This window comes from Streptomyces sp. NPDC046925 (assembly GCF_040644915.1).
Classification (GTDB): domain Bacteria; phylum Actinomycetota; class Actinomycetes; order Streptomycetales; family Streptomycetaceae; genus Streptomyces.
Window position 1 is genome coordinate 1361976 of record NZ_JBEYWZ010000002.1, and the last position, 115343, is coordinate 1477318.

Annotated in this window: 95 protein-coding genes and 1 pseudogene (2 of these 96 cut by a window edge); 48 read left to right on the forward strand and 48 right to left on the reverse strand. The window is 71.2% G+C overall.

Annotation, left to right across the window (positions count from 1 at the left end):
* The 13 genes from ABZ906_RS12685 to ABZ906_RS12745 form a co-directional block, all read left to right on the forward strand.
* On the forward strand, nt 1-286 hold the 3' portion of the coding sequence (locus ABZ906_RS12685; protein WP_361183320.1) for a hypothetical protein. It extends 428 nt beyond the left edge of the window; the window shows 286 of its 714 coding nt (coding positions 429-714); the start codon falls outside the window, past its left edge; its stop codon occupies nt 284-286.
* A gap of 258 nt (nt 287-544) precedes the next feature.
* Nucleotides 545-1189, forward strand: coding sequence for a GntR family transcriptional regulator (locus ABZ906_RS12690; protein WP_361183322.1), 645 nt, complete (start codon nt 545-547; stop codon nt 1187-1189).
* Nucleotides 1186-2112, forward strand: a complete 927-nt coding sequence (locus ABZ906_RS12695; RefSeq protein ID WP_361381067.1) for a dihydrodipicolinate synthase family protein — start codon at nt 1186-1188, stop codon at nt 2110-2112. The genes ABZ906_RS12690 and ABZ906_RS12695 overlap by 4 nt, the downstream gene beginning before the upstream one ends.
* Entirely contained in the window at nt 2109-3827 is a 1719-nt protein-coding gene (araD, locus tag ABZ906_RS12700; RefSeq protein WP_361381070.1) for an L-arabinonate dehydratase, read from the forward strand. Before ABZ906_RS12695 ends, araD begins: the two co-directional genes overlap by 4 nt.
* A 142-nt stretch (nt 3828-3969) precedes the next feature.
* The gene (locus tag ABZ906_RS12705; protein WP_361381073.1) at nt 3970-4926 is read left to right on the forward strand and encodes a sugar ABC transporter permease; all 957 of its coding nucleotides are present in this window, start codon (nt 3970-3972) and stop codon (nt 4924-4926) included.
* 122 nt (nt 4927-5048) lie between these two features.
* The gene (locus tag ABZ906_RS12710) at nt 5049-5834 is read left to right on the forward strand and encodes a carbohydrate ABC transporter permease (protein ID WP_361381454.1); all 786 of its coding nucleotides are present in this window, start codon (nt 5049-5051) and stop codon (nt 5832-5834) included.
* On the forward strand, nt 5831-7084 hold the full coding sequence (locus ABZ906_RS12715; RefSeq protein WP_361381076.1) for a Gfo/Idh/MocA family oxidoreductase: 1254 nt from the start codon (nt 5831-5833) through the stop codon (nt 7082-7084). Before ABZ906_RS12710 ends, ABZ906_RS12715 begins: the two co-directional genes overlap by 4 nt.
* Nucleotides 7085-7091: 7 nt before the next feature.
* On the forward strand, nt 7092-7946 hold the full coding sequence (locus tag ABZ906_RS12720) for a PmoA family protein (RefSeq protein ID WP_361381079.1): 855 nt from the start codon (nt 7092-7094) through the stop codon (nt 7944-7946).
* A 74-nt stretch (nt 7947-8020) separates the two neighbouring features.
* Nucleotides 8021-9550 (forward strand): family 43 glycosylhydrolase, encoded by a 1530-nt coding sequence (locus ABZ906_RS12725; RefSeq protein ID WP_361381457.1) that lies wholly within the window; start codon nt 8021-8023, stop codon nt 9548-9550.
* Entirely contained in the window at nt 9547-10929 is a 1383-nt protein-coding gene (locus ABZ906_RS12730) for a sugar ABC transporter substrate-binding protein (RefSeq protein WP_361381082.1), read from the forward strand. The genes ABZ906_RS12725 and ABZ906_RS12730 overlap by 4 nt, the downstream gene beginning before the upstream one ends.
* On the forward strand, nt 10926-11747 hold the full coding sequence (locus ABZ906_RS12735) for a rhamnogalacturonan acetylesterase (protein WP_361381085.1): 822 nt from the start codon (nt 10926-10928) through the stop codon (nt 11745-11747). Before ABZ906_RS12730 ends, ABZ906_RS12735 begins: the two co-directional genes overlap by 4 nt.
* An 8-nt stretch (nt 11748-11755) precedes the next feature.
* Nucleotides 11756-13045, forward strand: coding sequence for a polysaccharide lyase family 1 protein (locus tag ABZ906_RS12740; RefSeq protein ID WP_361381088.1), 1290 nt, complete (start codon nt 11756-11758; stop codon nt 13043-13045).
* Between the two features lie 71 nt (nt 13046-13116).
* Nucleotides 13117-14217: a pectinesterase family protein gene (locus tag ABZ906_RS12745; RefSeq protein ID WP_361381091.1), complete on the forward strand. Its 1101-nt coding sequence runs from the start codon at nt 13117-13119 to the stop codon at nt 14215-14217.
* Nucleotides 14218-14263: 46 nt separating this feature from the next.
* Here the strand turns inward: ABZ906_RS12745 and ABZ906_RS12750 are convergent, their stop codons facing one another.
* Together ABZ906_RS12750 and ABZ906_RS12755 are read right to left on the reverse strand one after the other, a co-directional pair.
* On the reverse strand, nt 14264-15457 hold the full coding sequence (locus tag ABZ906_RS12750; protein ID WP_361381094.1) for an MFS transporter: 1194 nt from the start codon (nt 15455-15457) through the stop codon (nt 14264-14266).
* Between the two features lie 37 nt (nt 15458-15494).
* Nucleotides 15495-16982: an MFS transporter gene (locus ABZ906_RS12755; protein ID WP_361381098.1), complete on the reverse strand. Its 1488-nt coding sequence runs from the start codon at nt 16980-16982 to the stop codon at nt 15495-15497.
* Nucleotides 16983-17139: 157 nt separating this feature from the next.
* On the opposite strand from ABZ906_RS12755, the gene ABZ906_RS12760 reads away from it, so the two are divergent.
* Complete coding sequence (locus ABZ906_RS12760) at nt 17140-17826, forward strand: helix-turn-helix domain-containing protein (RefSeq protein ID WP_361381101.1); 687 nt, start codon at nt 17140-17142, stop codon at nt 17824-17826.
* Between the two features lie 42 nt (nt 17827-17868).
* On the opposite strand, the gene ABZ906_RS12765 is transcribed toward ABZ906_RS12760, so the two are convergent.
* The 3 genes from ABZ906_RS12765 to ABZ906_RS12775 form a co-directional block, all read right to left on the reverse strand.
* Nucleotides 17869-18711 carry a pectate lyase gene (locus ABZ906_RS12765; protein WP_361183343.1) on the reverse strand — a complete coding sequence of 281 codons (843 nt, stop codon included), beginning with the start codon at nt 18709-18711 and terminating at the stop codon, nt 17869-17871.
* 131 nt (nt 18712-18842) lie between these two features.
* Nucleotides 18843-19718, reverse strand: a complete 876-nt coding sequence (locus tag ABZ906_RS12770) for a hypothetical protein (RefSeq protein ID WP_361381104.1) — start codon at nt 19716-19718, stop codon at nt 18843-18845.
* Nucleotides 19718-20251 (reverse strand): SigE family RNA polymerase sigma factor, encoded by a 534-nt coding sequence (locus ABZ906_RS12775; protein ID WP_361183346.1) that lies wholly within the window; start codon nt 20249-20251, stop codon nt 19718-19720. Before ABZ906_RS12775 ends, ABZ906_RS12770 begins: the two co-directional genes overlap by 1 nt.
* 284 nt (nt 20252-20535) lie before the next feature.
* Between ABZ906_RS12775 and ABZ906_RS12780 the strand changes: the two genes are divergently transcribed.
* On the forward strand, nt 20536-22437 hold the full coding sequence (locus ABZ906_RS12780; protein ID WP_361381107.1) for a rhamnogalacturonan lyase: 1902 nt from the start codon (nt 20536-20538) through the stop codon (nt 22435-22437).
* A gap of 89 nt (nt 22438-22526) precedes the next feature.
* Here ABZ906_RS12780 and ABZ906_RS12785 read toward each other — a convergent pair whose 3' ends face one another.
* Nucleotides 22527-23540 carry a LacI family DNA-binding transcriptional regulator gene (locus tag ABZ906_RS12785; protein ID WP_361381110.1) on the reverse strand — a complete coding sequence of 338 codons (1014 nt, stop codon included), beginning with the start codon at nt 23538-23540 and terminating at the stop codon, nt 22527-22529.
* A 118-nt stretch (nt 23541-23658) separates the two neighbouring features.
* A complete protein-coding gene (locus ABZ906_RS12790; RefSeq protein WP_361381113.1) occupies nt 23659-25965 on the reverse strand; it encodes a xyloglucanase in 2307 nt (768 codons plus the stop codon).
* A gap of 511 nt (nt 25966-26476) precedes the next feature.
* Between ABZ906_RS12790 and ABZ906_RS12795 the strand changes: the two genes are divergently transcribed.
* Nucleotides 26477-27508 carry an arabinan endo-1,5-alpha-L-arabinosidase gene (locus tag ABZ906_RS12795; protein ID WP_361381116.1) on the forward strand — a complete coding sequence of 344 codons (1032 nt, stop codon included), beginning with the start codon at nt 26477-26479 and terminating at the stop codon, nt 27506-27508.
* Nucleotides 27509-27525: 17 nt separating this feature from the next.
* Here ABZ906_RS12795 and ABZ906_RS12800 read toward each other — a convergent pair whose 3' ends face one another.
* Genes ABZ906_RS12800 through ABZ906_RS12815 form a run of 4 tightly spaced genes read right to left on the reverse strand, consistent with a single transcriptional unit; the run spans nt 27526 to nt 32234 of the window.
* Nucleotides 27526-29043: an alpha-N-arabinofuranosidase gene (locus tag ABZ906_RS12800; RefSeq protein ID WP_361381119.1), complete on the reverse strand. Its 1518-nt coding sequence runs from the start codon at nt 29041-29043 to the stop codon at nt 27526-27528.
* Between the two features lie 34 nt (nt 29044-29077).
* Nucleotides 29078-29938 carry a carbohydrate ABC transporter permease gene (locus ABZ906_RS12805; protein ID WP_361183354.1) on the reverse strand — a complete coding sequence of 287 codons (861 nt, stop codon included), beginning with the start codon at nt 29936-29938 and terminating at the stop codon, nt 29078-29080.
* Nucleotides 29935-30882: a sugar ABC transporter permease gene (locus tag ABZ906_RS12810; RefSeq protein ID WP_361183356.1), complete on the reverse strand. Its 948-nt coding sequence runs from the start codon at nt 30880-30882 to the stop codon at nt 29935-29937. Before ABZ906_RS12810 ends, ABZ906_RS12805 begins: the two co-directional genes overlap by 4 nt.
* Nucleotides 30879-32234: an extracellular solute-binding protein gene (locus ABZ906_RS12815; protein ID WP_361183358.1), complete on the reverse strand. Its 1356-nt coding sequence runs from the start codon at nt 32232-32234 to the stop codon at nt 30879-30881. The genes ABZ906_RS12810 and ABZ906_RS12815 overlap by 4 nt, the downstream gene beginning before the upstream one ends.
* Nucleotides 32235-32496: 262 nt before the next feature.
* Between ABZ906_RS12815 and ABZ906_RS12820 the strand changes: the two genes are divergently transcribed.
* On the forward strand, nt 32497-34983 hold the full coding sequence (locus tag ABZ906_RS12820) for an alpha-L-arabinofuranosidase C-terminal domain-containing protein (RefSeq protein ID WP_361381122.1): 2487 nt from the start codon (nt 32497-32499) through the stop codon (nt 34981-34983).
* A gap of 94 nt (nt 34984-35077) precedes the next feature.
* Nucleotides 35078-35575 carry a peptidylprolyl isomerase gene (locus ABZ906_RS12825; RefSeq protein WP_361183361.1) on the forward strand — a complete coding sequence of 166 codons (498 nt, stop codon included), beginning with the start codon at nt 35078-35080 and terminating at the stop codon, nt 35573-35575.
* Between the two features lie 95 nt (nt 35576-35670).
* On the opposite strand, the gene ABZ906_RS12830 is transcribed toward ABZ906_RS12825, so the two are convergent.
* Nucleotides 35671-36279, reverse strand: coding sequence for a TetR/AcrR family transcriptional regulator (locus tag ABZ906_RS12830; protein WP_361381125.1), 609 nt, complete (start codon nt 36277-36279; stop codon nt 35671-35673).
* A 96-nt stretch (nt 36280-36375) separates the two neighbouring features.
* Here ABZ906_RS12830 and ABZ906_RS12835 point away from each other — a divergent pair, with 96 nt between their 5' ends.
* Nucleotides 36376-37125 (forward strand): SDR family oxidoreductase, encoded by a 750-nt coding sequence (locus ABZ906_RS12835; RefSeq protein ID WP_361381129.1) that lies wholly within the window; start codon nt 36376-36378, stop codon nt 37123-37125.
* 46 nt (nt 37126-37171) lie between these two features.
* Here ABZ906_RS12835 and ABZ906_RS12840 read toward each other — a convergent pair whose 3' ends face one another.
* Entirely contained in the window at nt 37172-37825 is a 654-nt protein-coding gene (locus ABZ906_RS12840) for a ThuA domain-containing protein (protein ID WP_361381132.1), read from the reverse strand.
* Nucleotides 37826-38011: 186 nt separating this feature from the next.
* Between ABZ906_RS12840 and ABZ906_RS12845 the strand changes: the two genes are divergently transcribed.
* Together ABZ906_RS12845 and ABZ906_RS12850 are read left to right on the forward strand one after the other, a co-directional pair.
* Complete coding sequence (locus ABZ906_RS12845; RefSeq protein WP_361381460.1) at nt 38012-39937, forward strand: beta-L-arabinofuranosidase domain-containing protein; 1926 nt, start codon at nt 38012-38014, stop codon at nt 39935-39937.
* A 124-nt stretch (nt 39938-40061) separates the two neighbouring features.
* Nucleotides 40062-41177, forward strand: a pseudogene (locus ABZ906_RS12850) (histidinol-phosphate transaminase); the annotation flags it as partial.
* 111 nt (nt 41178-41288) lie between these two features.
* Here ABZ906_RS12850 and ABZ906_RS12855 read toward each other — a convergent pair.
* Nucleotides 41289-42881: a glycosyl hydrolase 53 family protein gene (locus tag ABZ906_RS12855; protein ID WP_361381136.1), complete on the reverse strand. Its 1593-nt coding sequence runs from the start codon at nt 42879-42881 to the stop codon at nt 41289-41291.
* A 154-nt stretch (nt 42882-43035) separates the two neighbouring features.
* Nucleotides 43036-45057, reverse strand: a complete 2022-nt coding sequence (locus ABZ906_RS12860) for a beta-galactosidase (RefSeq protein ID WP_361381138.1) — start codon at nt 45055-45057, stop codon at nt 43036-43038.
* Nucleotides 45058-45270: 213 nt separating this feature from the next.
* Here ABZ906_RS12860 and ABZ906_RS12865 point away from each other — a divergent pair, with 213 nt between their 5' ends.
* From ABZ906_RS12865 to ABZ906_RS12885, 5 genes are all read left to right on the forward strand, one after another.
* Nucleotides 45271-46590 (forward strand): extracellular solute-binding protein, encoded by a 1320-nt coding sequence (locus ABZ906_RS12865; RefSeq protein WP_361381141.1) that lies wholly within the window; start codon nt 45271-45273, stop codon nt 46588-46590.
* 20 nt (nt 46591-46610) lie between these two features.
* On the forward strand, nt 46611-47543 hold the full coding sequence (locus tag ABZ906_RS12870) for a sugar ABC transporter permease (protein ID WP_361381463.1): 933 nt from the start codon (nt 46611-46613) through the stop codon (nt 47541-47543).
* Entirely contained in the window at nt 47540-48454 is a 915-nt protein-coding gene (locus tag ABZ906_RS12875) for a carbohydrate ABC transporter permease (RefSeq protein WP_361381144.1), read from the forward strand. Before ABZ906_RS12870 ends, ABZ906_RS12875 begins: the two co-directional genes overlap by 4 nt.
* Nucleotides 48451-49482, forward strand: a complete 1032-nt coding sequence (locus ABZ906_RS12880) for a LacI family DNA-binding transcriptional regulator (RefSeq protein WP_361381147.1) — start codon at nt 48451-48453, stop codon at nt 49480-49482. The genes ABZ906_RS12875 and ABZ906_RS12880 overlap by 4 nt, the downstream gene beginning before the upstream one ends.
* A gap of 75 nt (nt 49483-49557) precedes the next feature.
* Entirely contained in the window at nt 49558-50850 is a 1293-nt protein-coding gene (locus ABZ906_RS12885) for a D-arabinono-1,4-lactone oxidase (RefSeq protein ID WP_361381150.1), read from the forward strand.
* 36 nt (nt 50851-50886) lie between these two features.
* On the opposite strand, the gene ABZ906_RS12890 is transcribed toward ABZ906_RS12885, so the two are convergent.
* Nucleotides 50887-51810: a LysR family transcriptional regulator gene (locus ABZ906_RS12890; protein ID WP_361381153.1), complete on the reverse strand. Its 924-nt coding sequence runs from the start codon at nt 51808-51810 to the stop codon at nt 50887-50889.
* A gap of 102 nt (nt 51811-51912) precedes the next feature.
* Here ABZ906_RS12890 and ABZ906_RS12895 point away from each other — a divergent pair, with 102 nt between their 5' ends.
* Entirely contained in the window at nt 51913-52743 is an 831-nt protein-coding gene (locus ABZ906_RS12895) for an oxidoreductase (protein ID WP_361381156.1), read from the forward strand.
* A 42-nt stretch (nt 52744-52785) separates the two neighbouring features.
* Here the strand turns inward: ABZ906_RS12895 and ABZ906_RS12900 are convergent, their stop codons facing one another.
* A complete protein-coding gene (locus tag ABZ906_RS12900; protein ID WP_361381159.1) occupies nt 52786-53985 on the reverse strand; it encodes a methyltransferase in 1200 nt (399 codons plus the stop codon).
* 170 nt (nt 53986-54155) lie between these two features.
* Between ABZ906_RS12900 and ABZ906_RS12905 the strand changes: the two genes are divergently transcribed.
* The 3 genes from ABZ906_RS12905 to ABZ906_RS12915 are packed head-to-tail and all read left to right on the forward strand — an operon-like array spanning nt 54156 to nt 58811.
* Complete coding sequence (locus tag ABZ906_RS12905) at nt 54156-55625, forward strand: aldehyde dehydrogenase family protein (protein ID WP_361381162.1); 1470 nt, start codon at nt 54156-54158, stop codon at nt 55623-55625.
* Nucleotides 55622-57205 carry an amino acid permease gene (locus ABZ906_RS12910; RefSeq protein WP_361381165.1) on the forward strand — a complete coding sequence of 528 codons (1584 nt, stop codon included), beginning with the start codon at nt 55622-55624 and terminating at the stop codon, nt 57203-57205. The genes ABZ906_RS12905 and ABZ906_RS12910 overlap by 4 nt, the downstream gene beginning before the upstream one ends.
* Before the next feature lie 43 nt (nt 57206-57248).
* The gene (locus tag ABZ906_RS12915) at nt 57249-58811 is read left to right on the forward strand and encodes a GMC family oxidoreductase N-terminal domain-containing protein (RefSeq protein WP_361381168.1); all 1563 of its coding nucleotides are present in this window, start codon (nt 57249-57251) and stop codon (nt 58809-58811) included.
* A gap of 27 nt (nt 58812-58838) precedes the next feature.
* On the opposite strand, the gene ABZ906_RS12920 is transcribed toward ABZ906_RS12915, so the two are convergent.
* A complete protein-coding gene (locus tag ABZ906_RS12920) occupies nt 58839-59312 on the reverse strand; it encodes an NUDIX domain-containing protein (RefSeq protein WP_361183384.1) in 474 nt (157 codons plus the stop codon).
* A gap of 10 nt (nt 59313-59322) precedes the next feature.
* Nucleotides 59323-60939 (reverse strand): apolipoprotein N-acyltransferase, encoded by a 1617-nt coding sequence (gene lnt / locus ABZ906_RS12925; protein ID WP_361381171.1) that lies wholly within the window; start codon nt 60937-60939, stop codon nt 59323-59325.
* A gap of 201 nt (nt 60940-61140) precedes the next feature.
* Between lnt and ABZ906_RS12930 the strand changes: the two genes are divergently transcribed.
* A complete protein-coding gene (locus tag ABZ906_RS12930; RefSeq protein WP_361381175.1) occupies nt 61141-62208 on the forward strand; it encodes an O-antigen ligase family protein in 1068 nt (355 codons plus the stop codon).
* Here ABZ906_RS12930 and ABZ906_RS12935 read toward each other — a convergent pair.
* Together ABZ906_RS12935 and ABZ906_RS12940 are read right to left on the reverse strand one after the other, a co-directional pair.
* Complete coding sequence (locus ABZ906_RS12935; protein WP_361183390.1) at nt 62165-62719, reverse strand: hypothetical protein; 555 nt, start codon at nt 62717-62719, stop codon at nt 62165-62167. The two genes, ABZ906_RS12930 and ABZ906_RS12935, sit on opposite strands and share 44 nt — an antisense overlap.
* 109 nt (nt 62720-62828) lie before the next feature.
* Nucleotides 62829-63614 carry an aspartate/glutamate racemase family protein gene (locus tag ABZ906_RS12940; protein WP_361381178.1) on the reverse strand — a complete coding sequence of 262 codons (786 nt, stop codon included), beginning with the start codon at nt 63612-63614 and terminating at the stop codon, nt 62829-62831.
* A 58-nt stretch (nt 63615-63672) separates the two neighbouring features.
* On the opposite strand from ABZ906_RS12940, the gene ABZ906_RS12945 reads away from it, so the two are divergent.
* Nucleotides 63673-64848 carry a glycosyltransferase gene (locus tag ABZ906_RS12945; protein ID WP_361381181.1) on the forward strand — a complete coding sequence of 392 codons (1176 nt, stop codon included), beginning with the start codon at nt 63673-63675 and terminating at the stop codon, nt 64846-64848.
* A gap of 1 nt (nt 64849) precedes the next feature.
* Here ABZ906_RS12945 and ABZ906_RS12950 read toward each other — a convergent pair whose 3' ends face one another.
* Nucleotides 64850-66157 (reverse strand): TerD family protein, encoded by a 1308-nt coding sequence (locus ABZ906_RS12950; protein ID WP_361381184.1) that lies wholly within the window; start codon nt 66155-66157, stop codon nt 64850-64852.
* A 292-nt stretch (nt 66158-66449) separates the two neighbouring features.
* Here ABZ906_RS12950 and ABZ906_RS12955 point away from each other — a divergent pair, with 292 nt between their 5' ends.
* The 4 genes from ABZ906_RS12955 to ABZ906_RS12970 all read left to right on the forward strand — a co-directional run bounded on the left by ABZ906_RS12955 (nt 66450) and on the right by ABZ906_RS12970 (nt 71089).
* Nucleotides 66450-66884 (forward strand): DUF6643 family protein, encoded by a 435-nt coding sequence (locus tag ABZ906_RS12955; protein WP_361183397.1) that lies wholly within the window; start codon nt 66450-66452, stop codon nt 66882-66884.
* 46 nt (nt 66885-66930) lie between these two features.
* Entirely contained in the window at nt 66931-67755 is an 825-nt protein-coding gene (locus ABZ906_RS12960; RefSeq protein ID WP_361381187.1) for an MOSC N-terminal beta barrel domain-containing protein, read from the forward strand.
* Nucleotides 67756-67896: 141 nt separating this feature from the next.
* The gene (locus ABZ906_RS12965; RefSeq protein ID WP_361381189.1) at nt 67897-68502 is read left to right on the forward strand and encodes a hypothetical protein; all 606 of its coding nucleotides are present in this window, start codon (nt 67897-67899) and stop codon (nt 68500-68502) included.
* Between the two features lie 175 nt (nt 68503-68677).
* A complete protein-coding gene (locus ABZ906_RS12970) occupies nt 68678-71089 on the forward strand; it encodes a right-handed parallel beta-helix repeat-containing protein (protein ID WP_361183403.1) in 2412 nt (803 codons plus the stop codon).
* On the opposite strand, the gene ABZ906_RS12975 is transcribed toward ABZ906_RS12970, so the two are convergent.
* On the reverse strand, nt 71049-73358 hold the full coding sequence (locus ABZ906_RS12975; protein WP_361381466.1) for a hypothetical protein: 2310 nt from the start codon (nt 73356-73358) through the stop codon (nt 71049-71051). The genes ABZ906_RS12970 and ABZ906_RS12975 overlap by 41 nt on opposite strands.
* A gap of 281 nt (nt 73359-73639) precedes the next feature.
* Here ABZ906_RS12975 and ABZ906_RS12980 point away from each other — a divergent pair, with 281 nt between their 5' ends.
* On the forward strand, nt 73640-74524 hold the full coding sequence (locus ABZ906_RS12980; protein WP_361381192.1) for a DeoR/GlpR family DNA-binding transcription regulator: 885 nt from the start codon (nt 73640-73642) through the stop codon (nt 74522-74524).
* A gap of 64 nt (nt 74525-74588) precedes the next feature.
* Nucleotides 74589-75077 carry an SRPBCC family protein gene (locus ABZ906_RS12985; protein WP_361381195.1) on the forward strand — a complete coding sequence of 163 codons (489 nt, stop codon included), beginning with the start codon at nt 74589-74591 and terminating at the stop codon, nt 75075-75077.
* 24 nt (nt 75078-75101) lie between these two features.
* Here the strand turns inward: ABZ906_RS12985 and ABZ906_RS12990 are convergent, their stop codons facing one another.
* Nucleotides 75102-76232, reverse strand: a complete 1131-nt coding sequence (locus tag ABZ906_RS12990) for a PLP-dependent cysteine synthase family protein (protein ID WP_361381198.1) — start codon at nt 76230-76232, stop codon at nt 75102-75104.
* A gap of 295 nt (nt 76233-76527) precedes the next feature.
* On the opposite strand from ABZ906_RS12990, the gene ABZ906_RS12995 reads away from it, so the two are divergent.
* The gene (locus tag ABZ906_RS12995) at nt 76528-76857 is read left to right on the forward strand and encodes a hypothetical protein (protein ID WP_361183409.1); all 330 of its coding nucleotides are present in this window, start codon (nt 76528-76530) and stop codon (nt 76855-76857) included.
* A gap of 198 nt (nt 76858-77055) precedes the next feature.
* The gene (locus ABZ906_RS13000) at nt 77056-77595 is read left to right on the forward strand and encodes an ATP-binding protein (RefSeq protein WP_361183410.1); all 540 of its coding nucleotides are present in this window, start codon (nt 77056-77058) and stop codon (nt 77593-77595) included.
* 101 nt (nt 77596-77696) lie between these two features.
* Here the strand turns inward: ABZ906_RS13000 and ABZ906_RS13005 are convergent, their stop codons facing one another.
* Genes ABZ906_RS13005 through ABZ906_RS13015 form a run of 3 tightly spaced genes read right to left on the reverse strand, consistent with a single transcriptional unit; the run spans nt 77697 to nt 81372 of the window.
* Nucleotides 77697-80267: an ABC transporter permease gene (locus tag ABZ906_RS13005; protein WP_361381201.1), complete on the reverse strand. Its 2571-nt coding sequence runs from the start codon at nt 80265-80267 to the stop codon at nt 77697-77699.
* Nucleotides 80264-81076 carry an ABC transporter ATP-binding protein gene (locus ABZ906_RS13010; protein WP_361381204.1) on the reverse strand — a complete coding sequence of 271 codons (813 nt, stop codon included), beginning with the start codon at nt 81074-81076 and terminating at the stop codon, nt 80264-80266. Before ABZ906_RS13010 ends, ABZ906_RS13005 begins: the two co-directional genes overlap by 4 nt.
* Nucleotides 81073-81372 carry an SHOCT domain-containing protein gene (locus ABZ906_RS13015; protein ID WP_361381206.1) on the reverse strand — a complete coding sequence of 100 codons (300 nt, stop codon included), beginning with the start codon at nt 81370-81372 and terminating at the stop codon, nt 81073-81075. The genes ABZ906_RS13010 and ABZ906_RS13015 overlap by 4 nt, the downstream gene beginning before the upstream one ends.
* A gap of 250 nt (nt 81373-81622) precedes the next feature.
* On the opposite strand from ABZ906_RS13015, the gene ABZ906_RS13020 reads away from it, so the two are divergent.
* The 4 genes from ABZ906_RS13020 to ABZ906_RS13035 are packed head-to-tail and all read left to right on the forward strand — an operon-like array spanning nt 81623 to nt 84232.
* Nucleotides 81623-82195, forward strand: a complete 573-nt coding sequence (locus tag ABZ906_RS13020) for a TetR/AcrR family transcriptional regulator (protein ID WP_361381209.1) — start codon at nt 81623-81625, stop codon at nt 82193-82195.
* Between the two features lie 15 nt (nt 82196-82210).
* A complete protein-coding gene (locus ABZ906_RS13025; protein WP_361381211.1) occupies nt 82211-82645 on the forward strand; it encodes a cupin domain-containing protein in 435 nt (144 codons plus the stop codon).
* A gap of 22 nt (nt 82646-82667) precedes the next feature.
* Nucleotides 82668-83264, forward strand: coding sequence for a DUF4865 family protein (locus tag ABZ906_RS13030; RefSeq protein ID WP_361381214.1), 597 nt, complete (start codon nt 82668-82670; stop codon nt 83262-83264).
* Nucleotides 83258-84232: a phosphotriesterase gene (locus ABZ906_RS13035; protein ID WP_361381217.1), complete on the forward strand. Its 975-nt coding sequence runs from the start codon at nt 83258-83260 to the stop codon at nt 84230-84232. The genes ABZ906_RS13030 and ABZ906_RS13035 overlap by 7 nt, the downstream gene beginning before the upstream one ends.
* Here ABZ906_RS13035 and ABZ906_RS13040 read toward each other — a convergent pair.
* A complete protein-coding gene (locus ABZ906_RS13040; RefSeq protein ID WP_361381220.1) occupies nt 84221-85120 on the reverse strand; it encodes an alpha/beta hydrolase in 900 nt (299 codons plus the stop codon). The genes ABZ906_RS13035 and ABZ906_RS13040 overlap by 12 nt on opposite strands.
* 133 nt (nt 85121-85253) lie before the next feature.
* Between ABZ906_RS13040 and ABZ906_RS13045 the strand changes: the two genes are divergently transcribed.
* Entirely contained in the window at nt 85254-85850 is a 597-nt protein-coding gene (locus tag ABZ906_RS13045; RefSeq protein WP_361381224.1) for a TetR/AcrR family transcriptional regulator, read from the forward strand.
* A gap of 157 nt (nt 85851-86007) precedes the next feature.
* Entirely contained in the window at nt 86008-87219 is a 1212-nt protein-coding gene (locus tag ABZ906_RS13050) for an MFS transporter (RefSeq protein WP_361381227.1), read from the forward strand.
* Nucleotides 87220-87223: 4 nt separating this feature from the next.
* Here ABZ906_RS13050 and ABZ906_RS13055 read toward each other — a convergent pair whose 3' ends face one another.
* Entirely contained in the window at nt 87224-88456 is a 1233-nt protein-coding gene (locus ABZ906_RS13055; RefSeq protein ID WP_361183429.1) for an ROK family protein, read from the reverse strand.
* 176 nt (nt 88457-88632) lie between these two features.
* Here ABZ906_RS13055 and ABZ906_RS13060 point away from each other — a divergent pair, with 176 nt between their 5' ends.
* Both ABZ906_RS13060 and ABZ906_RS13065 read left to right on the forward strand, forming a co-directional pair.
* A complete protein-coding gene (locus ABZ906_RS13060) occupies nt 88633-89823 on the forward strand; it encodes an MFS transporter (protein WP_361381230.1) in 1191 nt (396 codons plus the stop codon).
* A 213-nt stretch (nt 89824-90036) separates the two neighbouring features.
* On the forward strand, nt 90037-90675 hold the full coding sequence (locus ABZ906_RS13065) for a phosphatase PAP2 family protein (RefSeq protein ID WP_361381233.1): 639 nt from the start codon (nt 90037-90039) through the stop codon (nt 90673-90675).
* Between the two features lie 48 nt (nt 90676-90723).
* On the opposite strand, the gene ABZ906_RS13070 is transcribed toward ABZ906_RS13065, so the two are convergent.
* The 19 genes from ABZ906_RS13070 to ABZ906_RS13160 all read right to left on the reverse strand — a co-directional run.
* Nucleotides 90724-92052 (reverse strand): glutamate-1-semialdehyde 2,1-aminomutase, encoded by a 1329-nt coding sequence (locus tag ABZ906_RS13070; RefSeq protein WP_361381236.1) that lies wholly within the window; start codon nt 92050-92052, stop codon nt 90724-90726.
* A gap of 7 nt (nt 92053-92059) precedes the next feature.
* Nucleotides 92060-92611 (reverse strand): dTDP-4-dehydrorhamnose 3,5-epimerase, encoded by a 552-nt coding sequence (rfbC, locus tag ABZ906_RS13075; protein WP_361183435.1) that lies wholly within the window; start codon nt 92609-92611, stop codon nt 92060-92062.
* Entirely contained in the window at nt 92608-93843 is a 1236-nt protein-coding gene (locus tag ABZ906_RS13080) for a polysaccharide pyruvyl transferase family protein (protein ID WP_361381239.1), read from the reverse strand. The genes rfbC and ABZ906_RS13080 overlap by 4 nt, the downstream gene beginning before the upstream one ends.
* On the reverse strand, nt 93840-94787 hold the full coding sequence (locus tag ABZ906_RS13085) for a glycosyltransferase family 2 protein (RefSeq protein WP_361381242.1): 948 nt from the start codon (nt 94785-94787) through the stop codon (nt 93840-93842). The genes ABZ906_RS13080 and ABZ906_RS13085 overlap by 4 nt, the downstream gene beginning before the upstream one ends.
* Nucleotides 94784-96046: a hypothetical protein gene (locus tag ABZ906_RS13090; protein WP_361381469.1), complete on the reverse strand. Its 1263-nt coding sequence runs from the start codon at nt 96044-96046 to the stop codon at nt 94784-94786. The genes ABZ906_RS13085 and ABZ906_RS13090 overlap by 4 nt, the downstream gene beginning before the upstream one ends.
* A gap of 89 nt (nt 96047-96135) precedes the next feature.
* Nucleotides 96136-97425: a DUF4910 domain-containing protein gene (locus ABZ906_RS13095; protein WP_361381245.1), complete on the reverse strand. Its 1290-nt coding sequence runs from the start codon at nt 97423-97425 to the stop codon at nt 96136-96138.
* Nucleotides 97422-98447 carry an SDR family oxidoreductase gene (locus tag ABZ906_RS13100; RefSeq protein WP_361381248.1) on the reverse strand — a complete coding sequence of 342 codons (1026 nt, stop codon included), beginning with the start codon at nt 98445-98447 and terminating at the stop codon, nt 97422-97424. The genes ABZ906_RS13095 and ABZ906_RS13100 overlap by 4 nt, the downstream gene beginning before the upstream one ends.
* 3 nt (nt 98448-98450) lie before the next feature.
* Nucleotides 98451-99113 carry a PIG-L deacetylase family protein gene (locus ABZ906_RS13105; RefSeq protein ID WP_361183444.1) on the reverse strand — a complete coding sequence of 221 codons (663 nt, stop codon included), beginning with the start codon at nt 99111-99113 and terminating at the stop codon, nt 98451-98453.
* A complete protein-coding gene (locus ABZ906_RS13110; protein WP_361381251.1) occupies nt 99110-99904 on the reverse strand; it encodes a glucose-1-phosphate cytidylyltransferase in 795 nt (264 codons plus the stop codon). The genes ABZ906_RS13105 and ABZ906_RS13110 overlap by 4 nt, the downstream gene beginning before the upstream one ends.
* The gene (locus tag ABZ906_RS13115) at nt 99901-101154 is read right to left on the reverse strand and encodes a class I SAM-dependent methyltransferase (RefSeq protein ID WP_361381254.1); all 1254 of its coding nucleotides are present in this window, start codon (nt 101152-101154) and stop codon (nt 99901-99903) included. Before ABZ906_RS13115 ends, ABZ906_RS13110 begins: the two co-directional genes overlap by 4 nt.
* A complete protein-coding gene (locus ABZ906_RS13120; protein WP_361381472.1) occupies nt 101151-102425 on the reverse strand; it encodes a glycosyltransferase family 4 protein in 1275 nt (424 codons plus the stop codon). The genes ABZ906_RS13115 and ABZ906_RS13120 overlap by 4 nt, the downstream gene beginning before the upstream one ends.
* Nucleotides 102426-102427: 2 nt before the next feature.
* Nucleotides 102428-103747 carry an O-antigen ligase domain-containing protein gene (locus ABZ906_RS13125; protein WP_361381257.1) on the reverse strand — a complete coding sequence of 440 codons (1320 nt, stop codon included), beginning with the start codon at nt 103745-103747 and terminating at the stop codon, nt 102428-102430.
* A 1-nt stretch (nt 103748) separates the two neighbouring features.
* Nucleotides 103749-105272 carry a right-handed parallel beta-helix repeat-containing protein gene (locus tag ABZ906_RS13130; RefSeq protein WP_361381260.1) on the reverse strand — a complete coding sequence of 508 codons (1524 nt, stop codon included), beginning with the start codon at nt 105270-105272 and terminating at the stop codon, nt 103749-103751.
* Between the two features lie 8 nt (nt 105273-105280).
* Nucleotides 105281-107275: an alginate lyase family protein gene (locus ABZ906_RS13135; RefSeq protein WP_361381263.1), complete on the reverse strand. Its 1995-nt coding sequence runs from the start codon at nt 107273-107275 to the stop codon at nt 105281-105283.
* A complete protein-coding gene (locus ABZ906_RS13140) occupies nt 107272-109458 on the reverse strand; it encodes a bi-domain-containing oxidoreductase (RefSeq protein WP_361381266.1) in 2187 nt (728 codons plus the stop codon). Before ABZ906_RS13140 ends, ABZ906_RS13135 begins: the two co-directional genes overlap by 4 nt.
* Nucleotides 109459-109490: 32 nt before the next feature.
* Nucleotides 109491-111419, reverse strand: coding sequence for an asparagine synthase (glutamine-hydrolyzing) (gene asnB / locus ABZ906_RS13145; RefSeq protein WP_361381269.1), 1929 nt, complete (start codon nt 111417-111419; stop codon nt 109491-109493).
* Between the two features lie 3 nt (nt 111420-111422).
* Nucleotides 111423-112958, reverse strand: coding sequence for a Wzz/FepE/Etk N-terminal domain-containing protein (locus ABZ906_RS13150; protein WP_361381272.1), 1536 nt, complete (start codon nt 112956-112958; stop codon nt 111423-111425).
* Nucleotides 112955-114322, reverse strand: coding sequence for a Wzz/FepE/Etk N-terminal domain-containing protein (locus ABZ906_RS13155; RefSeq protein ID WP_361381275.1), 1368 nt, complete (start codon nt 114320-114322; stop codon nt 112955-112957). Before ABZ906_RS13155 ends, ABZ906_RS13150 begins: the two co-directional genes overlap by 4 nt.
* Nucleotides 114319-115343: the 3' portion of a glycosyltransferase family 4 protein gene (locus ABZ906_RS13160; protein ID WP_361381278.1), read on the reverse strand. Its footprint extends 238 nt past the window's final position; only the last 1025 of its 1263 coding nucleotides appear in the window; its start codon lies off the right edge, out of view; the stop codon is at nt 114319-114321. The genes ABZ906_RS13155 and ABZ906_RS13160 overlap by 4 nt, the downstream gene beginning before the upstream one ends.

A 115343-nucleotide genomic window follows, 5' to 3' on the forward strand; every position in this document is an offset into this window, starting at 1 on the left:
GAACGTCGGCCCCCTCGGCACCGCTCAGGGCACCGTCAGCCTGGGCGGCCACACCTGGGCGGTCCACAAGGGCACCAACGGCGCCAACGAGGTCTTCTCGTTCCTGCGCACCTCCGACTCCTCGTCCGGGACCGTCGACATCCTGCCGATCCTGAAGTGGATCAAGAACACCAAGGGCTGGATGGGCAACGAGACCATCGGTGACGTGCAGTTCGGCTACGAGATCAGCGGCTCGGCCGGCGGCCTCGACTTCACCACCAACTCCCTGACGGTGTCGGGCGGCTAGCCGGATAAATCGTCGCAGACCACACCGCCACGGTGGCCAGCCAAGGCCGCCCTGGCGGTGTTCGTCGTTGACGCCCGCATGCAAGCGCTTCGACTCCGAGCCGCCAACTCCGCAATCTCGAACGGATTTTCCTGCGCGAAACATTGACGCGGGCCGGTCGGCCACTTAACTTCATCGCGTCGTACTTCGTACGTCATATATGAGACGCGATACGCGATGGCCGCCACGATCCTGGCCGCACGACGACTGAGAGCATCGATGAACTTTGCGCCCCACCCCATCCCCTCGCGCACGCAGTATGTGCTCGAGGCGGTCAAGCACCGCATCCTCACCGGGCAGTTGGCCCCCGGCCAGCCACTCGTGGAGACCGAGCTCGCCGCCCAGTTCGCGGTCTCCAAGACGCCCGTACGGGAAGCGCTCAAGACACTCGCCGGGACCGGGCTCGTCGTCATGAGCCAGTACAAGGGCGCCACCGTGCGCACGGTGGACGCGGCCATGGCACAGGAGGTCTACGACGTCCGCCTGCTGCTCGAACCGGAGGCCCTGCGGCGCACCGTGCGCAGCGGCGCGCTCCTGGAGGAGGCGCGCGACGCCCTGGAGCGGGCCGACACCGCTGCGGACGCCGCCGAACGCTCGCTCGCCAACCGTGAGTTCCACCGGGCGCTCTACCTCCCGTGCGGCAATCCGCTGCTTTCCCGGATGCTCGACGACGTGCGCGACCAGGCGGCCCTGGTCTCCGCCGTCGCCTGGGCGACCCTGCCCTCCTGGGAGCGGGAGGCGGCCGAGCACCGGGAGATCCTGCGGCTCGCGCTCGCGGGGGAAGCCGACGCGGCGGCCCGCGGACTCCATGACCACATCGCCTCGTTCGTGCAGCGGGCGTTCCCGGAGGGGGATCTTTCATGACCGCACCTGCCGACACCTCCCGCTTCGCTGCCCTGCGGTCCGCGCTCGCCGACGTCGTCGCGATCCCGGTGACCCCGTTCGCCGACGACGGCACCGTGGACCGGGAGACCTACCGCGCCCTGGTGCGACGCCTCACCGACGGCGGCGTGCGCACCCTCACCCCGAACGGGAACACCGGCGAGTTCTACGCCCTGGACCCCGACGAGCGGCGCCTGGTCACCGAGCTGACCATGGAGGAGGCGGGCCGCAGCGGGGCCACCGTGCTCGTCGGCGTCGGCCATGACCTGCCGACCGCGATCGCCGCCGCCCGGCACGCGCGGGACGCCGGGGCGCACATGGTGATGGTGCATCAGCCGGTGCACCCGTACGTGTCGCAGGACGGCTGGGTCGACTACCACCGTGCCGTCGCCGCCGCCGTGCCCGAGCTCGGCGTCGTCCCCTACATCCGCAATCCCCGTCTCGACGGCCGGCGCCTGGCCGACCTCGGCGAGTTGTGCCCCAATGTGATCGGCGCGAAGTACGCGACGCCGGACGCCGCCGCGTTCGCCGCGTTCGCCAGGGACGCGGGGCTCGATCGCTTCGTGTGGGTGGCGGGGCTCGCCGAGCTGTACGCCCCCGCGTACTGGGCGGTGGGCGCGACCGGGTTCACGTCGGGCCTGGTCAACGTCGCGCCCGAGGTGTCCCTGAGCATGCTCCAAGCGCTGCGGGCGGGCGACTATCCGGCGGCCATGGAGGTCTGGGAGCGCATCCGCCGCTTCGAGGAGCTGCGCGCCGCCGACAGCTCCGCGGACAACGTCACCGTCGTCAAGGAGGCCCTGGCCGCCCTCGGCCTGTGCCGCCGCGAGGTGCGCCCGCCGAGCCGGGTCCTGCCCGAAGAGCGGCGCGACGAGATCGCGGCGCTGGTGAAGGCGTGGGCGATATGAAGCCGCCCGAAGAGCTGCGCAGCCACCAGTGGTACGGCACGGACGGGCTTCGGTCCTTCAGCCACCGGGCCCGCACCCGGCAGCTCGGCTATCTGCCCGAGGAGCACCTGGGCAAGCCCGTCATCGCGATCCTCAACACCTGGTCGGACATCAACCCGTGCCACGTCCATCTGCGCGACCGCGCGCAGGCGGTCAAGCGCGGGGTGTGGCAGGCGGGCGGCTTCCCCCTGGAGTTCCCCGTCTCCACCCTCTCGGAGACCTTCCAGAAGCCGACCCCCATGCTCTACCGCAACCTCCTGTCGATGGAGACCGAGGAGCTGCTCAGGTCGTATCCGGTGGATGGTGCCGTGCTGCTCGGCGGCTGCGACAAGACGACGCCCGCCCTGCTCATGGGCGCCGCGAGCGCCGATCTGCCGACCGTGTTCGTGCCGGCCGGGCCCATGCTGCCGGGGCACTGGCGCAACGAGGTGCTCGGCTCCGGCACCGACATGTGGAAGTACTGGGACGACAAGCGCGCCGGTCTCATCGGCGACTGCGAGATGGCCGAGCTGGAGAGCGGCCTCGCGCGTTCCCCCGGTCACTGCATGACCATGGGCACGGCGTCCACGCTGACGGCGGCGGCCGAGGCGCTCGGCGTGACGATGCCCGGCGCCTCCGCCATCCCCGCGGTGGACTCCGGGCACGACCGGATGGCGGCCGCCTCCGGGCTGCGGATCGTCGAACTCGTCCACCGGGATCTGAAGCTGTCGCGGCTGCTCACCGCGGACGCGTACGAGGACGCGGTCGCCACCGTCCTCGCGCTCGGCGGCTCCACCAACGCCGTGATCCACCTGATCGCGATGGCGGGCCGCAGCGGCGTGCGGCTCACGCTCGACGACTTCGACCGGATCGCGCGGACCGTGCCGGTCCTGGCCAATCTGCGGCCCGGCGGGCAGTACCTCATGGAGGACTTCCACTTCGCGGGCGGACTCCCGGCGTTCCTGGCCCAGTTGACCGACGTACTGCACCTGGACCGGCCGACCGTCGCGCACGACACCCTGCGCGAACAACTCGCGAACGCCGTCGTGCACAACCCCGAGGTCATCCGCCCCCGCGAGAAGCCCCTGGCCGAGGAGGGCGGCGTGGCGGTCCTGCGCGGCAACATCTGCCCGGACGGCGCCGTCATCAAGCACATCGCCGCCGAACCGCACCTGCTGCGGCACACCGGCCCCGCGGTCGTCTTCGACGACTACCGGCAGATGCAGCGCACCATCAACGACCCGGCGCTCGGCATCACCGCCGACCACGTCCTCGTGCTGCGCAACTCGGGCCCCCTGGGCGGGCCCGGCATGCCCGAGTACGGCATGCTCCCGATCCCCGACCACCTCCTCAAGCAGGGGGTGCGCGACATGGTGCGGATCTCCGACGCGCGGATGAGCGGCACGTCGTACGGCACGTGCGTGCTGCACGTCGCGCCCGAGTCGTACGTGGGCGGGCCGCTCGCCCTGGTCCGTACGGGCGACCTGATCACCCTGGACGTCGAGGCGCGCTCGCTCCATCTCGACGTGTCCGACGAGGAGTTGGAGCGCCGCCGGGAGGCGTGGACGCCGCCGCCCGCCCGTTACGGACGCGGCTACGGCGCGCTCTACAGCGAGCAGATCACGCAGGCCGACACCGGCTGCGACTTCGCCTTCCTGGCCCGCGAGGGCGAGGTCCCCGACCCGTACGCGGGCTGAGCCCGGCACCCGCCGCTCCCCCTCCGCACGAGCTCCGCACGATTTTTCCGCACGAGCACATCTTGTACGAGATTTCGAACAACGTCTGCGAAGCGCTTCATCTCGCCGACTGTGTGCCGCCCATGAGAACGGAGAAGCAGACATGGCCTCAGCTGTGGCGAAATCGCCACCGCAGCCACCGCCCCGGCGCCGCACGCCGGGTGCGCACCGGCGCCGAACGGGAGCGAACCCGCGCCGCCTCCCGTATCTGCTGATCGCGCCGGCCGGACTCCTGATGGTGGGCTTCATCGCCTACCCCGTCATCAGCGTCTTCTACTACAGCCTGCGCCACTACAACCCCACCAAGCCCTGGCGTGACGGCTTCGCGGGCTTCGACAACTTCGTCACCGCGTTCACCGACGACCTGCAGTTCTGGCAGACGCTCGGCTTCAGCCTCCAGTGGGTGGCCGTCGAGGTCGTCCTGCAACTGCTCCTGGGCCTGGGGCTCGCACTGATCGTCAACCAGACCTTCATCGGCCGCGCGATGGCCCGCGCCCTGGTCTTCTCGCCGTGGGCCGTCTCCGGCGTGCTCACCTCGACGATCTGGCTGCTGATCTTCAACTCGCAGACGGGCATCACCCGTTACCTCGCGGACATGGGGATCGGCTCGTACGGCACGTCCTGGCTCTCGGACACCAGCACCGTCTTCCCGGCCGTCGTCGTCGCCGAACTCTGGCGCGGAGTCCCCTTCTTCGCGATCCTCATCCTCGCCGACCTGCAGTCCGTCTCGAAGGACCTGTACGAGGCCGCGGAGGTCGACGGCGCGAGCCGCTTCCGGCAGTTCTTCCACATCACGCTGCCGCACCTGAAGGACGCGATCATCCTCTCCACGCTGCTCCGCGCGGTCTGGGAGTTCAACAACGTCGACCTGCTCTACACCCTCACCGGCGGCGGACCCGCGGGTGAGACGACCACACTGCCGCTGCGCATCGCGTCCATCGCCGTCGACTCGCACGACTTCGGGTACGCCTCCGCGCTGACCTCGATCGCGTTCGTGATCCTCCTCTTCTGCTCGATGGTCTATCTGCGGCTGAGCAAGTTCGGAGGGCAGGACAAGTGAGCACCACCCAGCACCTGGACAGGGAAGCCGCCACGGCGGAACCCACCGCACCCGACGGGCCCCTCACGGGCGGCCCGCGCACGGCCCGCCGACGCCCTTGGGACGAGGCCCCCCGCTGGCAGATCTATGTCCCGCTCGGCCTGTACCTCCTGTTCACCCTCATCCCCTTCTACTGGATGCTGCTCTTCGCGATCCGCCCGGCGGGCTCGACCTCGCTGCTCCCCTGGCCGATCACGTTCGAGCACTTCGACAAGGTGTGGACCGAGCGCAGCTTCGCGCTCTTCTTCCAGAACAGCGTCATCGTCGGTCTCCTGTCGATGCTGATGACGACGCTCGTCGCCCTCGCCGGCGGCTATGCCCTGGCCCGCTTCGACTTCAAGATCAAGCGCGGCTTCATGCTGGCGCTGCTCTGCTCGCAGTTCATCCCCGGCGCGCTGATGCTGGTCCCGCTCTTCCAGACCTTCGCCAACCTCCAGATGATCAACTCCCTCGGCAGCGTCATCATCGCCGAGGCCGTGTTCCAGCTGCCGCTCTCGATGATCCTGATCAGCGGGTTCATCAAGAACGTGCCGTACTCCCTGGAGGAGGCCGCCTGGGTCGACGGCTGCGGGCGCTTCCGCGCCTTCTGCGCGGTGGTCCTGCCGCTGCTTCGGCCCGGTCTGATCGCGGTCGGCTCCTTCGCCTTCGTGCACAGCTGGAACCACTTCCTGTTCGCCCTGATGTTCCTCTCCAACCAGGACAAGCAGACGATCCCGGTCGGCCTGGCCACCCTGATGGGCGCCGACAGCGTCGACCTCGGGGCGCTCGCCGCGGGTGGCGTCATCGCCGCACTCCCCGTCGTGATCGTCTTCGCCTTCATCCAGAAGTGGCTGGTCACCGGGTTCAGCGCCGGGGCGGTGAAGGGATGAGCCCTGCGGCGCCGAGGACGCCACTGCCGCTCGTCCTGGCCGGTGCGCGCGGGCACGGCAGATGGCACCTGGAGAACATCCGGCGCCTGCAACAGGCCGGAGTCGTACGGCTCGTGGGGATCTGCGAGCTCGATCCGCTGACCGGCGCCGAGCTCGAAGGCCTGGGCGAGCCCGCGCAGTCCGCGGACTTCGCCGCTCTGCTCGACGCCACCGGAGCCGCCGTCGCCGTCATCTGTACGCCCATCCCCACCCATGCGGACCTGGCGGTGGCCGCCGCCGCGCGGGGCGTGCACCTGCTCCTGGAGAAGCCGCCCGCGCCCTCGTACGCCGACTTCGAGCGCATCAGCGACGCGGTGGACGCCGCGGGCGTGGCCTGCCAGGTCGGTTTCCAGTCGCTCGGCTCGCACGCCGTGCCCGCCATCCGCGCGCTGATCGCCGAAGGGGCGATCGGTGAGCCGATGGGGGTGGGCGCGGCGGGAGCCTGGGCGCGTGACGAGGCGTACTACCGGCGCGCGCCCTGGGCGGGGCGGCGCCGGATGAACGGCGCGGACGTCGTGGACGGGGTCCTGACCAACCCCCTCGCCCACGCCGTCGCCACCGCCCTGGCCATCGACGGGTCCGCCCGGGCCGATGACGTCACGCGGGTGGACACGGAGTTGTTCCGCGCCAACGCCATCGAGTCCGACGACACCTCGTTCGTGGGCATCACCACGGCGCGCGGCGGCCGCGTCGGGGTCGCCGCGACCCTGTGCGCCGAGCGCCCCGACGAGCCCTACGTCATCGCTCACGGCAGCCGGGGCCGCATCACGTTCTGGTACAAGCAGGACCGGGTGCTCGTCCAGCGCGCCGGGCACGGGCCCGAGGAGATCCTGCACGGGCGGACGGACCTCCTCGAAAACCTCGTCGAGCATGTCGCTGGCCGCGCCGAACTGCTGGTCCCGCCCGCCTCGACGGGCGCCTTCATGAAGGTCGTCGAGGCGGTGCGCACGGCGCCCGATCCGCATCCCCTGCCGGTCGAGGCCTGGCGCTCCGTGCCCGGCGAGCACGAAGGCGTACGGCGCCGGGTCGTGCCCGGCATCGACGGGCTGGTCGCGGCGAGCGCGGACACGCTGTGCGGTTACGCGGAGCTCGGCACGTTCTGGGCGCTGCCCGACGAGCGGTCCGGGTCCGCGCCCGACTCCCCCGGCACCCGGCTCCCCGCCGCCCCCTCCACCTCTCGCTCCCCCACCGCCGAGACCCCACCGAGGTGAGAACGCCATGAACAGAACCGCGACCGACACCGCGCTCATGCTGCGCTGCTTGGGCCGCCCCGTCGGCCGGTACGTCATCCACCCCTCGGCCGCCCCGCGGCTCGCGCCCCGCCCCTACCTCCACCCCGTCCGCACCTTCGGCGGCCTCCCCGTCACCGAGTCCGCTCCCGCCGACCACCCGCACCACCTCGGCGTGGGCGTCGCCGTGCCCGACGCGGCGGGCCGCAACTTCTGGGGCGGACGCACCTATGTGCGCGACCAGGGGCCGACCGAGCTCGACAACCACGGCGAGCAGCGCCATCTGGAGTTCAAGCTGCGCGACCCGGACGGGTTCGTCGAGGAGATCGGCTGGCTCGACAGGGAGTGCGAGCTGCTGCGCGAGCGGCGCACCGTCGCCGTCACGCCCCTGAGCACGTCGGCCTGGGCCCTCGACTTCACCTTCTCCCTCACCAATCCCGCCGGCACGGAGATCTCGATCGGCAGCCCCGCCACCAACGGCCGCCCGGGCGCCGCCTACGGAGGCTTCTTCTGGCGCGCCCCCAAGGAGGCCCGGTCGCCCGGTGTGTTCACCGCGGACGCCGACGGCGAGGCCGCCGTGCACGGCTCCACCGCCGACTGGCTGGCGCTCGCGGGCCAGGGCTGGACCCTCGTCTTCGCCGGGGCGACGCCAGGGACGCGGCGCGACCCGTGGTTCGTGCGCACCGCGGAGTATCCGGGCGTCGGCTCCTCGCTCGCGCACTCCCGGCGCCTGCCGATCGGCCCGGGCGAGACCGTCGTACGCCGTGTCATCACCGTCGTCTGCGACGGGAGCCCGGGCCGTGCGGAGTGCGCGGGGCTCGTCCGCAAGGCGGTGACCGCGTGACCGCGCCCGGCACGGACGGCCACCACACGCCCGGGGTCTTCGGGGATCTCGGTGACGGGACATACCGCAATCCCGTGCTCGCCGCCGACTGGTCCGACCCCGACGTCGTGCGGGTCGGCGACGACTTCTACCTCACCGCCTCCAGCTTCGGGCGCGCGCCGGGCCTGCCGCTCCTGCACTCCCGCGACCTGGTGAACTGGACCCTGATCGGGCATGCCCTCGACCGCCTGGAGCCCGCGGAGTCGTTCGCCTCGCCGCGGCACGACTGCGGGGTGTGGGCGCCCTCGATCCGGTACCACGACGACCGGTTCTGGATCTTCTGGGGCGACCCCGACCACGGCGTGTTCCAGGTCAACTCCCCTGATATCCGAGGGCCTTGGAGCGCCCCGCATCTCGTCAAGGCGGGCAAGGGACTCATCGACGCCTGCCCGCTGTGGGACGAGGAGAGCGGCGAGGCGTATCTCGTGCACGCCTGGGCCAAGTCGCGCTCCGGCGTCAAGAACCGGCTGACCGGTCACCGCATGAGCCCCGACGGCCGTGAACTCCTTGACGACGGACAGGTGTTGATCGACGCCGACCTGATCCCCGGCTGGTTCACCCTCGAAGGGCCCAAGCTCTACCGCCACGACGGCTGGTTCTGGATCTTCGCTCCCGCGGGCGGGGTGGAGACCGGCTGGCAGGGCGCCTTCCGTGCACGGACCTTCCACGGCCCCTACGAGCAGCGGATCGTCCTGGAGCAGGGCGGCACCGACATCAACGGCCCCCACCAGGGCGGCTGGGTGCGCACCCCGACCGGCGACGACTGGTTCCTGCACTTCCAGCAGCGCGGGGCCTACGGCCGTGTCGTCCACCTCCAGCCGCTGCGCTGGGGCACGGACGGCTGGCCGGTGATCGGGGACGACGGCGCCCCCGTCGTCGTACACCAAAAGCCGGACCTGCCCCCGCAGCCCGCGTCCGCGCCCGCCACCGACGACGACTTCCCCGGCGGACGCCACGGCCGCCAGTGGCAGTGGTCCGCCAACCCCCGTGACGGCTGGGCGACTTCGCACGGCGCGGACGGTCTGCGCCTGGCCTGCGTGCGGTCCGCCGACGCCCACGACCTGCGCCGCCTGCCGCACGTCCTGACCCAGCGCCTGCCGCTCATGCCCTGCACCGTCGAGGTCGGCCTGCGGCTCGACGCCACGTCGGCCGATGCCAGGGCCGGGCTCGCCGTCCTTGGTGATGCCTTCCAGTGGATCGGCCTGGAACGCGACGGTGACGGGGCGGTCCGCCTCGTGCACCGGTTCGCCGAGTCCGTCGCCGAGCGGGAGCGCGACGCCGAGCATCCGCGCCCCGCCCCCGACGGCACCGCACGACTGCGCATCGACGTCACGGACGGCGCACGCTGCCGTTTCTCGGCGGACACCGGCGACGGATTCCGGCCCTCGGGCCAGGTCTTCGCCGCGTCGCCGTGGCGGTGGGTGGGCGCCCTGCTCGGCCTGTTCGCCACTGCTCCTGCGGGACGCAACGGGGCCGGGACGGCCCTGTTCACCCGCTTCCGCGTCACCCCGCTCGTACCCGTACCCACGCACATCCGTTCATCAGAAGAAGAGAGCCGACCATGAACATCACCATCCGTGGAAACAGAGACAGAGACAGAAGCGGAGACAGAAGCAGAAGCAGAAGCCGTCGCGCGGTGGCCGCGGTCGCCTTCTCCGCCGCGCTCGCGCTGACCGCCACCGCCTGCGGCGACGACGGCAGCGGGGCCGGCGGCGACGAAGGCAACGAGGGTTCCGGGAAGGGCGAGATCACCTTCTGGGACAACAACGGCGGTGTCCGCACCGAGGTCTGGAAGGAGATCATCAAGGACTTCGAGGCGAAGAACCCGGACATCCACGTCAAGTACGTGCCGATCCCCGCCGAGAGTGTCCAGTCCAAGTACGACACCGCCATCCAGGGCGGCGGCCTGCCCGACGTCGGCGGTGTCGGCGCCGCGATGCTCGCCGGGATCTCCGCGCAGAACGCCCTCGAGCCGCTGGACGACCGGCTGAGCGGGAGCTCCCTGGACGGCAAGCTGAACCCGGGCATGATCCTCAGCGTGCGGGCGGCGGGCGGCGGCAACCGGCTCTTCACGGTGCCGACGTCGGCGAGCAACGGCGTCCTCTACTACCGCACCGACCTGTTCAAGGAAGCGGGCCTGGACGCCCCCACCAACTGGAGCAAGTTCTACGAGGCGGCCGAGAAGCTCACCGCCAAGGGCGACAACAAGTTCGGGTACACCATCCGCGGCGGCGAGGGTTCCATCGCCCAGGCGCTCGACGCGGCCTACGGCCAGTCCGGCATCGGATCGTTCTGGGTCGGCGACAAGACCACCGTCAACGACCCGAAGAACGTCGCGGCGCTGAAGAAGTACGTCGCGCTCTACAAGAAGAACACCCCCGCGGCCGACGTCAACAACGACTTCAAGAAGATGAACGCCCAGTGGGACACGGGCCAGATCGGCATGCTGAGCCACAATCTCGGCTCCTACACCGACCACGTGAAGGCGCTCGGTGAGGGCAAGTTCCGCGGTCTGCCCAACCCGACGACCGATGAGGGCACCCGGGTCCAGGTCTCCAACCCGGTGGACGGGCTCGGCCTGTTCAAGTCGAGCAAGAAGAAGGCCGCCGCCTGGAAGTTCATCGAGTTCGCGGCCTCGCACGAGTCCAACAGCAAGTGGAACAAGTCGGCGGGCGCCATCCCCGCCAACACCGCGGCCTCCAAGGACGCCTGGGTCAACGAGGCCGAGCCCACCAAGCTGGCCGCCGCCGCGCTCAACGACGGCTCCCTGAAGGTCGTGCAGCTGCCGTACTACCTGCCCGACTGGAACACCATCAGCAAGGCCGACAACGAGCCGAACTACCAGAAGGTCCTGCTCGGCAAGATGTCAGCGAAGGACTTCCTCGACACGCTCGCCGAGCAGCTCAACAAGGCTCAGGCCGAGTGGAAAGACCAGCAGAAGTGACATCGCGCCCCGCGCACGGCGTCGGACGACGCCGTGCGGTCGCGGCCCTCGCGAGCCTTCCGCTCGCGGTGGCCGCGGCCCCGGCGGCGCTCGCCAGGCCGGGAGGAGCGACGCGCGCGAGCACCCTCTACATCGCGGGGGACTCCACCGCCGCGCAGAAGTACGCCGACGCGGCGCCCGAGACCGGCTGGGGCATGGCGCTGCCCTTCTTTCTCCACGGCCGCCGCCTGAGGGTCGCCAACCACGCGGTGAACGGCCGGAGTTCGAAGAGCTTCGCCGACGAGGGCCGCCTCGCCGTGATCCTGGAGGCGATCCGGCCCGGCGACCGCCTCCTCGTGCAGTTCGCGCACAACGACGAGAAGAGCGCCGACCCGACGCGCTACACCGAACCCTGGTCCACCTACCAGGAGTATCTGATGCGGTACGTCGACGGGGCGCGGTCCCGTGGCGCGCGGCCGGTGCTGGCCACCGCCGTCGAGCGCAGGAAGTTCGACGCGGGCGGCACGGCGCTGCCCACCCACGGCGACTACCCGGCGGCGATGCGGGCGCTCGCCGCCGCCGAGGACGTGCCGCTGCTCGACGTGCAGGCCCTGTCGCTTGCCCTGTGGCAGAGGCTCGGCGCCGAGGAGACCAAGGCGTACTTCAACTGGAGTGCCGCCGAGCAGGACAACACGCACTTCAATCCGCCCGGCGCGATCGCCGTGGCCCGTCTGGTGGCGGGCGAGCTGCTGCGCCGCGGGGTGTTCGCGCCGCGGGACGTGCGGCGGCTCGACGACGCGATACCCGACTCCTGGATCACCTGGCCGACCGAACCGTGAGGACGAACATGCCTGTACGCAGATCCCCCGTACGCAGATCTCTCGCCCTGCTCGCGGGGTGCACCGCCCTGGTCGTGGCCGTCACGAGCGCACCGGCCGCGGCCGCGGGCACCCACGACGTGCTGCCGCGCGGCGACGGCTGGGCCTCCGCCGACGGCGGCACCACCGGCGGCGCCAAGGCCGACGCCGCGCACACCTACACGGTCACCACCTGGGACGAGTTGCGGGCCGCGCTCGCGGACGATCCCGGCGCTCCCCGGATCGTCAAGGTCAAGGGCACGCTGAACGCCACGGCGGAGGGCTGCGCCGCCTTCGAGGCCGAGGGGTACGACTTCGAGCGCTACCTCGCGGACTACGACCCCGCGGTGTGGGGGTACGACACGCCGGTCAGCGGTGCGCAGGAGGATCTGCGGGCGGCTTCGGCGACCCGGCAGGGAGCGGCGATCAAGGCGTACGTGCCCGCCCGCACGACCATCGTGGGCGTCGGCAGGAACGCCGGGATCGTCGGCGGCAGCCTGCAGATCCAGGGCGTGGACAACGTGGTCGTCCGCAATCTCACGCTGGAGAGCCCCCTTGACTGCTTCCCGCAGTGGGACCCGACGGACGGCGACAAGGGCGCCTGGAACTCCGAGTACGACAGCATGGTCGTGTACGGCTCGACACATGTGTGGGTCGACCACAACACGTTCACCGACGGCGAGCACCCCGACAGTTCGCTGCCGTCCTACTACGGCGAGATCTACCAGCAGCACGACGGCGAGCTCGACGTCGTGCGCGGCGCCGACCTGGTCACCGTCTCCTGGAACGTCTTCGCCGACCACGACAAGACGCTGATGATCGGCAACAGCGACAGCGCGGGCGACACGGACCGCGGCAAGCTGCGGGTCACCCTCCACCACAACGTCTTCAGGGACATCGTCGAGCGGGCGCCGCGCGTCCGCTTCGGGCAGGTCGACACGTACAACAACCACTACGTGGTCCCCGCGGGCGGCTATCAGTACTCCTTCGGCATCGGCCAGGAGTCGCGACTCGTCGCGCAGAAGAACGCGTTCACGCTGCCTTCCGGGGTCGGCGCGGGGAAGATCCTGAAGAAGTGGAAGGACGCGCCGGTCACCGCCGACGCCAACTACGTCAACGGCAAGCGCGTCGATCTCATCGCCGTGCACAACGCGGAGATCCCGGAGGAGACCCTCCAGTCGGACGCGGGCTGGAGGCCGGTCCTGCGGACGCGGGTGGACGACCCGCGGGGGCTGCCGAAGCTGCTCGCGCGTGAGGCGGGCGCGGGCAAGCGCCGCTGAGCCCCCTCCCGTCCCGCATCTCCCGAACCGAGCCGCACAGCGAAACCGAGCCGCACAGCGAAGGATCAGCCATGCCCTCGCACTACTCCCGCACACCCCTCAGCCGGCGCTCGCTGCTCACCACGGGCGCCGGCGCCGGAGCCGCCCTGCTCTTCGGCGCGGCGGTCCCCGCCCGCGCCGCCGGGCCGCGTCCGGGCCGCCGGACCCTGTACGTCGATCCGGCGGGCGGCGGCGACCACACCACCGTCCGGGCCGCCGTGGACGCCGCGTCCGGCCCGGGCTTCACCCTGGTCCTGGCGCCGGGCACGTACCGCGAGACGGTGACCGTGCCCGAGGCGAGCGCCGGGCTCACGCTCATCGGCGCGAGCGGCGACGCGCGCGACACCGTCATCGTGTACGACAACGCGGCGGGCACCCCGAAGCCCGACGGCTCGGGCACCTACGGCACCAGCGGCTCGGCCACCACGACCGTGCGCGCGGCCGGGTTCACCGCCCACGCCGTCACGTTCGCCAACGACTGGCTGCGCGCCGACCACCCCGACTACACGGGAACCCAGGCCGTCGCCCTCAAGGTGACGGGCGACCGCTCGGCGTTCTTCGGCTGCCGTTTCCTGGGCCACCAGGACACGCTCTACGCCGACACAGCGGACCAGGGTTCCTTCGCCCGCCAGTACTTCCGTGACTGCTACGTGGAGGGTGACGTCGACTTCGTCTTCGGGCGGGCCACCGCGGTCTTCGAGCACTGCCGCTTCCACACGCTCACCCGCGGCGACCTCGCGGCGGCGCCGTACGGCTTCGTGTTCGCGCCGTCCACCGCCGTCGCCAATCCGCGCGGCTACCTGGTCAGCCGCAGCCGGGTGACGAGCGGCGCCCCGGACGCGTACTACAAGCTGGCCCGCCCCTGGGTGCCCAGCTCGGACACCACGGCCCGCCCCATGCTGACGGTGCGCGACACGCATCTGGGGCGCGGCATCGACGCGGTGGCCCCGTACGCGAACATGCGTGACGCCTATCCCTGGCAGGACCAGCGGTTCGCCGAGTACCGCAACACGGGTCCGGGTGCGGCCGTCACGGTCTCGCGGAACCGACCCCAACTCACCCGCCGCCAGGCCGCGTTCGCGACGCGCGCCGCCTACCTCACCGACTGGACCCCGCGACGAAAGGACCGCTGAGACACATCGCCGCTTCCTGTACCGGGGCCGACACCACCGCCCCGGTTCAGGACGCGATACGGGAAGCCGCCGCCGCGGACGCGGGCAGCCGTCGCAGCACGAGCCACAGCACCGCCCCCGCCAACTGGCACGCGGCGATGCCCAGCATCATCCCGTCCGCTCCGAGCTTGCCCGCGCACACCCCGGTCAGCGCCGCGCCGCCCGCCGAAGCGCCGATCTTCAGGCTGCCGCCGGTGGTGTTGACCTGGCCGAGCCGGTCCGGCGGCGACTCGCGCTGACGGAGCATCAACGTCGCGGCGAACAGCGGCCCTTCGGCAAGGCCCGCCGCCGCGCAGACCACCCACGCCCAGGGCAGCGAGGGCACCACGGCCAGCGCGGCGAGCGACGTGCCGAACCCGACCAGGCCCGCGAGCACGACCGGTTCGGCACGGCGGGGTGTCAGCCAGCGCGACGAGGCCAGCGCCCCCACGAGCGATCCCAGCGCGAAGCAGGCCAGGAGCTGTCCGCCTGCCGCGGGCCCCGCGCCGATGTCCTGGCCGAGCAGCACCGCCGCCACCGCGAACCCGCCGTACCCGAACCAGGCGAACATCGTCGAGACGGTCAGGGCCCGCAGCACCCGGTGGGACCCGAGCACCGAGAACCCGCCCCCCACGACCTGCGCGAGCCCCGTCCTCTTCCGCTCGGGCCGGACTTCCGGCGGCGGGATCCGCACCAGGGGCAGGACGAGCAGGCCGAGCACGGCGGCGGCCACGATCACGATCCCGGTGTGCCCCGCGCCCGCGAACGAGGCGACCAGCGCGGCGAGGCCGGGCCCCGCGATCGCCGCGACGTTGTAGCTCGACGCTTCAAGGCCGTACGCGCGCGAGAGCCGCTCGGCGGGAACGAACCGCGGCAGCAGACCGGTCAGCGCCGCCACGACCGGCTCGACGCAGCCGACCACGGCGGCCACCATCAGCACGAACACCAGCGGCGAGCGCCCCGCCGACGCCATGAGCAGCGCGGTCGCGACGGCATAGCCGCAGGCCAGCGCGGTCACGAGCCGTCGCGGCCGGTTTGTGCGGTCCAGGGCGTGGCCGATGACCGGGCCGCTGAGCACATACGGAAGCGTCATGGCGGTCTGCACGAACCCGGCGCTCGCCGCGTCCCCCGTGCGCGCCTGGACGGTGAGCACCAGCGCGGTCGCGACGCCTTCGGCGGACACCCTGAGCAGCGTGGCGGCCGTCAGATGGAAGCGGAGCAACTCGCTCTCCCTGAGGTCTGCTTCATGACACGGAGACTCAATCACTCGCCGCCGGTGCAAGCGATCTGTTATTCCCGGACCGTGCCGTCGGGCGGCCGGTCCGGCGCAGGACGGTGAGGGCGATAAGGGCTGCGGCGGCCAGGAGTGCGGCGCCGAGGGTGAGGCCGAGCGCGTATCCGTCGTTGAGGGCATCGGGGGTGGTGCCATGGCCGGTGCGGTGCTGTGCCGCGGCGCCGAGTGCGGCGAGTCCCAGGGAGGCGCCGATCTGGCGTGAGCTGTTGAGCAGCCCCGACGCGGTGCCGGTCTCGTGGGGCGCGACACCGGCGGTGGCGAGGGAGACGACAGGCCCGAGGCAGAGCCCGAAGCCGGTGCCGACGACGATCGAGGGCCCCAGGACGTCAGTGGTGAACGAGCCGTCCGCGGCGATCAGGCCGAACCAGGCGAGCCCGGTCGCGGTCAGCAGGGCGCCGGAGGCCAGCAGGGTGCGGGCAGCGAGCCGGTAGCCGAGCTTGACGGCGAGCACGGATCCGGCGACCACGGCGAGAGCCAGCGGCAGGAACATGACGCCGGTCGACGCCGGTCCCCTGCCGAGGACGTGCTGGAGGTAGAGGGACATGAAGTAGAAGGCGGAGGCGATGCCCGCGCCGACCAGGAGATTGCAGGCGTTCGCGCCGGCGACCGAGCGGTTGGCGAACAGGCCGAGCCGGACCAGCGGGTCACGGGTCGTGGTCCGCTCGACGCGGAGGAACGCGGCGAGGAGTGCGAGCGCGACCGCCAGTGTCGTCAGGGTGACCGGCGAGGTCCACGCGTACCGGTCGGTGCGCACGACGCCGAACACGAGAAGCGTCATGCCCGCCGTGACCAGGAGGGCGCCGAGCACGTCGGGGCGGCCGCCGCGGGCGGCCGGCCCGCCCGCCGTGATGCCGCGCCAGGCCAGGGCGAGCGCGCAGGCGGCCATCGGTACGTTCACGAACATCACCCAGCGCCAGTCGGCGTACTGGGTGAGCAGGCCGCCGATCAGGACACCGAGGGCGCCTCCGGCGGCGTTGACCGCGCTCCACACCCCGAAGGCCCGGACGCGGGCCCTGCCCGCGGGGAACGTGGCGGTGAGCAGCGCGAGCGCGGCCGGGGCCAGCATGGCGGCTCCGATGCCCTGCGCGGCGCGGGCCGCGACGAGCTGGCCGGGCTCCCGCGCGAAGCCGCCGGCCAGCGAGGCCAGGCCGAACAGGGCGAGGCCGAGCAGCAGGACCCGCTTGCGGCCGTACCGGTCGGCGGCCTTGCCGCCGAGCAGGAGCAGCCCGCCGAAGGTGAGGGCGTAGGCGTGGATGACCCAGGTAAGGCCCGCCGCGCCGAAGCCGAGACCGGTGGCGATCTGCGGGAGTCCGACGTTCACCACCGAGAGGTCGAGCGACACCATGAACTGCACCACGGCCACCACGGCCAGTGTGAGACCTGGCCTGACATCCGAGCCATTCGAGCTGTTCGAGCCGGCCGGGCTGTTCGAGCTGTCCGGGCTATTCGTCATCGCGAACTCCATCGGCGCCGCCGCCATCCGACTTTCGACTTTCGGAACATGTTCCGAAAGTAGCACCGAGACGGCCCGCTGTGAACACGAAGCAGAATCCGGAGCCGTATCCGGGCCGGTATCGGAGCGGGCGAGGAGAGGGCGGCATGATGGTGCGATGGCCCGATCCCCCGCACCGCACGGCCGCACCGGCCGACCGCCCCTGACCTCCCGCGCGCAGATCCTGGTGGCGGCCCGCGAGCTGATCGACGCGGACGGCTGGGAGAAGCTGACCATCCGGCGTCTGGCCGCCGAGCTCGGCATCGGGGCGACGACCCTCTACCACCACATCCGGGACAAGGAGGATCTCCTGATCCTCCTGCTCAACGGCTACATCGGGGAGATCGAACGCCCCGAGCTGCCCGCCGACCCGCGCGAACGCATCGTCGCGGGTGCCCTCGCCGCGCACGACGCCCTCGCGGCCTGGCCATGGGCCGCGGAGGTCGTCACGGCCGACGGATTCATCGGGCTGCTCGACGAATCGGCCCTGTGGATGATCGAAGCCATCCTGGCCGGAGCGGACGACTACGGCTGCACCCCCGAACAGACCGTCCACATCATGCGCAGCCTCTGGTACTACACCGCGGGCGAGGTCCTCGTCCGGGCCCGCTCCCCGCACCGGCGGCCCGACGGAAGGCTGCCCGACCGCAGCTTCACCTTCGACGCGTCGCAGGTTCCGCGCCTTGCCGCCCTCGGCGACCGCTGGGCCGAACTGGCGGCACGGGACACCTACGCCGAGGGGCTGCGCGCGTTCGTCGACGGCCTGCTCGCCCGGGTCACGCCCACCGCGAAGGGCCACCAGTGACCGGTCGGTTCACTGGTGGCCCCGGCACACGCGGGACAGCGGCTACTGGTAGCTGATGTCCGACGCGCTGTACTTGCAGTACGTCCCGTCGGGGCCGCTGCCCGTCTCCTTGGGCTCGTCGCCCGAGGAGTTGCCCGTGTAGCGGACGCAGGGCTTGATCTTCTTGCTGCTGTCGCCGTGGATGCGGATCTTGCTCAGGGTCGCGGTGTCCCCGTAGTTGGTGTTGATGCCGACCAGGGACTTGCCCGGCGCGGTCACGTCCACGTCGTTGATGCTGATCGTGCGCTTGTACTGCTTGGAGCAGTTGCCGCAGGAACGGACCAGCTTGCCGAAGTCCGAGACCTGGAATCCGGAGATGTTCAGCTTGCCCGCGCCGTTGAACTGGAGGACCTTGTCGTCGGCCTTCCTCGCGCCGCCGCCGGTCACGGTGTAGACGGAACTCGACGAGGTGCCCTTGAAGCTGGCCGCGTCCTCGCCGACGTCCTCCCACCACACGTTCTGGATGGTGCAGCTGCCCGAACAGTGCACGCCGTCCGCGGCCGGGGAGCCGAGCACGACGTTCTTCAGGACGGCGCCGTCCTTCAGCTTGAAGATCGGGTCCTGGCCCTCGTCCTGGCCGTCGCCGCCCAGGTCTCCGCTGCCGTAGAAGCGCTGGAGTCCGCCGTCGTAGGTGCCGGACACCTCGATGGTCTTGGAGACGGCCTTGCTGCCGGTGGGCGTGGGCCAGGAGGCCGCGGTGGTCGCCGCTCCCGCCGGGGAGAGCAGCATGTTGGCGCCGAGGGTGGCGCCGGTCAGCAGGAGCGCGCCGCCCGCCGCGCCCACGGCGCGGCGGCGGGTAAGGCGGCGCTTGCGGCTCTTGCGCAGTTCGGCTCTTTGCGTGGTCATGGGGACCGCTCTTTCGCTGGGGAGATGACCTTGCGTCTGCTGGTCTCCGCCCGGATGCGGAAGGTTGCCGCTCCGCCGGGAAATTCTCCCCCCGGTCCGCGAGCGGCCCCGCGTGCGGCCCCGCGCGCGGTCTACGAGGTGCGGGCGAAGTCGCCGCGTACGGCGGCCTTCTGGCCCGACGCGGTCGCCTCCGCCGCGTAGGAGTCCTCGCCCGCGTCCCTGCCGCCCTCGGCGTGGTTGTACTGGCCCGCGAAGACATGCTCGCCCGCGGGGACGGTCCGGCCCGCCTTCAGCGTCCAGCGGTAGACCAGCGCACCGTCCTGTTCGCGTACGGAGACGGTGAAGTCCTCGGCGGGCAGGGAGCGCCAGTTGCCCGCGTCGGTAACCCCGCCGGTCTGCGCGACACGCAGTTCGACGGTGAGCGCTCCGAGAGGCTTCTCCGTCTTGAAGGTGAGGGTGCTCTGCGCCCAGAAGTCGTTGCTCTGCGGGTCGATGGAGCCGTCGCTCCAGAGGTAGCCGTCCTCGACGTCCTTGGCGCCCGGGGCGACGCGCTGGTTGGCGGGCGGTGACGCGGACTTGTTCGGCGGCCGGTCCGTGTCCCGGTCCTTGTCCTTCTCGGGCGCGCCGCTCGTGGCCCTGCCCGAAGGGTGCGCGGGCCCCGTCGGTGCGCTCGGCTCGGCGTTCTCGTCGTCGGGCGCCGACGCGGAGGGGCTCGGCCCGGCCGGGGATTGGGGGGCGGCGGGTGTGCCCACGGTGCGGGGCGGCGGTTCATCGCCGCGGACGACGGAGGCGACGGCGTAACCGCCGAGCGCGAAGACTCCGGCGACGGCGGCGGTGGCGCCCGCGATCCGCAGCCAGGGGGCGGGCCGTGGCAGCCTGCCGCGGGACGGGGCGCCGGGGCCTGCGGCGTCGCGCTCCATGCCGCGCTCGATCCGGGCGAGCATCCGTTCCCGGTCGGGTCGGTGCTCCGCCGCGGCATCGCGCAACTGCTTGCGTACGTCGTCCATCACTGCCTCCCTCCCACGAGTTGCGACGCGGCCAGCTCGCCCAGGAGCCGTTGCAGCTCCGCCATTCCCTTGGACGTCTGGCTCTTCACCGTACCGACCGATATGCCGAGGGTGAGCGCGGTGTCCTTCTCCGAAAGATCGAAGGCGTGCCGCAGCACCACGCAGGCCCGCTTACGGAACGGCAGCGTACGCAACGCCTCCTGGACGTCGACGACCGCCGGTATGTCGGGATCGTCGACGCCCTCCGCCCGCTGACCCCAGAACAGCGCCACGCGGCGGCGCTCGCGGACGGCGCTGCGGATGCGGCTGCGTGCCATGTTCGCGACGACTCCACGGGCGTACGCGGCGGGGTGATCGGCCGCGCGCACGCGGTCCCAGCGGTGCCAGAGCGCGACCAGGGCGTCCGCCGCGAGGTCGTCCGCCGCGTCCTTCTCGCCGGTCAACATGTGCGCCAAGCGGGCGAGTTCGGCGTAGTGCCGCTCGAAGAAGTCATGGAACTCCGCGGCGGCCGCGTCGTCGACGGCTGTCCCCACGGGTCACCTCTCTCTGTGCTTGCGCGGCTGTGCACACGCGCTGGTGGCCCCCGTGCCGCCGAAGTGCGGTGCGCGAGCATAGCAACGTACGTGCGAGAGATCGAACAACGTCCGGAATCCCAGTCAGATCTGAGCCAAGGCCCGCGCGGCGTCCGGGGATCGGGTGATCTCCGCAGCCGACCCGCCCGGTCCGGATCGCGGGGGCGGCAACCTTCCGCGCACCTGCGGCGACACACCCGAGGCACTGTCCCTCGCCCGCACCCTCTCCCCCGCAGGAGCACCCGATGACCCATCACCCGTACACCGCACCGCGCCGCCGTCGCGGCCGAAGAGCACGGCGGGCCCGCGGCCGGGTCCTGCTCACCGCCGTCGTCGCGGGCACCCTCGCCGCCGGCGGGCTCATCGCCCTGTCGTCCACCTCGTCCGCGGCCACCACCCGCCAGGCGGAGGCGCTGGACCGGGGTGTGGTCAGCGTGCACACCGACGCCGGGAACCTGGTCAGCTGGCGCTGGCTCGGCACCGATGACGACGACGTGGCCTTCAACGTCTACCGGGGCAGTACGAAGGTCAACTCGTCGCCGGTCACCGGTTCGACGAACTATTTCCACGCGGGCGCACCGAACAGCGCCGACTACACCGTGCGCGCGGTGGTCGACGGCACCGAACAGGGCGACTCCGTGCACGCGGTGCAGTTCCGCGCCGGGTACAAGGACGTGCCGATCACGCCGCCCGCCGGGGGCACGACCCCGGACGGCGTGGCGTACACCTACGAGGCGAACGACGCGTCGGTGGGCGATCTCGACGGGGACGGCGCCCTGGACTTCGTGCTGAAGTGGCAGCCCACCAACGCCAAGGACAACTCCCAGTCCGGCTACACCGGCAACACGATCATCGACGGCGTCAAGCTGGACGGCACCCGCCTGTGGCGCGTCGACCTGGGCCGCAACATCCGTTCGGGCGCGCACTACACGCAGTTCCAGGTGTACGACTACGACGGCGACGGCCGGGCCGAGGTCGCCGCGAAGACGGCGGACGGCACGAAGGACGGCGCGGGCAAGGTCATCGGCAGTTCGTCCGCCGACCACCGCAACTCCAGCGGCTACGTCCTCGCCGGGCCCGAGTACCTGACCATGTTCGACGGCCGTTCCGGCGCCGCTCTCGACACGGTCGACTACGTCCCGGCGCGCGGCACCGTCTCCGGTTGGGGCGACAGCTACGGCAACCGCGTGGACCGCTTCCTCGCGGGGACCGCCTACCTCGACGGGAGCAGGCCGTCCCTGATCATGGCGCGCGGCTACTACACGCGCTCGGTCATCGCCGCCTGGGACTGGCGGGGCGGCGCCTTCACCCGGCGCTGGACCTTCGACACCAACTCCTCGACGAACACCGGCAAGGGGTACGACGGCCAGGGCAACCACAGCCTGTCGGTCGCCGACGTCGACGCCGACGGCAAGGACGAGATCGTGTACGGCGCGATGACCGTCGACGACAACGGCAGCGGCCTGTGGACGACGAAGCTCGGGCACGGCGACGCCGGACACGTCGGCGACCTCAACCCGTCACGCCCGGGCCTGGAGTACTTCAAGGTGTCCGAGGACAGCTCCAAGCCCGGTTCCTGGATGGCCGACGCCCGTACGGGCCAGCGGCTGTGGACCACGGCGTCCGGCTCCGACAACGGCCGTGGCGTGTCCGCCGACATCTACGCCGGTTCGGCGGGCGCCGAGTCATGGTCCGCCGCCGACAGCACCCTGCGCTCGCCGTCCGGGGCCTCGGTCGGCCGCGAGCCCTCCAGCGTCAACTTCGTGAACTGGTGGGACGGCGACACCACCCGCGAACTCCTCGACGGCACCCGCATCGACAAATACGGCACGGGCGGCGAGACCCGGCTCCTTACGGGGTCCTCCGTGGCGTCCAACAACGGCACGAAGGCGACCCCCGCGCTCTCCGGGGACATCCTCGGCGACTGGCGCGAGGAGGTCGTGTGGCGCACGTCGGACAACAAGGCGCTGCGGATCTACTCCACCCCGCACGAGACGAGCACGAAGATCACCACGCTGCTCCACGACATCCAGTACCGCACGGCGCTCGCCTGGCAAAATACGGCCTACAACCAGCCCCCGCACCCGAGCTTCTTCATCGGCTCCGGCATGGCGAAGGCACCGCGTCCCGCCGTGACCACTCCCTGAGGAGCCCCCTGAGGGGTTCCGCGCGGCCGGTGGCAGGGCAGCTCCCCCGTCCCGCCACCGGCCGCTTCCCCGTCGCCCCGCGGTCCTCGTCAGCCCTGCGCGGGGCCGGGGCCCGAGCTGGACCGCACCGTCAACTCCGGTACGAGGAGCGCGACTTCGTCGGCTCCCTGGCCCCGCAGCTTCGCGACGACGCGCTCCACCGCCTGCCGTCCCATCTCCTGTGCGGGGATGGCGACGGAGGTGAGCCGCACCGAGGCCTGCGTGGCGACCTGGTCGGGGCAGACGGCGATGACGGAGACGTCTTCCGGGATGGCGCGGCCCTGCCGGCGCAGCAGGCTCAGGAGGGGTTCCACGGCGGATTCGTTCTGCACGACGAAGCCCGTGGTGCCGGGGCGTTCGTCGAAGATGCGGGCCAGGGTCGCGGCCAGCGCGTCGTACGTCCCCTCGCAGGGCCGGTGCAGCACCCGCACGCCCAGCTCACCGGCCCGCGCGCGCAGCCCGTCCAGGGTGCGCTCGGCGAAGCCGGTGTGCCGCTCGTACACCGCGGGAGCCTCGCCGATCACGGCGATCTCGCGGTGGCCGAGCCCGAAAAGATGCTCCACGCACTGGGCGCCGGTCGCCACGAAGTCGAGGTCGACGCAGGTCAGGCCCGTGGGGTCGGCGGGCAGGCCGATGAGGACGGCGGGCCTCTCGGTCTGGCGGATCAGCGGAAGCCGCTCGTCGTGCAGCTCGACGTCCATCAGGATCATCGCGTCGGCGAGCGCGCTGCCCTCGATGCGGCGGACCGCCTCGGGGCCCTCCTCGCCGGTCAGCAGCAGGACGTCGTACCCGTGGGTGCGGGCGGTGGTGGCGACGGCGATGGCTATCTCCATCATCACCGGCACGTACATGTCGGTGCGCAGCGGCACCATCAGCGCGATGATGTTGGATCTGCTGCTGGCCAGGGCGCGGGCGCCGGCGTTCGGGTGGTAGCCGAGCTCCTGGATGGACCGTTCGACGCGGTCCTTGGTGGAGGCGGAGATGGACCGCTTGCCGCTGAGTACATAGCTCACCGTGCTGGCCGAGACTCCGGCGTGGTGGGCTACCTCGGCAAGCGTGACCATACGGCTCTCCTGGGGGGTGTGAGGCGGTGGCGAAGCGCTTCGACTTGTGGCCGTCTCGACCCTAGAGGGACACCCATGTGCTGTCCATAGGCCCGTCGAAGCGCTTCGACTGCCCTGTTCATCCACGGGAGTTGTCGTCACCATAAACAATGCCACGGCCGTTCGTGGACACGTACACCCGCCCGAAGATCCGCGGATCACCGGTGATGGCCGCGCCGGTCCAGCCCCACTGGCGGGCGTCGTCGTTGATGCGCAGCCAGCTCTCGCCGCCGTCGGTGGAGCGGAAGATGCCGCGCACGCCGTCGATCTTCGCGCTGGTGTAGAGGGTCTGGCGGTCGGAGCCGGGCGCGGCCTTGCCGAACCCGATCGTGTCGGCCTCCTCGACGCCCCGGACGCGGGTGAAGCTCGCCCCGGAGTCCGTGGAGCGCCACAGGCCGTACGCCGCGCCGGACTTCCCGCCCGCGAGCCAGATCTCTCCCGCCTGTCCGGGTACGGCCTTGAAGCGCACCGGACCGTCGGCGGGCAGGCCGGTGGACGCCTTCGCGGTGAAGGTGGCCCCGCCGTCCGTACTGACGTAGAAGGTCCCGGACTTGAAGCCGTAGAACGTCTGCGGATCGGCCCGGTCGGACTCGACGACGGCGCCCTGCGGGATGCCGGTGGACGCCGTCCAGTTCGCGCCCCGGTCACCGCTGGTGTGCACGCCCGCGCCGTCCGGGCTCCACACGAAGCGGCTGCCGTCGGCGGACGCGGCGACCGTCCCGCCGCCGGAGACGCCCGGCGGTTCCTTGCCCGCCGACCACGTGGCGCCGTTGTCGGCGGAGAAGGCGATGCGCGGCCCGCTGTCGAGCTGGCCGGCCCGCACCACCGTGTCCGGGCGGGACTCGGCGTGGTCGATGCTGGTCGTGGTGGTGAAGTTGGGCCCCGTGTACATCAGGGGCGGCACCTTGGTGAGGTCCGTGTGCCGGAAGCCGCCGATGTCGCCGAGCGCGCTGAGCAGCGGCGCTCCGGAGGCCGGTGCCGCCAGGTCGTTGACGGCGGTCTCTTCCAGACCCTTCACCATCGGGGTGACGGTGAACGTGCCGCCGCTGTCCCACTTCCGGAGGTTCCTGGTGCCGTAGACGGTGGCTCCGGTGCCATACATCATCCGGTCGGAGTCGAAGGGGTCGATCTCCAGGGCCTCGGTCATCCAGCCCAGTTTCGGGGCCTGTTCGGGCGGCGCCGGGTTCGCGCCCCATGCCAGCCACGGCACGGAGGTGACGTCCATGGTGTAGCGGTCGGTGCGCTCGGGATAGGCGGTGTAGCTCCAGGCGCCGGTCCAGTTCGCGCCGCTGTCGGTGGAGCGGAAGATCTGGGTGTCGGGCCACCACGAGCTGTATCCGGTGACCATGACGGTGCCCGGATGCTGCCGGTCGACGCTCAGGCCGCTGTAGCCGTAGTAGGTGTCGCCGTCGGTGGCGGGGCTGATGTTCTTCCACTCGCCGCTGCGGGTCGCGTACCGCCACACCTGGCCCTTGCCGCCGTCGTACGGGCCGCCCTTGTCGCTGTAGGCGAGGTAGAGGTAGCCGTTCTCCGCGTCGAGCACGCCCTTGTGGGCGAGGTATCCGGTGGGCTGATCCGCGAGACGGGACCAGGTGGCTCCGGCGTCCGTCGAGCGGTAGACGGCGTTCTCCTTGTCGGCGACGCCCACGTAGACGGTCTTGGTGCGCGAGCCGGAGACGCCCGTGGGCTCGTCGAAGGTGACCCAGGCGATGCCCTGGTTGTCGGAGGCGTAGCCGGTCGAGTCGCCCGGGTCCTGCCGGTAGGTGCCGGGGTTGGGGAACGCGGTCACCTGCGACCAGGTGGCGCCGGAGTCGGTGGAGCGCCACAGGCCGTGGCCGCTGGGCGCCCCGAGGTAGAGCACGCGGTTGTCGTGCGGGTCGACGACGAGGCGTTCGCCCATGCCCCGGCCCGGCATGTTGCCGCCGAGCTTGAAGGGCAGATCGGTCTTCTTCCAGGTCCTGCCCCGGTCGGCCGAGCGCAGGACGGCGCCCTTTCCGGGGTCCCAGTCGTTCGTGTACGTGCCGACGGCGGCGTACACCTTGTCCGGTTCGACGCCATCGGACGCGATGCTGACGACGCCGGTGTGGCCCCAGTCGTCCCAGCCGACCGAGTCGAGCAGCGGGGTCCAGGACCGGGACTTCTCCTGCCAGCGGTAGGCGCCGCCGATGTCGGTACGGGCGTAGGCGAGGTTCTTCTCGGTGCGGTTGAAGACGATGCCGGGCACGAATCCGCCGCCGTCGATACGGACGTTCTTCCAGCTGTACGCGGCCCGGGTCTTCTCCCTGACGTCGTCGGCCCCGGAGGAGGGGGCGGCGACGAGGAGCAGCCCCGGTATCAGGCACAGGGCGCCGAACAGTTTCCCGACGCGCGGCGTACGGGCGGTCACCGTGACCCCGACCCCGGTTGTCGGGGGCTTTGACCATGAGGGTTTCGACCCAGTGCTACGGAATTCCGTCCGGCGGGAAATAGCCGTTCGCGGAATCTGCGATCTTCGCGTCCAGGGCGAGGAAACGCTGTTCGTACTCAAAGGGCTGGAGCGGCGGGAATGGCGGGGATTGGGGAAATGGGGGAATGCGGACATGCCGGGAGGTCTCCTGACGGCTCGATGGGGGGCGTGCTCGGCTCGGGGAACGGGAGCACCAGCGGGAGAGCAGCGGGAGCAGCAATGGGAGCGCTCCCAAAGTTCAACCGAATCGCCTTGATGTCAAGAGGTCGCACACGAAAGGGAGTTGTCGAATGAATTCGACGGCGCCGATCCGGAGAATCCGGGAAATATCGAAAACACGCCAACCTTTCTGTTCCCGGCGGCGACTTCCTGCCGGCTGCGCCTCGCGGTAACGACCCCGCGGGGCCCCTTTGTATCCCGTGGTTGAGCCCCCGCCCCCAAGGAGACAGGAATGAGCCGCACTCGTCACCGCACTCCCCACCGCACGCCCGACCGCACTTCCAGCCGCACCCCCACCGCTTTCCGGCGCAGAGCCCTCGTCGCGCTGCCCGCCGCCGCCCTGCTCGCCCTCGTCCCGAGCAGCGCCACCGCCTACCCCAACCCCGGCCGGGTCACCGGGGACATCGTCGTGCACGACCCGACCTTGGCCCGCACCGCGTCGGGCAAGTACCTGCTCTACTCGACCGGCGACGGCCTGCAACTGCGCACCTCCGCCGACCGGATCGCCTTCGGCCGCAACGGCTCGGCCTTCCCCACCCGGCCGAGCTGGTGGAACAACTACAACTCCACCGGAGACGTCTGGGCGCCCGACATCTCGTACCACGGCGGCAAGTACCTGATGTACTACTCCGTCTCGTCGTTCGGCTCCAACAAGTCGGCCATCGGCCTGGCGGGCTCCCCCACCGGCGAGCCCGGCTCCTGGACCGACTATGGCGCCGTGTACACCTCGACCACGTCCAGCGACTACAACGCCATCGACCCGAACCTCTTCGTGGACGACGACGGCAAGTGGTGGCTCTCCTTCGGCTCCTGGTGGACCGGGATCAAGATGATCCGGATCGACCCCTCGACGGGCAAGCAGTACGCGGGCGACACCGCCCGGCGTTCCCTCGCCTCGCGCCCCACCGGCACCAAGGCCGTCGAAGCGCCCTACATCGTCAAACGCAACGGCTACTACTACCTCTTCGCCTCGTACGACACGTGCTGCGCGGGCACCGGCTCCACGTACAAGATCAAGGTGGGCCGCTCCACCGGTGTCACCGGGCCCTACGTCGACAAGAACGGCGTCGGCATGATGAACAACGGCGGGACCCCGGTCCAGGAGAGCCACGGCCACTACATCGGCCCCGGCGGCCAGTCGGTCATGAAGGACACCGACGGCGACCTGCTCGTCTACCACTACTACGACGGCCAGGACAACGGCACCCCGAAGCTCGGCGTCAACCTCCTGAACTGGAGCTCCGGGTGGCCCGTCGCCTACTGAACCGGGGCGGCAGGGACTCAGCCCAGCCGGATCACGTTCCATGACAGCGGCTCCAGGACGGCACTCAACGTGCCGTCCTGGAGTGCCGTGCCGCTCACGCCGTGCGGGGTGACGCGCTCCGGTTCCGCGAGGGTGTTGCGGGCGTCCGGGTCCGCGTCGGACAGCGCGCTGTGTTCGATGACCTCGGTCAACTCCATCTCTTGGAGCGCGACTTCGAGCGAGAGATCCTCGCTCTGGCTGCGGTTGACGGCGAAGACGGTGACGGTGCCGTCGTCGGCGCGGACGGCTGTCGCGTGCAGCAGGGGCACCTCGCCGAACTTCCGCGTCGCGTGCGCGGGTGAGTCCACGCGTACGTCGAGGACCTGACCGCGGCCGTACCGCGAGGCCTGCGCGAAGGGGAAGAAGGACGTCTGCCGCCAGGCGGGGCCGCCCGGCTCGGTCAGGATCGGCGCGATCACGTTGACCAGCTGCGCCAGGCAGGCGACGGCCACCCGGTCCGCGTGCCGCAGCAGCGCGATCAGGAGCGAGCCGACGACGACCGCGTCCGTGACGGTGTAGTTGTCCTCCAGGAGCCGTGGCGCCTCGGGCCAGTCGCGCAGGCTCTCCTCGACCTCGGGGTGCGGCCGGGACTGGTACCAGACGTTCCACTCGTCGAAGGACAGGTTGATCTTCTTCTTGGACTTCAGGCGGGCGCCCACGTGGTCGCAGGTGGCGACGACGTTCTCGATGAAGGATTCCATGTCGACGGCGGAGGCGAGGAAGGAGTCCCGGTCGCCGTCGGTCTCTTCGTAGTAGGCGTGCAGGGAGATGTGGTCGACGAGGTCGTAGGTCTCGGTCAGGACCGTGGCCTCCCACGCGGCGAAGGTCTCCATGGCCTGGCCCGAGCTGCCGCAGGCGACGAGCTCCACGCCCGGGTCGATCTGGCGCATCGCGCGGGCGGTCTCCGCCGCGAGGCGCCCGTACTCCTCGGCGGTCTTGTGGCCGGTCTGCCACGGCCCGTCCATCTCGTTGCCCAGGCACCACAGGCGGATGCCGAAGGGGCTTTTGTCGCCGTGTGCCACGCGCAAGTCCGACCATGCGGTGCCGGAGGGGTGGTTGGCGTACTCCTGGAGGTCCAGGGCCTCTTCGACGCCGCGTGTGCCGAGGTTCACCGCCATCATCGGTTCGGCCTGCGGGCCGATCTTGCGCAGGAAGGCGATGTACTCGGAGAGCCCGAAGCGGTTGGTCTCCGTGGAGTGCCAGGCCGGGTCCAGGCGGCGCGGACGCTCCTCGGCGGGCCCGACGGAGTCCTCCCATTTGTAGCCCGAGACGAAGTTGCCTCCGGGGTAGCGCACGGCCGTCACGCCGAGTTCGCGGATCAGGCCGAGCACGTCGGTGCGCAGCCCCGCCTCGTCGGCCGAGGGGTGGCCCGGTTCATAGATGCCGGTATACACGCACCGGCCCAGGTGCTCGACGAAGGAGCCGAAGAGCCTGGGGTCGACATCGCCGACGGCGAAGGCGGGATCGAGCGTGAAGCGGGCGGAGCGGGGAGCCATGGAGAGCCTTTCGACAGAGCGTCCGGGCGGGGTGCTACTGGCCGGCCAGGCCCGTGTGGGCCACGCCGCTGATGATCTGCCGCTGGAAGAAGACGAAGACGACGACGAGGGGCAGGCCCGCCATCAGGCCGCCCGCCATGAGCTGCGCCCACTGGATGCCGTAGGAGTTCATGACGGTCGCGATGCCGTTCGGCATGGTCATCAGGTCGGGGTTGTTGGTCACCATGTAGGGCCACAGGAAGTTGTTCCAGGACGCGATGAACGTGAAGATCCCGACGGCCGAGAGCGAGGGCCTGGAGAGCGGCAGGACGATGGTGAAGAAGACCCGCCAGCGTCCGGCGCCGTCGATGTGGGCGGCCTCCTCCAGTTCGTGCGGGATCGACTGGAAGAACTTGTAGAGGATGTAGACCATCGCGGCGGGCGCGCACTGCGGCAGGATCATGCCCCAGTAGGTGTCGACCATCCCCATGGACTGGACGGTCGTGAAGAGCGGGACGCCGAGCACGGCGGGCGACACCATCAGACCGGCCATCACCAGGCCGAGCAGCGCGTTCTTGCCCCGGAACTCGGTGCGCGCGAAGCCGTAGCCCGCGAGGGCGCTGACGAGCACCACGATGAAGGTGACGCAGACCGAGACGACGAAGGAGTTCACGAACCAGTTGGTGATGTTGCCGGTCTCGAAGAGCGCCTTCCACGCCTGGCCGGTCCACTCTTCGGGCACCCAGTGGGTGGGCACCTCGACGGCCTCGGTCTCCGACTTCAGGGACGTGAACAGGGCCCACAGGAGCGGCGTCATCCAGAGCGCGGAGACGACGGCACCGAGCGCGGTGAGCACGATCTGGCTCGGGGTCCACTTCTTCTTGCGATTCTGGGGTACGTCGACGGCGGCGCTCATCGGGCGCCCTCCTCACGCTTGCGCAGGAGCCACATCCGGCCGAGGGCGACGGCCGCGATGAGCACGAAGAAGATGATGGAGATCGCGGAGGCGTAGCCCACGCGGTAGGCGGTGAAGCCCTCTTCGAGGGTGTACTGCACGAAGGTCCGGGTGCTTTCCTCCGGTCCCGGGCCGAAGTCCTGCATCACCACGGCCTGGTCGAAGACCTGGAGCGAGGCGAGGATCTGGAGGGTGATCACGAGGCCGGTGATGTTGCGCAGCATCGGCAGGGTGATGTGCACGAGACGGTGCCAGGCGTTCGCGCCGTCGAGCGCGGCGGCCTCGTACAGATGCTGCGGGATGTTCTGCAGCGCCGCGAGGAAGAGCAGGAAGCTGAAGCCGACCGTCCACCACAGGGTGGTGATCACGACGGCGAGCAGGGCCGTGGACTTCTGGGTCAGCCAGGGCGTGTCGAGGCCGAAGACATGGTTGATCATGCCGGTGGCCGGGTTGAACAGCCACTGCCACAGATTGCCCGCGACCGTCGACGGCAGCAGGAACGGGGCGAAGAAGCAGAGCCGCCAGAGCCATTTCGCGCGCTCGATGTGGTGGGCGAGCATCGCGAGGAGGAACGCGAGGACGACGATGCAGGGCACCACGAGCAGCGTGAAGTACGCGCTGTGGCCGAGGGCGTCCCACATGAGCGGGTTGTCGAAGGCCTCGCGGTAGTTGTCCAGGCCCACGAAGCGCTCGCCGGTGCCGGAGATGTTGGCGTCGGTGAAGCTCAGCCACAGGCCGCGGCCGATCGGCAGCAGCACGAACAGCGCGAACAGGACCAGGAACGGGGCGACGAACCAGCCGCCGTGCTGGAGGCGGCGGGTCAATCGCGCCCGGGGTGAATCGACGTCCGTCGCCGGGGCGTGGCGTACGGCGGCCGGGGCGACCGCGGTGTCGAGTGCGCTCACGCGGCGGACCCTCCCTCGGTGGCGGATCTGCCTTCCATCGGGTTCTTCATGGCGACCAGCTTTTCGAGTACGTCCTTCATGCGGCGGGCCGTGGCATCGGGCTTGGCGGAGCCGACGTTGGAGGAGGCGATGACGGGGCCGATGCGCTGGGCCAGGAGTCCGGTGGATCCCGCGAACCAGGCGGGCGGCTCGACCGCCATGTGGTCCATCGCCGAGACGTACTCCGACTGCGGTTCGAGCGAGAGGTACTTCTTGTCGTCGAGCGTCGGCAGATAGGCGGGGATGTGGCCGCCGCGCGCCCAGGCGGTGGCGTTCTTGACGACGTACGCGGCCAGTTGGTGCGCGCCCTCGTTGGTGGCGCCGCCGCGCTGCGACTGGTGCGGCAGGACGAAGCAGTGCGACTCGGTGTGGGTGGCGGGCTTGCCGAAGACGGCCGGCAGCGGGGTCGCGCCGTACTTGAGCTTCGCGCCGCTGAAGACCGGCACCGACCAGTTGCCTTCCCAGGTGAAGGCGGAGCCGTTGACGAAGGCCTCGCCGTCGGCGATGCCGATCGCGGTGGAGTAGCCGTCGGTCAGGTGCCGGCGCAGGAACTCAAGGACCTCGGTGGCCTTGTCGGTGTCGAGGGTGACGTCCCGGCCGTCGGCGCTGAGGCAGGTGCCGCCGAGCTGGGTGTAGAAGGACAGGAAGAACCACCAGGAGAAGTTCGGTTCGTCGGCCTTGATGCCGATGGTGTGGGCGGCCCCTGACTTGACCGCCTTCTTGGCGGCCTTGAGCGCCTTGAACCAGTCCTCGGGCGAGGTGACCTCCGCCAGGTCGCCGTCCGCGCCGAGCAGTCCCGCCTGTTCGCACACGTCCTTGCGGTAGAAACAGAGCTGGGCGTGGATGTCGAGGGGGACGCCGTACAGCTTGCCGTCGACCACGGCGCGCTTCCACAGCACCGGGTCGAAGTCGGCCTCGCGCACGCCGTACCGGGCGAGCAGCCGCACGTCCCAGGGGTCGAGCAGCCGGCCGGGCGCGAAGCCGGGGATCCGGCCCATGTGCATCACCGCGAGGTCGGGCGCGCGGTTGCCGGACGCCGCCATGGCGAGCTTGGTGTAGTACGGGTTGCCCCACTGGAGGGTCGAGTCCTTGACGTCGACGCGGGGGTTCGCGGCGCGGAAGGCGTCAAGCATCGCGATCATGTTGGCGCCGTCGCCGCCGGAGAACAGATTCCAGTAGCGGACCCGTACGTCCGCGTCCGACGCGAGCGCCGACGCGCTGCGATTCGCGGCGGCGAGTCCGAAGCTGCCCGCGACGGCGAGCGCTCCGACGGAGCCGAGAACACCTCGTCGGCTCGGCAGGGGTGGTGGCATTGCGGCTCACTTCTGTTCGATATTTCGAATGCTGCTCGCAACTTCGAACGGACCGTAAGGTCGGAGACGGGGCGCGTCAACGGTTCGGACAGAGTCGGCGGCGAAGTCCCAGGAATTTCATGGGAGTTGTTCGACATCACGAACCCCGGCGATCGCCTCGGCCACTTCCTGCGCAAGCCGTTGACGCGCCGCTCCCGGCTACCTAAGTTGCCGTTCGACCCACTGATCACCGTTCGATATACCGCACAGGACTGGGGTACGCATGGCACGCAGACGATGGAGACTCGGGCTGACCCTGGGAGCCCTGCTCGCCGGAACGCTCGCCGCGGGACCCACCGCCGCGGCCGAACCCACCGACTACACCATCGACGTCGACCCGACCCGCACCGGCGCGAAGATCGACGACTCGATGTACGGCGTCTTCTACGAGGACATCAACCGCGCGGCGGACGGCGGGCTCTACGCCGAACTCGTCCAGAACCGCTCGTTCGAGTACAGCACCGCGGACAACGCCGCCTACAAGCCGCTGACGTCGTGGGACACGTCGGGATCCGCCGAGGTGGTCGACGACGACGGCCGCCTCAACGCCCGCAACCGCAACTACCTGGCGCTGGGCGGAAGTTCGTCCGTCACCAACACCGGCTACAACACCGGTCTCGCGGTCACCAAGGGCAAGCGTTACGACTTCTCGGTCTGGGCCCGCACCGGCGGTGCGCGGAAGGCGCCGCTGACCATCGGCCTGCGCGACGCCTCGGGTGACCTCGCCCCGGCCCGCCGCGTCACCGCACGCGGCGGCTGGGCGAAGTACGAGACCACGTTCACCGCGTCACGCACCTCCGCCACCGGGCGGCTCACGGTCGCGTCGGACACCGCCCCCGTCTCGCTCGACGAGATCTCCCTCTTCCCCCGCGACACCTTCAAGGGCCGCGAGAACGGCCTGCGCAAGGACCTCGCCCAGAAGATCGCCGACCTGGACCCCGGCTTCCTGCGCTTCCCCGGCGGCTGTCTGGTCAACACCGGCTCCCACGAGGCGTACGACGAGAAGTCCGGCTGGCAGCGCAAGCGCTCCTACCAGTGGAAGGACACCATCGGCCCCGTCGAGCAGCGCGCCACCAACGCCAACTTCTGGGGATACAACCAGAGTTACGGACTCGGCTACTACGAGTACTTCCAGTTCGCCGAGGACACCGGCGCCATGCCGCTGCCCGTCGTGCCCGCCCTGGTGACCGGCTGCGGCCAGAACAAGGCCACCGACGACCCCGCCCTGCTGAAGCGGCACATCCAGGACACCCTGGACCTCATCGAGTTCGCCAACGGCCCCGCGACCAGCGAGTGGGGCAAGAAGCGGGCGGCGATGGGCCACCCCAAGCCCTTCCGCCTCACGCACCTGGAGGTCGGCAACGAGGAGAACCTCCCCGAGGAGTTCTTCGCCCGCTTCAAGGAGTTCCGCGCGGCCATCGAGGCGAAGTACCCGGACATCACCGTCATCTCCAACTCCGGCCCCGACGACAGCGGTTCGACCTTCGACAAGGCCTGGCAGCTCAACCGCGACGCGGACGTCGACATGGTCGACGAGCACTACTACAACAGCCCGCAGTGGTTCCTGGAGAACAACGACCGCTACGACTCCTACGACCGCGAGGGCCCCGAGGTCTTCCTCGGCGAGTACGCGTCGCAGGGCAACACGTTCTCCAACGCCCTGTCAGAAGCGGCCTTCATGACCGGCCTCGAACGCAACGCGGACGTCGTCAAGCTCGCCTCGTACGCCCCGCTGCTCGCCAACGAGGACTACGTGCAGTGGAAGCCGAACATGATCTGGTACGACAACGACCAGTCATGGGGCTCGGCCAACTACGAGACGCAGAAGCTCTTCATGCGCAACGTCGGCGACGAGGTCGTGCCCTCCACGGCATCCGGCACCCCCGCCACGTCCGGCCCCATCACCGGCGCCGTCGGCCTGTCCACCTGGGCGACCAGCGCCGCGTACGACGACGTGAAGGTCACCGGCGAGGACGGCAGGACGCTGTTCACCGACGACTTCTCCGCCGGTGACGGCCGGTGGAGCAGGGCGGCGGACAAGGGCACCTGGGCCGTCGAGGACGGGGCGTACGTCCAGTCCGACGAGGCGGCCGAGAACACCCTGGTCACGGCGGGCGACACGGGCTGGCAGAACTACGACCTGAACGTGAAGGCCACCAAGAAGTCCGGCAAGGAGGGCTTCCTGGTCGCCTTCGGCGTCAAGGACTCCGGCAACCACTACTGGTGGAACCTGGGCGGCTGGAACAACACGCAGTCGGCCGTCGAGAAGAGCGTCGACGGCGCGAAGCAGACCATGGTCCAGGACACGACGGCCATCGAGACGGGCCGCACCTACGACCTGCGCGTGGAGGTGCGCGGCCGCCAGGTCACGCTCTTCCTCGACGGCGAGAAGTGGGGTTCCTTCACGGACGACAAGCCCGCCGAGCCGTTCCGCCAGGTCGTCACCCGGGACAAGGCCACCGGCGACCTCATCGTGAAGGTCGTCAACGCGCAGGGCTCCGAGGCGCGCACCAAGATCGACCTCGGCCGGGGCGCACGGGTCGGGCGGTCCGCGAAGGTGACCACGCTGGCGGCCGACCCGGCCGCGGAGAACACGAAGGACGCGACCCCGGTCAAGCCGGTGACCTCGACGTTCAGGGGCGTGTCCGAGTCCTTCTCGTACACCTTCCCGGCGGACTCGATCACGTTCATGAGGATCAAGACCGACTGACCGGATGGCATCATGCCTGGTCAGCTCGGCTGTGAGCGAATTAGAGGGGGGTTCGGTTGGCAGGTGGGGACAGAGCAATGACAGGATGAGGACCATGACAATCAAGGCTTATTTCGACATCACCATCGACGGCAAGCCCGAGGGCCGCATCACGTTCAACCTCTTCGACGACGTCGTGCCGAAGACCGTGGAGAACTTCCGCGCGCTCGCCACCGGCGAGAAGGGCTTCGGTTACGCGGGCTCGTCGTTCCACCGCGTCATCCCGGAGTTCATGCTCCAGGGCGGCGACTTCACCGCCGGCAACGGCACCGGCGGCAAGAGCATCTACGGCGCGAAGTTCCCCGACGAGAACTTCCAGCTCAAGCACACCAAGCCGGGCCTGCTCTCGATGGCCAACGCGGGCCCCGACTCGAACGGCTCGCAGTTCTTCATCACGACGATCGTGACGAGCTGGCTCGACGGCAAGCACGTCGTGTTCGGTGAGGTCGCGGACGAGGAGAGCATGGCCCTCGTCAAGAAGATCGAGAGCTTCGGCTCGCAGTCCGGCGCCACCAAGGCCGAGGTCACCATCGCCGCCTCGGGCACGCTCTAAAGCGTCTGACGTGAGCCCCCGCCTCATCGAGGCGGGGGCTCACGCATGCGCGCCGGGCGCCGGCCCCGTCATCCGGTGCCGGGGTGCGGCGCCCGTCAGGCGGGCGGCCAGCTCCGCAGGGCCATGTCGGCCACCTGCCGCAGAGCGTCACGCGGGGCGCCGCTCGTGGCCTGGACGGCGATGCCGTTGGCCACGGTCATGAGGTAGCGGGCGAGGAGTCCGGGGTCGGTGTCCGGGGGCAAATCGCCTTCGTCGACGGCTCGCTCGAACCGCTCGCGCAGGTGATCGACGCCCTCGTTGCGCCAAGCGGTCAGGGCGTCGCGGGCGCCTCGCCCGGTGTCCCCCGCGGCGAGGGAACCCTGGACGCCGAGGCACCCGGAGGGGCAGTCGGGCCGGGTGGTGACCCGCACGCAGCCGTCGAGGAAAGCGGCGGCCACCTGCCGGGCGGTCGGTTCGCGCAGAGCCCGGGCCACATAGGAGGCGGGCCCCTCGGTATAGCGCTCGAGGGCCTTGCGGAACAGGGCCTCCTTGTTGCCGAAGGCCGCGTACATGCTGGTGCGGGTGATGCCCATCGCCTGAGTCAGGTCGGTGAGGCCTGCGCCCTCGTAGCCCCTCTCCCAGAACACACGCATGGCCCGCTCGAGGGCCTCCTCGGCGTCGAATCCCCTCGGCCGACCGATCGGCGCCTTCCGCTGCGTTCCCATGAGCTGCATCCTACTACTTCTGTACCGACCGGTCCCGAACCGTGTTACGGTCTCGTTCAGTACCGATCGATACATATCTTCGTGGAGGTCATTCGCATGGGACAGCTCGAAGGAAAGACAGCGGTCGTCACCGGCGGCGGTACCGGGATCGGCCTGGCGAGCGCCGCGCGCCTCGCGGCGGAGGGGGCGCACGTGTTCATCACCGGCCGGCGCGAGGCAGAACTGGACGCGGCCGTCGAGACCATCGGCGCGGCGAGCGTGACCGCGGTGGCGGGAGACATCGCGAACGCGGCGGACCTGGACCGGCTGTACGACGCGGTCCGCGCCCGCGGCCGGGGCCTGGACGTGGTCTTCGCGAACGCGGCGACCGCCTCGCTGGTACCGCTTGAAAAGATCACCGAGGAGGACTTCGACCACATCTTCGGCATCAACGTGCGGGGCACGCTGTTCACCGTCCAGAAGGCGCTGCCGCTGCTCAACGACGGCGCATCGGTGGTCCTCAACGCCTCCACGGCCGCCGACAACGGCGCGGAGGCGTTCGGCCTGTACGCGGCGTCCAAGGCCGCCGTCCGGACCTTCGCGCGGACCTGGGCCAACGAGCTCAAGGGTCGCGGCGTCCGGGTCAACGCCGTCTCGCCGGGCCCGGTCGACACCCCCGGGATCACGAATCTGTTCGGGGCCGAGAACGCGACCGACGTCCACGCGAAGCTCGCCACGGACACCGCGCTCGGCCGGATGGGCCGCCCCGAGGAGGTCGCGGCGGTCGTGGCGTTCCTCGCCTCCGACCAGAGCACCTTCACGCTCGGCGCCAACGTCTATGTGGACGGCGGCGAGAACCAGATCTGACGGTGAGAGCGACAGCCGCCTTCCTGCCTCTCGGGCGGGGAGGCGGCTAGCGCCCGGTCACGTAGCGCAGGGCTCCCTGGAGGTGGGCGCGGAAGTCCGGGTCCGCGTAGGCCTCGTCGGCGTGGCCGAGGGCCGTGTAGAACACCGGGCCGCCGCCGAGTTCGTGGCACCAGACCAGGGGGTGGTCGGTGCCCATACCTCCCCCTTCGTACGAGGATTCGTCGGCGGACGCCAGGACCCGGACGTCGCCGCGCGGCGAGGTCCGGAAGTCGTACCACTCGTCGGTGAACTCCCAGGTGGCGGGGAGGTGTTGGGTGGCGGGGTGTGCGTGGTCCTCGACGGTCAGACGGCCGGGCTGGTAGGCGGGGTGGCGGGCGAAGCGCGCGCCGAGCAGTTCGCCGTAGTACGGCCAGTCGTACTCGGTGCAGGCCGCGGCATGGACGCCCAGGAAGCCGCCGCCCGCCGAGCGGTGCGCCATCAGCGCGGCCCGTCCGGCGGGGGTGAGGACGTCGCCGCTGGTGGAGAGGAAGACGATCGCCGCGTAGCCGGACAGGTCCCGCTCGAAGGCGGCCGGGTCCTCGGTCGCGTCGGCACGGCAGCCGTCTTCTTCGGCGAGCTCGCGCAGGGCGGCGATTCCGGCGGGGATCGACGCGTGCCGGTAGGCGGTCGTTCGGCTGTAGATCAGCAGGCGGGGGCTCATGGAATCCGAGCGTAGAAGCCCGCGCCGGGCGGCGGCCGCAGTGACGTGAACGTCCCGGATGCGGCCGACCCCTCCCCCGCGCCGGGCACCCCGAGGTACCGTCGGCGGCAGCAGCCGTAAGCCGAACGATGTTCCATATATCGAACGACCGTGGCACAGCACCATGGCACCGAGGGAATGGCACGCATGCCCGATCTCACGCCCCCGCCCACACCGCCGGGACCGATCCGCCTGCGTGCGCACGCGCACACCGCCCTGCGTCCGGCGGCCGCGGCACGGATCACCGGCGGTTTCTGGGCCGCCCGGCGGCACATCAACGCCTCGGTGAGCATCCCGCAGGGCCCCGAGCGCCTCGAACAGGCGGGGAACCTGGCCAACCTCCGTGCGGCGGCGGAGGGTTCGGGCACTTTCAGCGGCGACTACCCGTTCCAGGACTCCGACGTCCACAAGTGGCTCGAAGCCGCCTCCTGGCAGCTGGCCGACGATTCCGGCAAGCCGGCCGACGACTCCGGCGACGACGATCCGGGAGACGACGGTCCCGCCGCGGACGTGGCACGGCTCGTGTCGCTCGTCTCCGCGGCCCAGGACCCCGACGGCTACCTCCAGACGTACTACCAGGTCGCCCGCCCCGGACGCCGCTGGAGCGAACTCGACTGGGGCCACGAGCTGTACTGCGCGGGCCATCTGATCCAGGCGGCCGTGGCACACCACCGGACCACCGGCCGCCGCGAACTCCTCGACGTGGCCATACGGTTCGCCACGTACATCGACTCCGTCTTCGGGCCCGGCGAGAAGGACGACGGGATCTGCGGGCATCCGGAGATCGAGACCGCCCTGGTCGAGCTGTACCGCGAGACCGGGGAGCGGCGCTTCCTCGATCTCGCCGGGCACTTCACGCACCGGCGCGGCCACGGACTGCTCGCCGGGAACGCCGACCGCCCCGATCCCGGGCCGGCGTACTGGCAGGACCACCTGCCCGTACGGGAGGCGCCGACCGTCACCGGGCACGCCGTGCGGCAGCTCTACCTCCTGGCCGGGGCCGCCGACCTGGCCATGGAGACCGGTGACGCGTCGCTGCGCGAAGCCCTGGAGCGGCTCTGGCACGCCATGACCGCCGAGAAGACGTATGTCACCGGCGGGGTCGGCGCACGGCACGAGGGCGAGGCGTTCGGGGAACCCTTCGAGCTGCCGCCCGACCGGGCGTACGCGGAGACCTGCGCGGCCATCGCCTCCGTGCAGTGGTCCTGGCGGATGGCGCTGCTCACCGGCGAGACCCGCTACTCCGACCTGATCGAGCGCACCCTCTACAACGGCTTCCTGTCCGGCGTCTCCCTCGACGGCGACCGCTGGCTGTACGTCAACCCGCTCCAGGTCCGTGACGACCACGAGCCCCTTCCCGGCGACGGGACGGCCCGCCGCACGCCCTGGTTCCGCTGCGCCTGCTGCCCGCCGAACATGATGCGCCTGCTTGCCTCGCTCCCCCACTACGTGGCGAGCGGCGACACGGAGGGCCTGCAACTGCACCAGTACGCGCCGGGCGGCTACGCGACGGACGGGGCGGGCGCCGGGGCGGTCACCGTGGAGACGGACTACCCCTGGAAGGGCCGCGTCACGGTCACCGTCGACGCGGCACCGGCGGACCGCGACTGGACCCTGTCGCTGCGCATCCCCTCCTGGTGCGCCGAGTTCACGGTGACCGCCCCCGACCGGCAGGACCGCACCGAGACGGACCCCGGCTGGCTGCGGATCCGCCGCCGCTGGCTGCCGGGCGAGCGCGTCGTCCTCGACCTCGCCCTGGACGTGCGGCTCAGGGAGCCCGACCCGCGGGTGGACGCGGTCCGCGGCTGCCTGGCCGTGGAGCGCGGGCCCCTCGTGTACTGCCTGGAGAGCGTCGACCAGGAGGCGGGCCTGCGCCTCGACGACGTGACGCTCGCGCCGACCGCGCGCACCGTCGCCGAGAACCGCCCGGACCTGCTGGGCGGCATCACGGTCGTGACCGCCGTCGGCCGCCTCCGCTCGCAGGGGCGGGAGACGCGTCTGACGGCGGTGCCGTACTACGCGTGGGCGAACCGGGAGGACGGGGCCATGCGGGTCTGGATCCCGGTGAGCTGACCCGTGCCCCCTTCCGGGGCTCCGAAAGCCGGCTCAATCTCCTCTCGCGCCCCCCTGGTTGAGCATGCGCGCGCCCGCGTACGTATGTACGGGGGACACCACCTCCCCCATCCGGAGGCCTCCCATGGCAGACGCGGGCAACGTCACCGCTCTCTTCCGCGCGTCCACCGCGCACACCCCTTCGTACTCCGCGCTGAACAGGGCGGCCGCGGACGGCGGACAGCCGCTCGTCGACTTCTGCATCCCGTGCAATCCGTACTTCCCCACTCCCGAGATGTACGAGGAGCTCGGCGGGCGGCTTCGCGACATCCTCACGTACTACCCGAGCGGCGCGGACACCATCACCGCCGAGCTCAGTGCCGTGCTCGGGCTCAATCCGCAGACCGTCGTGATGGGCAACGGCTCGACCGAACTCATCACCTGGATCGACCACTTGCTGGTGCGCGACGCGCTCGCCGTGCCCGTGCCGACGTTCGGGCGGTGGACCGATCAGTCGATGGAGACCGGCAAGCGCGTCGACATGTTCCTGCTCCCGGAGTCCGACGGATTCGTGCTCGATCCGGGGGCCTTCGTCGACTTCGTCCGCTCGCGGGGTTCTCGCACCGCGGTCATCTGCAACCCCAACAACCCGGACGGGGGCATGCTGCCGCGCCGCTCCGTGCTCGCGCTGCTCGACGCGCTCCAGGACCTCGATCTGGTCGTCGTCGACGAGTCGTTCCTGGAATTCGCCGACGCGGGGCCGGAGTCGAGCGTCGCCGACGAGGCGGTCCTGCGGCCCAATGTCATCGTCCTGCGCAGCCTCGGCAAGAACTTCGGCCTGCACGGCGTGCGCTTCGGGTATCTCGTCGCCAATCCGGGCCTGGCCGGCAGAGTGCGCGCCGCGCTGCCGAAGTGGAACCTCAACTCCTTCGCGGAGACGGTGGTGTTCATGCTGAAGCAGCACCGCCACGCCTATGACCTGAGCCTGCGTCAGGTGCGCCGCGACCGCCAGGAGATGATCTGGCACCTCGGCCGGCTCCCCGGACTCACCAGCTATCCCTCGCAGGGCAACTTCGTGTACGTGCGGCTGCCCGACGGCGTCGACGGGGCGGTTCTGCGGGATCGGCTCCTCGCGGAACACGGCATCCTGGTCCGCGAGTGCGGCAACAAGATCGGCAGCTCAAGCCGCTTCCTGCGCCTGGTGGTCCGCCCGCCGGTCGACGTACAGCACCTGGTGAGCGGACTCGAACAGGCGCTGTACGCGACCGGAGGCGGCGGACTTCTGCCGGTTCCCTACGGCTCGGGGAACCCGGCGGTGGACCGGCTGGTGATGCGGGCCTGAGTCATGCGGGCCTGAGTCATGCGGGCCGCGTCACCGGTGGGCGAACCCGCTCATGGCCTCGGTCGGCCTGCCGTCGTAGTCGAAGAGCGCCTGGTTCTCCCAGGCGTTGCCCGTCGAGGGGTCCGCCGGGTCCCAGCCGTTGCCCTCGACGGCGGTCCAGACGGCGTCCCACCAGAAGACGCCCAGGCCGCGGCGGGCGGGAACCGCCTCGACGACGCTCTGGACGTCGCGGAACCACGCCGCCTGGCCCGCCTCCGTCGCCGGGTAGCCGCCGACGAGTTCGTCGGCCTTGTCGATGACGTTCTCCCAGTCGTCGTCACTGTCCAGCCGGAAGGGGTAGGCCGTCTCGGCGACGTAGAGCGGCTTGTCGTAGCGCGCCACGAGATCGTCCATGTTGGCCTGGAGATCGGAGAGGGCCCCGTGCCAGTAGCCGTAGAAGGACAGGCCGATCACGTCGAAGGGCACCTTGTGGGAGACCGCGTTGTCGAACCACGTGCGATAGAGGGCGTTGTCACCGCCGTTGGCGAGGTGGAGGGCGACCAGCGTGCTCGACGAGACGGCCTTCGCCGCCGTGGCCCCCGCCGTCAGGAGACCCGCGAGCTGCGCCCAGTTCGACGTCGACCCGGTGGGCCACAGCATGCCGCCGTTCAACTCGTTGCCGATCTGCACCATGTCGGCGGTGGTGCCCTGCGCCTTGAGCGCGTTCAGGACGTCGTACGTGTGGTCGTAAACGTCGGTCTTCATCCGGGCGTAGGAGTGCCCCGCCCAGGCCGAGGGGATCGTCTGGGCGCCGGGGTCGGTCCAGGTGTCGGAGTAGTGGAAGTCGACGAGGAGTTTCATGCCCCGCGCCTTGACGCGCTTGGCGACCGCGAGGACACGCGCCTTGTTGCAGTAGCCGTCGGCCGGGTCGACCCATACGCGCAGGCGGGCGTAGTTCATCCCGGCCGAGGCGAGCACGGCGAGCGCGTCCGCCGTGGCGCCCGAGGAGGTGCGGTAGACGCCGCCGAAGTCCTCGTTCTTCTTGAGCGAGGAGATGTCGGCGCCCTTGACGGGCAGCCCCGTCGATCCCGGGGTGAGGGTGATGTCGTCGAAGTTCGCCCAGTTCCCCGCGTTCGCGTCGGAGTACAGGCGGACGGTGCAGGCGTTGCCGGTGACCCTGACCGAGGTGACCAGGCGCAGCCACTGGCCGTTCGGGGTGGGCGGCAGGTCGGTGCGCTGCTCGGCGGAGCCGCTCTTGAGGGCCAGGTAGGCGGACTTCTGCCCGCCGCTGGAGCGGATCCAGGCGGTGAGCGTGTACGTGCCGTTGGGGAGGCCGGTGAGGTACTGGTACGTCTCGACCTTGTACGCCGACGCCGACCAGTGCGACAGACGCCCGCCGCCGGTACGGCCGCCCGCTTCCGCGAAGGAGGCGGCCGTGGTGCCGTAGGTGTTCCAGCCGGTGGTGCCGCTCTCGAATCCCCCGTTGGCGAGGGTGGCAGCGGCGCTCGCCGGCCGAGCGGGCAGGGCCGTGAGGGCGGCGCTGCCGAGCGCCGCCGCCAGGACGGCTCTGCGGGTGGCGCGTGAGCCGCGCGTCCCGTCCGGCCTGGGTGTCCCGTCTGATCTGAATCTTCCGTTTCCGTGCATCGTCGATGTCCCTTCGACTTCGCGGTACGTGGAGTGGGAGGGGTGCTGAGAGGGGTGTGAAGGGTGGTGGTGGCGCCGCGCCCGAAGCGATCGGCGCGACGCCACCGGACCGGGCAGGGTCCCCCACGGACCCGCCCGGCGTCTGGGGGCCGGGTCAGCCGTCGAGGCGGACGACCCGGACCGCGCCCGCGGGCACCGCGAGGCGGCCCGCGGCGCGCTCGCCGGTGAGGAGTTCGGTGCCGTGGGCGTCGAGCGGCACCTTGGCGTCGGACTCGGAGTGGTTGATGACGAAGGCGTAGCTTCCGGTGTCGCCCTGCCGGGTCACCACCTCGACGTCACGTGGGAGTTCGGGCCGCTCGCTGACGCCCGCGTCGGCGCACGCGGCGGCGAGCAGGGTGTCGAGGTCGCGGGCGGCCAGGCGTGTGGAGACGTACCAGGCGGTGCCTTCGCCGAGCCGGTGCCGGGTGACGGCCGGGTGCCCTGCGGTCAGGCCGTCCGCGTAGGTCCAGACGGTCTCGGCGCCGCGCGGCACGACGAACTCCGCCCATACGTCGCCGGTGAGTTCGGCGCCGTCCGGGCCCGTGACGCGCACCGTCTGGCCGTCGAGCAGCGGCGAGAACTCCTCGACGGTCAGGCCGAGCACGTCGCGCAGGGCGCCGGGGCAGGGGCCGGGGTGCACGGCGTCGTGCTCGTCGACGATGCCGGAGAAGTAGGAGACGAAGAGGGTGCCGCCCTGTGCCACGTAGTTCTCGAGGTTGCGCGCGGCGGCCTCCGTCGCCAGGTACAGGGCGGGTACGACGACCAGGGGGTAGGCCGACAGGTCGGCCTCGGGGTGGGCGAAGTCGACGGTGAGGTGGCGGTCGTAGAGGGTCTCGTAGAACGTGTCGGCGCGCTCGCGTGCGTCGTGGTCCTCGCTGGGCCGCCACTGCAGGGTCTGCGCCCACCAGGAGTGCCAGTCCCACAGCACCGCCACGTCGGCGACGGTCCGGGTGCCCTTCAGTGACGCCAACTGCCCTACGGACTGGCCCAGTTCGACGACCTCGCGCCAGACCCGTGAGTCCGTCCCGGCGTGCGGCAGCATCGACGAGTGGAACTTCTCCGCGCCGCGCCGCGACTGCCGCCACTGGAAGAACATGGCGCCCTCGGAGCCGCGGGCGACATGAGCGAGGGAGTTGCGGGCCATCTGTCCCGGCGCCTTCGCGGGGTTGCGGGGCTGCCAGTTGACGCCGGACGTGGAGTGCTCAAGGAGCAGCCAGGGGGCGCCCCCCGCGACGGAGCGGGTGAGGTCGGCGGCCATGGCGAGGTTGACGTGGGTGCGGCGGCCGTCGGTGATCAGATAGTGGTCGTTGGTGACGAGGTCGACCTCGCGGCCCCAGGCCCAGTAGTCCAGGGAGTCGCACTGGCTGAGCGCGGTCATGAAGTTGGTGGTGACGGGGGCGCCGGGGGCCAGGCGGTGCAGGATGTCGCGTTCGCGCACGAAGTTCTCCCGCAGGGTCGCGTCGGCGAACCGGCGGTAGTCCAGGGCCTGGGCCGGGTTGCCGACGGTGGGCGTGACGCGCGGCGGCTCGATCTCCTCGAAGGAGCCGTAGCGCTGGCCCCAGAAGGTCGTGCCCCACGCTTCGTTGACGGCCTCGACGCTGCCGTACGCGGACCGGAGCCAGTCGCGGAAGTGGCCGGCGCACGACGGGCAGTAGCAGGCGGAGACCGGCACCCCGAACTCGTTGTGGACGTGCCACATCGCGAGCGCCGGGTGGTCGGCGTACCGGCGGGCGAGCTGCTCGGTGATGCGCGATGACGCCTCGCGGTAGGCGCTGTTGCTGTGGCAGATGGCGCCGCGTGAGCCGAATTCGTAGCGGACGCCCTCGGCGGTGACGGGCAGGGCGTCGGGGTGCGCGCGGTAGAACCAGGCGGGCGGCGCAACCGTGGGGGTGCCGAGGTCGGCGCGGATGCCGTTCTCGTGCAGGAGGTCCAGGACGCGGTCGAGCCAGCCGAACTCGTAGACGCCGGGGGACGGTTCGAGCAGGGCCCAGGAGAAGATCCCGACGCTCACCATCGTGACGCCGGCATCCCGCATCAGCGCCATGTCCTCGCGCCAGACGGTTTCCGGCCACTGCTCGGGGTTGTAGTCCCCACCGAAGGCGAGCCCGGTCAGGCCCCTGGGGGTGTTCTCCGGCATGGATCTCTCCCGAGTCATCGATCGTTGAAAGCAACAGTCTGGAACATCAATTGGGAACGTGCACACACACTTTCGCGGGTCTGATCTCAACATAACCGCACAGCAACAACCATTGACAAGTGTCCTGGATGTTTCTCTACTGTGAACGCTCACAGATGCGTGGCAGGCCGCTCGACGCAGTCGGCACAGCCACCCGGTAAGGGGAGACCATCCATGCCGTTCACGAAGCACCGCCGCTTCTACGCCACTTCGCTCGCCCTCGCCCTCGGCGCCGCCGCCCTCACCGCCTGCGGCTCGTCGGACGACGACAGCCAGGCGGAGTCCGGCCCCGCCTCCCTGACGTACTGGGCCTGGACGCCCGGCATGGACAAGGTCGTCGATCTGTGGAACAAGGGCCCCGGCAAGAAGGAACAGATCAAGGTCACCGTCAAGAAGCAGGCGTCCGGCGACACCCTCGTCACCAAGATCCTCACCGCCCACAAGGCCAAGAAGGCCCCCGACCTGGTCCAGGCCGAGTACCAGGCGCTGCCGACCCTGGTCAGCAACGACGCGCTCGCCGACATATCCGGTGACGTGGGCAAGGCGAAGGGCGAGTTCCCCGAGGGCGTCTGGCAGCAGACGACGCTCGGCTCGGACGCGGTGTACGCGGTGCCGCAGGATTCGGGGCCGATGATGTTCTACTACCGCGCCGACCTCTTCAAGAAGTACGACCTCAAGGTCCCCGCCACCTGGGACGAGTTCGCGAAGACCGCACGCGCGCTGAAGAAGAAGGCCCCCGGCAAGGACCTCACCACGTTCTCCGCGAACGACTCCGGGCTCTTCGCGGGCCTGGCCCAGCAGGCCGGCGCCAAGTGGTGGACCACCGAGGGCGAGAAGTGGAAGGTCGGCATCGACGACGACGCCACGCGCAAGGTCGCCGACTTCTGGGGCGGCCTCGTCGAGGAGGGCGCCATCGACAACCAGCCGATGTACACCCCCGCCTGGAACAAGGCCCTCAACACCGGCAAGCAGCTCGCCTGGGTGAGCGCCGTCTGGGCGCCCGGCACCCTCACCACCGCCGCCCCCGACACCAAGGGCAAGTGGGCCATGGCCCCCCTGCCGCAGTGGTCGAAGGGCGACAACACCACCGGCAGCTGGGGCGGGTCATCGACCGCCGTCACCACCGACAGCGACCACAAGGGCGCCGCGGCCAAGTTCGCCGCCTGGCTGAACACCGACCCCAAGGCCCTGGACGCGCTGGCGAAGGAAGGCGGCATCTACCCCGCCGCCACCGCCGCCCAGACCAGCGGCGCGTTCGCCGAGCCCCCGGCATACTTCGCCGGCCAGAAGGACTTCTACCCGCAGGCCGCCGAGATCGCGAAGACCGCCGCGCCCGGCGCCTGGGGCCCGAACGTGAACGTCGCGTACACCACGTTCAGGGACGCCTTCGGCTCGGCCGCCAAGAACAAGTCCGACTTCGGCGCCGCCCTCAAGACCATGCAGGACACCACCGTCGCCGACCTGAAGAAGCAGGGCTTCGGAGTCGCGCCGTGACCCGTGCACGCCCCGGCCGCGTGACCCCGGCACGCCCCCGCCGCAGGAAGGGGTACGGGGTCAAGAGCGCCCCGTACGCCTTCCTGCTCCCCGCCACGCTGCTCTTCGCGCTCTTCTTCGCGCTGCCCATCGGCTACGCGCTCTGGCTCAGCCTCCACAAGGTCGAGGTCGAGGGCCTGGGCCTGGGCAAGGACGCCCGGCACGAGGTGTGGGCCGGCATCGGCAACTACACCGACGCCCTCGCCGACTCCGAGCTCCTGCACGGCGCGCTGCGCGTCCTGGGCTACGGCGCCATCGTCATCCCGGTGATGCTCGGCCTCGCGCTGCTCTTCGCGCTGCTCCTGGACACCGAGCGGGTGCGCCTCACCCCCTTCACGCGCCTGGCGATCTTCCTGCCGTACGCCGTGCCCGGGGTCATCGCCGCGCTCCTGTGGGGCTTCCTCTACCTCCAGGACGTCAGCCCCTTCTTCTTCGTCCTCGACAAGCTGGGCCTGCCCCAGCCCGATCTGCTCGACGGAGGGCCGCTCTATCTCGCGCTCTCCAACATCGCCGTCTGGGGCGGCACCGGCTTCAACATGATCGTCATCTACACCTCGCTGCGGGCCATCCCGGCCGAGGTCCACGAGGCGGCGAAGCTGGACGGCTGCTCGCAGCTGCAAATCGCGCTGCGGATCAAGATCCCGATGGTGGCGCCCTCGCTGGTGCTCACCTTCTTCTTCTCGATCATCGCGACGCTCCAGGTGTTCAGCGAGCCCACCACCCTCAAGCCGCTCACCAACTCCGTCTCCACCACCTGGAGTCCGCTGATGAAGGTCTACCAGGACGCCTTCGGCAAGGGTGACATCAACTCGGCGGCGGCCACCGCCGTGATCATCGCGGTCGTCACGCTCGTCCTGTCCTTCGGCTTCCTGCGCGCCGCGAACTCCCGCACCAAGAAGGAGGCGACCCGATGAGCTCGCCGACCTCGCTCGCCGTCCGCAAGGCCGCGCCCGCCGCGGGCACCACGCCCGGCACCGCACAGGGCCCGCCCCCGCCACGGCGGATCGCCGTCCTGCCGACCGCCGTGCTCGTGCTCGGCGCCCTGTACTGCCTGCTGCCCGTGCTCTGGGTGGTGATCGCCTCCACCAAGTCGGGCCGCGAACTGTTCTCCACGTTCACGTTCTGGCCCGGCAGCGGCTTCGCCGACAACATCACGGACCTGGCCGCCTACCGCGACGGCATCTACTGGCGGTGGATGGGCAACTCCGCCCTCTACGCAGGTCTCGGCGCGCTCCTGTCCACGGCCGTCTCCGCGGTCAGCGGCTACGCCCTCGCGGTCTACCGCTTCCGCGGCCGCGAGAGCGTCTTCAACATCCTGATGGCGGGCGTCCTGATGCCGCCGGTGATCCTGGCCGTGCCGCAGTACCTCCTGCTCGCGAAGGCCGATCTCACGGACTCGTACGCCTCGGTCCTCATGCCCCTCGTCCTCTCCCCCTACGGCGTGTACCTCGCCCGGATCTACGCCTCCGCCGCCGTGCCCGGCGATGTCGTGGAGGCGGGGCGGATGGACGGGGCGAGCGAGTGGCGGATCTTCACGCGGATCGCGCTGCCGATGATGGTGCCCGGCCTGGTGACGGTGTTCCTCTTCCAGTTCGTGGCGGTGTGGAACAACTTCCTGCTCCCCTACATCATGCTCAGCGACGACGAGAAGTTCCCCATCACGCTGGGTCTGTTCACGCTCCTGGAGCAGGGCTCCAACACCCCCGCGCTCTACACCCTCGTGATCACCGGCGCGCTCCTGGCCGTCGTACCGCTCATCGCCCTCTTCCTGGTCATCCAGCGCTTCTGGAGCCTCGACCTGCTGTCCGGAGCCGTAAAGTCGTGACCATGAACGCTACGGGGGGCAGGCGCAGGCCGCCGACGATCCACGACGTGGCCCGCGAGGCCGGCGTCTCGCGCGGCACGGTGTCCCGCGTGCTGAACGGCGGGCATTATGTGAGCCCCGCCGCCCAGGAGGCCGTAACCGCGGCCATCCGCAAGACCGGTTACGTCGTCAACCGGCACGCCCGCTCGCTGATCACCGGCCGCTCCGACTCGGTGGGTTTCCTCCTCACCGAACCCCAGGAGCGCTTCTTCGAGGACCCGAACTTCAATGTGCTGCTGCGGGGCTGCACGGGGGCGCTCGCCGCGCACGACATCCCGCTGCTCCTGATGCTGGCGGGCACCCCGGACGAGCGGCGCCGCATCATGCGCTACATCACCGCGGGCCACGTCGACGGAGTGCTCCTGGTCTCCAGCCACTCCGGCGATCCGGTCGCGGACGAACTGCGCGACGCCGGGGTCCCCCTGGTGGCGTGCGGGAAGCCGATCGGCCAGGCGTCCAAGGTCAGCTATGTCGCCGCGGACGACCGGGACGGGGCCCGCGACATGGTGCGCCATCTCCTGTCCCTCGGGCGGCGCCGCATCGGCACGGTGACCGGGCCGCTCGACACCCCCGGCGGCGTGGAACGGCTCGCCGGCTACCGCGAGGTCCTGGCCGAGGAGGGCATCGCGGTCGACGACCGGCTCATCGTGTCCGGCGACTACAGCCGGGCGGGCGGTGAGGCCGCGGCAACCCTGCTCCTGGACCGGGCCCCGGACCTGGACGCCGTGTTCGTGGCCTCGGACCTCATGGCGCAGGGCGTCCTTGCGGCCCTGGACCGCGCGGACCGCCGCGTCCCCGAGGACATCGCGGTCGGCGGCTTCGACGACTCGCCCGCCGCCCTGACCGCCCGCCCGGAGCTGACGACGGTCCGCCAGCCCTGGGACCGCATCAGCGCCGAGATGGTGCGGGTGCTTCTCGCCCAGATCGGCGGCGAGGACCCGGCCGCGGTGATTCTGCCGACGGAGCTCGTGATCCGCGGATCGGCCTGACAGCGGATCGGTTTGACGTACGAGGACGAGGCGGCGGGGACTTCGCCCTCGCTGCCCTGAGGGAGGGACCCGGACATGACTGACGCCCCGGCCACCGGACGCGACGGTGCCGTCACCAACTGGGCGGGGAACATCACCTTCTCCGCCCGCGAGCTGCACCGGCCCGCGTCGGAGGCCGCCCTGCGGTCCCTTGTCGCCGGCAGCCGCCAGGTGCGGGTACTCGGCAGCGGCCACTCCTTCAACCGGATCGCCGACGTGGACGGCGGCGCGGTCGAAGGAGGGGCCACCGCCCTGGTGTCCCTCGCCGCCCTCGAACCGTCCGTCGACGTGGACACCGAGGCGCGCACGGTACGAGTGTCGGGCGGCGTGCGGTATGCCGAACTGGCCCGGCACGTCGCCTCGTACGGCCTTGCCCTGCCCAACATGGCATCCCTTCCGCACATCTCGGTGGCCGGTTCGGTCGCCACGGGGACGCATGGCTCGGGCAACAACAACCAGTCCCTCGCGGAGGTCGTGCGCTCGGTGGAGCTGTTGACCGCCGACGGGGATACGCGCGTACTGAGCCGCGGCGACGACGGTTTCGACGGCGCCGTGGTCTCCCTCGGCGCCCTCGGCGTCGTCCTCGCCCTCACCCTCGACCTGGAGCCGCTCTACACGGTGAGCCAGCACGTGTTCGGCGAACTCCCCCTGTCCGGGCTCGACTTCGACGCGGTGACGTCGGCGGCGTACAGCGTGAGTCTGTTCACGGACTGGCGCAGGCCGCGCTTCAACCAGGTGTGGCTCAAGCACCGCGGTGATGCCGCCGTGGGCTTCCCCTGGTCGGCGCCGGTGAGCGAGCCCCGGCATCCGGTCCCCGGCATGCCCGCCGTCAACTGCACCGAGCAGCTGGGCGTGCCGGGCTCGTGGCACGAGCGACTCCCGCACTTCCGGGCCGAGTTCACGCCGAGCAGCGGCGCCGAGCTGCAATCGGAGTATCTGCTGCCGCGCGAGCACGCCCTCGCCGCGCTGCACGCACTGGACGCCCTCAGGGCCGAGGTGGCGCCCGTACTCCAGGTCTGCGAGGTGCGCACCGTCGCCGCCGACACCCAGTGGCTGAGCCCCGCCCACGGCCGGGACAGCGTGGCGTTCCACTTCACATGGGTGCCGGATGCGGCGGCCGTGCTCCCGGTGGTCGCGCGGGTGGAGGAGAGCCTGGCACCGTTCGCGCCCCGGCCGCACTGGGGCAAGGTGTTCGGCGCAGACCCCTCCGAGCTGGGTGCCCGCTATCCGCACGCGGCGGATTTCGCCGCCCTGGCCCAGCGCCTGGACCCGCGCGGAAAGTTCCGCAACGCGTTCGTGCGCTCCTTCCTCGGCCCCTTCCTGCGGTGAGTCACGCGGTGCCGTGGCCTCAGCCCGCCCGAGCCCCTACTCCGCCCGCCCGAGCGCGTCCCCGCACGCCTTGATGTACGCGCCGACCAGCGGACGGCGGTCCTCGCCCGCGCGCCAGGCGAGCGCGAACCGGCTCGGCGTGATGCCGCGGACGGGGCGCGTGACGACGCCGCCGAGGGTGATCAGCGGCGCGTTGCCCGCTGCCACCAGGCAGATGCCGCGGCCGTCCACCAGCGCCTCGTACGTCTCGTCGGTGCTGGCGATCTCCGCGCCGATCCGGGGCGGGCGCCCGGCGCGGGCGTCGGTTGCGAGCCAGTAGTCCCGCAGCGCCCCCGCGCTCTCGGGCAGCGCGAGGAAGGGCTCGTCGGCGAGGTCCGCGAAGTCGACCTCGTCCAGGGCCGCGAGGCGGTGCGATTCGGGGAGGGCGACACGACGCGGCTCCTCGGCGACCACCACCCACTCGTAGCGCTCCATGCCGGGCAGCGGCAGCCAGATGAAGGCCACGTCCGCGGTGCCGTCGGCGAGGCCCGCGCTGGCGTCGTCCCAGCCCACCTGCCGCAGCCGGATCACGGCCGCCGGATGCGCCTCGCTGAAGCGGGACCGCACCGCCGGAAGAAGGCCGCCACGGGCGGGTCGCGTGCTCATGCCCACGGAGAGCGTGGCCCGCTCCTCGGTTTTCGCGCGCTCCACCGCTTCATTGCCCAACTGCCAACTTTGGAGCACCTGTTGGGCATGCGGCAGCAGAGCGGCACCCACGGAGGTGAGCCGCACCCCCCGGTGGTCGCGCACGAAGAGATCCGCGCCCAACTGCCGTTCCAGTGCCCGTATCTGCTTGCTCAGCGCGGGCTGCGAGACGAAGAGCCGCTCGGCGGCCCGCGTGAAGTGCAACTCCTGCGCCACCGCGACGAAGTAGCGAAGATCCCTGCTGTGCACGTCCCTGCCGTGAAGGTCCATAACCATCAGCTATCACGTCAGGTCTTGGACGGGCCACCCGCCTGCGCCACAGGATGAACACCAGAGCCGGGAACGAACCAACCGGCGGATATGACGAGGGAGTTCAAGATGTCGAAGGTATGGCTCGTGACGGGCGCGAACAGCGGTTTCGGCCGGGCGATCACCGAGGCCGCCGTCGCCGCGGGCGGCGTGGTCGTGGCCACCGCACGCAACGCCTCCTCCCTGGACGACCTGGTGGCCGCCCACCCCGACCAGGTCGAGGCCCTCACCCTGGACGTGACCGACACGGCCGGCATCGAGGCCGCCGTACGCGACGTCACCGACCGGCACGGGCGCATCGACGTCCTGGTGAACAACGCGGGACGCAGCCACGTCGGCGCCCTCGAAGAGGACTCGGACGCCGAACTGCGCGCCCTGTTCGACGTGCACGTCTTCGGCCCGGCCGCGCTGACCCGCGCCGTCCTGCCGCACATGCGGGCCCGGCGCTCGGGAGCGATCGTGCAGATGAGCAGCATGGGCGGGCAGATGTCCTTCGCGGGCTTCTCGGCGTACAGCGGAACGAAGTTCGCCCTGGAGGGGATGTCGGAGGCGCTGGCCCAAGAAGTGGCACCGCTCGGCATCAAGGTCCTGGTCGTGGAGCCCGGCGCGTTCCGCACCGGGCTGTTCGGCAACACCACCGCCAGCCCCGCCGAGATCCCGGACTACGCGCGGACGGCGGGCGCCACCCGGGCCATGGTCGCGGGCGGCGACGGCGAGCAGCCCGGCGACCCGGCGAAGGCCGCCCTCGCGATCATCGCCGCCCTGGACGCGGACGACACTCCGCTGCGCCTGCCGCTCGGCGAGGACTCCGTGGACGCGGTCATCGGCCACCTCGACGCGGTCCGCTCCGAGATCGGCACATGGGAGAAGGTGGCACGGGCGACGGCGTTCGACGCCTGAGGCTCTGCATGCCCCTCAGCCGCCACAGCCGCCACAGCCGCCTCAGCGGTCGCGCTTGACCGCCCGCAGGACCACGAACTTCGGGTCGCTCGCGACGACTTGCGAGTTACCGAAGAGCTTGCGCAGCTTCACGTGGTATCCGAGGTGGCGGTTGCCGACGACCCACAGTTCGCCGCCGGGGCGCAGCGCGGCGCGCGCCCCGGAGAACATCCGCCAGGCGGTCGCACCGGAGGTGGCCTGGTGGCTGTGGAACGGCGGATTGTTCAGGACGAGGTCCACCGATCCGGCGGGTACGGCCGACAGCGCGTCGCCCGCGACGAACTCCGCCCGCGCGGGATCGAGCCCGTTCGCGCGGAAGGTCGCCTCGGCCGAGGTGACGGCGGGGTACGACTCGTCGATGAAGGTGACCGTGGCCCGCGGATCGGCGACGGTGGCGGCCGTACCGAGCACGCCGTTGCCGCAGCCCAGGTCCACGATGTGCGCGGCGCCCGTACCGGTCGGCAGATGGCGCAGGAAGAAGCGGGTGCCGATGTCGAGGCGCTCGGCACAGAACACGCCCGCGTGATTGACGGCCGTCAGCCCCGCGCCCGCTCCGGAGTCACCGTCGAGGACGTAGTCGCGCGGCCAGGGGCTCGGCCCGGCCGTGCGCTCCGGGTCCGGGGTGCTGAAGATGAGCCGCGCCTTCTGCCGGGCGAGCGACGTCCGCGTGGGGCCGATGATCCGCTCGAACAGGTCGAGGGTCGAGGTGTGGATCTCGGTGACCATTCCGGTGCCGACGACGACCGTGCCCGCGTGCAGGGCGGGGGCGAGCCGGTGCAGCTGGTCCTCCAGGAGCGCGAGGCTCTTCGGCACCCGGACCAGGAGTACGTCGATCCGGGACGGCGGGGCGTCGCCGGTCGTCGAGATCCGCACGGCGTCCGGCGCGAATCCGGCGCGTGCCACGTTGGCCCGCGTGGCCTCCCCGGCGAGGAACGAGTCGGTGATCAGCGTCGGCGCGTGCCCGGCGTGCCCGGCGAGCGCGGTGGTCAGCGCACCCCAGCGGTCGCCGACGACGGCCACGGTCCCGGAGAGGTCGACGGGCTTGGCCGCCGCCTCCTCCGTGTCACCCGTGTCGCCGGTCTCCCCCGCGAGGTGCCGCAGCAGGTAGGCGTCGGCCGCGGACCAGGCGCGCAGCGGGTCGCGGGGGTCCTCGGGGAATCGTGTGAGGTCGTACGCGCCCCATGACGTGATCAGCCGGTTCATCGTGCTCTCAGGCTAACGGAGGGGAGAGCACCAGCCGACCGCCCGACCGCCGCGCCTGCGCCTGAGCCAGGGCCTGCGCCGAATAGCGGCTCTTGTGGTGCGGGCCGGGCCCCTGCTCCTTACCGTCCATTCTGGAGCACCCGCGCTTTCCATCCCCCCGAGGAGCTGTCATGCCGGAGCTGTTCATCGGCGGAACGTGGACCACTGCCCAGGACGGGCAGGTACGGGAGATCCGCTGCCCCGCGGACAACACCCTGGTCGCGACCGTCGACGAGGCCGGACCGAAGGACGCGGCGGCGGCGATCTCCGCGGCCCGGGAGGCCTTCGACCGCGGCCCGTGGCCCGGCACCCCCGCGGCGGAACGCGGCCGTCTGCTGCTGCGCGTCGCCGACCTCCTCGAACGCGACAAGGACGCACTCGCCCGCGCCGAATCCCTGGACACCGGGAAGCGGCTCGTGGAGAGCGAGTACGACATGGACGACATCGCGAACTGCTTCCGCTACTTCGGCAACCTGACGGCGGCGGGCGGCACCGACCGGGTCGTCGACGCGGGCAGCCCGGAGGTGGACAGCCGGGTGGTGCACGAGCCGGTCGGGGTGTGCGCGCTGATCACTCCGTGGAACTATCCGCTCCTGCAGACCGCCTGGAAGGTCGCCCCGGCGCTCGGCGCGGGCAACACCTTCGTCCTCAAGCCCAGCGAGCTGACCCCGCACACCTGCATCATCCTGATGCGGCTGCTCACCGAGGCCGGGCTGCCCGCCGGGGCCGCCAATCTGATCCTGGGCGCCGGGCCCACCGCGGGCGCCCCGCTCAGCGAGGACCCGCGGGTCGACCTGGTGTCGTTCACCGGCGGGCTCGTCACCGGGCGGCGCATCATGGCCGCCGCGGCGCCCACGGTGAAGAAGGTCGCCCTGGAGCTGGGCGGCAAGAACCCGAACATCGTCTTCGCCGACGCCGACTTCGACACGGCGGTCGACTACGCCCTGATGGCGATCTTCCTGCACTCGGGCCAGGTCTGTTCGGCCGGGGCGCGGCTCCTCGTCGAGGACGCGCTGCACGACAGGTTCGTCGACGAACTGGTGGAGCGTGCGCGGCGGATCCGGCTCGGCGGGCCCTTCGACGACGACGCCCGCACGGGGCCGCTGATCTCCGCCGCGCACCGCGACAAGGTCGAGGCGTACGTGGCGGCCGGGATCGCCGAGGGCGCGGTGCTCCGCTGCGGCGGCGCGCGCCCCGACGACCCGGCGCTGAAGGACGGCTACTACTACCCGCCGACCGTGCTCGACGAGTGCACCCCCGGCATGTCCGTGGTCACCGACGAGTCGTTCGGTCCTGTGCTCACCGTCGAGCGGTTCCGCACCGAGGACGAGGCGATCGGTCTCGCCAACGACACCGTCTACGGTCTCGCGGGCGCCGTCTGGACCGAGGACACCGGCAAGGGCCAGCGCGTGGCGGCCCGGATGCGCGCCGGAACTGTCTGGATCAATGACTTCCACCCCTATGTTCCGCAGGCCGAATGGGGTGGAATGAAGCAGTCCGGATTCGGCCGTGAACTGGGCCCGGCAGGTCTTGCCGAGTACCAGGAGGCCAAGCACATCTGGCGCAACCTGGCAGCGACACCGCAGAGGTGGTTCGAATGAGCACCGATCCAGGCAAGGGCGCCGATGCCGCCCCGAACCCACACCAGGACGACGACGCCGCGCTCGGCGAGCTCGGATACCGTCCCGAACTCAAGCGGACCCTGGGCAACTTCCACACCTTCGCGGCCGGGATCAGCTACATCTCGATCCTGACCGGCACCTTCCAGCTCTTCTACTTCGGCGTCAGCTTCGGCGGCCCCGCCTACTGGTGGTCCTGGCCGATGGTCTTCGTCGGCCAGCTGATGGTGGCGCTCTGCTTCTGCGAGCTGGCCGCCCGCTACCCCGTCGCGGGGTCCGTCTACAACTGGGGCAAGCAGCTCGGCGGCAAGCACATCGGCTGGCTCGGCGGCTGGATGATGCTGACGGCCACCATGGTGTCCCTGGCGGCGGTCGCCCTCGCGTACCAGATCACGCTGCCGCAGATCTCCGACTTCTTCCAGTTCATCGGGGACGGCAGCGGGACGACCGACGCGGCGAAGAACGCCGTGCTGCTCGGCTCGGTCCTCATCCTGTTCACCACGCTGGTCAACGCCTTCGGCGTCAAGCTGATGGCCCGGATCAACTCCGCGGGCGTCCTGATCGAACTGATCGCCGCCGTCGTCCTGATCGTGCTGCTCGCCGCCCACATCACGCGCGGCCCCAGCGCCATCACCGAGACCGGCGGCCTGGGCGAGGGCCAGAACCTCGGCTACTTCGGCGCCTTCCTGACGGCGTCACTCGCCTCGGCGTACGTGATGTACGGCTTCGACACCGCGTCCTCGCTCGGCGAGGAGTCGCTCGACCCGAGCCGCAACGCGCCGCGGGCCATCCTGCGCGCGCTCATCTTCTCGTTCCTCATCGGCGGGCTCATCCTGCTGTTCGCGCTCCTGGCCGTACCGGACCTGCACGCGAAGGAACTGTCCGTCGACGGTCTGCAGTACGTGGTCCTGAGCACGCTCGGCTCCACGATCGGCGAGATCGTCCTGTGGTGCGTGGTCATCGCCATCACCGTCTGCGAACTCGCGGTACAGGCCGCGGGCATCCGCCTCGCGTTCGCCATGGCCCGCGACGGCTGCCTGCCCGCGTCCTCGCTGCTCGCCAAGGTCAGCCCGCGCTTCCAGACGCCCGTACTGCCCGCGATCATCATCGGGCTCGTCGGCGTCGGCATCCTGGTCATCAACATCAACCAGCCGCAGATCTTCTCCGTGATCACGAGCATCGCGATCATCATGATCTACCTGGCCTATCTCCTGGTCACCCTGCCGATGCTGATCAGGCGGCTGCGCGGCCAGTGGGAGCCCGCCGAGGGCAAGTTCTCGCTCGGCAAGTTCGGTCTGCCGGTCAATATCCTTGCCGTGCTCTGGGGCGCGGCCATGTCCCTCAACCTGGCCTGGCCGCGCGCGGAGGTCTACAACGCGACCGGACCGCAGCACTGGTACCTGCGCTGGGGCGCGTTCCTCTTCATCGGAATCGTGGCCTGCGGTGGCTTCGCCTACTACTGGTTCGTGCAGCGGCACAAGGCGGGCGTCCTCGCCGAGCACCGCTTCGAGGAGCCTCCCGTCGACCCCACCACTCCCCCGTCGCCCCCGGCCGCCCCCTGAACCCCGCCGATCGTCGCCGATCCGTCGCTGATCTGGAGTCACCATGCCCGCAGAGAGCCCCAACGCCGAGTTCGACTACGTGGTGGTCGGCGGCGGCACGGCAGGCGCCGTCGTCGCCGCGCGGCTGACCGAGGACCCGGACGTCACCGTCTGCGTGCTCGAGGCAGGACCCTCGGACGTCGGCGACGACAACATCCTCCGGCTGACCAAGTGGATGGCCCTGCTGGAGTCCGGCTACGACTGGGACTATCCGATCGAGCCGCAGGAGAACGGCAACGACTTCATGCGGCACGCCCGCGCCAAGGTGCTCGGCGGCTGCTCGTCGCACAACTCCTGCATCGCCTTCTGGGCGCCCGCCGAGGACCTCGACGAGTGGGGCTCCCTGGGCTGTACGGGCTGGAGCGCCGCGGACTGTTTCCCGCTGTACCAGCGCCTGGAGACCAACGACGCGCCCGGCGACCACCACGGCCGCTCGGGCCCGGTGAACATCATGAGCGTCCCGCCCAACGACCCCTGCGGGGCGGCCCTGTTGGAGGCGTGCGCGGCGGCGGGCATCCCCACCACGCCGTTCAACACCGGTACGACGGTCAAGCGCGGCGCCCACTGGTTCCAGATCAACTCCCGTCCGGACGGCACCCGTTCGTCCGCCTCGGTGTCGTATCTGCATCCGATCATCGGCAAGCGGCCCAACCTGGAGATCCGTACGGGCCTGCAGGCCAAGCGGCTGCTGTTCGACGAGGGCAAGCGCTGCACGGGTGTGGAGTACCTGGAGCCCGACACCGTCCACAGCGGCAGCGTCTTCGCGCGCCGCGAGGTGATCGTCTCCTGCGGGGCCATCGACTCGCCCAAGCTCCTGATGCTGTCGGGCATCGGCCCCGCCGGGCATCTGCGGGAGTGCGGCGTCGAGGTGCGGGCGGACTCCCCCGGCGTCGGCTCCCACCTCCAGGACCACCCCGAGGGCGTGATCATGTGGGAGGCGAAGCAGCCGATGGTCACCTCCTCCACCCAGTGGTGGGAGATCGGCATCTTCGCGGACACCGAACCGGGCCTCGACCGCCCGGACCTGATGTTCCACTACGGCTCGGTGCCCTTCGACATGAACACCTACCGGCGCGGCTATCCCACCACCGACAACGCCTTCTGCCTGACCCCGAACGTCACCCGCGCCCGCTCCATGGGCACGGTCCGGCTGCGCACGCGCGACTTCCGGGACAAGCCGAAGGTCGACCCGCGCTACTTCACCGACGAGCACGACATCCGCGTGATGACGTACGGACTGCGGCTCGCCCGCGAGATCGCGGCGCAGGCCCCGATGGCCGGCTGGGCGGGCGCCGAACTGGCACCGGGGCCCGACGCCACGACCGACGACGAGCTCTTCGCCTACATCCGCCAGACCCACAACACCGTCTACCACCCGGCGGGCACCGTACGGATGGGCGCTGCGGACGACACTGACTCGCCGCTCGACCCTCAGCTGCGGGTCAAGGGCGTCACCGGTCTGCGCGTCGCCGACGCGTCGGTCATGCCGTTCCTGCCCGCGGTCAACCCGTGCATCACCACGATGATGATCGGCGAGAAGTGCGCGGACATGCTCAAGGCGACCTGAGCGGGGCGGGGCGGGCCGCGCTGGGGATCACGTCCGGTCGAACCAGGTCGGCTGCTCCTCCGCCGCGGCCTGCTTGATCCGGAAGAGGCTGAACTCGTGCAGGTCGGGCAGCTGGTCCAGGGCGAACCAGCCCACGTCGAGCGACTCGTCGTCGTTGACCCGCGCCTCGCCGCCGACGGCCCGGCAGCGCAGCGTGATGTCCATGAACTGGCAGATGTCGCCGTTGGGGTACGTCACCGGGTCCAGGGACTCGACGAGCACCACGCGCTCGGGCACGCAGTGCACCGCGGTCTCCTCGAACACCTCGCGCACGGCACACGCGGCGGGCTGCTCCCCGGGGTCCGGCATGCCGCCGATGGCCGACCACTTGCCGTTGTCGGCGCGCCGCCCGAGGAGCACTCTGCCCTCGTCGTCGAAGACGATGGCGGTGACCCCGGGGAGCCACAACAGCTGGTGGCCCGCGTCGGCCCGGATCGTGTGGATGAAGTCAGGGGTAGCCATGCCGTCGACCCTAACGGGCCTGCGGGGTGCGCCTGGCCCGCACGGCGCCGGTGACCGCCCAGCCGAGGCCGCCCGCGGCGATCAGGACGAGGATGCCCTCGGGCAGGGTGCCGAGCCGGGTGGCCGGGGTCTGCGAGGAGCGCAGCGGCACCTCCTCGACGAGCGAGTCGGCGGTGAACCACTTCGTCTTCTGGGAGACCCGCCCGTCCGGCATGATGATCGCGCTGACGCCGCTGGTCACCGGGACGGTGACGGTACGGCTGTGCTCGACGGCGCGGATCCGTGACATGGCCAGCTGCTGGTAGGTCATCTCGCTGCGGTCGAACGTCGCGTTGTTGCTGGGCACCGAGATGAGCTGCGCGCCGTGCGTGACCGTGTCCCGCACGGCCCAGTCGAAGGCGGCTTCGTAGCAGGTGGCCAGGCCCACCTTCGTGCCCGCCATGGTGAAGACGCCGGGCTTGGTGCCGCGGCTGAAGTCCTGGCGCACCATGCCGACGTCGCTGCTGAAGAAGCCCACGATGCCGCGCAGCGGGATGTACTCGCCGAAGGGCTGGATCTGCCGCTTGTCGTAGGTGTCCGTGGGGCCCTTGACCGGGTCCCACAGGATCTGCTCGTTGAAGAGCTTGCCGTCCTTGCTCTCGACGACTCCGCCCACGGAGACGGGGGCGTCGATCGCCTTGGCCGCGCGCTCGATCGCCGCGCGGGCGTCCGGGTTGGTGAACGGGTCGATGTCGGAGGAGTTCTCCGGCCACAGGACGAAGTCGGGCTGCTCGGCCTTGCCCGCCTTCACCCGGTCCGCGAGCCGTACCGTCTCGCGTACGTGGTGGTCGAGCACCGCGCGGCGCTGGGCGTTGAACTCCAGGCCCGCCTGCGGGACGTTGCCCTGGATGGCGGCGACGGTCGCGGTGCCGTCCTCGGCGTCGTCGCTGACCAGCGGACGCGCGGCGAAGGCACCGGCGACCGGGACGGCCACGGCGAGCAGGGCCGCCGCGGCCGCGCCACGGCGCAGGACGCGGGTGGAGCGCACGTCGCGTGCCTGGCGGACGATCTCGTACAGGCCGAAGCCGCACAGGACCACCGCGAAGCCGAGCACCGGGGTGCCGCCGAGCGCGGCAAGCGGCAGGAAGACGCCGTCCGCCTGTCCGAAGGCGATCTTGCCCCAGGGGAATCCGCTGAACGGCACGCGCGCCCGTGCCGCCTCACCGGCGATCCACAGGGCCGCCGCCCAGAGCGGATATGCGGGCAGCCGGGAGACGGCGGCGATGCCCGCCGCGACGAGGGCGACGAACAGCGCCTCGATGGCGGCGAGCGCCAGCCACGGGCCGGGGCCGACCTCCACACCGGTCCACACCAGAAGCGGCAGCAGGAAGCCGAGGCCGAAGAGGTAGCCGAGCCCGAGGCCCGCCTTCCAGCCGCGGCCGTGCAGGCACCAGGCGAACACCGCGAAGGCCGGCAGGGCCAGCCACCACAAGGTGCGTGGCGGAAAGCTGACGTAGAGCAGCACTCCGGAGAGTGCCGCCGCGGCGGCCGGGACGAGCGCTCGCAGGAAACGGGCCTTGCGCGAGACGGGCGCGGGCTGCGCCCCGAGCTGCTCCGACTCGGCCGCGGAGGTGGTGGTGGCGGTCACTCGGGGAGTGTACGGCGCGTCCCCCGGGCACCGACAGGACGGTCGTGGGCACGCGTTTGCCGGATCGTTCCTGCGCAAGATATCCACATCTCACGGTTTCACCGGTTACGGTGTGCCCGAGTCCCTGACCTGCGGCCGGATCAAGCCACAGCGTTCGGGGCCCGTCACACGGCGGGGGGCAACGGGGTGGGGACAACGGGGATGGCCGCGACAGCCGGGCCACCGGGGGCATACGAACGGCGCAGCGCGTCCGACGCGACGGGCATCGCGCTGCTCGGCGTGTGCGCGGCCTGGACCTTGATCAGCGCGGGGGTGCACGGCGGACAGCCCGAGGGCGTGCTCCTCGCGGTGCTCGCCGTGGCCGCGGGGTACGCGGGCGGCCGGATCTGCGGCGCACTCCTGCCGGTCGCCGCGCCCTGCGCCGGTGCGCTGGCCGGGGTGGGTCTCGCGGCGGCGGCCCCCTACCTCTCGCCGGGGCCCGTCAGCGCGGCGCCGCTCGGCCACACCGGCGCGGCCGCCGCGCTCCTGATCCTGGCGTCGGGGGCGGCCTGCAGTGCGGCGTGGGCGGCCCGCAGGCCCTCGACGCGGCTCGCGATGCGCCTGCTCGCCGTGGGGATCGTGGTGGCCGCGGTGGCGCTCGGGTCGATGGCCGGTGTCATCGCGTGCGTCGGGATCCTGCTCTGCTCCCTGGCGACCGCCCTGATGCGCGGCAGGGTGCTCGGCCTCGTCGGCCTCGCCCTGGCGACAGCGGTGGTGACCGGCCTGACCTGGGCCATCGCCGACGACGTACTGCCCGAGGGGCTGAGCGCGTCCCTGGAGGGCCAGCTCGACGGATACCGGGTCGAGCTGTGGCACGACGCGCTCGCGCTCGCGGGCCAGGAACCGGCGCTCGGGGTGGGTCCCGGCCGGTTCGCCGACTCCAGCCCCACGGTGGCCGAGCATCTCCTCACGGACGGCCGACCCCATTCGGCGCTGCTGCAACAGGCGGCCGAGCAGGGGCTTGCGGGCGTACTGCTGCTGGCGGCGGTGTTCTGCTGGCTGCTGTACGCGCTGTACCGCTCGCCCCGCTCCACCCAGGTCGTCCTGTCGGCGGGCGCGGCCCTGACGGCGCTCGCCGCCGTCGCCTCGGTCGGCAACGCGCTGAGCGTCACGGCGGTGACGACGGGCGCGGGCTACCTCGCGGGCATCGCCACGGCGCGACCGCTCGGCGACGAACCGGCGCAGCTCAGACCGTCGGCCTCTTCGCCGGGGTCAGCCGGTCCCGGATGATCCGTACGGCAGCTTCGGCGTCGTCGACGGTGACCGTGAACTTGCGGCCGTCGCCCAGGCTGAGCACCAGACCCTCACCGCGCCTGACCACGACGGCGGTGCCGAGCTCGGGCCGCGAGCGGTAACCCCATCCGCCCCACTGCCTGGGGCACACGACCTGCGCGAAGTCGGCCCCCACCACGTGGGAGAGCTGGATGCGGCGGCGCGGCAGGCCCATGTGACCGCAGCGCACTTCCAGGCAGTCCTTGTCGACCTTCACGGCGACATGGACGAAGGCGAGGGTGCCGAACAGGATCAGGAGTCCCGCGGCGATGCACCCGACGACGGACATGGCCAGTGCGGCGATCCCGGACGTCCACATGTTGTCGACGGCCAGCTCGATGCCCAGTGCCAGGCAGAGTGCGCCGGCGAGCGCGAGCAGCCACTGCACGCGGTTGGTCGCGCTTCCGGTCCAGACTTCCGGCGGGGCGTCGGCTGTGCTGCCCCGCTCGCCGTGGGTGTGGTCCGTCATGCGTCCGAGACTACTCACGTTCCGGAGGGAAGGCATCGCGTCGCGGAGCGTCACTGTTGCGGCGCGGCGGCCACCGGTGGCTTTCCGGCCTCCGGGCGGAGGCGGGGGCTCAGTGCGCGGAGCTGACCGCCGCGAGCAGCCGGCCTTCGGCGTACGTGTGGGCGGCGGCCGGCAGCTCGGCGGCGCGCCCGCTGAGGATCACCGTCAGGCCGCCTTCCCCGCCGGTGCCGGGGCCGGGGAGCTCTCCGGTCCTGCGCAGCGCCTGGGCGGCGACCGCTCCGGCGGAGCCGTGCAGGACCAGGGGCGGCATGCCGGGCTGCTGGAGGGCGGCCCGGATGCGCTCGCCGACCAGCTCGTAATGGGTGCAGCCCAGGACGACGGCCCTTACGTCACGCGGAGTGAGGGCCGCCGCCGCGGCGACCGCCCTGTCGATGGCCGCTTCGTCGGCGTACTGCACGGCGTCCGCGAGGCCGGGGCAGGGCACCTCGGCGACCTCGACGCCGCCGGCGAACTCCTCGATGAGGCCGCGCTGGTAGGGGCTCCCGGTGGTGGCGGGGGTGGCCCAGATGGCGATGGGGCCGCCGCCCGCGACGGCCGGCTTGATCGCCGGTACGGTCCCGATGACGGGCAGGTCGGGTTCGAACCGGGCACGCAGCGCGGGCAGGGCGTGCACGGACGAGGTGTTGCAGGCCACGATCAGCGCCGCGGGGCGGTGCGCCGCGGCCGCTTCCGCGATGGCCAGCGAGCGCTCCGTGATGTCCTGTGCCGAGCGCGGTCCCCAGGGCAGTCCGTCCGGGTCCGAGGAGAGGACGAGATCGGCGTCGGGCCGCAGACGACGTACCGCCGCCGCGGCGGGGAGCAGGCCGATACCGGAGTCCATGAGCGCGATCTTCACCCGGTCACCATAGTCGATCGGCCTCCTGCGCCCGGTGGCGTGGGGCAGACTGCGGCGGATGAGCGCCGTTGTGTGGATCGCCGCCGGATCGCTTGCCGCCTGGCTGTGGCTGCTGTTGGGACAGGGCTTCTTCTGGCGCACGGACCTGCGTCTGCCGTCGCGCCGCGACCCGGACACCTGGCCCTCCGTCTGCGTCGTCGTGCCCGCCCGCGACGAGGCCGCCGTCCTGCCCCTGAGCCTGCCCTCGCTGCTCGCCCAGGACTATCCGGGGCAGGCCGAGATCTTCCTTGTCGACGACGGGAGTTCGGACGGCACCGGCACGCTGGCCCGGTCCCTGGCCGACCGGCACGGCGGTCTCGAGCTGACCGTCGGTTCACCGGGTGAGCCGCCGCCGGGCTGGACGGGCAAGCTGTGGGCCGTGCGGCACGGCATCGGCCTGGCACGCGCGCGTGCGCCCCGGTATCTGCTGCTCACCGACGCGGACATCGCCCATGAGCCGGACAGTCTGCGGGAGTTGGTCGCGACGGCGGAAACGGCCGGATTCGACCTCGTCTCACAGATGGCGCGGCTGCGCGTCACGAGCGCGTGGGAGCGGCTCGTCGTCCCGGCGTTCGTGTACTTCTTCGCGCAGCTCTATCCGTTCCGCCGGATCGCCGCGAAGGGCTCGCGCACGGCCGCGGCCGCCGGGGGCTGTGTCCTGCTGAGCGCGCGGGCCGCCGAACGCGCGGACATCCCCGACTCCATCCGGCACGCGGTGATCGACGACGTGTCGCTCGCCAGGGCCGTGAAGCGCTCGGGCGGCCGCATCTGGCTGGGCCTCGCCGAACGCGTCGACAGCGTGCGCCCCTACCCGGGGCTCGGCGACCTATGGCGGATGGTCTCCCGCAGCGCCTACGCCCAACTGCGGCACAATCCCCTGGTCCTGATCGGTACGGTACTGGGGCTCGCCCTGATCTATCTGGCGCCCCCGGCCGCGCTGGCCGCCGGTCTGGCCACCGGCAGCGCGGTGCCCGCCGTGCTCGGGGGGCTCGCGTGGCTCGTGATGACGGCTACCTATATCCCGATGCTGCGCTACTACCGGCAGACTCTCTGGCTCGCTCCCCTGCTGCCGTTCACCGCGTTCCTCTATCTCCTCATGACGGTGGATTCGGCGGTGCAGCACTACCGGGGGCGCGGGGCTGCGTGGAAGGGGCGGACGTACGCCCGCCCCGATCCCGCTCCCGAGCAGCGCTGAGTCACTTCCTGCCGGGCGTCCAGTTCATGCCCCAGCCGTAGGCGTAGTCGATGGTGCGCTGCGGGCTCACGCCGCGCTCGGGCACCAGATAGCGGGCCTCGCGCTGGACGAAGAGGTCGCCGTTGTTGTTCGTGATCAGGGCGAGCGCGCAGACCGTGGAGGGCACCGTGCACTCGTCGAGCGAGAAGTCGATGGAGGCGCCGTGCTGCGGTTGCAGGGTCACGGTGGCGCTCAGGTCGGCGAAGCTGCGCGCGCCTTCGTAGATCGTCACGAAGATGACGATGCGCCGGAAGTCGTTGATGTGGTCGAGGTTGATCGTGAGGTTCTCGCCGCTGGCCACGGCTCCGGTGCGGTCGTCGCCGTCGAGCAGGACGTACGGGGGCTGGTCCAGGGAGCCGAAGGCGTTGCCCAGGGCCTGGACGACGCCCTTGCGTCCGTCGGACAGTTCGTACAGGGCGCACAGGTCGAGGTCGAGGTCCGCGTGCATCGCCACGGCCCGGCCGAGCTTGCTGGCCCAGCCCTTGAACTGCTTGCGCACCTCCCAGTTGAGGTTCACGCGCATCGCCCCTGAGGTGCCGCCCTGCTTGGTCAGCGAGACGGTCGGCGCTTCCTTGGTGAGCGTGACCTTGGTCAGGCGCACGGGCTGGCCGGATGCGGCGGCGGGCGCCTGGGCGGGCGGCGGCGGTGCCTGGAGGGGGGCGGCCGGAGCCGCCGGGGCCGCGGGGGCGGGCGGGTGCTGCACCGCGGCCGGAGCGGGCGGCGCCTGCTGCGGCTCGTCCACCGAGATGCCGTAGTCCGTGGCCAGTCCCTCAAGGCCGCTGCCGTATCCCTGTCCGACGGCGCGGAACTTCCACGCGCCCTGGCGGCGGTAGAGCTCGCCGAGGACGAACGCCGTCTCCACGGTCGCGTCCTCGCTGTCGTAGCGGGCGATCTCGGCGCCGTTGGCCGCGTCGACGACCCGGACGAAGAGACCGGGAACCCGGCCGAACGTGCCGCCGTCCGTCGAGGCCGCGAGCACCACGGTCTCGACGGCGGCCTCCACGCGCGCGAGGTCCACCAGGAGCGCGTCGGTCACCCGGCCGCCCTCGGTCTTCTTGCCCTCGTGGCGCACCGCGCCGGAGGAGTGGACCGCCTGGTTGTAGAAGATGAAGTCGTCGTCCGAGCGGACCTTCCCGGAACCGGCGAGCAGCAGCGCCGACGCGTCGGCGTCCGGCACACCCGCTCCCGAGGTCCACCCCAGTTCGATCCGCACGGCAGGTGCCGGCACGGGAACATTCGATCCCTTAGCCATTGTCATGTCCGCCCCCATCACAAGTCGCCACGTCCGGCCGGGCCGCCGTCCCGTTCATGACCAACCTATTACCCGGACCCCCGAGAGGCCCACGCCCACCGCCGACGCCCTCGCGCGCGGCCTCCGGTCAACCGCGCGTCAACCGCCGGTAACCCGTGGGGAGGTCGGCTTTTACACGATCCGTACGCCGCCTTGCGACCGTTTTTTACCGAGTTCGCTCAAATTGAGGACGCGGAGTCACTACCGACGCGTAAAACAACCCTCTTATCGGTCTCCCCAACCAGCACATCAAGGGCTTAACTTATGTGTCATGACCTCCCCCCGCTCCACCTATGGCGGCGGTTACTACTCCGCGCCGTCCTTCCCGGACACTCCGATCTACGACTCCCTTGTCGCCGAGCGGGGTACTCCTCAGATCGCCCCGATCCGGGTCCCCTCCGCGTACGACACGGGCAGTCATCTGCCCGCGCTCCCGGCCGCCCTGCCCGCGCTGCCGGCCGCCCCGTCCCATCACAACCAGGGGTACGGCTACGCCCAGCAGCCCGCGCCGATGCAGCAGATGCAACAGGCGCCCGCGCCGTACATCCCGCAGCAGCCTTCGGCACCGCGCGGATATCCGGGCCCCCAGCAACAGCAACAGCGTCCCCCGGCCGGTACGGGCTACGAGGCCATGCGCCCCGCGGCACCCCGCCCGGCCCCGGCGACGTACGAGGATCCGTACAACCGCCCGTACCGCGGCTACTGATTCGCCCGCAGGCACCTCTGTCGGTGTCTGCTGGCAGGATGGCCGCATGCCGAATCCAGTACTGCACTCGATCCACTACTACCCGCTCAAGGCGGTCGGGGGACACGCTCCGCGTGAGGCCGTCGTCGAGCCCTGGGGGCTCGCGGGTGACCGGCGGTGGGTACTGGTGGACGGCGACGGGCAGATCGTCACGCAACGGCCCCATCCGAAACTCGCGTTGGCCGCCGCCGAGCTCCTGCCCGGCGGCGGCATACGCATGTCCGCGCCCGGCCTCGAAGCACTGACGGTCGCCGTGCCGCCCTCCGGCAAGACCGTCACGGTGGACATCTGGAAGGACCTCGTCGAGGCGGAGCCCGCCGACGACGCGGCGCACGCGTGGTTCAGCGCCTATCTGGACACGGACGTCAGACTCGTCCACCTCGCCGAGCCCGCGACCCGGCGCCCCGTCGACCCCGCGTACGCCAGGGAGGGCGAGACCGTCTCCTTCGCCGACGGGTATCCCCTGCTCCTGACCACGCTCTCCTCCCTCGACGCCCTGAACTCGCTCATCGCGCAGGGCGACCACTCCGACGAGGGCCCCCTGCCCATGAACCGCTTCCGGCCGAATGTGGTCGTGGACGGGACGGCGCCCTGGGCCGAGGACGACTGGTCGCGCGTCGCGATCGGTGACATCACCTTCCGGGTGGCGAAGATGTGCGGCCGCTGTGTCGTGACCACCACCGACCAGCGCACCGCGGAGCGCGGCAAGGAGCCGCTGCGGACGCTCGCCCACCACCGCCGCTTCGGCGACCAGCTGGTGTTCGGCCAGAATCTGGTGCCGGAGACGACTGGATCGATCAGGATCGGTGACCCGTTCACCGTTCTCGACTGAGGGCCCCGGAGCGGGGAACTCGAAGGCCCGGTCCGGACGTTGGGCGGAGAGGAGAAGGGTGATTTCGCTCTCTCTTCTCCCCGCCGACGCGTGGGCCGTGCCGGTCGCGGTTATGACGGACGCGGAAGGGGGTGCAGGACTGTGCGAGCACTTGTCGGACTCTGGCGCTGGCGGCACAATCCGCTGCGCCGGAAGACCGACCTCGTCGAGGCCTGGGTGGCCTGCGCGGCGTTGCTCCTCATCGTCCTCGCGGCGCCACTGGCCGGATTCGCGGTCGGCGGACTCTCCAAGGACGCCCTGCAGGAGTCCGTGCGCCAGCAGCGCGAGGTGCGTCACGAAGTCGCGGGCACGGTGATCAAGAAGGTCTCCAGACCTCCCGTGGACCCCGATCCCGAGACGTCGTCCGCGCGTGACAGGCACAGCCGTGTGCTTGCCCAGTGGACGGCCCCGGACGGCACGGCGCACTCCGGCACGGTCCTCGCCGACCTCCGGTCCCCCGACCCGGGCGACCGCTTCAAGCTCTGGACGGACGAACACGGCCAGGTGGTCGGCCGCCCGCTGGACGACGCGACCGCGAGCACGCACGCCGCCCTCGCCGGATTCGGTGTCGCGGCGGCAGTGGCCGGCCTCGTCGAGGGCACCCGGCGGCTCGTCGTCTGGCGGATCGTCCTGCGGCGTTATGACCGCTGGGACCAGGCCTGGGACAAGGCAGGACCGGACTGGGGACGCACCGGCACCGGCTCCTGAGCCGCCGCCACCGGTTCCCGGTGGCGGTGAGAGACCGGCGATGACCAGGTGAGAGCCTGGCGATCGGGTCAACTCCCCCTCCCCGCGCGCGCTACGGTGGACCGGCCGAACTCTTCGGCGCCTTGCGCGAGGTCGTGAGGTCCCGCGTACGACAAGGTGGGGGCAGAGCAACTCCATGGCACAGGGCACGGTCCAGGTGACGCACACCGGTACCTCGCGGTGGCGGCGCCGCACGGGTGAGTACGCATCGCTCGCTGCCGCCTTGGAGGCCGCGGGCGACGGAGACGTGCTCACCATCACCCCCGGCACGTACCGCGAGAACCTCGTCGTCCAGCGGGCGGTGACGCTGCGCGGCGAGGGCTCCCCCGGTTCCGTACGCATCGCGCCGTCGGACGGGGTGCCGCTCACCGTCCGCTCGTCCGCCGTGGTGCAGGACCTGCACGTCGAGGGGCAGGACTCGGCGGCGCCCGCGCTGCTCGTCGAGGACGGCGCACCCGAACTGGTCGACATACGCGTGGTGACGCGCTCCGCGGCCGGCATCGAGGTGCGCGCCGGCGCACGCCCGACCGTGCGGCGCTGCACGGTCGACAACCCCGGCGGCATCGGCATCGCCGTGCTCGACGGCGGGGGCGGTGTCTTCGAGGAGTGCGAGGTCGTGTCGGCGGGACAGTCGGGCGTCGCCGTGCGCGGCGGCGCGCATCCCCGCCTCGAGCGCTGCCGGGTGCATCACGCGTCCGGCTCGGGGCTCTCGGTGACCGGCGAGCACTCGGGTCTCGAGGCGCTCGGCTGCGAGGTGTACGAGGTCAAGGGCTCGGGCGTGCAGGTCACCGGTCGGGCGGCCGCGCATCTGACGGACTGCGACGTGCACCGCACGACGTCGGACGGCGTCACGCTCGACACGGACGCGGTGCTCACGCTCGCCGACTGCCGGATCCATGACATCCCGGAGAACGCGATCGATCTGCGTTCCCGCTCGGTCCTGACCCTGACCCGTTCCACGGTGAGCCGGTTCGGGCGCAACGGCCTGTCGGTGTGGGACCCGGGCACGCGCGTGGACGCCAACCAGTGCGAGATCCACGACAGCACCGGCGACTACCCCGCGGTGTGGGTCAGCGACGGCGCCACGGCGGTCCTGGAGTCCTGCCGGGTGCACGACGTGCCGGACGCGCTGTTCGTCCTGGACCGCGGCTCGCGCGCGGACGTCGTCGACAGCGATCTCTCCCAGGTGCGCAACACCGCGGTCTCCGTGAGCGACGGCGCGACGGCGCAACTGGACGACTGCCGTATCCGCGACGCCGCCACCGGTGCGTGGTTCCGCGATCACGGCAGCGGCGGCACCCTGGCCAACTGCACGGTGGACGGCGTGCAGACGGGCGTCATCGTCACCAAGGGCGCCGACCCCACCATCGAGCGCTGCACGGTCACTTCACCCGCGGAGGCCGGTTTCTACGTATCGGCGGGCGGCCGCGGCAGCCTGCACGGCTGCCGGGTCAACGACAGCGGCGGCTACGGCTTCCACGTCATCGACGGCTGCCGTACGACGCTGAAGAAGTGCCGTACGGAGCGGTGCGCGCGCGGCGGCTTCGAGTTCGCCGAGGACGGGCCGCTCGTCGAGGACTGCACCAGCGACGAGAGCGGCGGGGTGCGGACCGCGGCCTCCGCGGCGCAGGAGCCCGCCCCGCAGACGGCCACGCAGACCGCGGGCCTGCTCGGTTCGGTCCCGGGGCCGCGCCCCACGGACCCGGCCGCGGACACCTCCGCCCCGCAGCCGCCGTCCCGCTCGTCGAAGGACGTGCTCGGTGAACTCGACACACTGGTCGGCCTGGACAGCGTCAAGCGCGAGGTGCGCGCCCTGACCGACATGATCGAGGTCGGCCGGCGCAGGCAGCTCGCGGGGCTCAAGGCCGCGTCCGTGCGCCGCCACCTGGTGTTCACGGGCTCTCCCGGCACCGGCAAGACGACCGTGGCGCGGCTGTACGGCGAGATCCTGGCGTCGCTCGGCGTCCTGGAGAGCGGGCACCTCGTCGAGGTCTCGCGCGTCGATCTGGTGGGCGAGCACATCGGTTCGACGGCGATCCGCACCCAGGAGGCGTTCGACCGGGCGCGCGGCGGTGTGCTGTTCATCGACGAGGCGTACGCCCTCTCGCCCGAGGACTCCGGGCGAGACTTCGGCCGGGAGGCCATCGACACGCTGGTGAAGCTGATGGAGGACCACCGGGAGGCGGTGGTGGTGATCGTCGCGGGCTACACGGCGGAGATGAAGCGCTTCCTGTCCGTCAACCCCGGTGTGGCGTCCCGCTTCTCACGGACCATCACCTTCGGTGACTACGCCCCCGAGGAGCTGCTGCGGATCGTCGAGCAGCAGGCCGAGGAGCATGAGTACCGCCTCGACACGGGGACGGGCGAGGCCCTCCTGAAGTACTTCACGGTGCTTCCCAAGGGCCCGGCGTTCGGCAACGGCCGCACCGCGCGCCAGACGTTCGAGGCGATGGTGGAGCGGCACGCGGGACGGGTCGCCCAGTTCGAGGAGCCGAGCACGGACGACCTCACGCTGCTGTATCCGGAGGATCTACCGGAGCTGCCGTGACCACGGCGGCGGGCTCGGCGGGCTCCGCGGCCTCGGTCGTCCGGGGGCGCGGGGCGGGCACGGCGGGCTTGAGGCGGGCGAGCAGCTTTGCGCGCTCCTGCGCGAAGGCCGGGTCCGCCTGGTATTCGGAGTGGCCCAGGATCGGTGCGGGCAGCGGGTGTTCCTCCGTGCGGCCGTAGACCAGGGGGTCCTTGAGCGCCTCGCGGTCGACCTGCGGCCCGTCGCCGTCGGGGACGACCCTGACGGGGCCGCCGATCGGGTCGGTGGTGCGGTGGAGGTTGCGCCAGCAGTCGACCTCGCGGTGCAGGGAGTTGAGGGCGGCCGGGCCGAAGTGGGCCGGGAACCAGCGTCCGTAGAGGCGCTCCAGGGGTGAGCCGTAGGTCAGGAGGGCGACCCTCTTGCGGACCGAGGGCCACAGCTGCCAGGCGGCCGCGGCGGCCAGGACACTGCCCTGCGAGTGACCGGAGATGACGAGCCTGCCGCCCGTGGCGCGCGTCGCGCGGGTCCACGTGTGCATGCGCCAGGTGAGGTCGGGGACGGCACGCTCGGCGTAGCAGGGGGGTGCGAAGGGGTGGGCGGCGCGGGGCCAGAACGTGCCGACGTCCCACAGGATGCCGATGGTGCGGCGTGCGGAGGCGTCGCGGTAGGCGCGGCGGCCCCAGGTCACGAACAGTATGAAACCGAAGCCGATCAGCCAGGAGCCGAGGGCCTGCGAGGTCTCGGCCACTCCTTCGAAGAAGGCGGGCAGCCCCTGCGCGGCCTCGCTGGGCACTTCCTCGCTCACCCAGGCGCCGACGAGCGCCCCCGCGCCGAGCAGCAGTGTCACCGCCGATGTGATGCCCACCAGGAGCGGCGCCCGGTCGGTGAGGGCGGCCCGCGCGCGTGTGCCCGCGATGCGGCGGCTGCGTGCGGCGTCCTCGGGCTCGCCGGGGTACTCGGCCGGGATGGTCGCCCGGTCGGCGCGGGCACGGCGCCAGGTGCGGACACCGAGCCAGCCGCAGAGCGCCGCGACGACCACCAGGAGGGGCGGGATCACGGACGCCTGCCAGGTCAGCAGCACGGGCGGGCCGTCGATGGTGCCGCCGGACCCCGGCTCCCCCGCACCGTCCAGCCAGTCGGCGACGCGCTGGGCGCCGCCTCCGGACATCACGCCGCCGAGCGCGCAGGACAGCATGGCGACGGCCGGTCCCGCGAAGCCCCGCAGCGCGGTGCGGGGATCGGGCGCCGTGCGGTAGAGCGCGCGGGCGACGACCGCGAGGGCGACGACCAGGAGCCCCTGGCCCAGGGCGATGGCCCCGAAGCTCGCGTTGCCCGGCAGCCTGCCCTCGGAGGTCCACTCGGGGCGTGACCACCCGGCGTACACGAGGGTCAGGGCGAGCAGGGCGAGTGCGGCCAGGGGCAGCCGGTGGATCAGCTTCTCGTCGAGGTGCTGGTCGAGTTTGTTCTCGCTGCGGCCCCTGCGCCAGACCACCAGGACGACGATGCCCCCGCCCAGGACGAGCGTCACGTCCAGGACCCAGCCGAGGACGTCGAGCAGCGGGGATCCGCCGGGGCGCCGGTCGTGGCGCGCGGCCGACGTGCCGACGGCGGCGGCCACCGTGAGGAATCCCGCGGCCGTGTGCGCGGCCCGCAGACGGGCCACGAGACGGCGTCCGTACCAGAATCCGGGCTTGCCGAGCGCGGTTCGTCCGGGCTCCTCCTCCGGGTCCGTCTGGTGGGGCAGCGGTGTCTGGGATTCGTACGCGCTCCAGGTGCGCTGGGAGAGGTACCAGAGCAGTCCCGTGAGCGCGGCGGGCACGACGGCGGCGAGGGCGAGGCGGCGGCCCGGCTGGCTCCACCAGCCGCCGTGTCCGGAGGCGTCGGGCGCCAGGAAGCCGAGCCAGGAGCGCTCGGCGGCGCACTCGGGGGTGCCCGCGCACTGCCAGGCCGTCAGGTCGACGGCGACCTCGCAGGCGGCGGCGACGAGCAGGACGGTGAGGCTGAGCCCGATGAGGCGCACCAGGAGGCCGTACGTGCGGACCGTCTTCTTCATGCGCCGTGACGTGGGGCGCATCCAGTGCGCGAGGTTGACCACCATGAACGGCAGGAGCAGGAGCCACAGGGCCCGCGAGCCGTTTCCGGAGGTGAGGTTGCACCAGACGTACGCCTCGGGGACCGGTTTGCCGCGGTAGTCGTCCGGGCGCTTCTCGGCGTCGGCGTCCTCGGCGCGGCGGAAGACGGCCGCCGTGTCGTCGCCGGAGATGCGGACGGTCCTGGGGTCGTCCAGCATCGCCTGGGGTGTCGTGCCCCCGACTCCGTGCACGAGGAGTTCGAGAGCCGTCTCTTCTCTTTGGTCTGCTGCCACCGTTCCGCTTCCCCCGAATGTGCGCGTGGTCAGGCAAGTAGGATCTCCGCTCACGGCCCCGCCCACACTTCTCCACACGTAATCTCCCCGTTCGGGGTGAACGCACGGCATCGGGCGGTGGGCCGCCCGTCAGTGGCGCATGCGAGGATGAGGCAGCGCATTTGACGGGCGCGACGGGCGTGACGAGGCAGAAAGGCCGGACGGACGTGAGCGAGAATCAGAACCTCCTCGCGGAGCAGCGCCGCGCCTTGATCCTCGACGAGGTGCGCCGCCGGGGCGGCGTCCGTGTCAATGAGCTGACCCGCAAGCTGGGTGTCTCGGACATGACGGTCCGCCGGGATCTGGACGCCCTCGCCCGCCAGGGTGTCCTGGAGAAGGTGCACGGCGGGGCGGTGCCGGTGGTCGAGGCGAGCACGCACGAGCCGGGGTTCGAGGCGAAGTCGGGCCTGGAGCTGAACGCCAAGGAGGACATCGCGCGCACCGCGGCCTCCCTGGTGGCGCCGGGCACGGCGATCGCGCTCTCCGGCGGCACGACGACGTACGCTCTGGCCCATCATCTCCTCGACGTGCCGGACCTGACGGTGGTGACGAACTCGGTGCGGGTCGCGGACGTCTTCCACTCCGCGCAGCGCACGTCCGGGCGGCGGCAGGGCGCGGCCACCGTGGTCCTCACGGGCGGGGTGCGCACTCCGTCGGACTCGCTGGTCGGCCCGGTCGCCGACCAGGCGATCGGCGCGCTGCACTTCGACGTGCTCTTCCTGGGTGTGCACGGCATATCGGCGGAGGCCGGTCTGTCCACGCCCAATCTCGCGGAGGCGGAGACCAACCGGCGTCTGGTGCAGTCGGCGCGGCGGGTCATCGTGGTCGCCGACCACACCAAGTGGGGGACGGTGGGCCTGAGTTCGTTCGCCACCCTGGAGCAGGTCGACACGCTCGTGACCGATGCCGGGCTGCCGACGGAGGCGCGGGCGGAGATCTCCGAGCATCTGCGGCGCCTGGTGGTCACGGACGAACCCGCGGAGCAGGGCCCGGAGAGACGGGGAATGGTCGCGGAGCGGGCGGAGAGCGCCGGAGGCACCGCAGACATCTGACGGCCCGCCAGCTATGGTGACGGTGGACGGTCAACCACCCGATTCCGCTTGGGGGCCGATTTCGATGGCACGCCGACTGGGGCCCGTGGGCCTTGAGTTCGCCGAGACCGCTCCAGTGCGACTGGTCTTCGCCCGTGAGGTCAGCGCATCCCCGGAGGCGGTGTACCGCGCCCTGGCCGACGACGTGACCGACTGGCCCAAGTGGTTCACCGCGGTCACGCTGTGCCGCCCCATCGACACCGCGGACGGCGGCAAGGGCCGCGAGGTGCGGCTCAAGGGCGGTACGCGCTTCTGGGAGACCATCGTCGCGGCCGAGCCGGCGGAGCGGTACGCCTACCGCGTCGACGAGGCGAACGCCCCCGGCCTGCGCGCCCTCCTGGAGGAGTGGCGGCTCACCCCGGCCGGTACCGGCACCCGCGTGCAGTGGACGTTCGCCGCGGACGGCGCGGCGCCCTTCCGCTTCGCCCTGAAGCTCGGCAGGGCCGGCATGGGCCGGGCCTTCCGCGACGCCGTCACGGCCCTGGACCGACGCCTCGCCGCGGCCAACGCCTGAACTGCGGCCGGTAGTTGAGGACTCTCAGGTCCAAGTGCCGTTAGCGAGGAGCGACTTGATGGCGGCCGCGTACGGCGTGATGTCCAGGCCCTGCTCGGCCAGCCACGCGTCCGAGTAGTACTTGTCCAGATAGCGGTCGCCGGGGTCGCAGATGAGTGTGACGACGCTGCCGGTGCGGCCCGCGGCCACCATCTCGGCAACGATCTTCAAGGAGCTCCACAGTCCGGTTCCGGTGGAACCGCCCGCCTTGCGGCCGATCGCCTGCTCCAGGGCCCGTACGGCGGCGACGCTCGCCGCGTCCGGCACCTTCATCATGCGGTCGATCGCGCCGGGCACGAAGCTCGGCTCCATCCGGGGCCTGCCGATGCCCTCGATGCGGGAGCCGCAGTCGCTGGTGGCGTCCGGGTCGTGGTTGGTCCAGCCGTCGAAGAAACACGAGTTCTCGGGGTCGGCGACGCAGAGCCGGGTGTCGTACTGCATGTAGTGGACGTAGCGGGCGATGGTCGCCGATGTGCCGCCCGTGCCCGCCGTGGCGACGATCCACGCGGGTTCCGGATAGCGTTCGAGACGCATCTGCTGGTAGATCGATTCGGCGATGTTGTTGTTGCCGCGCCAGTCGGTGGCCCGCTCCGCGTAGGTGAACTGGTCCATGTAGTGGCCGCCGGTGTCGACGGCGAGGGCGGCGGACTCGGCGTACATCATGCGCGAATCGTCCACGAAGTGACACTGACCGCCGTGGAATTCGATCAGTCGGCACTTCTCGGCGCTGGTCGTGCGGGGCATCACCGCGATGAAGGGCACCCCGATCAGCTTGGCGAAGTACGCCTCGGAGACGGCCGTCGAGCCGCTGGATGCCTCGATGACCGGCCGTCCGGGCCGGATCCAGCCGTTGCAGAGGCCGTAGAGGAAGAGCGAGCGGGCGAGCCGGTGCTTGAGGCTGCCGGTCGGGTGGGTCGATTCGTCCTTGAGATACAGGTCGATGCCCCACTGCTCCGGCAGCGGGAAGCGCAGCAGATGGGTGTCGGCGGAGCGATTGGCGTCCGCCTGGACCTTGCGTACGGCTTCATTGAGCCACGCCCGGTATTCCGCGTCGCTGCGGTCCACGTCGAGCGTGGCGATCGGGTCATCGGCTTGATGATGCTGTGTGGTGCTCACCGCGCGGCTCCTTGGGCGTCAACCTGGCCGCGCTCGGCGCGGGCCGTACGCTTCGATCATAAGCACCTTCCACACGCTCCTCACCTGCATAAACACACCTTTGAGCACCTCAAAGGAACACCTGGCTCAGTCGGCTGACACAGCGGCACGGCACACTGTGAAGTTGACGGGGTCCATTTGTGACCCCGTCTTCATACGCACTGGTGCTCGACGCCTTGTGCGTGCAGACTGCACCGCACGGGACCGCGGTCTCGTACGGAACGACCAACCGAATCGCTCAAGGGGGCGGAACGTCATGGCGGAGCCGGATTTCACGGCCACGGGCGTGCGCATCGGACGACGACTGCGCTCACTCACCCGGGCCGGTCAAATCCGCATCACCGACGGCAGGTTCGAACTCCTCACGAGCTACGGCCGGGAGATCGACAGCGCGCCGGTGCAGACGGTGCGGGCCGGAAAGCCGTGGTTCGCCGCCGACGACCGCGCCCTCGCCGAGCTGAACGGCACCCGCTACCGGCTCACCCTCTCCGAGCATGAGCCGGCGCCCGGCAAGTCGGGGCCGCCCACGGTAGGCAAGTTCATCGACGCGGTTCGCAGGGCCGGAGGCCACAGGGCACGCGCCTGAGAGACCAGGCACGCCCGGGGTGCGGTGCGAGTTGCATGCCCGCGCCCCCTGAGTCACTCTGGTGTCACATCACTCTGGGTTCATCGGCGATGACGCTGCGAACCAGCCCGCCGGCACCAACAGCAGCCGGCAGACCCCGCGGCCGCTGCTGAATCCGATCGTCGCCTTCTTCCGGACGCATTTCGGGGAGTCGCAACCGTGATCAGCCAGCCAAGCAGGTATTGCACGGTGGAGCTTCAGGCCCTGCCGTCGCGGATCGGCCAGGTCCGCAGAATCGTATCGGCGCAGTTGCGCTACTGGCATCTCGATCCATTGATAGACCAGGCCGCGCTCGGTGTGACCGAGCTCCTGACCAACGTGCACCGCCACGCACAGCCGGACAAGGTGTGCACCGTGGAGATCGAGCTGCTGCTCGACCGCCTCACCGTCTCCGTGCACGACCACGATCCGCGACTGCCCGAGGTACGCGACGCGGAGCCCTTCGAGACGTGCGGCCGCGGGCTCGCCATGGTCGCCGCGGTCAGCGAGAGCTGGGGTGTACGGCCCCGCGGTGACGCGGGCAAAGTCGTCTGGTTCACCCTTCCGGCCCCTACGCCTGCCGTCGCCATGCCGTCCAGGTATCCGGCGTACGGCGTGGCCACGCCCGGCCCGTTCGCGGACCTGGGCGCCGGGCCGCAGTCCCTCGCCGACGGGCACGCGCCCGGACATGCTCCCGCCCGGTCGGCCGTTGTCGGCTGACCGGGCGGTGACAGGCTCCGCGGGGCGAGGCGTGCCGGGCTCCGGAGGGCGAAGGCCGCCGGGCTCCGGCAACCGGGTGTCCCGCGTCTCCGCGTCCTACGTCACTCGGTGGCGATGGCACGCAGCACGTCCAGGCGTGCGGCCCGCCGTGCCGGACGCAGACCCGCGAGGGCTCCCGCCGCCAGGCCCACCAGGACGACCACCGCCAGCTGCACGGGTGGCACCGCGAACGCGAAGGCACTGCTCGTCGCGCCGTCAGAGGCCTTGACGAGCACCCAGCCGAGGAAGCCGCCGAGCGCGAGGCCACCGGCCGTGCCGAAGGCGGCCACGAGCACCGACTCCCAGCGGACCATGGCCCGCAGCTGCGCCCTGGTCTGGCCGACGGCACGCAACAGGCCGAGCTCGCGGGTCCGTTCGTGGATCGCGAGGGTCAGCGTGTTGGCGATGCCGAGCAGCGCGATCAGGACGGCGAGCGCCAGCAGGGCGTAGACGAGTGTCAGCATCATGTCGATGCCGCCCGCCGCGGACTGTGCGTACTCGCTACGCGTCTGCACGTCCGGATTGCCGTACTGTTGCGCGGTCCTGGACACGGCCGCCTTGCCGTCGTCCGCGCTCACGCCGTCCTTGAAAGTGACGGAGACGAGGCTGTCGGCGTCCTGCATGCGGTGCGGCGCCCATGCCTCGCGGGTGATGACGTAGTCCCCCGCGAGCTCCGACCTGCCGTACAGCGCACGGACGGTGAAGGTGCTCTTCTTGCCGTCGGCGAAGGCGAGTTCGGTCGTGGAGCCGACCTCGAGGTCCTGCTTGCCGGCCTCCTCGCGGGTGATCGCGATGCCGTCCGTGCCGAGGCCGGTCAGCGATCCGTCGACCTTGCCCAGGTCGAAGGAGTCGGCGAAGGGGGCCGGGTCGGTGACGGTCAGGGCGCGTCCTTGTCCGTCGATCTCCGCCGCGCCCTTGCCGAGGCCGACCGCGGTGGCGACCTCCGGCCGCTCGGCGAGCGCGGGAGCCAGCTTGGGGCTGAGTCCGCTGCCGCCCGCGCCGAAGCCGGGGGTGCTGATGGCCAGGTCACCGGCGAAGGAGCGGTTCACCGTCTGGTCCATGGTCGCCTTCAGCGAGGCGCCGAAGACCGTGAAGAGCGAGACGACGGCGACGCCGATCATCAGGGCGCTCGCGGTGGCGGCGGTCCGTTTGGGGCTGCGCAGGGCGTTGCGCCGGGCGAGCCCGCCCGTGACGCCGCGCAGCCGGTCGAGCGGCCCGCCGAGAATGCGTACCGCCCGCGAGGACGCGACGGGCCCGAGCACGACGAACGCGGCGAGCGCGAGGACCGCCCCGGCCCCGGCCAGCCACACGGACGGGCTGACGAGGACGCCGGTCAGCGAGAGGCCGACGGCGGCCAGTGCGAGGAGGGTGCCCGCCACGGCGCGTGAGCGTGACGCCCCGGAGTGGTCGACCGCCGTCTCGCGCAGCGCGGCGAGCGGTGCGGTGCGCCCGGCGCGGACGGCGGGCAGCACGGCCGAGCCGAGGCAGACCACGATGCCGACGGCGAGCGGCAGCAGCATCGACAGGGCGCTGATCACCAAGTCGCCCTCGGGGAAGGGGAATCCGATGGCCGGGAACAGCGCCTGGAGTCCGGCCGCGATTCCGATGCCGCCCGCGAGGCCGGCGGCGGACGCCACCACGGCCACCACGCTCGCCTCGATGAGGGTGGACGCGGTGACCTGCCGGCGCGAGGCACCGAGCGCGCGCAGGAGGGCGTTCTCGCGGGTGCGCTGGGCGACGACGATCGCGAAGGTGTTGTGGATGCTGAAGGTCGCGACGAGCAGGGCGATGCCGGAGAAGACGAGCAGGAAGCTGGTGAAGAGCGTCAGGAACTGCCCGGAGAGGTTCTCGGTGTTCTCCGCCGCCGACGCCTCACCGGTGATCGCCTCGACTCCCTTGGGCAGTACGGGGTTCAGCGTGTCGACGAGTTCCTGTTCGCTCGTGCCGGGGCCGGCCCGCACCTGGATGGACGCGGCCTCGCCGGGCTCGGGCGTGAGGTACTTCTCCGCGTCGGCCAGTGTCATGCCGGTGAAGGTGGTCTGCGCCATGCCGTCCTCGCCGCCGAAGGTCGCGAGGCCCACGATCGTCACCTTGACGGGGTCGGGGGTGCGTAGCGTGGTCGTGTCGCCGATCTTCAGGTCACCGGCTTCGGCGGCACCCCGGTTGACGACGACCTCGCCGGACCGGGCGGGAGCGCGGCCCTCGGCCAGCTGATAGGCGTTCAGCTCGCCGTCGTCGATCCAGTTACCGGCGAGGGTGGGCGGGCCTTCGCCGCCGACGGGCTTCCTGTCCTTGCCCAGGAGCTGTCCGGCGCCCTGGACGGCGGGGGCGGCGGCGGCCACCCCGTCGGCCTGCTCGATCTTGTCGACGAGCGAGGTCTTGACGGGCTGCCGGGTGCCCTGGCTGTCGTCGGGCGTGGTGATGGTGGCGGCGCTGCGGACGACGGCGTCGGTGCCGCGCGTGGCGTTGCCGAACATCGTGTCGAAGCTGCCGCGCAGGGTGTCGCCCATGACGAGCGTGCCCGCCAGGAAGGCGACGCCGAGCATGACCGCGAGGAACGTACCGGCGAAGCGTCGCTTGTGGCCGCGCAGGGAGGAGAGGCTGATGCGCGCGGACGTGCGGAGGGAGCTCATGACGGTGCCTCCTCGCCGTCGGGGTCGGCCGCGGTCTTCGTGTCGAAGGCCTTGAGCCGGTCGAGGACCTGGTCGGCGGTCGGGTCCGTCATCCTGTCCACGAGGCGGCCGTCCGCCAGGAAGACGACCTCGTCGGCGTGGGCGGCGGCCACCGGATCGTGGGTGACCATGACGACGGTGCGGTCCATCTGGCGCACCGCACGGCCGAGCAGACGCAGGACCTCATCGCCGGAGCGCGAGTCGAGGTTGCCGGTCGGTTCGTCGGCGAAGACGACGTCGGGGCGGCCCGCGAACGCCCTTGCCACGGCGACGCGTTGCTGCTGGCCGCCGGAGAGTTCGGCGGGCCGGTGGTGGAGTCGGTCCCGCAGACCCACGACGTCGATGAGGGCGTCGGTCCACTCCGCCGACGCACGGTCACCGCGCTGTCCCGCGAGGTCCATCGGGAGCGTGATGTTCTCGGCCACGGTCAGCGTCGGCACCAGGTTGAAGGCCTGGAAGACGAAGCCGACGCGGTCGCGGCGCAGCAGCGTGAGGCGGCGGTCGTCGAGCGTACCCAGCTCGGTGCCGCCGATGTGGGCGGCACCCGAGGTGAGGGTGTCCAGGCCCGCGGCGCAGTGCATCAGGGTGGACTTGCCCGAGCCCGACGGGCCCATGATCGCGGTGAAGCGTCCGGCGGGAAAGCCGACGCTCACCCCGTCCAGGGCCCGTACGGCGGTGTCGCCGCTGCCGTAGACCTTGACGGCATTGGTGACGCGGGCGGCGTCGAGGGCTGTGGTGCCGGTGCCGGGGTGTCCGGTCGCGGTGGTCATGCCGCACCGCCCTTGGGGGTGCGTCCGAACTCCTCGTTCAGGACGGACAGGCGCCGCCAGTACTCGTCCTCGTCGATCTCGCCCGCGGCGAAGCGACGGCCGAGCACGGCGATGGGCGACTTCTCGTCGATGCGTACGTGGTGCTCGGCGCCGTAGCGCTGCCACGGTGCGCGGCGGCCGCGCCAGACGGTGCAGCGCAGGAGGGTGATGCCGCCGATCACGACGGCCGCCCAGATGAGCGGGAAGAACAGGATCCACGGGCCGGGCCCGCCGTCAAAGTGAGCCAGGGTGTTCATGGTGTCCATCTCCTCGGAGGTCGGCCGACGGTTCGGCTTGTGCGATGTTTCGAGGCTCGCGCTCCGAGGGGGTCCGAGTCGTCGTACGGCCAGCGGCAGTGCGTGTACCACCGCGGGAGTACGCGGGGGCTGCGGGGCTGCTCCCGGACCTGCTCCCGGACCTGCTCCCGGACCTCTGTACCTACTGGTACGGCATCCATTGGTACGGCCCGTCTGGAATTCTGTACCTACTAGTATGTACAGTGTGTTCATGAGCACCCCCGAGCGGCTGATCGAGTCCACCCGCGAGCTCCTGTGGGAGCGCGGTTACGTCGGCACGAGCCCCAAGGCGATCCAGCAGCACGCGGGCGCGGGGCAGGGCAGCATGTACCACCACTTCGCCGGAAAGCCGGACCTCGCGCTCGCCGCGATCCGGCGCACGGCCGAGGAGATGCGCGCCACCGCCGAGGCCGTTCTGGGCGGCACGGGATCGGCGTACGAACGCGTCGAGGCGTATCTGCTGCGCGAGCGCGACGTGCTGCGGGGCTGCCCGGTCGGGCGGCTGACGATGGACCCGGACGTCGTGGCGAGCGACGAGTTGCGCGCGCCCGTCACCGAGACGCTCGACTGGCTGCGGGACCGCATCGCCGGAATCGTCGAAGAGGGCCAGGAGCGCGGTGAGTTCGCGGCCACGCTCGACGCCCGGGCGATCGCGGCGACGGTCGTCGCGACGGTCCAGGGCGGCTATGTGCTGGCTCGCGCTTCGGGTTCGCCCGCGGCCTTCGACACCGGCGTACAAGGCCTGCTCGCTCTCCTCTTCGCCGCCACCTCCCCTTCTGCGTAAAGGATTTGAAGAGCCGTGCACATCAACCACGAGCGGCCCGAGAGCCGGACCGGCCCGGCCGAGAACTTCACGGGCACGGTGTGGCTGGAGGAGATCGCCGCGCCGCCGTCCCCCTCCCGGCTGCGGATGTTCAACGTCCGCTTCGCCCCCGGAGCGCACACCGCGTGGCACCGCCATCCGCACGGCCAGGTCCTGCACGTGCTGGCGGGCGAGGGTCTGGTGCAGCGCAAGGGCGGTGAGGCGCAGACGATCCGGGCGGGCGACACCGTCTGGATCGAGCCGGACGAATGGCACTGGCACGGCGCCGCGCCCCGCACCTTCATGACGCATCTGGCGGTCGTCGAGGCTGCGGACGACGGCACGACCACGCACTGGGACGCGCATGTGGGCGCGGACGAGTATCCGGCGGCGGGCGAGCCCCCGGCGACCGACGACCACCCGGCGACCTGAGCGCGAGGAGCGAACGACCGCCATGCACGCGATGCAGTACGAGATCACACTGCCGGCCGACTACGACATGGGCATCATCCGCAATCGGGTGGCGACCAAGGGCCATCTCCTCGACGACTTCCCGGGCCTCGGCGCCAAGGCGTATCTGATCCGGGAGCGCGGCGTGGACGACTCCCCCGTGAACCAGTACGCGCCGTTCTACCTCTGGAACACCCCCGAGGGCATGAACTCCTTCCTCTGGGGCCCCGGATTCCAGGGCATCGTCGACGACTTCGGGCGGCCGGAGGTGCAGCACTGGACGGGTCTGGCGTTCGCGGAGGGGTCAGCGGCGTCGGCTACGACCTCTTCCGCCGCGAAGTCCGCGATACGGCGCCGCATGCGTATCCCGGCCCGCACCCACTTGGGCGGCCTCGCAGAGGAACTTGCCCTGGAAGCTGACAGGTTGGCACGTCAGGAAGGCGCGATCTGCGCGGCGACGGCCATCGACCCCCGCACCTGGGAGGCACTGCACTTCTCCGTCTGGGACCACACTGCTCCGAAAGAGCCGGGGGACGTGTTCCAGGTGCTGCACGTCTCCGCACCGGAGCAAGGGCTGCTCACCCGGGGGCGGCAATGGTGAACGCAGCGAGCAGCCCCACGCCGACCACCGCCCACACGGTGCGTACGGTCCTCGGGGACACGCCACCGTCCGCACTCGGCATCTGCGACGCCCACGACCATCTGTTCCTGACGAGCCCTCAACTGCCCGGCCAGGAGCTGGATTCGGCCACGGCAGCGGCACAGGAGCTGGCGGCGTTCCGGGCGGCCGGGGGCGAAAGCCTGATCCAGTGGACGCCGCACGGGATGCGCCGCAGGGCAGGAGATCTGGCCGAGCTCTCCCGGACGTCGGGCGTACACATCGTCGCCGCGACGGGACTCCACCAAGCCGCGCACTACACACCGGAGTTGCTGACCCGGCTCCGCACCGATGGCCTCGCGGACCTCTTCGTACGAGAGCTGACCGAGGGCATCGCCGGCACCGGCGTACGGGCCGGGCTGATCAAAGTCGCGGGCGGCTTCCACGGCCTGGACGCTCACGCCCGCTGGACGATGAGGGCGGCGGCCGAGGCCCACCACGCGACGGGGGCGCCCATCTCGGTCCACCTGGAACTGGGCACGGGCGCGCTGGACGTCATCGACCTGCTGTGCGGCGAGTCGGACGTGCCGCCCGACCACCTGATCCTCGGCCACCTGAACCGCTCCCCCGACCTGACGATCCACCACCAGGCCGCCGAAGCAGGCGCGTTCCTCGCCTTCGACGGCCCTTCACGCGCCCACCACGCCACGGACTGGCGCATGCCCGAAGCCGTACGCTCCCTGACCGAGGCGGGCTTCGCCGGCCAACTGCTCCTGGGCGGCGACACGACAACGGCGGCCGCCCGCGCGGCAGACGGCGGACCCGGCATGCCGTACTTGCTCCGCGGGGTGCGACCACGGCTCGAACTCGCCGTGGGCAAGGACGTGGTGGAGCGGATGTTCACCGAGAACCCGGGGCGGGCGTTCGCGGTGGAGTGGGCACGGGGAGGGGCTGGGCCCTCAGATCGGTGAGGTCCGCAAGCCCGCCGTCACGTGTGAGAGCAGCTGTGCCGGGGCGTCCTCCTGGATGGTGTGGCCCGCGTCGTCCACCCAGGTCAGGTCGGCGTGCGGGATCCGGGTGCGGAGGAAGTCGGCGAACTCCGTTGGGAGCAGGCGGTCTTGGCGGGCCCAGATGATGTGGGTCGGCAGGGTCACCTTGCCGAGGAGGGGTTCAAGTTCGTCTGTCTGTGACTGGGCGAACGAACGGTACTGGCGGTAGAACGCCGCCTGGCCTTCCGTGCCGCGCCACGGGTCGATGTACGCGTCCAGGACGCCCGGCCCGTAGCCCGTGTGCGTGGCGTGGCGGAGGTGGCTGGCCACCAGCGCCTCATGGGCGTAGTCGGGCAGCTGCTCGAAGACGTGCGCGTTCTCGCGGATGAGCTTGAAGTAGCCCGTGCCCCACTCGCCGCCGCCGACCGCGTCGACCAGCGTGAGGTCCGCGTACTCCGCGCCTTCCAGGAGCAGCGCACGCAGCGCCACGGCGCCGCCGACGTCGTGCGCTACGACGCTGGGGCGGGCCGAGTGGTCCGCGTTGCCTGAAGGGTTCGCGCGGCCTGAGCGCTCCGCGCGCCCCAGGCCCCAGTGCGTGAGCAGGTCGGCGAAGATTCTGGCCTGTGCCGCCAGGCCGACGTCCTGCCCCTGACGCTGCTCCGACTGCCCGAAGCCGAGCAGATCCCAGACGTAGACCTTGCGGGTGCGGGCCAGGGCGGGGGCCATGTCGCGCCAGATGTACGACGAGAACGGCGAGCCGTGCAGGAGGACCACCGGGTCCCCCTCCCCGAACGACGCCCACCTCACACAGCCGTCCGGCGTCTCGAACTTCTCCCCCAACGGCCACCGCTCGCGCCACTGCCGCGTCATCTCACGCCTCCCGCTCGTATCAATCCGCTCTCTCGTCACGCTCCGGAGATCGACGTTACCAGTAGAGCTCATTAAGCGGTAACCCCCATTATTCGTATTGCACCGGGCGTTCCAAAACATGTACCGTTCCGGCATGGCCCGACCGAGAACCTTCGACGAGGAACGGGCCCTGGACGCGGCGATGCGCGCCTTCTGGGCGAATGGCTACGAGGCCACCTCGACCCAGGATCTGTGCGAAGCCACCGGCCTGGGCCGCAGCAGCATCTACAACACCTTCAGCAGCAAGCACGCCCTCTTCCAGCGAGCCCTGGCCCGCTACATCGACACCATGACGGCCACGCAGCTCGCGATCCTGGAAGACGCCGGGCGCCCCCCGATGGAGCGCCTCCGCGCCGTCTTCGCCCGCATCGTCGACTCCGAGTTCGAGTGCCGCGAGGACGAGCACAGCATCGGCTGCCTGACCGTCAACACGACCGTGGAGCTCGCCGGGCGCGACCCCGAGTCCGCCGAGTTGCTCGCGCGTGACCTCGCGGTGCGGCTCGCCGCCATCAGCGCCGTCATCCGCGCAGGACAGAGCAGCGGAGACATCACCTCCACGCGGGACGCGGGCGACCTGGCCCGCTTCCTGAACGCCGTCATCGGCGGCATGCGGATCTCGGCACAGGGCGGCGCCGATCGCGCCACCCTGACAGCCATCGCCGAGACCGCCCTGGACTCACTGGCCCACTGACACGCTCATTGGCCCACTGACACGCTCACTGGGTCACTGACCCGCGGCCGAGACCGCCTCCCCGCACAGACCAGACCCGGACTCCTCCGGCAATTCCGCGCGCCTCGATTTTGTACTGCTCAGTTCATAACTTACACGTACCCCGACAGGAGCCCCCATGCCCCGCGCCGTCTATCTCCTGGCCCTCGGCATCTTCGCCATGGTGACCAGCGAATTCGTGGTCGCCGGCCTGATGCCGCAGATGGCCGACGGACTCGACGCCACGATTCCGGAGATCGGCTACCTGATCACCGCCTTCGCCGCGGCGATGGCCTTCGGCGGCCCGTTCCTCACCGTCGCGCTTCTGAAAATGCGTCAGAAGAGCGCCCTGCTCGTCCTCTTCGGCATCTTCCTCGCGGGCAACGTCCTCGCCGCCCTCGCCCCGGACTACCGCACCATGCTGGTGGCCCGCGTCATCACGGGCATCGCCTCGCAGGCCTTCTTCGGCATCTCCATATCCCTGTGCGCACGGCTGACCCGGCCCGAAGTGCGGGGCAGGGCCATCGCGTTGGCGCTCAACGGGCTGATGCTGGGCACACTCCTGGGGCTGCCGCTCTCCACCGTCATCGGTGAACACCTGGGCTGGCGCGCCGCGTTCTGGGCCATCACCGGCCTGACCGTCCTCGCCGCGCTTGCCACCCTCGTCGGAGTGCCGCGCGTAGAGAGCGGCGACGACGACGGCGGCGACCTCCGCCAGGAACTCGCCGCCTTCCGCAGCCCCCGGCTCTGGCTGACCCTCACCACCAGCACCTTCGTCATCGGCGCCACGTTCTCCGCCTTCAGCTACCTCAATCCGATCCTCACCGAGGTCACCGGCTTCTCCACCGGCACCGTCCCCCTGCTGCTCATCGCGTACGGAGCGGCCACCGTCGTCGGCAACACCGTCGTCGGCCGGTTCGCCGACAAGTACGCCGTGCCGGTGCTGCTCATCGGCCTGCTGCTCAATCTGGCCTTCCTCGCGGGCTTCGCCGTATTCGCCGAACTGAGCTTCCCCGCCGTGGCGTTGATGATGGGCATCGGCCTGGTCGGAGTCACCATGAACCCGGCCCTCGTGACCCGCGTCCAGCGCACCGGCAACGCCCGGCCGTTGGTCAACACCGTCCACTCCTCGTTCATCACCCTCGGCATCATCGTCGCCACGTCCGTCGGCGGACCGGCCATCGACACGTTCGGGCTGCGGGCGCCTCTCTGGATCGGCGCCGCACTCGCCGGAATCGGCCTCCTCACGCTGCTGCCCGACCTGAAGCGGTTGCGCGCCGGACGAACCGGCGTCGCCCCGGCGGCAGTTGAGGGACAGGGGGCGGACGTGAAGGAGGCCGCCCGCGTCTAGGGCCCTAGCCGAGCGCCCCGATGGGGTCGTCGAGCACCGGCTGCCAGGCCAGCTCGGCGGCCCCCACCAGGCTGTTGTGGTCCAGCGTGCAGGCCAGGATCGGTACGCCCCCGCTGCGCCCCCACAGGCTCCGGTCGGCGACGACGGCCCGCAGCCGCTCGGGGTCGGCCTCCAGGAGCGCGCGGTGCAGTCCGCCCAGGATGATGCGGTCCGGGTTGAGGATGTTGACCAGGCCCGCGAGTCCCAGACCGAGGCGGTCGATCAGTTCCTCGGCGGCGGTACGGACCGCGGGGTCGGCGCCCGCGTCACGGAGCAGGTCACGGGCCTGCTGCAACAGCCCCTCGGGGCCGGGCTCGCGGCCCGCCGCCGTCAGGAAGGCCAGCGGGTCCGTCTCGACGTCCAGACAGCCCCGGCCTCCGCAGTAGCAGGGGCGGCCCTCCGGGTTGACCGTGAGGTGGCCGACCTCGAGCGCGAGGCCCGAACTGCCGGTGTGCAGGCGCCCGTCGAGGACGAGCGCACCGCCCACCCCCCGGTGCCCGGTCGCGACGCACAGCAGATCGCGGGCGCCGCGCCCGGCGCCGTGCCGGTGCTCGGCAAGGGCGGCCAGGTTGACGTCATTGGCGGCGAACGCCGGTCCCGCGATACCGGCGTCCCGTACGCGGTCGGCGAAGATCTGGCGGACCTCCGAGCCCGCGGGCCACGCCAGGTGCAGCGGGTTGAGGGCGGTGCCCTCCGGTTCGGCGACGGCCGACGGCACCGCGAGGCCCGCGCCCACGCACCGCCTGCCGGTCTTCTCCAGCAACTGCGCGCCGGCATCGATCACCGAGCCGAGCACCTGCGCCGGGTCGGCGTCGATCGTCTCGCAGCCGGGCGCGGTGGCCACGATCCGGCCGCCGAGCCCGACGAGCGCGGCCCGGAAACCGTCGGAGTGCACCTGGGCGGCGAGCACGACAGGTCCGTCGTCCGCGATGGAGAGTCCGTGCGAGGGGCGGCCCTGGGAACCCGCGGGCGCGCTGGGCTTCGCGTCGATCCTGATCAGGCCCAGCGCCTCGAGCTCGGCGGCGACGGCGCCCGCCGTGGCCCGGGTGACGCCGAGTTCGGCGGTGAGCACGGCACGGGTCGGGGCGCGGCCGGTGTGGACGAGCTCAAGGGCGGGACCGAGCGCGCCGCGCCCGCGCTCCAGGCGCGTACGCGTGGACAGATCCCCCTCGGTACGGGAGGCAGCCTTGCCGTTCATGAGGGCGAGTCTCCCATGATCCGTACGCCGTCTCGCCGTTCGGCCGACATCTGCTCGTACACCGTTCGTCCACTGCCCTTCCCCTGGAGTCCCACAGGTTTTCTCCGCCCACCGGTGACCGCCGCCTCACACGAGGCGTCTTGTCCGCCACGGGTGCACACCTCTACCCTGACTTTGTGCCGCTACTAAACAAAACCACGTCCGCAGCGTCGCGGGCCACTCCCCCGAACCTTGTCCGGCTCCGTGTCGCACTCACCGTCTTCTTCGCGCTCGACGGCTTCATCTTCGCCGGATGGGTCGTCCGCATCCCCGCCATCAAGGAACAGACCGGCGCGTCGGCGAGCGATCTCGGGCTCGCGCTGCTCGGGGTCTCCGCCGGTGCGGTGATCACGATGACGCTCACCGGACGGCTCTGCCGCCGCTTCGGCAGCCATCCGGTGACCGTGGCCTGCGGAGTCCTGTTGCCGCTGAGCATCGCGCTGCCGCCGCTGACGCATTCGGCACTCGCGCTCGGGCTCGTACTCCTGGTGTTCGGAGCCGCCTACGGCGGGATCAACGTGGCGATGAACAGCGCCGCCGTCGACCTGGTGGCCGCCCTGCGGCGCCCGATCATGCCCAGCTTCCACGCCGCCTTCAGCCTGGGCGGCATGGCGGGCGCGGGGCTCGGCGGGCTGATCGCCGGGTCCCTGTCCCCCACCCGGCACCTGCTCGGCCTCACCGTGCTCGGCCTGCTCGTCACCGCCGTCGCCGGACGCGCGCTCCTGCGCCTCGAAGCGCCGGTGCCCGCGGCCGACCGCCCGGACACGGACGCCGCCCCCGCGCGCCTCGACGGCCGCACCCGCCGAATGGTGATCGTCTTCGGCCTCATCGCCCTGTGCACGGCCTTCGGCGAAGGCGCGCTCGCCGACTGGGGCGCCCTCCACCTCGAACAGGACCTGGCCGCCCACCCCGGCGTCGCGGCCGCCGGGTACTCCTGCTTCGCGCTCGCCATGACCATCGGCCGGCTCAGCGGAACCACCCTGCTCGAACGCCTCGGCCAGACCCCCATACTCGTCGCCGGCGGCACCACGGCCGCCGCCGGCATGCTCCTCGGCGCGCTCGCCCCCACCGTCTGGCTGGCGCTCGTCGGCTTCGCCGTCACCGGCCTCGGGCTCGCCAACATCTTCCCCGTCGCCGTCGAGCGCGCGGGCGCCATGGCCGGACCCAACGGCGTCGCCACCGCCTCCACCCTCGGCTACGGCGGCATGCTCCTGGGACCGCCCGCGATCGGCTTCATGGCCGACTGGTTCACCCTGCCCATCGCCCTCACCAGCGTGGCCGTACTCGCGGGCCTCGCCGCACTGATCGGACTCACGGCCCGTCGGTGACGGGGGGGGGCTTCGCCGCCGCCTGTCCGACTCCAACGTGCCGCGAGCGGTTGTTGGTTAGGGTGAGGGACAGGCTGGCGAGTTCGGGTCTTGGGCAGGGGAAGCGGAGGCCGCAGGTTCATGGTTGCTCACCGGTCGGACGAAGGGCCGCGCCCTGACGCCGCTTCGGGCGTCCGGGGGAAACAAGATCCGGACTACCACTTACCGCTCGCGGTGCTTCCCCCGCCCCTGCGTGCCCGGCTCGCGCTGATCGCCGTCATCGCCGCCCTGGTGGTCGTCGTGCTCGGGGTCATGTACGCCGGGCACAGCCAGTCGGGCGCCGTGGACAGGTGGTTCGTACAGCCGACGGACGACAGTGTGGGCCAACCGTGGCGGGGCGTCGCTCTGGCCACGGATTTCCTGGGTGAGCCCGCTGGAGCGGCGGTGCTGGTCGTGGCCGCCGTGGCGGCCTGTCTGCTGCGGCGGCGGCCTCGCGCGGCCGTGTTCGTCGTGGCCGCCACCGGGCTGACCGTCGTGACGGCGACGCTGCTCAAGTTCCTGGTGGGACGCACCATCCACGGACCCGAGAACCTGTCCTACCCGAGCGGGCACACCGCCTTCTTCACCGCGCTCGCCCTCGTGGCGGCGCTGCTCGCGACCGGCCCGCTCGGCCTCGGCAGGACGGCCGGCGCGCTGCTCGTGCTCGGCGCGGCGCTGGTCGCCGGTATCGCCATGGGCTGGGCGCAGGTCGCTCTGGGCGCGCACTACCCGACCGACATTCTCGGCGGCTGGTGCACGGCGCTTGCCGTGGTGCCGGTGACCGGCCTCCTTGTCGACCGGGTGGCCGACAGCGGCGCGTGGAAGCGCCGCTGACGTCGCCTCAACTCACGCGAAATCCCACGCGAAACCCCACGCGAATCCTCATGCGAAAGGCCGGAACACCGGCTTCACCGGCCGCCCCGCAAGCCAGGGAGTGGGGTCACCGGCGTCAAGTGCCTTCCGGTACACCGCACATGCCTGGGCCACCACGTCGACGGTGCGGTCGATGTCCGCGTCGTCGAGCGCGCTGCTCACCACGAACGACGGGGCGAGCACCCCGCCCGCCAACAGCTGTCGCAGGAACAGGGTGCGGTACGGCTGCGACGGCTGCCGGTTCTCGTCCAGGGTGGCGAAGACCAGGTTGCTGGCCCGCCCCCGGACGAGGACGTGGTCGCCGACGCCCATGCCGGCCGCGACCTCGCGCACCCCGGCGGCCAACCGCTCGCCGAGGGCGTGCAGGCGCGCGGTGATGCCTTCCTCGGCGTAGGTGGTGAGCACGGCCATCGCCGCTGCCAGGGAGTGCGTCTCCGCGCCGTGCGTGGTGGACAGCAGGAACACCCGCTCCTCTGAGTGGCGCAGGCCGCCCCGCTCCATCAGGTCGCGGCGCCCGGCGAGCGCGGAGACGGCGAACCCGTTGCCCAGCGCCTTGCCGAACGTGGAGAGGTCGGGGGTGACCCCGTACAGGCCCTGGGCGCCCGCCTCGGACCAGCGGAGGCCGGTGATCATCTCGTCGAAAACCAGCACGCAGCCGTGCCGGTCGGCCAGGTCCCGCAGGCCCGCGAGGTAGCCGGGCGGCGGTTCGGTGTGGGTGGTGGCCGGTTCGAGGATCAGGCAGGCGATCTCGCCCTCGTACCGGGTGAGCAGCTCCTCCGTCGCGGCCAGGTCCCCGTACGGGAAGGTGACGGTGAGGTCGGTGGTCGCCGCCGGGATACCGGCGGACATCGGCGTGGTGGCGATGAACCAGTCGTCGACGGAGAAGAACGGATGGTCGCCGCAGATGGCCACCCGCGGGCGCCCGGTGACGGCGCGGGCGAGGCGTACCGCGCCGGTGGTGGCGTCGGAGCCGTTCTTCGCGAACTTCACCATCTCGGCGGTCGGCACCGTGGCCAGGAAGCGTTCCGCGGCGTCGGCCTCCACGATGGACGGCCGGACGAAGTTGCTGCCGCGGTCGAGTTCCCGCCGTACCGCTTCGAGCACGCGTGGGTGCGCGTGGCCGAGGCTGACCGACCGCAGGCCCGAGCCGTACTCGATGTAGCGGTTGCCGTCGACGTCCCATACATGGGCGCCCTGGCCGTGGCTGATGACCGGAGCCAGGTCTTCGGGGTACTGGTCGTCGCCCTTGGCGTAGGTGTGCGCGCCCCCGGGGATCATGGCGTGCAGCCGCTCGTTCGCCTTCCGCGACTGCGGCAGTCGGAATTCTTCGGTGCTCACGCCGGCCTCAGCTTTCTTGTTGCTGCAGGGCCGCGGCGAGGCTCGGCGCCTCCCGGTCCCGCTTGGACATCAGGGTGACCGGCAGCGGCCACGGAATGGCGAGCTCCGGGTCGTCGAAGGCGATCGTCACGTCCTCGGCCGGATCGTGCGGGCGGTCGATGCGGTACGAGGTGTCGGCGGTCTCGGTCAGCGCCTGGAAGCCGTGCGCGCACCCCGCCGGGATGTACAGGGTCACCTGTGTCTCGCCGGACAGCTCGAAGAAGGCCCGGCCCAGGAAGGTCGGCGAATCCGGGCGCAGGTCCACGACGACGTCGAAGACCTTGCCGTACGAGCACCGGACGAGCTTGGCCTCGCCCGCTCCGGAGCGCAGGTGCATCCCGCGCACCACGCCCTGAACCGAGCGGGACAGGCTGTCCTGGATGAAGCTGTCCGGGTCGAGGCCGACCGAGCGGACCACGTCGGCGTCGAACGTGCGGCAGAAGAAGCCACGTTCGTCGGCGTACGGGGTCGGCTCGAACAGGTACGCGCCGTGGATCGCCGGGACGTCGGTCGCCTTCATGTGGCCTCCCGCAGGGTGTGGTCGGTCGTCGGGAACGCCGGAAACACTGCCGCGGTCAGGGCGGTGAACTGGTCTTCCAGGCGCCGGGCGGCGAGCAGGTTCTGTTCGGCGAGGATGTGCCGTACCTCGGCCGAGTTCCGCTCCAGTGCCCGGAACTGTTCGAGCAGCCGGTCGGCGTCCACCTCGCGGGCCGGGTGGCAGTACGTGCCGAGCCCCATCCGGTCCATGAGTACGTCGCTCTTGGCCGAATAGCTGACGGCGAGGGTCGGCGTGCCGACCTTCATCGCGCAGATCAGGTTGTGGTAGCGGGTCGCCACCACGGTGTCGGCGGCCGCCATCTCCTTCATCAGGTCGTCGAGCGAGGCCGTGTCGGCGGCGGTGACCAGCGGCGAGTCCACCGCGTCGAGGATCGCCTCGGCCACAGGCCGGTCGAGATCGTCGCCGGTGACCAGGCGGACCGGCCTGCCGTCCTCGACCAGCGCCCGTACGAACGCGGTCGTCCCCTCCAGATAGCGCCGGTTGATCTCGACGGCCCTGGCGCGCTCGTCGTTGCTGCCGTGGAAGTCCATGACGCCGACGCAGACGGGTCCCGGCGGCCCGGCGGGCTCGTTCGCGGACGGTGTCGGCAGGGCGAACACGAGATCCTCGTAGACCTTGTCGCCCCGGGTGTCCACCTTCATCGTCCGCATCGCCTCGCGGGACTGGTCGTCCCGGAACGACCGGTAGGCGGCCAGCCGCGCCGACCAGCGCACCAGGGTCCGCGTCGGCCGGTTGCCGATCGTGCCCGCGCCGACGCTGACCAGCGCCACCCGGGTGCCGAAGAGCCGGCCGGTCGCGCAGAGCAGGAACAACGAGTAGGGGAAGCCCCACGGCCGCAGCGGCAGCGTCGTCTCTAGGACGCCGGTGCCCGGCACGATCACCACGTCGTGCCGCCGCACCCAGGCGGCGGTGCGGACGACGTCGACGAGTTTGCCCAGACCCTTGGCCGCGATCGCGCCCGCGCGTGACGCGGTGCGGTACTCGCCGCGGTACCAGTTCAGCCGCGTCGCGGGGATGCGGTAGCGGGTCGTGACGTCCTCGGGTCCGCCGCACAGCGCGTCCACGACCGCCTTCGGGTGCTCGGCGCGCAGGAAGCCGAGCACGGCTTCGAGCGACCCGTTGTTGCCGACGTTGCCCGAGCCGAGCAGACCGAACACCCCGACACGCACGGGAGTTTCGCCTCCGGACGTCATGCCCGCCTCCCTTCGCGGCCGGCGACGAGGTCGTCGACGGAGACGGTGAACAGGGCCGGGTCGACCGGGTCGCGGTCCTCGACCCGCTCGCCGGCGCCGGGGCGGGCCCGGCTGGTCATCCATGCGGCGAGGTGGCGGTAGCAGGCGCGCCGGTCGGTCACGGACAGCGGGGCCCGCCGGATCGCCTCGACGAAACCCCAGACGTACTCGGCGAGCAGCCGGGGCGTCGGGTGCAGCGCGCCTGCCCGGCGCGGGTCGAGGTTGACGCACCGGGAGCGCATGGAGGGGTTGGCCCGCTCGGCGCGGGTGGGGTGGTCGCGGCGGAAGTACAGCAGCTCGGGCACCTGGTGGAAGGGCCCGTGCAGGGCGATCTCGGCGACGAACGTGCGGTCCGCGTGGTGGTAGCTGTCGTGCGGCTTCACCCGGCGCAGCACGTCGGCCCGCATCACCCCGTAGAAGTCGTCGCCGCCGGGCTCGAACAGCATGCTGCGAAAGCGCTCCGGCGCGCGCGGCGAGTCGGTGGCGAGCGTGTACTCGTAAGGGACCGTCACCTTGCCGTCGCCGTCGATGACCGCCTGGTCGGCGTGCGCGAGGATCACGTCGGGGCGTTCGTCGAGCGCCTCCACGCAGCGCCGCAGCAGGTCCCGTGCGTACAGGTCGTCGTGCGACGCCCACTTGAACAGTTCGCCGCGGCACTGGGTGAACACGTAGTTGTGGTTCGGCGCGGCGCCGATGTTGCGCAGCAGCCGGATGTAGCGGATGCGCGAGTCCTTCGCGGCGTACTCGCGGCAGATCTCCTGCGTCTTGTCGGTCGAGGCGTTGTCGGTGATGACCAGCTCGAAGTCCTCGTAGGTCTGCCCGAGCAGCGCGTCGAGCGACTCGGCGAGATACTCCTCGCCGTTGTAGACGGGCAGGCCGATGCTCAACCGGGGATGGGCGGTCATTGCGTCCTCACTTCGGGTACGGGGTTCTGGCGGCGCTCGCGCAGAGCGGACCGCAGTTGCAGCCACCACACGGCGGAGCTGCAGAGGGAGGCGGAGGCGACGCCCCAGGCCGAACCGGCCGTGCCGGCCACGACCGCGCCGCCGAGCCCGCCGGCGACGTAGCAGGTGGAGGCGAACAGCTGGCAGCGCAGGCTGCGCCGGGCCGCGGCGAGCGCACGCAGACCGGCCGCCGCGCCGGTGCCGATGCCGGCGCCCGCGACGCCGAGCGTGACCGGCACGATGATCGCCGAGGAGGAGCTCCAGACGTCGCCGAGGATGAGCTCGCCGAGCCGGTCCGGCATCAGCAGCAGCACCGAGCCCCACAGGAGCGCGCCGACGGCCTGCCCGCCGCCGAGGAAGAGGCAGAACCGGCCGAGCTTTTCCGGGGCCTGGCGCAGCATCCGGGCCGCCTCGGCGACGGTGACAAGGGTCAGCCCCATCAGGACGGCGAGGAACGGGCCGAGCAGCAGCTCGGCGCCCCGGATCACGCCCACCGCGCTGACTCCGACGATCGCGCCGAGTCCGTAGGCGCGCAGCTGGCTCGAACCGCTGACGCCGACGTTCTCGATCAGGTACCGGTAGCTGAGGTCGCGGTGCTCGCGAAGCCAGTCGCGCCCTCCGGTCAGGCGGGGCCGGATGCCGGACTGGAAGCAGCCGTACACCGCGGCCACCGTGGCGGACGCGCCCCAGGCGAGCACGAAGGCCGTCACGCTGCCCACCCGGGCCGCCACCACCATGGCCGGCACGAGCGCGACGCCCCACACGACGTCGTTCACGAACGCCTTCCGGCCGTCGCCGGCGGCGAAGAACGAGTACCGCCAGGCGTCCTGCACGAGCAGCCCCGGCAGCATCAGGCCGAGGCCCGCGAACGCGGGCCCCACCTGGCCGCCGAGGGCGAGGCCGACCACCAGACAGGCCGCGCCGATGACGGCGCCGACGCCGAGCGCGGTGCCCGACGACCGGGCGACCGCGCCGCGCCACGACGTCTCCGACACGCCGCTGAAGCGCACCACGAGCGGGTCGGTGGCCAGGCCGCGGGAGACGCTGAGCACCACTCCGTACGTCACCCAGGCCAGGCTGAACACGCCGAACGCGGTCAGGCCCAGGGAGCGGGCGACGTAGATCCCCACCGCGAAGTTGGACAGGCTGGAGGCGGCCTGGTCGGCGAGGCCCCAGGACAGCCGGCCGAGGATGGCCCTCCTTGCGGCGGGCCGGGCCATCTTCTCCTCCCCGGTGGCTGTCTTCTCCTCCCCGGTGGCTGTCTTCTCCTCCCCGGTCGTCATCGGCTCCTCCCCGGCGGTCATCGGCGTCACGCTTTGATCAGCCCGGCGCCGTGCAGGGCGTCGGCCGCGACGGCGACGGTGTCGAACGGAAGCCCGGACCGCTCGGCGACGTCGAGCAGACTGTGCTCGCCGTCGGAGAGGTTGAGCACCCAGAGCATGGCCATCTGGGCCTCCTTGGTGTCACTGCGGCCGCCGAGCGCGTCGTAAAGACCGCGCCGTCCCAACTGCGGTTCGCCGTAAGGGCTGAGGTTGAGATAGCGCCGGTTGCGGTCGAGGACGGCGAACGCCTCGCGGCACACCGCGAGGGTGTCCGCCATCGCCGCCGGGGACACGAAGTCCGGGTTGTCGGCCGAGGTGTGGTACTCCGGATATTCGGAGTACGGCGTCCTGCTGAGCGAGCCCACGCCGAGGTTGAACCCGGGTGAGCAGTACTGCCGCTCGTCATACCCGTACGGAGTGAACTCCCTGACGTCGTGCGGGCGTTGGGAGACCCGCAGCACATGCCCGAGCACCCGGTCGATCTCCGCGTCACCGCGCCTGCTCTGTTTGTACGTCAGCTGCCCCGAGTCCCCCGCGCAGGCGAGCACGAGCCCGTGCTTGATCTGGTCCACCCGTTCCTTGTTGCGGGCCAGCCAGGTGATGGCGCCCACGGTGCCGGGCGCGTAGATGAACCGATAGGTGTAGTACGGGGTTGTCTCCGTGAGCGCCCTGGCCAGGAACGTGGCCACCGCGATCCCGGCCAGGTTGTCGTTGGCCAGCGACGGATGGCAGACGTGGCAGGAGACGATCACCTCGTCGGGCACCTGTCCGGGGACGACGTGCTCGGCGTAGGTGAGGTGGCCGTCCTCCAGCGTGGAGTCGACGCACACCTCGTACTCGCCGTCCGGGAGCGCGTCCAGGGTCTCCTGGGCCAGGCAGAATCCCCAGGTCGGCTTGTAGTAACTGGTGCGGTACGGCACCCATGTCGGATGGTCCGGCAGGGTGTGCAGATGGTCACAGAGTTCGGACAGGGGCATGGTCCGCGACACCGGCACGCTGTAGCCGAGCACGTGCAGGCTGGACGCGGCGAAGTCGACGACGCGGTTGCCCGCGCTGTCGGCGACGTACGCGTCCCGGATGTTCCACTCCTGCGGCACCGTCCAGTCGAGCACCTGCGTGCCGGTCGGCACCTCGTGCACCTGCAGCGGGACGTACTCACCGACGATGTCCAGGGTGGCGCGCACGCCGTCACCCGTGATGCTGCGGCAGAGCGGGTAGAGCCGTTCCACCAGCGCGTGCATCTGTTCGCCGGTGTCTTCCTCGAGCCGTATGGTCATCCGCGCCGCCGCAGGGTGTCGTCGACGGTGCCGGCCTCGGACGCCGAGCGCAGCACGGCAAGGCGGGTGAAGCGCTGCTCGAAGTCCTCGCGGGTCAGACCGAACTTCCGGTAGGCGTCGGCGAGTTCGAGCGCGCCCTGCTTGACCGTCCACTCGCAGTCGAAGCCGGGGATCGCGGCGCGGAACCGGGAGAAGTCCACCCGGTAGGAACGCGGGTCGGCGCCGTTCTCCCCGGTGATCCTGACCTTCGCGCCGGACACCGCATCGGCGACCTGCTCGGCGATCTCGGCGACCGTGACGTTGTTGGTCTCGCTGCCGATGTTGAACGCCCGGTCGTGCACCGCCTCTTGCGGCGCGTCCAGGGCCGCGGTGAAGGCCCGCGCGATGTCGGCGGCGTGCACCAGCGGGCGCCAGGGGGTGCCGTCGGAGAGCACGAGGACCTCGCCGGACAGGAGCGCGTGGCCCACCAGGTTGTTCAGGACGATGTCGGCGCGCAGCCGGGGCGAGTAGCCGAAGGCGGTGGCGTTGCGCATGTACACCGGGCTGAAGTCGCCGTCGGCGAGCGCGTGCAGGTCGTCCTCCACGCGCACCTTGGACTCCGCGTACGGCGTGACCGGGCGCAGCGGGGCGTCCTCGCCCACCAGATCGCTGCCGCCCGCGGCGCCGTAGACCGAGCAGGTGGACGCGTACAGGAAGCGCCGCACTCCGGCGTCGCGGGCCAGCCGGGCGAGCTGTACGGACGCGTGGTGGTTGATGTCGTAGGTGAGTTCCGGCGCGAGGGAGCCGAGCGGGTCGTTGGAGAGGGCGGCCAGGTGGATCACGGCGTCGACCCCGGCCACGTGTTCGGCGGTGAGGTCGCGCAGGTCCACCCGGTGACCCTGCGGGTCGGCGGGCGGCGGGCCGAGCACGCAGTCGGCGAACAGACCGGCGTCAAGGCCGACGACTTCGTGTCCGGCGGCCGTGAGTACCGGGGCCATGACGGTGCCCAAGTAGCCCTGGTGTCCGGTGAGCAGTACGCGCAAGGTTCATTCCCCCTGGTCGAAAGTGCCGAGATCGAGCGTGAGTTTGGTGACGGCGAACGCCTCGGCGTATCGCGCGTGGCATTCGATGCCCCGGATCCGTGCGAGGCCGAGGAAGGCCTCCCGGTCGTACCAGGGCCGGTGCCGCTGCGAGGGGTAGTGCTCCTGCAGCAGCCGCACCTTCTGTTCGGCGGTCTCCGGCGACAGCGGCTGGTACGCCGGCATGCGGCCGAGGTCGCCGTCCCATTTGACGATCTCGTAGCCGAGTACGAGGTGGTCGCGGAAGGCGGTGGTCATCAGTTGCGCGAGGCCCCGGTGGTCCTGGTGCGCGTCATCGGTGCGCGGCGCGAGGACCAGGTCCGGCTCGGTCCGCTCGCGCAGTTCCTCGACGGCGCCCTTGGCTTCCTCCCACTGCGCGGGCAGCCGGCCGTCGCTGAGTTTGAGCACGGTGAGGCGCAGGTCGGCGCCGGGGCAGAAGGCGGCGAGCGCGGCCTGCTCCTCCTGCTCGCGCTCGCTGCCGCCGCCGGTGAGCACCAGCGCGTCGACGCGGATGCCCGGCCGCGCGCGGCACAGCGCGAGCAGCGTGCCGCCCGCGCCGATGGCGATGTCGTCGCAGTGCGCGCCCACCGCGACGATCCGGTCCAGGCGCCCGGCGCCGAGCCCGATCACGCGCTCACCCCGGCGCTGTCCCGCTCCCACACGGCCCACGGGCGATCGCCGCGGGCGTAGGCCTCGTCGAGCGCGGCCCGTTCCTTCACGGTGTCGGTCGGCTTCCAGAAGCCGCGGTGCTGGTGCGCCACGAGGCGTCCCTGCTTGGCGAGGCCGCCGCAGCCGTCGGCGACCAGGTCACCGTTCTGCGGTATGTGGTCGAAGACCTCCTGGCGGAGCACGAAGTAGCCGCCGTTCTCCCACATCGGCAGTTCGCTGACGGGGGTGATGCCTCCCACCAGGCCGTCCTCGCCCAGCTCCACGCAGTGGAACGAGGACTGCGGCGGCACCACCATCATCGACGCGCCCGCGTCACGTGCGGCGAACCGGTCGATCATCTCCGGCAGGGGGGCGTCGGTGAGCACGTCGGCGTAGTTGGCGAGGAACATCTCGTCGCCGTCCAGGTGGTGGCGCACCCGGCGCAGGCGTTCCCCGATCGGTGACTCGATGCCGGTCTGCGCGAACGTGATCGTCCAGTCCGAGATGTCGGTGGAGAGCAGCTCGGTCTCTCCGCCCCGCAGCACGAAGTCGTTGGACGTCGTCTCCTCGTAGTTGAGGAAGAAGTTCTTGATGTGGTGGGCTCCGTAGCCCAGGCACAGGATGAACTCGGTGTGCCCGAAGTGCGCGTAGTAGCGCATCACGTGCCAGATCAGCGGCCGCGGGCCGACCATCGCCATCGGCTTGGGCACGTCGTCGGCAGCGCCGCTGCGCATCCGCATCCCGTAACCGCCGCAGAAGAGTACGACCTTCATGCTGTGACCTCCTGCGACGACGCGACCTCGGCAATGCTCAGTTCCGGGATGGGGAAGACAAGGCGGCCGCCCCACTCGTGCACGAAGGACAGCTGCTCGACCAGCTCGGCCCGCAGGTTCCACGGCAGGACGAGGACGTAGTCGGGCTTGTCGACGGCGATCTGCTCGGGCGGCAGGATCGGGATCCGGGTGCCCGGGGTGAACCTGCCGTGCTTGTACGGGTTCCGGTCGACGGTGTACGCGAGCAGGTCGGGCCGGATGCCGCAGTGGTTGAGCAGGGTGTTGCCCTTGCCCGGGGCGCCGTAGCCGACGACCGTCTTGCCGTCCTCGGCCGCGGTGATGAGGAACTTCAGGAGATCCCGGCGCACCTTGGCCACCCGCGCGGAGAACTCGGTGTACCCGGACAGCTCCTGGAGACCGGCGGCCTTCTCCCTGGCCAGTACGTCGACAACCCGCTGGGACGGCTCGCCGGCCACCTCTGCGGGGCGTGCCCACAGCCGGATGGAGCCGCCGTGCGTGGGCAGCAACTCGACGTCCACGAGGGCGAGTCCGCCGCTGGCGAGCGCCCGGATCGCGGACGCGACCGTGTAGTACTGGAAGTGCTCGTGGTAGATCGTGTCGTACTGGTTCTCCTCGATCAGGGTCAGCAGGTGCTGCACCTCGATGGAGACCCAGCCGTCGTCGGCGACCAGGGCGCGCAGCCCCTCGGTGAAGCCGACCACGTCGGGGATGTGCGCGTACACGTTGTTGGCCACGACCAGGTCCGCCGGGCCGTGCTCGGCGCGGACGGCCGAGCCGGTGTCCGGGCTCAGGAACTCCGTGAGCGTGGGGACACCCGCGTCGCGTGCCGCGGCGCCGACGTTCACCGACGGCTCGATGCCCAGGCAGCGGATCCCCCGGTCCACCACGTGCTTCAGGAGATACCCGTCGTTGCTCGCGACCTCGACCACGAAGGCGTCGGGCCCGAGCTCCGCCCGCTCCACCGCGCCGGCGACGAACGTGCGCGCGTGCTCCACCCAGGACGTCGAGAAGGAGGAGAAGTACGCGTACTCCGTGAACGTCTCCTCCGGCTTGATCAGCGGCGGAATCTGCGCGAGCCAGCAGTCGGTGCAGACCCGCAGATGGAGCGGGTACGCCGGTTCGGCCTTGTCGAGTTGGTCCGCGGCGAGAAAGCTCTCGCACGGCGGGGTCGCCCCCAGGTCGACGACGCTCCCCAGCGCCGCCGAGCCGCAGAGTCGGCATCGTGTCATCTGTTCCCCCCAGTTCTGCTCGCGCGGGTGCCCCACCGCGAGCCTGTGTTTCCGTTCCGTGCGGGCGGCGGGCTCTGCCCGCCGCCGGCCCGCACCGCGATCGCGGTGCGATACCCCTCCACCAGGCGTTCAAGACCGACGGCCGGGCTGAAGCCCTGCTCGTAACGGCGTCGGCCCGCCCGGCCCATCTCCTGGTTCCGTGCCGGATCGGCCGTGATCCGGCGCAGACAGGACGCGAGTGAGGCGGCGTCACCGGGCCGGTGAAGCAGCCCGGTCACCCCGTCCTCGACGAGTTCCACGAAGGCGCCGTGACCGGCGGCGACGGTCGGGACCCCCGCCGCCATCGCCTCCACGACCACCAGGCCGAATGCCTCGAGCCACGTCGAGGGAGCCACCACCGCCACCGAGCGCGCGATGGCCTGCCGGCACTGCTCCGGGTCGTACAGACCGAGGTACCGCACGTCGTCCCGGCCCGCCGCCCAGGCGGCCACCTCGTCCTTCAGCGGACCGGTGCCGACGATGGCGAGCGGCACGCCCACCCCGCCGGCCTCGGCGAGCTCGTCCCACGCGGCCATCAGCAGCCGTACGCCCTTGGCCTCCGCGAGCCGGCCGAGGTAGAGCAGCTGCTCTCCGGCGTCCGACCGGCGGGCGTCCGGGTCCGGCACGAAGTTGTGCTTCACCACGAGACGTTCGGCGGGCATGCCGGCCCGCACCAGGACGTCGCGCTGCGCGGCGCTTATGCAGAAGAACCGCTCCACGCCGGACCACCAGCGCCGCCGGTTGACCGAAAGGCTGAGCGCGAGCGGCACCGTCGCGAGCCGGGAGCCCCGGTAGCAGCCGTGCCGGACGGCGGGCAGCGGCGTCGCCCCCACGCACTCGGTGCACGGTCGGCCGTCCCGTTGCAGCGTGCCGGGCGGGCAGACCTGGGTGTAGTTGTGCAGCGTCGCCACGACGGGCACATCGGCGTCCGCGCAGGCGGCGATGACCGCGGGCGACAGGAGCGGGAAGACGTTGTGGACGTGCACCACGTCGGGGCGTGCGGCGCGCAGGCGGGCGGCGAGCTCGGAGCGGACCGCGGGGTTCCAGGGCACGAGCAGCGGCACCGCGGCCTTCGTCGGCAGAGACATGGCGCCGATGTCGTCGCTGCGCCGCTCGAACATCTCGACCCGGTGACCGGCCGCGCGCAGCAGCTCCGCCTCCTGGTCGACGACGTTGTTCTCCCCGCTCGGCTGTGCCGAGGCATAGCGGTTGTGCACCACGAGGACGTGCATGCTCACAGTCGCCTCCGATCTTGGGCCCAGCGCGGGATACGGCGTCGGGGTGCCGCGGGCTTCGCGAGGGGCGTGGCCGCGGGCGGCGCCGCGAGGAGCGAGGCGGCCAGGGCCAGGTGCAGCAGGTACGGCGATGCGTCGCCGAGGCCGGCCTCGGTGTACGAGGCGATCGCGCAGTAGCTGATCAGGAAGATCGCGCACGCCCTCGCCAGGGACGGCGGTCGCAGCAGCGCGACGGCGCCGAGGATGGTGACGAGCGCCGCCACGAGGGTGACGCCGGTCCAGCCCTGCTCGTGGTAGACGGCCAGCCAGCTGTTGTCGATCGGCAGGCCCCCGAACGACTTGTCGCCCAGGCCCATGCCGAACAGCTTCTCGGCGGTCGTCCGGGGTGCCGCGAGGAGGGCGTCCCAGACCTTGGCCCGGCCGGTGAGGCTGGTGAGGTACTCCTGGCTCTGTCCGCGCAGGAACCACGCGCGTAGCAGGGGGGCGAACCCCACCGCCGCCACCGTGGTGACGACCACCGCCCAGGTGAAGAACCGGCGGGCGGCGGCGCTGGTCAGGACGAGCGAACCGATCGCGAGGGCGAGCCCTATGAGCATGCCGAGCGTGGCGGTCCTGGTATGGGTCAGTGCGAGCAGGACCAGCGAGGGCACGATGACGACCGTCGCGCTGACCTTGTCGGTCCTGCGCCCGAGCAGGAGCAGCACGGTGAGCCCGATGATCACCGCGGCGTACTGGCCGATCTGCGGCGGGGTGAGCGGCCACAACGCACCGACGAGCCGCCCGCCGTAGACGTCGGGCATGGCCGCGCCGGGAGAGATGACCGCGCCAGCGGCGACCGATCCGAGCACCGCGAAGTAGATGCGGATGTGGTGCCGGACGAACGTCTCGCTCCCGTCCCACCAGCGGCTGAGCAGCCACAGCGTGCCGACGAAGAGAGCGAAGCGGGAGCAGCGGAACAGCGCGCCGAACCCGGAAGCCAGTTGCAGGCTGGAGATCAGGCTCGGCACGAGGAGCAGGGTGAGCAGCAGCAGGAAGGCGCTGGCGTGGATACGCAGCCGCGGATTGAGCGCGAGGGCGAGGGCGAACGCGGCGACCAGCGAGCCCATGGTGACCAGCTGGATGAGCGAGCGGGGCAGCGGGATGACCGTCTCCGCCCCGGCCGAGCCGAGCGTGTTGAGGATCAGCAGCCCCCAGACGGTCCCGACGAGCTTCGGCGTGCCGGGGCGCGCGTCGGCGCCGGGCCGTGCGACCGCCGTGTCCGCCGTACCCTCCGTGGCCGCTGCGCCCGGCAGGCCGTCGCGCCGCAGGTCCTGACTCATCTCAATCACCGTCCCGGACACGGATCGTGCTGTTCTCGTCCTGCTCGTACGGCGCGCCCTGCCACTGGCCGAAGTCGAGCACCCGGCTCGGGTCGTGGGCGACGAACTTCCACGGTCCGATGTAGACGTTGTCGCGCCAGCGGTTGCCCTGCTTGTGGGTGATCGCGTCGGCCACCCGCTCGCCCTTGTACGGCGACCACTTCGGATAGGTGCCGTAGTTGGCGAGGACCGCCATGCGGTCGCACCTCTCCGTGCACTTGAGGACGGACTTGTCGAGGACGAACCGGTTGGTGTGGATGTCCACCCGCTGGGTCTTCCAGCGGCAGTCGGTGTAGAGCGGCGCGGTGGCGATCTGCGGCCGCGCGCAGCGGTCGGTGTTCTTCTCGAGGAGCGTGCAGTCACCGGACGAGGTGTTGGCGGGGCTGTTGCAGAACCGGTCGGCGTTCTCCCACAGGGTGATCCCGGACCAGTTGTTCTCCAGGAGGTTGCGGTAGACCTCGATCTTGTCCGTGCGGGCCCGGACCCGTGGTTCGCCGCCGGACTCGGACAGGTAGAGGGTCGCGAAGGGGAAGTTGTCGCCGCCGGCGGCCTCCCTGCGGCCCTCGACCCAGTTGTTCCGCCGGATGGTGTTCTTGCGGATGACCGCGTTGTAGCTGGTCTCATAGATCAGGGCGGCACCGTCGTTGGCTTCGAGGACGTTGTTCTCGATCCGGAAGTCGTTGTTGTTGGTGTCGGCCCACAGTCCGGTTCCGCGGTTGTCGTGCACCCAGTTGCCGCGGATGTCGGCGCCGTCGACGGCCCAGAACTTGACGCCTCCGGTGCAGCCGCAGCCCTCCCGCCGCTTCTCCCAGTCGCCGGTGTTGTTGCCGGTGATCTCGTTGCCCTCCACCACCAGGTCGCGCAGGGGGCCCGTGCCCTTGTACGCGTTCATGCCGTACTGGCCGTTGTCGCGCAGGCAGTTGGCGCGGACCTGCTGGCGGGCACCGGCCATGAGTCCGGCGCCGGAGTTGTTCTCGATCTTCGAGTGCTCGATCAGCCAGCCGTCGGCCGAGTCGTGGTTGACGACGCCCTGGTCGTGCGGTGCGACGAAACGCCGCACGGTCAGGTGGCTGACGGTGACGTCAGGGGCGTCGCCGCCGAACGCGTACTGGTTCTTCTTCCGGCCGTCGAGCACCGCGCCCGGCGCACCGAGGTAGCGGTTGCCCTTCTTGGGGATGACCTGGGCGTGGCGGTCCGGGTCGAGCCGGTGTGTGCCGGGCCGCAGCCAGAACGTGGTGTTCGCGGGGCTGCTCTTGGTCTTGGCGGCCAGGTCGTTGACCTTCTTGGGGTCGACCGTCACCGCGCCCGCCGGTGCCTGCGCCGGCCCGGCCGCGGGCTTGGCGCACACCCGGGCCACGGCGGCCCCGGCCCCGGACTTGGACGGCGCGGAGGTCGGCTCCGCCCGGTCGCCCGGCGAGCCGTCGCAGCCGGTCGCCACCAGGACGGCCAGCGCCGCCACCGGTAACGCCCGGCTCCGCCACTTCATCCCCACCGTCACCGTCCTCCTGCCCCCTGGCCCCGGAACCGGAGCACGGTCGTGAACCCCTGCGTGCCGTCCGCGAAGCCGGTGCCGATCAGCGTCGTGGCGGGTTCCTTGCGCCCGAAGCCCGCGGAGTACCAGCCGAGCGGCGGGTTGCTCTCGCCGCGATGCGCGCGCCAGTTCAGCCGGCCGGGCAGGTCGAGCACCGCGGAGCGGTCCTCGCCGTCCCTGGTCCAGGTGAGCACGGCCCGGTTTCCCGTCAGGTCCGCGGTGATCTCCGGGCCGAGGTGGAAGGCCAGCTGCGCGGCCCTGCCCTGCCCGTGCACTTCGTCGGTGACGCGCAACTCCTGTGCGGTGGCGTCGAGTTCGACGCGGCGGCGGTGCACGGCGCCCTCCGCGCGCCGGTAGCCGTCGTGCTCGGCGCACCAGCGGGCCGTGCCGCCGTCGGAGGCGTCGGACGTGCCGGACGTGTCCGCGGTCAGGACGCGGGTGCGGGCATGCCGGGTCCACAGGAACGGGCCGCCGGACACGGACTGGTCAACGCCGCCCAGTCGCAGGGTGTTGTGGCCGAGGGTCGAGCGGAAGTACTGCCGCCACTCGGGCTCCCCGTGGTAGCAGAACGTACCCGGGTCGGCGAGCACGTCGACCCCGTCGTGCCTGACCTCCACGGACAGCGCGTCGGCGTGGGCGTGCGCGGCGATGGACAGGAAGCCGTGCGGGCCGCCGTCGCAGCGGGCCCAGATCTCCCCCGGCGCGCGCAGGATGGTCATGCCCGCGTCGGCGAAGTGCGCCGGGCGGCTCGCGGGGCGGGCGGTCCCGCTCTTCGCGTACGGGGTGATGAGCGCGGCAAGGAGCGGCGTGCGCACATCGGTGCCGGTCACCGCGGGCCACCAGGCGAGCCGCCCGAACACCGCGTCCCCGGTGGCCAGGAGCGAGCCCCAGCGTTCGGTGCCCGCGCCGTCCACGACCAGACCGTGCCCGTCGTCCGCGTCTCCCTGGCGCGGTGGCCGCAGCCGGTTGTCCACGACGGCCGCGAGCGCGTCGGTCATCCGCAGCAGGACGAGGCGGATCGACGCGGGGACCCGCACACCGGCGGCATCCGCCTCGGCCACGGCGGCCAGAGCGAGTTCGAGGACGAGCCCGTGATATTCGGTGGCCAGCTCGCGGTTGAGGCCGGAGGGGAAGGTGTTGCTCTTGAGGTGCCGCTCGAGGGACCGCAGCGCGTCGGCCCGCCAGCCCTCCGACGAGGGGAACCAGTCGAACGCGCAGGCTGCCGCGAACTGCCCGGCGGCCTCGGCGATGACGTGGTTGTTCGCCGACGAACCCCGGCTGGGGAAGGCGGCGAGCCAGCGCTGGTGGTGCCAGATCTGGTGCAGCGCCACCGGGTTGTCCTCGAAGAGAGCGGCCGCGCCCGGCCAGCCGTCGAGCAGCCTGCGGACCCACACCCACGACAGCAGGCGGATGCCCAGCTCGATGCCGCTGATCCAGTGCACCCCGCGCAGCGGCGGGTTGACCTCCCACCACGACCGCAGGTGCGCGGCCACGCGCTCGGCGTACCGCTCGTCCCCGGTGACCGCGTAGGCGGCGGCGAGCACGGTCAGGTACTGATGCCGGGACGGCTCCCAGATCTGCTTGATGTCCCCGACCGTGTCCTCGCTGCGGTAGGGCACGTCGAAGGCGTAGCCCCACGGAGCGCGGCGCCCGGTCTTCGGGTCGTACCACCAGTCCGGGGCGGCCATGTCGTCGCGGTCCACCCCGAAGTACGTGGCGTGCCCCTCCATCAGCCGGTCGGCCTCGGCGACAAGACGCTTCGCGGCGTCCGGCGGCACGGCGGCGATCGTCCCGGCGGGCAGGACGGCGGTGAACCGGGCGCCCGTGACGTCCGGGCCGGCGGGCGGCGCCGAGCGCCGCCACTGCCGTCTGCGCACCGCGTCGCCCACCCGGCCGCCGACCTCCTGCGGCCGCATCCGGGACAGCCGCCGCAAATACCAGCCCGCGCTCGTGGTCATCGCGTCCTCGTCAATGCCACCGGTGCGCCGCCTGCCAGGCCGGCCTCCACGGCGAAGGTGGCCGCCGTGGTGGCGACCAGGGATTCGAGCGATACCGGCATCGGCCCGCCGGTGCGCACGGCCTTGATGAACGAGGCCAGTTCGGCGTTCTGGCCCTTGTCCCTGGCCTTGGGCAGCCGCGAGCTGACCCACCGCTTGCGGCCGACTCCCCCCTCCGCGTACACCGAGGCGCGCACGAAGTCGTCGAGCCGCAGCACCTTGCCGTCCGCGATCAGGTCGAGGGTCTCCTTGGGGAAGCTGCCGGGACCGGTTGTGACGTAGCTGATGGTGGCCGTGGACCCGTCGGGGTAGCCGAGGACGATCTGCAGGTCGTCGTTGCCGGACGTGGCGGCTGCGTACACCGAGACCGGGTCGGCCCCGAGCAGCCAGCTCGCCGTGTCGATGAAGTGCCCGCCCTCACCGGCGAACCGGGAGCCCTCGGAGTTCTGCCGGAGGTACCAGCTGCCGTGCTGCAACCGGCCGGCGTTGACCAGATAGCGCAGGCTCGCCGGGCCGGTACGGGCGCCGAACCGCTCCTTGGCCTCCTGCAGCAGCGGAGCGAACCGGCGGTTGAAGCCGACCTGGAGCCGGTCGTTGCCGGACTCCTCCACCGCCGCGAGCACACCGGCGAGTTCGTCCTCGGTGAGGGCCAGGGGCTTCTCGACGAACACCGCCTTGCCCGCGTGCAGGGCCTTCTTGGTCAGTTCGGCGTGCGAGCTGTGCCGGGTGACCACGAACACCGCGTCGATGGACTTGTCGCCGAGCACGGAGTCCAGATCGGTGGTGGCCTCGGTGAAGCCGAACTTCCGCTTCGCGTTGGCCGCGGAGAGCGCCGTCGTCGTGACGACCTTGGACAGCTCGACGCCCTCGCGCCCCGTCAGGTGCGGCAGCAGCATCGACGTGGCGTAGTTGCCCGCGCCGACGAACGCCAGACGCACCGGAGTCCTGACGGACCGGGCCGGGCCCGGCTTGACGGTCACCGGGGGCACGGCCACGGCCGGGGCCTCGGCCTCCACCGTCTGTTCGGGGTAGCGGAACAGCACGGCTACGGCCTTCAGTTCGCCGTCCTTCAGGCTCTGGTACGTCTCGACGGCCTCGTCGAATCCGGCGACATGGGAGATGAGGGGCTCCACGTCGACGCGGCCGCGCGCCACCAGGTCGAGGAAGCACGCCAGGTTGCGGCGCTCGGTCCAGCGCACGTAGCCGATCGGGTAGTCCCGCCCCTCGAGTTCGTACTCCGGGTCATAGCGCCCGGGGCCGTAGGAGCGGGAGAACCGGACGTCGAGTTCCTTCTCGTAGTACGCGTTCCACGGCAGGTCCAGACGGCACTTGCCGATGTCGACGACCCGGCCGCGGTCCCTGCTCAGCCGGGCGGCCAGCTCGACGGGCTGGTTGCTGCCGCCGCCCGCGGCCAGGTACGTCTGGTCCACGCCGTGCCCGCCGGTGAGTTCGGCGACGGCGGCTTCCACGGCCGCGGAGCCGGGATCGCCGCAGGCCACGGCGCCCAGGCGCTCGGCGAGCTCGCAGCGGGCCGGGTCAGGGTCGGCGCCGACGACGCGGACTCCCGCTGCGGCCAGGAGCTGGACGACCAGCTGCCCGATCAGACCGAGGCCGATGACGAGGGCCACCTCGCCGAGCTGCGGCTCGCCCTGGCGGACGCCCTGCATCGCGATGGACCCGACGGTGCCGAAGGCGGCGTGCCGCGGCGCGAGGCCGTCGGGCACCGGGGCGTAGAGGTTCTTCGGCACCCAGTTGAGCTCGGCGTGCAGCGCGTGCTCGTTGCCGGCGCAGGCCACCAGGTCGCCGACCTTCACGTCGTCGATCCCGGCGCCGACCTGCTCGACCACTCCGCACAGCGAGTAGCCGAGCGGTGTGTAGGAGTCCAGCTTGCCCATCACCTTGCGGTAGGTGGCGGGCACGCCGTTGGTGGCCACGCTCTGCGCGACCTTGGCCACCTGGTCGGGCCGGGAGCGGGCCTTGCCCACCATCGACATGCCGGCCTCGGACACCTTCATGAGCTCGGTACCGGTGGATATCAGCGAGTAGGCGCTGCGGACCAGGACACCGCCCGGCTTGCACCCCGGCGCCGGGACGTCGAGCAGCGCCAGTTCGCCGCTCTTGTAGTTCTGCACAACCTGCTTCACCCGAGCTCCTCTTGTTTCAACTTCCAACGCCGTCAAGCCGCTTGTCTCTGACCGGAGCCGGTGGTCGCGCCGCGATACCAGTACTCGAGGGTCAGCACATGCCACAGATGTTTGGAGAAGTCCCGCTGCCCCGCGGCGTCCTCGGCGACCATGCGCGCGAGGGCGTCGCGGCGCAGGATCCCCGAGCTGACGAGCACTCCGTCGTTGACCACCTCGCGCACCAGCGGTGCCAGGTCCCGGCTCATCCAGGCCCGCAGCGGGGCACTGAACAGGCCCTTGGGCCGGTAGACGATCTCCCGCGGCAGGATCGAGGTGGCCGCCTCCTTGAGGACGGCCTTGCCCTGCCGTCCGGCGATCTTTCGGTCGCCGGGCACGGCGAACGCCGCCTTGACCACCTCGACGTCCACGTACGGCACCCGCACCTCGGTCGACGCGGCCATGCTCGAGCGGTCGGTGTAGGCGAGGTTCAGGCCCGGCAGGAACATCCGGGCGTCGCCCAGGCACATGCGGTTGACGAAGTCATCGAGTGCGTTGTCCTCGTAGACGTCCGCGTGCTCGGTCAGCACGTCGTCGACCGTCCCGGCCAGGTCCGGATTGACCAGGGCGAGCAGCTCGTCCTGGTCGTACATGGTGTAGCTGCGCCGGAACGCGGCCTCCTCCGAAAGATCGGCGAAGGAGAGGAACCGCTTCGCGAAGCGCACCGAACGAAACCCCTGGCGGGCGGTGGCGACCGGCAGCCGGTCCACGGCCCTGGTCAGGCCGCGCCGCAGGGGACGCGGGACGCGCTGGTAGCGCAGCGCGAGCACGTTGGCCAGGTGCTTGCGGTATCCGGCGAACAGCTCGTCGGCGCCCATCCCCGAGAGCATCACCTTGACCCCGGCCTCCCTGGCGGCCGAGCAGATCAGGAAGGTGTTGATCGCGGCGGGGTCGCCGATCGGCTCGTCCAGGTGGTGCGTCATCTGCGGCAGCAGGTCGAGCACGTTCGGGGCGATCTCGATCTCGTGCAGGTCGACGCCGAACTGCTCGGCGACCTGCCGGGCATAGCGCAGGTCGTCCGGCATCGCCTCGAACTTGGCGTCCTCGGCCCGGAATCCGATCGTGTAGGCGGAGATCCCGGGCCGGTCGCGGGCCGCGAGCGCGGTCAGGTAGCTGGAGTCGAGGCCGCCGGAGAGGAAGGTCGCCACGGGCACGTCGGCAAGCAGGTGCTGCCGGGTCGACTCCTCGACGACGGCGGCCAGATCCGGCAGTTCGCCGCTGCGGGCCCGCTCCTGTCCCTCGGCGGCGACATCGCGCAGGTTCCAGAACTGCCCGCGCTCCACCCGGCCGTCGGCCCTGCACCTGAGCCAGCTGCCCGGCGGCAGCTTCTCCGCTTCACGGAACGCGCAACGCGAGTCCGGCACCCAGTAGTAGAGCAACGAAGCCACAAGGGCCGCGTCGTCCACCTGGAGCGATCCGCCGGTCACGGCGGCCAGCGCCTTGAGCTCGGAGGCGAACACCAGGCCCTCGCCGCGCCGCAGCAGGAACAGCGGCTTGATGCCGAGCTGGTCGCGGGCGAGCGTCAGTTCGCCGGTCCGCTCGTCGAAGATCCCGAACGCGAACATGCCGCGCAGCCGGGGCAGACAGTCGGTGCCCCAGCGCCGCCACGCCTCCAGCAGCACCTCGGTGTCGGAGGTACCGCGGAAGCGCACCCCGGCGCCCTCCAGTTCGGCACGCAGTTCGGGCGCGTTGTAGAGCTCGCCGTTGTACGTCAGGGCGAGACCGCCCGAGACCATCGGCTGGGCGCCGGTCTCGGACAGGTCGATGATGGAGAGGCGACGGTGCCCGAGCTGCACTTCGCCGTCACCGGCGGGGTGGCCGTACCGCCCCGCCGCGTCCGGTCCGCGGTGGGCGAGGACATCGGTGAGCCGGTCGGTCACGACCTTCCCGTCCGGCCATCTGTAGGTGCCTGCGATGCCACACATGTCTTACCGCGCCTCCTGGTCGCTGTCCGGGACTCGTACTGCCCTCGACGGCCGCTCCGACAGCTGCCGGCCCGCCGCGTTCTGCCGGGCGAGGCGTTCGTTGTGGCCGCGCAGCGCGGTGTGCCGGCCGTCCCACAGGGTGCCGTCGGTCCGGTCGCGCGGGTCGGGGTCGACAAGCACCACACCGATCACCGGAATGAGCAGGTCCGCGAGCTGCCGCGCCACGGTGTGCAGCCATGCGGTGCTGCCGTGTCCGGCGCGCACGACGAGCACGGTCTGGGAACCGAGGTCCTGCAGGCCGGTCCACGCCGTGCCGGGCGCGACCGAGCCGACCCCGAGCCGGCGCGTCTGGTGCGGGACGGTCGCGGCACGATCGGCGCTGACCACGGCGGGGTCTGACGGCTCCTGGCCGCGGCCCGCGCGCTGGAGGGCCGGCAGGTCGTCGATGATGACCACGGGCCCCTCCTGCGACAGCGCCTTCGCCAGGTCCAGGGCGATCACGCTCGTGGTGTGCGCGGAGCCGAGCTCCAGGAGCGACACCGATTCCGACGTGTCACGCACGGTGCGGGCCAGGGTCGATATGAGCCGTTCACGGGCCGCACGGGTCCGTCGCAGCTGCCACAGTCCGATCGGCCTGCGGGGCACGCGGCGCAGCTCCGCGATGACCGAGGCACCCAGGTTCGCGGCGATGTCCCGGCGCAGGACGGGACGGTCCGCGACCACCGAACCGACCGCGGCCACCGCGAGCCCGAGGACGAGCCCGAGCGCGAGCCCGATCCCGGCGTTGGTGACCACGGCCAGGGGCAGGGAGTGCCGCACCGCGCGCGGGTCGTCCACGATCTGCGTGCCGGCGATGATGCGGGGTGTGCCCATGCGCGCGTCTTCGGCGCGCTGGTCGAAATCGGCGATCCGGGAGGTGAGTTCGGCCCGGCGGGCGAAGAGCGACTCCATGGTCGCCGACGATTCCGGGTCGCCCTGGTCGGCCTCCGGTGACCTGCCGCCGATGGTCTTGTTGACCCGGGCGAGTTCTTTGCGCATGCGGTCGCCCTGGTCGCGCAGGGCCTTGGACTCGGCCTTCGCGGCTGCCTGCATCCGGCGCACGTGGTCCGCGACGAACGCGTCCGCCAACGCCTGTGCCCGGTCGACCGCTTGTGCGTCGCTGTCGGCCGTCACGTCGATCTGCAGCAGATTGTTGGTCACGCCCGTGCCCCGGTACTCCTCGAGGAAGTCCTCCGGTTTCATGGGTGACTTGAGGGTCTTCAGGGCCTTGTCGGCGATCCGCGTGGTCTGCAGCACCTCTACGTCGGTACGGATCAGCGTTCCGGTGTCGTTGGGCTGGTCGTCCTGATGGGCGACGAGCACCTTGGCCATGGCCGCCGGGGCCGGCGGTCGCAGGACCGCCACCGAGGCGCCGAGCAGCAGCCCGAGGAGTGCCAGGGAGCACCAGAGGCGGCGGCGCCTGCGCACCGACACCACCAGCGCCTGAAGGTTCAGGAGCGGAGCGGTCGTCGACGGCTCCGCGGTCGTGTTCGTCGTCACGCCGGACCTCCCGTCGCGTGGCCGCGCGCCGCGAGCACGGGAGTGGCGTTCTCCTCGGGCTGGGCGGCCGGCCGCGAGGAGCGGGACCGGACGGGGCCGGCGACGACGATGCCGACGACCTCATGCCTGCCGTCCGCGCATGCCTCGGCGATGCCGGAGAGCTCGCCCGCGGTCCAACTGCCCGCGCTGAGCACGACCAGGGCGCCGGACTCGGTGTCGCGGTCCGGCACCATCGGCCGGTTCACCGGGACGTCCACCATTCGCATCCGCGGATCGTTCTTGGCCTCGGCGACGAGTTGCTCGGCGGCACGGCGGCCGATCTCGTCGCCGTCGGGTACGACCACGAGGAGCCCGCGCGATCCGGGCAGTTGGATCCGGATACGAGCGCACACGCGCCGGTAGCGGAGCTGTCTGCCGGCCTCGTCGGACGCCAGGGGGGTCGGTATGTCCCAGCGGGTGTCGACGCCGAGGAACCGGCGGGTCCAGGCCCGCGGGCCACCGCCCCCGGGCCGGTGCGCGGCCCGTCCACCGGGCACGTCGACGGTGCCGATGAGCGTGGAGCCCAGCGCCGCGGCGATCTCCGGTCCGGTGCGGAGCCGGCGGTTCGACCGGGCCGCGGTGAGATGGGCGATGACCCCGACCAGCAGGGCCAGCACCGCCCCGCCGGCCATGAGCTGTGTCCTCGTCGGCGGTGCCTCGCCGGTCGGCAGGGCCGCGGGCCCCATGACGACCATGCCGGCCTTGCCGGTCGCCGGGTCGGCCTCTTCCAGTTTCTTCATGGCCTCCTCCAGCGACGTGCGCAATTTCTCGAGCGAGGTGCGGGCCTGCACGCTCTCCACGGTCTGCCCCGGGTCGGCCGCGTTGGCCAGTTCGGTGATGCGGCGGTTGGTCTCCGCGACCTTCTTGCGCAGCGCCTCGGGCCCCGAAGCCCTCGCGGGGTCGGTGCTGCCGCCCGCGACCCGGGTGGCGAAGGTGACGAACTCCTTGGCCACCCGGTCGGCCAGTTGCTGCGCGCGCTCCGGGGTTTCGGCCGTACCGGAGATCTCGACGATGTTTCCGTCCGCGGCCTTGGCGCTCACCTGGTCGATGAGTTCGCTGCCGTCGCCGCCCGTCCAGTCGAGCGCGTCGGCCGCCCGGTCGACGACCGACGAACTGGTCGCGACATTGACCTGGGTGAGGAGCTCGCGTTCCTCCCACGCCCCCGGAAGCAGTACGGATGCCGATGCCGTGTAGCGCGGCGGGAACACCGCCACCGAGGCGCCGAAGCCCAGAAGTGCGCCCACCAGGGTGATGACGGCGAGCAGCCGCCAACGCCTGCGGAAGATCCGTCCGATGGTGACCAGACGTATCGTGTCGTCGCTCAACGGTGCCGCCTCCTCCCCTTCCGGATCGGGGTGCCACCGACACGGGTGCGGTCGAGGCAGGCAGCGGCGTACGCGGCGAGCAGCGATCTCTGGGAGTTCTGCCAGGAGAGCTCTCCGCCGACCCGCTCCTGGCCGAGCTTGCCCATCCGGGCACGCTTGTCCGGGTCGTCGAGGAGCTGCGCGGTGAGCTTGGCGAATGCGGTCTCGTCGTTTGCGGGCGCGTACACGGCGGCGTCACCGGCGGAGACGCGCGCCTCCCGCAGGTCGAAGGAGACGATCGGCCGGCCCATGGCCATGTATTCGAGGACCTTGTTCATGGTCGACACGTCGTTGAGCGGATTGCGCGGGTCCGGCGAGAGGCACACGTCCGCGGTGGACAGGTAGCGCACCAGGTCGGCGTCCGGTATGCGCCCGGTGAACTGCACCTGGTCGGAGAGACCGAGCTGTCCGGCCAGCTCCACCATCGCGTCGAAGGCGTCGCCGGAGCCGACGAACACGGCGTGCCAGTCGGTCCGGCCGAGTTCGTCGCGCAGTTTCGCCAGGGCCCGTAAGGCGTAGTCGACGCCGTCCTGCGGTCCCATGACGCCGAGGTAGCACAGCAGATGCTTCTTGCCGCGCTTCAACTCCGTTTCGGGCGGCACCGGTTGGAACCGTTCGACGGCGGGCGCACTGCGCACCACGAAGACGTCCCCGGGCTTCTTGCCGCCGCGGCTCACCGCGACGTCCCGGTAGCTCTCGTTCGTGGCGATGACGATGTCCGCGGCCCGGTAGGTCATCCGTTCCAGGGCGCACACGGCGCGGTAGAGCAGGTCCTCGCCGCGGTCGAACCGGGAGAGGTAGAGCTCGGGCACCAGGTCGTGCTGGTCGAAGACGAACCGTGCGCCGCGCCGCGTCAGCCACCGGGCCGGCAGGAACAGCAGGTCCGGCGGATTGCAGGCGTGCACCACATGGACGGGGCCGACCTTGCGGATCAGGCGTGCCGTGTGCCATAGCGCGGAGCCGTATTCGCGCAGATAGCCGG

Bases quoted from the DNA above. Each gene is read 5' to 3' on its own strand.
- ABZ906_RS12715 (WP_361381076.1), top strand. From the start codon at position 5,831: ATGAGCCCTGCGGCGCCGAGGACGCCACTGCCGCTCGTCCTGGCCGGT.
- ABZ906_RS12840 (WP_361381132.1), bottom strand. From the start codon at position 37,825: ATGAGCCCCCGCCTGCTGATCTACAGCCGAACGACCGCCTACCGGCAC.
- ABZ906_RS12995 (WP_361183409.1), top strand. From the start codon at position 76,528: ATGGCGGAGCCGGATTTCACGGCCACGGGCGTGCGCATCGGACGACGA.
- ABZ906_RS13130 (WP_361381260.1), bottom strand. From the start codon at position 105,272: ATGAAGTGGCGGAGCCGGGCGTTACCGGTGGCGGCGCTGGCCGTCCTG.
- ABZ906_RS13115 (WP_361381254.1), bottom strand. From the start codon at position 101,154: ATGACACGATGCCGACTCTGCGGCTCGGCGGCGCTGGGGAGCGTCGTC.
- ABZ906_RS12740 (WP_361381088.1), top strand. From the start codon at position 11,756: ATGCCTGTACGCAGATCCCCCGTACGCAGATCTCTCGCCCTGCTCGCG.
- ABZ906_RS12770 (WP_361381104.1), bottom strand. From the start codon at position 19,718: ATGGACGACGTACGCAAGCAGTTGCGCGATGCCGCGGCGGAGCACCGA.
- ABZ906_RS13030 (WP_361381214.1), top strand. From the start codon at position 82,668: ATGCACGCGATGCAGTACGAGATCACACTGCCGGCCGACTACGACATG.
- ABZ906_RS12830 (WP_361381125.1), bottom strand. From the start codon at position 36,279: ATGGGAACGCAGCGGAAGGCGCCGATCGGTCGGCCGAGGGGATTCGAC.
- ABZ906_RS12800 (WP_361381119.1), bottom strand. From the start codon at position 29,043: ATGGCTCCCCGCTCCGCCCGCTTCACGCTCGATCCCGCCTTCGCCGTC.
- araD (WP_361381070.1), top strand. From the start codon at position 2,109: ATGAAGCCGCCCGAAGAGCTGCGCAGCCACCAGTGGTACGGCACGGAC.
- ABZ906_RS12845 (WP_361381460.1), top strand. From the start codon at position 38,012: ATGCCCGATCTCACGCCCCCGCCCACACCGCCGGGACCGATCCGCCTG.
- ABZ906_RS12930 (WP_361381175.1), top strand. From the start codon at position 61,141: ATGGCCGCGACAGCCGGGCCACCGGGGGCATACGAACGGCGCAGCGCG.
- ABZ906_RS12780 (WP_361381107.1), top strand. From the start codon at position 20,536: ATGACCCATCACCCGTACACCGCACCGCGCCGCCGTCGCGGCCGAAGA.
- ABZ906_RS12935 (WP_361183390.1), bottom strand. From the start codon at position 62,719: ATGACGGACCACACCCACGGCGAGCGGGGCAGCACAGCCGACGCCCCG.
- ABZ906_RS12705 (WP_361381073.1), top strand. From the start codon at position 3,970: ATGGCCTCAGCTGTGGCGAAATCGCCACCGCAGCCACCGCCCCGGCGC.
- ABZ906_RS13015 (WP_361381206.1), bottom strand. From the start codon at position 81,372: ATGAACACCCTGGCTCACTTTGACGGCGGGCCCGGCCCGTGGATCCTG.
- ABZ906_RS13120 (WP_361381472.1), bottom strand. From the start codon at position 102,425: ATGCACGTCCTCGTGGTGCACAACCGCTATGCCTCGGCACAGCCGAGC.
- ABZ906_RS12690 (WP_361183322.1), top strand. From the start codon at position 545: ATGAACTTTGCGCCCCACCCCATCCCCTCGCGCACGCAGTATGTGCTC.
- ABZ906_RS13125 (WP_361381257.1), bottom strand. From the start codon at position 103,747: ATGAGTCAGGACCTGCGGCGCGACGGCCTGCCGGGCGCAGCGGCCACG.
- ABZ906_RS12950 (WP_361381184.1), bottom strand. From the start codon at position 66,157: ATGGGGGCGGACATGACAATGGCTAAGGGATCGAATGTTCCCGTGCCG.
- ABZ906_RS12900 (WP_361381159.1), bottom strand. From the start codon at position 53,985: ATGAACCGGCTGATCACGTCATGGGGCGCGTACGACCTCACACGATTC.
- ABZ906_RS12730 (WP_361381082.1), top strand. From the start codon at position 9,547: ATGAACATCACCATCCGTGGAAACAGAGACAGAGACAGAAGCGGAGAC.
- ABZ906_RS12860 (WP_361381138.1), bottom strand. From the start codon at position 45,057: ATGCCGGAGAACACCCCCAGGGGCCTGACCGGGCTCGCCTTCGGTGGG.
- ABZ906_RS12890 (WP_361381153.1), bottom strand. From the start codon at position 51,810: ATGGTTATGGACCTTCACGGCAGGGACGTGCACAGCAGGGATCTTCGC.
- ABZ906_RS12785 (WP_361381110.1), bottom strand. From the start codon at position 23,540: ATGGTCACGCTTGCCGAGGTAGCCCACCACGCCGGAGTCTCGGCCAGC.
- ABZ906_RS13045 (WP_361381224.1), top strand. From the start codon at position 85,254: ATGGCCCGACCGAGAACCTTCGACGAGGAACGGGCCCTGGACGCGGCG.
- ABZ906_RS13090 (WP_361381469.1), bottom strand. From the start codon at position 96,046: ATGGCCCGGCCCGCCGCAAGGAGGGCCATCCTCGGCCGGCTGTCCTGG.
- ABZ906_RS12945 (WP_361381181.1), top strand. From the start codon at position 63,673: ATGAGCGCCGTTGTGTGGATCGCCGCCGGATCGCTTGCCGCCTGGCTG.
- ABZ906_RS12955 (WP_361183397.1), top strand. From the start codon at position 66,450: ATGACCTCCCCCCGCTCCACCTATGGCGGCGGTTACTACTCCGCGCCG.
- ABZ906_RS12815 (WP_361183358.1), bottom strand. From the start codon at position 32,234: ATGCCACCACCCCTGCCGAGCCGACGAGGTGTTCTCGGCTCCGTCGGA.
- ABZ906_RS13035 (WP_361381217.1), top strand. From the start codon at position 83,258: ATGGTGAACGCAGCGAGCAGCCCCACGCCGACCACCGCCCACACGGTG.
- ABZ906_RS13010 (WP_361381204.1), bottom strand. From the start codon at position 81,076: ATGACCACCGCGACCGGACACCCCGGCACCGGCACCACAGCCCTCGAC.
- ABZ906_RS13095 (WP_361381245.1), bottom strand. From the start codon at position 97,425: ATGACCATACGGCTCGAGGAAGACACCGGCGAACAGATGCACGCGCTG.
- ABZ906_RS12915 (WP_361381168.1), top strand. From the start codon at position 57,249: ATGCCCGCAGAGAGCCCCAACGCCGAGTTCGACTACGTGGTGGTCGGC.
- ABZ906_RS12855 (WP_361381136.1), bottom strand. From the start codon at position 42,881: ATGCACGGAAACGGAAGATTCAGATCAGACGGGACACCCAGGCCGGAC.
- ABZ906_RS12795 (WP_361381116.1), top strand. From the start codon at position 26,477: ATGAGCCGCACTCGTCACCGCACTCCCCACCGCACGCCCGACCGCACT.
- ABZ906_RS13005 (WP_361381201.1), bottom strand. From the start codon at position 80,267: ATGAGCTCCCTCCGCACGTCCGCGCGCATCAGCCTCTCCTCCCTGCGC.
- ABZ906_RS13050 (WP_361381227.1), top strand. From the start codon at position 86,008: ATGCCCCGCGCCGTCTATCTCCTGGCCCTCGGCATCTTCGCCATGGTG.
- ABZ906_RS13040 (WP_361381220.1), bottom strand. From the start codon at position 85,120: ATGACGCGGCAGTGGCGCGAGCGGTGGCCGTTGGGGGAGAAGTTCGAG.
- ABZ906_RS12695 (WP_361381067.1), top strand. From the start codon at position 1,186: ATGACCGCACCTGCCGACACCTCCCGCTTCGCTGCCCTGCGGTCCGCG.
- ABZ906_RS12765 (WP_361183343.1), bottom strand. From the start codon at position 18,711: ATGACCACGCAAAGAGCCGAACTGCGCAAGAGCCGCAAGCGCCGCCTT.
- ABZ906_RS13085 (WP_361381242.1), bottom strand. From the start codon at position 94,787: ATGACCGCCCATCCCCGGTTGAGCATCGGCCTGCCCGTCTACAACGGC.
- ABZ906_RS12720 (WP_361381079.1), top strand. From the start codon at position 7,092: ATGAACAGAACCGCGACCGACACCGCGCTCATGCTGCGCTGCTTGGGC.
- rfbC (WP_361183435.1), bottom strand. From the start codon at position 92,611: ATGAAGGCGACCGACGTCCCGGCGATCCACGGCGCGTACCTGTTCGAG.
- ABZ906_RS12910 (WP_361381165.1), top strand. From the start codon at position 55,622: ATGAGCACCGATCCAGGCAAGGGCGCCGATGCCGCCCCGAACCCACAC.
- ABZ906_RS12865 (WP_361381141.1), top strand. From the start codon at position 45,271: ATGCCGTTCACGAAGCACCGCCGCTTCTACGCCACTTCGCTCGCCCTC.
- ABZ906_RS13110 (WP_361381251.1), bottom strand. From the start codon at position 99,904: ATGAAGGTCGTACTCTTCTGCGGCGGTTACGGGATGCGGATGCGCAGC.
- ABZ906_RS12975 (WP_361381466.1), bottom strand. From the start codon at position 73,358: ATGCTGGACGACCCCAGGACCGTCCGCATCTCCGGCGACGACACGGCG.
- ABZ906_RS12920 (WP_361183384.1), bottom strand. From the start codon at position 59,312: ATGGCTACCCCTGACTTCATCCACACGATCCGGGCCGACGCGGGCCAC.
- ABZ906_RS13080 (WP_361381239.1), bottom strand. From the start codon at position 93,843: ATGACGTCCGGAGGCGAAACTCCCGTGCGTGTCGGGGTGTTCGGTCTG.
- ABZ906_RS12960 (WP_361381187.1), top strand. From the start codon at position 66,931: ATGCCGAATCCAGTACTGCACTCGATCCACTACTACCCGCTCAAGGCG.
- ABZ906_RS12825 (WP_361183361.1), top strand. From the start codon at position 35,078: ATGACAATCAAGGCTTATTTCGACATCACCATCGACGGCAAGCCCGAG.
- ABZ906_RS12835 (WP_361381129.1), top strand. From the start codon at position 36,376: ATGGGACAGCTCGAAGGAAAGACAGCGGTCGTCACCGGCGGCGGTACC.
- ABZ906_RS13055 (WP_361183429.1), bottom strand. From the start codon at position 88,456: ATGAACGGCAAGGCTGCCTCCCGTACCGAGGGGGATCTGTCCACGCGT.
- ABZ906_RS12985 (WP_361381195.1), top strand. From the start codon at position 74,589: ATGGCACGCCGACTGGGGCCCGTGGGCCTTGAGTTCGCCGAGACCGCT.
- ABZ906_RS12970 (WP_361183403.1), top strand. From the start codon at position 68,678: ATGGCACAGGGCACGGTCCAGGTGACGCACACCGGTACCTCGCGGTGG.
- ABZ906_RS12805 (WP_361183354.1), bottom strand. From the start codon at position 29,938: ATGAGCGCCGCCGTCGACGTACCCCAGAATCGCAAGAAGAAGTGGACC.
- ABZ906_RS12905 (WP_361381162.1), top strand. From the start codon at position 54,156: ATGCCGGAGCTGTTCATCGGCGGAACGTGGACCACTGCCCAGGACGGG.
- ABZ906_RS13135 (WP_361381263.1), bottom strand. From the start codon at position 107,275: ATGACCACGAGCGCGGGCTGGTATTTGCGGCGGCTGTCCCGGATGCGG.
- ABZ906_RS12875 (WP_361381144.1), top strand. From the start codon at position 47,540: ATGAGCTCGCCGACCTCGCTCGCCGTCCGCAAGGCCGCGCCCGCCGCG.
- ABZ906_RS12885 (WP_361381150.1), top strand. From the start codon at position 49,558: ATGACTGACGCCCCGGCCACCGGACGCGACGGTGCCGTCACCAACTGG.
- ABZ906_RS12760 (WP_361381101.1), top strand. From the start codon at position 17,140: ATGGCCCGATCCCCCGCACCGCACGGCCGCACCGGCCGACCGCCCCTG.
- ABZ906_RS12820 (WP_361381122.1), top strand. From the start codon at position 32,497: ATGGCACGCAGACGATGGAGACTCGGGCTGACCCTGGGAGCCCTGCTC.
- ABZ906_RS12755 (WP_361381098.1), bottom strand. From the start codon at position 16,982: ATGACGAATAGCCCGGACAGCTCGAACAGCCCGGCCGGCTCGAACAGC.
- ABZ906_RS13020 (WP_361381209.1), top strand. From the start codon at position 81,623: ATGAGCACCCCCGAGCGGCTGATCGAGTCCACCCGCGAGCTCCTGTGG.
- asnB (WP_361381269.1), bottom strand. From the start codon at position 111,419: ATGTGTGGCATCGCAGGCACCTACAGATGGCCGGACGGGAAGGTCGTG.
- ABZ906_RS12745 (WP_361381091.1), top strand. From the start codon at position 13,117: ATGCCCTCGCACTACTCCCGCACACCCCTCAGCCGGCGCTCGCTGCTC.
- ABZ906_RS12895 (WP_361381156.1), top strand. From the start codon at position 51,913: ATGTCGAAGGTATGGCTCGTGACGGGCGCGAACAGCGGTTTCGGCCGG.